This window comes from Paenibacillus sp. D51F, assembly GCF_053345695.1.
In genome coordinates this window covers 170403-285745 of the sequence record NZ_JBKFAO010000005.1, presented here as the reverse complement: position 1 = coordinate 285745, position 115343 = coordinate 170403, and the positions used below count along the sequence as shown (strand labels likewise).

General features: G+C 49.6%; 104 protein-coding genes and 5 pseudogenes (2 of these 109 cut by a window edge). 72 read left to right on the top strand and 37 right to left on the bottom strand.

Annotated features, from left to right (window positions below):
* The 3 genes in view from ACLBWT_RS12055 to ACLBWT_RS12045 are tightly spaced (each overlapping or abutting the next) and all read right to left on the bottom strand, a layout consistent with a single transcriptional unit that may run on beyond the window.
* Positions 1–116, bottom strand: the start of a protein-coding gene (locus ACLBWT_RS12055) for a DEAD/DEAH box helicase family protein (protein ID WP_447663364.1). Its footprint begins 1615 nt before the window's first position; the window shows 116 of its 1731 coding nt (coding positions 1–116); it begins with the start codon at positions 114–116; its stop codon lies beyond the left edge, outside the window.
* On the bottom strand, positions 117–2651 hold the full coding sequence (locus ACLBWT_RS12050; protein ID WP_447663363.1) for an ATP-binding protein: 2535 nt from the start codon (positions 2649–2651) through the stop codon (positions 117–119).
* The gene (locus ACLBWT_RS12045) at positions 2648–3790 is read right to left on the bottom strand and encodes a DNA cytosine methyltransferase (RefSeq protein ID WP_447663362.1); all 1143 of its coding nucleotides are present in this window, start codon (positions 3788–3790) and stop codon (positions 2648–2650) included. Before ACLBWT_RS12045 ends, ACLBWT_RS12050 begins: the two co-directional genes overlap by 4 nt.
* Positions 3791–4031: 241 nt before the next feature.
* Here ACLBWT_RS12045 and ACLBWT_RS12040 point away from each other — a divergent pair, with 241 nt between their 5' ends.
* The 4 genes from ACLBWT_RS12040 to ACLBWT_RS12025 all read left to right on the top strand — a co-directional run bounded on the left by ACLBWT_RS12040 (position 4032) and on the right by ACLBWT_RS12025 (position 6722).
* Complete coding sequence (locus ACLBWT_RS12040; RefSeq protein ID WP_447663361.1) at positions 4032–5138, top strand: DNA cytosine methyltransferase; 1107 nt, start codon at positions 4032–4034, stop codon at positions 5136–5138.
* A gap of 96 nt (positions 5139–5234) precedes the next feature.
* Positions 5235–5660: a very short patch repair endonuclease gene (locus ACLBWT_RS12035; protein ID WP_447663360.1), complete on the top strand. Its 426-nt coding sequence runs from the start codon at positions 5235–5237 to the stop codon at positions 5658–5660.
* A 316-nt stretch (positions 5661–5976) separates the two neighbouring features.
* Complete coding sequence (locus ACLBWT_RS12030) at positions 5977–6408, top strand: hypothetical protein (protein WP_447663359.1); 432 nt, start codon at positions 5977–5979, stop codon at positions 6406–6408.
* A gap of 56 nt (positions 6409–6464) precedes the next feature.
* Entirely contained in the window at positions 6465–6722 is a 258-nt protein-coding gene (locus ACLBWT_RS12025; protein WP_447663358.1) for a hypothetical protein, read from the top strand.
* 1 nt (position 6723) lies between these two features.
* Here ACLBWT_RS12025 and ACLBWT_RS12020 read toward each other — a convergent pair whose 3' ends face one another.
* A complete protein-coding gene (locus ACLBWT_RS12020) occupies positions 6724–7068 on the bottom strand; it encodes a helix-turn-helix domain-containing protein (RefSeq protein WP_447663357.1) in 345 nt (114 codons plus the stop codon).
* Between the two features lie 217 nt (positions 7069–7285).
* On the opposite strand from ACLBWT_RS12020, the gene ACLBWT_RS12015 reads away from it, so the two are divergent.
* The 24 genes from ACLBWT_RS12015 (at position 7286) to ACLBWT_RS11900 (ending at position 35288) form a co-directional block, all read left to right on the top strand.
* On the top strand, positions 7286–8608 hold the full coding sequence (locus ACLBWT_RS12015) for a stalk domain-containing protein (RefSeq protein WP_447663356.1): 1323 nt from the start codon (positions 7286–7288) through the stop codon (positions 8606–8608).
* 77 nt (positions 8609–8685) lie between these two features.
* Positions 8686–9153, top strand: coding sequence for a hypothetical protein (locus ACLBWT_RS12010; RefSeq protein WP_447663355.1), 468 nt, complete (start codon positions 8686–8688; stop codon positions 9151–9153).
* A gap of 215 nt (positions 9154–9368) precedes the next feature.
* Positions 9369–10319: a hypothetical protein gene (locus tag ACLBWT_RS12005; RefSeq protein ID WP_447663354.1), complete on the top strand. Its 951-nt coding sequence runs from the start codon at positions 9369–9371 to the stop codon at positions 10317–10319.
* 310 nt (positions 10320–10629) lie between these two features.
* Positions 10630–11424 carry a hypothetical protein gene (locus tag ACLBWT_RS12000; RefSeq protein ID WP_447663353.1) on the top strand — a complete coding sequence of 265 codons (795 nt, stop codon included), beginning with the start codon at positions 10630–10632 and terminating at the stop codon, positions 11422–11424.
* A gap of 77 nt (positions 11425–11501) precedes the next feature.
* On the top strand, positions 11502–12053 hold the full coding sequence (locus tag ACLBWT_RS11995) for a hypothetical protein (protein ID WP_447663352.1): 552 nt from the start codon (positions 11502–11504) through the stop codon (positions 12051–12053).
* Positions 12054–12180: 127 nt separating this feature from the next.
* On the top strand, positions 12181–13587 hold the full coding sequence (locus tag ACLBWT_RS11990; protein ID WP_447663351.1) for a DNA primase family protein: 1407 nt from the start codon (positions 12181–12183) through the stop codon (positions 13585–13587).
* A gap of 291 nt (positions 13588–13878) precedes the next feature.
* Positions 13879–14439 (top strand): hypothetical protein, encoded by a 561-nt coding sequence (locus tag ACLBWT_RS11985; protein ID WP_447663350.1) that lies wholly within the window; start codon positions 13879–13881, stop codon positions 14437–14439.
* A 512-nt stretch (positions 14440–14951) separates the two neighbouring features.
* Positions 14952–15380 (top strand): hypothetical protein, encoded by a 429-nt coding sequence (locus ACLBWT_RS11980; RefSeq protein ID WP_447663349.1) that lies wholly within the window; start codon positions 14952–14954, stop codon positions 15378–15380.
* The gene (locus tag ACLBWT_RS11975; RefSeq protein ID WP_447663348.1) at positions 15377–15838 is read left to right on the top strand and encodes a JAB domain-containing protein; all 462 of its coding nucleotides are present in this window, start codon (positions 15377–15379) and stop codon (positions 15836–15838) included. Before ACLBWT_RS11980 ends, ACLBWT_RS11975 begins: the two co-directional genes overlap by 4 nt.
* The gene (locus ACLBWT_RS11970; RefSeq protein WP_447663347.1) at positions 15839–16159 is read left to right on the top strand and encodes a DUF960 family protein; all 321 of its coding nucleotides are present in this window, start codon (positions 15839–15841) and stop codon (positions 16157–16159) included.
* An 82-nt stretch (positions 16160–16241) separates the two neighbouring features.
* A complete protein-coding gene (locus ACLBWT_RS11965) occupies positions 16242–16463 on the top strand; it encodes a hypothetical protein (protein WP_447663346.1) in 222 nt (73 codons plus the stop codon).
* A gap of 22 nt (positions 16464–16485) precedes the next feature.
* Positions 16486–18069: a recombinase family protein gene (locus ACLBWT_RS11960; protein WP_447663345.1), complete on the top strand. Its 1584-nt coding sequence runs from the start codon at positions 16486–16488 to the stop codon at positions 18067–18069.
* A gap of 14 nt (positions 18070–18083) precedes the next feature.
* Positions 18084–18476, top strand: coding sequence for a recombinase family protein (locus tag ACLBWT_RS11955; protein ID WP_447663344.1), 393 nt, complete (start codon positions 18084–18086; stop codon positions 18474–18476).
* A 29-nt stretch (positions 18477–18505) separates the two neighbouring features.
* Positions 18506–20173 carry a recombinase family protein gene (locus tag ACLBWT_RS11950; protein WP_447663343.1) on the top strand — a complete coding sequence of 556 codons (1668 nt, stop codon included), beginning with the start codon at positions 18506–18508 and terminating at the stop codon, positions 20171–20173.
* Between the two features lie 125 nt (positions 20174–20298).
* The gene (locus tag ACLBWT_RS11945) at positions 20299–22521 is read left to right on the top strand and encodes a hypothetical protein (RefSeq protein ID WP_447663342.1); all 2223 of its coding nucleotides are present in this window, start codon (positions 20299–20301) and stop codon (positions 22519–22521) included.
* A gap of 19 nt (positions 22522–22540) precedes the next feature.
* On the top strand, positions 22541–22855 hold the full coding sequence (locus ACLBWT_RS11940; protein ID WP_447663341.1) for a hypothetical protein: 315 nt from the start codon (positions 22541–22543) through the stop codon (positions 22853–22855).
* Between the two features lie 157 nt (positions 22856–23012).
* Positions 23013–24038 (top strand): hypothetical protein, encoded by a 1026-nt coding sequence (locus ACLBWT_RS11935; protein ID WP_447663340.1) that lies wholly within the window; start codon positions 23013–23015, stop codon positions 24036–24038.
* 90 nt (positions 24039–24128) lie between these two features.
* Positions 24129–25130, top strand: a complete 1002-nt coding sequence (locus tag ACLBWT_RS11930) for a GTPase (protein ID WP_447663339.1) — start codon at positions 24129–24131, stop codon at positions 25128–25130.
* A gap of 527 nt (positions 25131–25657) precedes the next feature.
* Positions 25658–27007 (top strand): reverse transcriptase domain-containing protein, encoded by a 1350-nt coding sequence (locus ACLBWT_RS11925; protein ID WP_447663338.1) that lies wholly within the window; start codon positions 25658–25660, stop codon positions 27005–27007.
* Between the two features lie 63 nt (positions 27008–27070).
* Positions 27071–28690: a GmrSD restriction endonuclease domain-containing protein gene (locus ACLBWT_RS11920; RefSeq protein WP_447663337.1), complete on the top strand. Its 1620-nt coding sequence runs from the start codon at positions 27071–27073 to the stop codon at positions 28688–28690.
* Between the two features lie 106 nt (positions 28691–28796).
* Positions 28797–29009, top strand: a complete 213-nt coding sequence (locus ACLBWT_RS11915) for a hypothetical protein (RefSeq protein WP_447663336.1) — start codon at positions 28797–28799, stop codon at positions 29007–29009.
* Positions 29010–29342: 333 nt separating this feature from the next.
* Entirely contained in the window at positions 29343–31868 is a 2526-nt protein-coding gene (locus tag ACLBWT_RS11910) for a LuxR C-terminal-related transcriptional regulator (protein ID WP_447663335.1), read from the top strand.
* A 230-nt stretch (positions 31869–32098) separates the two neighbouring features.
* Positions 32099–34729 carry an S-layer homology domain-containing protein gene (locus ACLBWT_RS11905; RefSeq protein WP_447663334.1) on the top strand — a complete coding sequence of 877 codons (2631 nt, stop codon included), beginning with the start codon at positions 32099–32101 and terminating at the stop codon, positions 34727–34729.
* Positions 34730–35051: 322 nt separating this feature from the next.
* Positions 35052–35288 (top strand): S-layer homology domain-containing protein, encoded by a 237-nt coding sequence (locus tag ACLBWT_RS11900; RefSeq protein ID WP_447663333.1) that lies wholly within the window; start codon positions 35052–35054, stop codon positions 35286–35288.
* 157 nt (positions 35289–35445) lie between these two features.
* Here ACLBWT_RS11900 and ACLBWT_RS11895 read toward each other — a convergent pair.
* Both ACLBWT_RS11895 and ACLBWT_RS11890 read right to left on the bottom strand, forming a co-directional pair.
* Positions 35446–37128 (bottom strand): annotated as a pseudogene (locus ACLBWT_RS11895) (sensor domain-containing diguanylate cyclase); the annotation flags it as partial.
* A 59-nt stretch (positions 37129–37187) separates the two neighbouring features.
* Positions 37188–37679: pseudogene (locus ACLBWT_RS11890) on the bottom strand (CHASE4 domain-containing protein); the annotation flags it as partial.
* Between the two features lie 788 nt (positions 37680–38467).
* Here ACLBWT_RS11890 and ACLBWT_RS11885 point away from each other — a divergent pair.
* The 4 genes from ACLBWT_RS11885 (at position 38468) to ACLBWT_RS11870 (ending at position 43512) form a co-directional block, all read left to right on the top strand.
* Positions 38468–40462, top strand: a complete 1995-nt coding sequence (locus tag ACLBWT_RS11885) for a WD40/YVTN/BNR-like repeat-containing protein (RefSeq protein ID WP_447663332.1) — start codon at positions 38468–38470, stop codon at positions 40460–40462.
* 274 nt (positions 40463–40736) lie between these two features.
* On the top strand, positions 40737–41315 hold the full coding sequence (locus ACLBWT_RS11880) for a TMEM175 family protein (protein WP_447663331.1): 579 nt from the start codon (positions 40737–40739) through the stop codon (positions 41313–41315).
* 751 nt (positions 41316–42066) lie between these two features.
* Positions 42067–43185 (top strand): NADH:flavin oxidoreductase, encoded by a 1119-nt coding sequence (locus tag ACLBWT_RS11875; RefSeq protein ID WP_447663330.1) that lies wholly within the window; start codon positions 42067–42069, stop codon positions 43183–43185.
* A 48-nt stretch (positions 43186–43233) separates the two neighbouring features.
* Positions 43234–43512, top strand: coding sequence for a hypothetical protein (locus tag ACLBWT_RS11870; protein ID WP_447663329.1), 279 nt, complete (start codon positions 43234–43236; stop codon positions 43510–43512).
* Between the two features lie 260 nt (positions 43513–43772).
* On the opposite strand, the gene ACLBWT_RS11865 is transcribed toward ACLBWT_RS11870, so the two are convergent.
* Genes ACLBWT_RS11865 through ACLBWT_RS11845 form a run of 5 tightly spaced genes read right to left on the bottom strand, consistent with a single transcriptional unit; the run spans position 43773 to position 46087 of the window.
* Positions 43773–44069 carry a spore coat protein gene (locus ACLBWT_RS11865; protein ID WP_447663328.1) on the bottom strand — a complete coding sequence of 99 codons (297 nt, stop codon included), beginning with the start codon at positions 44067–44069 and terminating at the stop codon, positions 43773–43775.
* Positions 44070–44080: 11 nt separating this feature from the next.
* Complete coding sequence (locus ACLBWT_RS11860) at positions 44081–44281, bottom strand: hypothetical protein (protein ID WP_447663327.1); 201 nt, start codon at positions 44279–44281, stop codon at positions 44081–44083.
* A gap of 31 nt (positions 44282–44312) precedes the next feature.
* Positions 44313–45449 (bottom strand): zinc-dependent alcohol dehydrogenase, encoded by a 1137-nt coding sequence (locus ACLBWT_RS11855; protein WP_447663326.1) that lies wholly within the window; start codon positions 45447–45449, stop codon positions 44313–44315.
* Positions 45446–45832: a spore coat protein gene (locus tag ACLBWT_RS11850; RefSeq protein ID WP_447663325.1), complete on the bottom strand. Its 387-nt coding sequence runs from the start codon at positions 45830–45832 to the stop codon at positions 45446–45448. The genes ACLBWT_RS11855 and ACLBWT_RS11850 overlap by 4 nt, the downstream gene beginning before the upstream one ends.
* Positions 45833–45844: 12 nt before the next feature.
* Entirely contained in the window at positions 45845–46087 is a 243-nt protein-coding gene (locus ACLBWT_RS11845) for a spore gernimation protein GerQ (RefSeq protein ID WP_447663324.1), read from the bottom strand.
* A gap of 186 nt (positions 46088–46273) precedes the next feature.
* Between ACLBWT_RS11845 and ACLBWT_RS11840 the strand changes: the two genes are divergently transcribed.
* A complete protein-coding gene (locus ACLBWT_RS11840) occupies positions 46274–46555 on the top strand; it encodes a hypothetical protein (protein ID WP_447663323.1) in 282 nt (93 codons plus the stop codon).
* 601 nt (positions 46556–47156) lie between these two features.
* On the opposite strand, the gene tlp is transcribed toward ACLBWT_RS11840, so the two are convergent.
* Positions 47157–47381 (bottom strand): small acid-soluble spore protein Tlp, encoded by a 225-nt coding sequence (tlp, locus tag ACLBWT_RS11835; protein WP_447663322.1) that lies wholly within the window; start codon positions 47379–47381, stop codon positions 47157–47159.
* Between the two features lie 357 nt (positions 47382–47738).
* Here tlp and ACLBWT_RS11830 point away from each other — a divergent pair, with 357 nt between their 5' ends.
* The 5 genes from ACLBWT_RS11830 (at position 47739) to ACLBWT_RS11810 (ending at position 53861) form a co-directional block, all read left to right on the top strand.
* Positions 47739–48383, top strand: a complete 645-nt coding sequence (locus ACLBWT_RS11830) for a CAP domain-containing protein (protein ID WP_447663321.1) — start codon at positions 47739–47741, stop codon at positions 48381–48383.
* A gap of 705 nt (positions 48384–49088) precedes the next feature.
* Positions 49089–50231: a CdaR family transcriptional regulator gene (locus ACLBWT_RS11825; protein ID WP_447663320.1), complete on the top strand. Its 1143-nt coding sequence runs from the start codon at positions 49089–49091 to the stop codon at positions 50229–50231.
* A gap of 155 nt (positions 50232–50386) precedes the next feature.
* Positions 50387–51253, top strand: a complete 867-nt coding sequence (locus ACLBWT_RS11820; RefSeq protein ID WP_447663319.1) for a methyl-accepting chemotaxis protein — start codon at positions 50387–50389, stop codon at positions 51251–51253.
* Positions 51250–52383, top strand: a complete 1134-nt coding sequence (locus tag ACLBWT_RS11815; RefSeq protein ID WP_447663318.1) for a glycerate kinase — start codon at positions 51250–51252, stop codon at positions 52381–52383. Before ACLBWT_RS11820 ends, ACLBWT_RS11815 begins: the two co-directional genes overlap by 4 nt.
* A 50-nt stretch (positions 52384–52433) precedes the next feature.
* A complete protein-coding gene (locus ACLBWT_RS11810; RefSeq protein ID WP_447663426.1) occupies positions 52434–53861 on the top strand; it encodes a GntP family permease in 1428 nt (475 codons plus the stop codon).
* Between the two features lie 568 nt (positions 53862–54429).
* Here ACLBWT_RS11810 and ACLBWT_RS11805 read toward each other — a convergent pair.
* Positions 54430–54483: pseudogene (locus ACLBWT_RS11805) on the bottom strand (hypothetical protein); the annotation flags it as partial.
* A 322-nt stretch (positions 54484–54805) separates the two neighbouring features.
* Here ACLBWT_RS11805 and ACLBWT_RS11800 point away from each other — a divergent pair.
* Positions 54806–55945, top strand: coding sequence for a zinc-dependent alcohol dehydrogenase (locus tag ACLBWT_RS11800; protein WP_447663317.1), 1140 nt, complete (start codon positions 54806–54808; stop codon positions 55943–55945).
* 126 nt (positions 55946–56071) lie between these two features.
* Here the strand turns inward: ACLBWT_RS11800 and ACLBWT_RS11795 are convergent, their stop codons facing one another.
* On the bottom strand, positions 56072–56518 hold the full coding sequence (locus ACLBWT_RS11795; RefSeq protein ID WP_447663316.1) for a GlcG/HbpS family heme-binding protein: 447 nt from the start codon (positions 56516–56518) through the stop codon (positions 56072–56074).
* 353 nt (positions 56519–56871) lie between these two features.
* Here ACLBWT_RS11795 and ACLBWT_RS11790 point away from each other — a divergent pair, with 353 nt between their 5' ends.
* Entirely contained in the window at positions 56872–57654 is a 783-nt protein-coding gene (locus ACLBWT_RS11790; protein WP_447663315.1) for an SDR family NAD(P)-dependent oxidoreductase, read from the top strand.
* A gap of 239 nt (positions 57655–57893) precedes the next feature.
* Here ACLBWT_RS11790 and ACLBWT_RS11785 read toward each other — a convergent pair whose 3' ends face one another.
* Both ACLBWT_RS11785 and ACLBWT_RS11780 read right to left on the bottom strand, forming a co-directional pair.
* Positions 57894–58922 carry a zinc-binding alcohol dehydrogenase family protein gene (locus tag ACLBWT_RS11785; RefSeq protein ID WP_447663314.1) on the bottom strand — a complete coding sequence of 343 codons (1029 nt, stop codon included), beginning with the start codon at positions 58920–58922 and terminating at the stop codon, positions 57894–57896.
* Between the two features lie 155 nt (positions 58923–59077).
* Positions 59078–59237 (bottom strand): annotated as a pseudogene (locus ACLBWT_RS11780) (winged helix-turn-helix transcriptional regulator); the annotation flags it as partial.
* A 215-nt stretch (positions 59238–59452) separates the two neighbouring features.
* Here ACLBWT_RS11780 and hxlA (ACLBWT_RS11775) point away from each other — a divergent pair.
* A complete protein-coding gene (gene hxlA / locus ACLBWT_RS11775; RefSeq protein WP_447663313.1) occupies positions 59453–60085 on the top strand; it encodes a 3-hexulose-6-phosphate synthase in 633 nt (210 codons plus the stop codon).
* A gap of 436 nt (positions 60086–60521) precedes the next feature.
* Positions 60522–61619 (top strand): L-dopachrome tautomerase-related protein, encoded by a 1098-nt coding sequence (locus ACLBWT_RS11770; RefSeq protein ID WP_447663312.1) that lies wholly within the window; start codon positions 60522–60524, stop codon positions 61617–61619.
* 229 nt (positions 61620–61848) lie between these two features.
* Here the strand turns inward: ACLBWT_RS11770 and ACLBWT_RS11765 are convergent, their stop codons facing one another.
* The 9 genes and pseudogenes from ACLBWT_RS11765 to ACLBWT_RS11725 form a co-directional block, all read right to left on the bottom strand.
* Positions 61849–62970, bottom strand: coding sequence for an NADH-dependent flavin oxidoreductase (locus ACLBWT_RS11765; protein WP_447663311.1), 1122 nt, complete (start codon positions 62968–62970; stop codon positions 61849–61851).
* Positions 62971–63060: 90 nt separating this feature from the next.
* Positions 63061–64086 (bottom strand): LLM class flavin-dependent oxidoreductase, encoded by a 1026-nt coding sequence (locus ACLBWT_RS11760; protein ID WP_447663310.1) that lies wholly within the window; start codon positions 64084–64086, stop codon positions 63061–63063.
* Between the two features lie 98 nt (positions 64087–64184).
* Complete coding sequence (locus tag ACLBWT_RS11755; RefSeq protein WP_447663425.1) at positions 64185–65192, bottom strand: LLM class flavin-dependent oxidoreductase; 1008 nt, start codon at positions 65190–65192, stop codon at positions 64185–64187.
* A 31-nt stretch (positions 65193–65223) separates the two neighbouring features.
* Positions 65224–66189 carry a TIGR03571 family LLM class oxidoreductase gene (locus tag ACLBWT_RS11750; RefSeq protein ID WP_447663309.1) on the bottom strand — a complete coding sequence of 322 codons (966 nt, stop codon included), beginning with the start codon at positions 66187–66189 and terminating at the stop codon, positions 65224–65226.
* 20 nt (positions 66190–66209) lie between these two features.
* Entirely contained in the window at positions 66210–66533 is a 324-nt protein-coding gene (locus ACLBWT_RS11745) for an ArsR/SmtB family transcription factor (protein ID WP_447663424.1), read from the bottom strand.
* A 287-nt stretch (positions 66534–66820) separates the two neighbouring features.
* Complete coding sequence (gene hxlB, locus ACLBWT_RS11740; protein WP_447663308.1) at positions 66821–67372, bottom strand: 6-phospho-3-hexuloisomerase; 552 nt, start codon at positions 67370–67372, stop codon at positions 66821–66823.
* A complete protein-coding gene (gene hxlA, locus ACLBWT_RS11735; RefSeq protein WP_447663307.1) occupies positions 67372–68013 on the bottom strand; it encodes a 3-hexulose-6-phosphate synthase in 642 nt (213 codons plus the stop codon). Before hxlA (ACLBWT_RS11735) ends, hxlB begins: the two co-directional genes overlap by 1 nt.
* A 165-nt stretch (positions 68014–68178) precedes the next feature.
* Complete coding sequence (locus ACLBWT_RS11730; protein WP_447663423.1) at positions 68179–68499, bottom strand: winged helix-turn-helix transcriptional regulator; 321 nt, start codon at positions 68497–68499, stop codon at positions 68179–68181.
* A 491-nt stretch (positions 68500–68990) separates the two neighbouring features.
* A pseudogene (locus ACLBWT_RS11725) lies at positions 68991–69446 on the bottom strand (hypothetical protein); the annotation flags it as partial.
* Between the two features lie 175 nt (positions 69447–69621).
* Between ACLBWT_RS11725 and ACLBWT_RS11720 the strand changes: the two are divergent.
* The 9 genes from ACLBWT_RS11720 (at position 69622) to ACLBWT_RS11680 (ending at position 76929) form a co-directional block, all read left to right on the top strand.
* Positions 69622–70374 (top strand): creatininase family protein, encoded by a 753-nt coding sequence (locus ACLBWT_RS11720; RefSeq protein ID WP_447663306.1) that lies wholly within the window; start codon positions 69622–69624, stop codon positions 70372–70374.
* A 94-nt stretch (positions 70375–70468) separates the two neighbouring features.
* A complete protein-coding gene (locus ACLBWT_RS11715; protein WP_447663305.1) occupies positions 70469–70957 on the top strand; it encodes a GNAT family N-acetyltransferase in 489 nt (162 codons plus the stop codon).
* Positions 70958–71239: 282 nt separating this feature from the next.
* Positions 71240–71380: an SDR family NAD(P)-dependent oxidoreductase gene (locus ACLBWT_RS11710; RefSeq protein ID WP_447663304.1), complete on the top strand. Its 141-nt coding sequence runs from the start codon at positions 71240–71242 to the stop codon at positions 71378–71380.
* A gap of 434 nt (positions 71381–71814) precedes the next feature.
* On the top strand, positions 71815–72489 hold the full coding sequence (locus ACLBWT_RS11705; RefSeq protein WP_447663303.1) for a response regulator transcription factor: 675 nt from the start codon (positions 71815–71817) through the stop codon (positions 72487–72489).
* Positions 72479–73789: a sensor histidine kinase gene (locus tag ACLBWT_RS11700; RefSeq protein ID WP_447663302.1), complete on the top strand. Its 1311-nt coding sequence runs from the start codon at positions 72479–72481 to the stop codon at positions 73787–73789. The genes ACLBWT_RS11705 and ACLBWT_RS11700 overlap by 11 nt, the downstream gene beginning before the upstream one ends.
* A gap of 129 nt (positions 73790–73918) precedes the next feature.
* The gene (locus tag ACLBWT_RS11695; protein WP_447663301.1) at positions 73919–74338 is read left to right on the top strand and encodes a hypothetical protein; all 420 of its coding nucleotides are present in this window, start codon (positions 73919–73921) and stop codon (positions 74336–74338) included.
* Between the two features lies 1 nt (position 74339).
* Positions 74340–75005 (top strand): PspA/IM30 family protein, encoded by a 666-nt coding sequence (locus ACLBWT_RS11690; RefSeq protein WP_447663300.1) that lies wholly within the window; start codon positions 74340–74342, stop codon positions 75003–75005.
* A gap of 136 nt (positions 75006–75141) precedes the next feature.
* The gene (locus ACLBWT_RS11685; protein ID WP_447663299.1) at positions 75142–76356 is read left to right on the top strand and encodes an isochorismatase family protein; all 1215 of its coding nucleotides are present in this window, start codon (positions 75142–75144) and stop codon (positions 76354–76356) included.
* Between the two features lie 177 nt (positions 76357–76533).
* Positions 76534–76929, top strand: coding sequence for a VOC family protein (locus ACLBWT_RS11680; RefSeq protein WP_447663298.1), 396 nt, complete (start codon positions 76534–76536; stop codon positions 76927–76929).
* A gap of 191 nt (positions 76930–77120) precedes the next feature.
* On the opposite strand, the gene ACLBWT_RS11675 is transcribed toward ACLBWT_RS11680, so the two are convergent.
* Complete coding sequence (locus tag ACLBWT_RS11675; RefSeq protein WP_447663297.1) at positions 77121–77717, bottom strand: TetR/AcrR family transcriptional regulator C-terminal domain-containing protein; 597 nt, start codon at positions 77715–77717, stop codon at positions 77121–77123.
* A 203-nt stretch (positions 77718–77920) separates the two neighbouring features.
* On the opposite strand from ACLBWT_RS11675, the gene ACLBWT_RS11670 reads away from it, so the two are divergent.
* The 4 genes from ACLBWT_RS11670 (at position 77921) to ade (ending at position 84036) form a co-directional block, all read left to right on the top strand.
* Positions 77921–78682 (top strand): SDR family oxidoreductase, encoded by a 762-nt coding sequence (locus ACLBWT_RS11670; protein WP_447663296.1) that lies wholly within the window; start codon positions 77921–77923, stop codon positions 78680–78682.
* 488 nt (positions 78683–79170) lie between these two features.
* Entirely contained in the window at positions 79171–80712 is a 1542-nt protein-coding gene (locus tag ACLBWT_RS11665) for a malate:quinone oxidoreductase (RefSeq protein ID WP_447663422.1), read from the top strand.
* Positions 80713–80941: 229 nt separating this feature from the next.
* Entirely contained in the window at positions 80942–82060 is a 1119-nt protein-coding gene (locus ACLBWT_RS11660; RefSeq protein ID WP_447663295.1) for an SGNH/GDSL hydrolase family protein, read from the top strand.
* Positions 82061–82230: 170 nt separating this feature from the next.
* Positions 82231–84036, top strand: coding sequence for an adenine deaminase (gene ade, locus ACLBWT_RS11655; protein WP_447663294.1), 1806 nt, complete (start codon positions 82231–82233; stop codon positions 84034–84036).
* Positions 84037–84276: 240 nt separating this feature from the next.
* Here ade and ACLBWT_RS11650 read toward each other — a convergent pair whose 3' ends face one another.
* The 3 genes from ACLBWT_RS11650 to ACLBWT_RS11640 form a co-directional block, all read right to left on the bottom strand.
* Positions 84277–84591 carry a hypothetical protein gene (locus ACLBWT_RS11650; protein WP_447663293.1) on the bottom strand — a complete coding sequence of 105 codons (315 nt, stop codon included), beginning with the start codon at positions 84589–84591 and terminating at the stop codon, positions 84277–84279.
* The gene (locus ACLBWT_RS11645) at positions 84584–84952 is read right to left on the bottom strand and encodes a DUF6864 domain-containing function (RefSeq protein WP_447663292.1); all 369 of its coding nucleotides are present in this window, start codon (positions 84950–84952) and stop codon (positions 84584–84586) included. Before ACLBWT_RS11645 ends, ACLBWT_RS11650 begins: the two co-directional genes overlap by 8 nt.
* A gap of 213 nt (positions 84953–85165) precedes the next feature.
* Entirely contained in the window at positions 85166–86023 is an 858-nt protein-coding gene (locus tag ACLBWT_RS11640) for a class II fructose-bisphosphate aldolase (protein ID WP_048747599.1), read from the bottom strand.
* Between the two features lie 557 nt (positions 86024–86580).
* On the opposite strand from ACLBWT_RS11640, the gene ACLBWT_RS11635 reads away from it, so the two are divergent.
* The 3 genes from ACLBWT_RS11635 (at position 86581) to ACLBWT_RS11625 (ending at position 89285) form a co-directional block, all read left to right on the top strand.
* A complete protein-coding gene (locus ACLBWT_RS11635) occupies positions 86581–86895 on the top strand; it encodes an ArsR/SmtB family transcription factor (protein WP_447663291.1) in 315 nt (104 codons plus the stop codon).
* A 66-nt stretch (positions 86896–86961) separates the two neighbouring features.
* Entirely contained in the window at positions 86962–87441 is a 480-nt protein-coding gene (locus ACLBWT_RS11630; protein WP_447663290.1) for an SRPBCC family protein, read from the top strand.
* A gap of 596 nt (positions 87442–88037) precedes the next feature.
* A complete protein-coding gene (locus ACLBWT_RS11625) occupies positions 88038–89285 on the top strand; it encodes an ATP-binding protein (protein ID WP_447663289.1) in 1248 nt (415 codons plus the stop codon).
* 45 nt (positions 89286–89330) lie between these two features.
* Here ACLBWT_RS11625 and ACLBWT_RS11620 read toward each other — a convergent pair whose 3' ends face one another.
* A complete protein-coding gene (locus tag ACLBWT_RS11620; RefSeq protein ID WP_447663288.1) occupies positions 89331–90032 on the bottom strand; it encodes a glycosyltransferase in 702 nt (233 codons plus the stop codon).
* A 152-nt stretch (positions 90033–90184) separates the two neighbouring features.
* Between ACLBWT_RS11620 and ACLBWT_RS11615 the strand changes: the two genes are divergently transcribed.
* The 6 genes from ACLBWT_RS11615 to ACLBWT_RS11590 all read left to right on the top strand — a co-directional run bounded on the left by ACLBWT_RS11615 (position 90185) and on the right by ACLBWT_RS11590 (position 98569).
* The gene (locus tag ACLBWT_RS11615; RefSeq protein ID WP_447663287.1) at positions 90185–91942 is read left to right on the top strand and encodes a DUF5050 domain-containing protein; all 1758 of its coding nucleotides are present in this window, start codon (positions 90185–90187) and stop codon (positions 91940–91942) included.
* 192 nt (positions 91943–92134) lie between these two features.
* Positions 92135–93139 carry a Gfo/Idh/MocA family protein gene (locus ACLBWT_RS11610; protein WP_447663286.1) on the top strand — a complete coding sequence of 335 codons (1005 nt, stop codon included), beginning with the start codon at positions 92135–92137 and terminating at the stop codon, positions 93137–93139.
* Positions 93140–93164: 25 nt separating this feature from the next.
* The gene (locus tag ACLBWT_RS11605; RefSeq protein WP_447663285.1) at positions 93165–93398 is read left to right on the top strand and encodes a hypothetical protein; all 234 of its coding nucleotides are present in this window, start codon (positions 93165–93167) and stop codon (positions 93396–93398) included.
* A 93-nt stretch (positions 93399–93491) separates the two neighbouring features.
* A complete protein-coding gene (locus tag ACLBWT_RS11600; RefSeq protein ID WP_447663284.1) occupies positions 93492–94061 on the top strand; it encodes a GNAT family N-acetyltransferase in 570 nt (189 codons plus the stop codon).
* A gap of 225 nt (positions 94062–94286) precedes the next feature.
* On the top strand, positions 94287–97418 hold the full coding sequence (locus tag ACLBWT_RS11595) for a galactose-binding domain-containing protein (protein WP_447663283.1): 3132 nt from the start codon (positions 94287–94289) through the stop codon (positions 97416–97418).
* Positions 97419–97597: 179 nt separating this feature from the next.
* The gene (locus ACLBWT_RS11590; protein WP_447663421.1) at positions 97598–98569 is read left to right on the top strand and encodes an iron-hydroxamate ABC transporter substrate-binding protein; all 972 of its coding nucleotides are present in this window, start codon (positions 97598–97600) and stop codon (positions 98567–98569) included.
* Positions 98570–98640: 71 nt separating this feature from the next.
* Here ACLBWT_RS11590 and ACLBWT_RS11585 read toward each other — a convergent pair whose 3' ends face one another.
* From ACLBWT_RS11585 to ACLBWT_RS11570, 4 genes are all read right to left on the bottom strand, one after another.
* Positions 98641–99558 (bottom strand): aldo/keto reductase, encoded by a 918-nt coding sequence (locus ACLBWT_RS11585; protein WP_447663282.1) that lies wholly within the window; start codon positions 99556–99558, stop codon positions 98641–98643.
* Positions 99559–100116: 558 nt separating this feature from the next.
* Entirely contained in the window at positions 100117–101910 is a 1794-nt protein-coding gene (gene cstA, locus ACLBWT_RS11580) for a carbon starvation protein CstA (RefSeq protein ID WP_447663281.1), read from the bottom strand.
* Between the two features lie 178 nt (positions 101911–102088).
* Entirely contained in the window at positions 102089–102835 is a 747-nt protein-coding gene (locus tag ACLBWT_RS11575; RefSeq protein WP_447663280.1) for a LytR/AlgR family response regulator transcription factor, read from the bottom strand.
* A complete protein-coding gene (locus ACLBWT_RS11570; RefSeq protein ID WP_447663279.1) occupies positions 102810–104594 on the bottom strand; it encodes a LytS/YhcK type 5TM receptor domain-containing protein in 1785 nt (594 codons plus the stop codon). The genes ACLBWT_RS11575 and ACLBWT_RS11570 overlap by 26 nt, the downstream gene beginning before the upstream one ends.
* Before the next feature lie 229 nt (positions 104595–104823).
* Between ACLBWT_RS11570 and ACLBWT_RS11565 the strand changes: the two genes are divergently transcribed.
* The 4 genes from ACLBWT_RS11565 to ACLBWT_RS11550 are packed head-to-tail and all read left to right on the top strand — an operon-like array spanning position 104824 to position 106724.
* A complete protein-coding gene (locus ACLBWT_RS11565) occupies positions 104824–105474 on the top strand; it encodes a bifunctional transcriptional activator/DNA repair enzyme AdaA (protein ID WP_447663420.1) in 651 nt (216 codons plus the stop codon).
* Positions 105425–105943: a methylated-DNA--[protein]-cysteine S-methyltransferase gene (locus tag ACLBWT_RS11560; protein ID WP_447663278.1), complete on the top strand. Its 519-nt coding sequence runs from the start codon at positions 105425–105427 to the stop codon at positions 105941–105943. Before ACLBWT_RS11565 ends, ACLBWT_RS11560 begins: the two co-directional genes overlap by 50 nt.
* A 59-nt stretch (positions 105944–106002) precedes the next feature.
* Entirely contained in the window at positions 106003–106191 is a 189-nt protein-coding gene (locus tag ACLBWT_RS11555) for a hypothetical protein (RefSeq protein WP_447663277.1), read from the top strand.
* Positions 106192–106241: 50 nt separating this feature from the next.
* Complete coding sequence (locus ACLBWT_RS11550; RefSeq protein ID WP_447663276.1) at positions 106242–106724, top strand: hypothetical protein; 483 nt, start codon at positions 106242–106244, stop codon at positions 106722–106724.
* 140 nt (positions 106725–106864) lie between these two features.
* Here the strand turns inward: ACLBWT_RS11550 and ACLBWT_RS11545 are convergent, their stop codons facing one another.
* From ACLBWT_RS11545 to ACLBWT_RS11535, 3 genes are read right to left on the bottom strand one after another with little or no spacing between them, the layout of a single operon-like run.
* Complete coding sequence (locus tag ACLBWT_RS11545) at positions 106865–107650, bottom strand: ABC transporter permease subunit (RefSeq protein ID WP_447663275.1); 786 nt, start codon at positions 107648–107650, stop codon at positions 106865–106867.
* A complete protein-coding gene (locus ACLBWT_RS11540; RefSeq protein WP_447663274.1) occupies positions 107647–108555 on the bottom strand; it encodes an ATP-binding cassette domain-containing protein in 909 nt (302 codons plus the stop codon). The genes ACLBWT_RS11545 and ACLBWT_RS11540 overlap by 4 nt, the downstream gene beginning before the upstream one ends.
* A complete protein-coding gene (locus tag ACLBWT_RS11535) occupies positions 108556–108744 on the bottom strand; it encodes a PLD nuclease N-terminal domain-containing protein (RefSeq protein WP_447663273.1) in 189 nt (62 codons plus the stop codon). It abuts the gene before it with no gap.
* A gap of 263 nt (positions 108745–109007) precedes the next feature.
* Here ACLBWT_RS11535 and ACLBWT_RS11530 point away from each other — a divergent pair, with 263 nt between their 5' ends.
* The 4 genes from ACLBWT_RS11530 to ACLBWT_RS11515 form a co-directional block, all read left to right on the top strand.
* Entirely contained in the window at positions 109008–109934 is a 927-nt protein-coding gene (locus ACLBWT_RS11530) for a phosphotransferase family protein (protein WP_447663272.1), read from the top strand.
* A gap of 274 nt (positions 109935–110208) precedes the next feature.
* On the top strand, positions 110209–114297 hold the full coding sequence (locus tag ACLBWT_RS11525; protein WP_447663271.1) for an S-layer homology domain-containing protein: 4089 nt from the start codon (positions 110209–110211) through the stop codon (positions 114295–114297).
* A gap of 172 nt (positions 114298–114469) precedes the next feature.
* Positions 114470–115156, top strand: a complete 687-nt coding sequence (locus ACLBWT_RS11520; RefSeq protein WP_447663270.1) for a response regulator transcription factor — start codon at positions 114470–114472, stop codon at positions 115154–115156.
* A protein-coding gene (locus tag ACLBWT_RS11515; protein WP_447663269.1) for an ATP-binding protein crosses the window boundary here: on the top strand, positions 115149–115343 show its beginning. The gene runs 909 nt beyond the window's last position; 195 of the gene's 1104 nt are visible here — the first part of the coding sequence; its start codon is at positions 115149–115151; its stop codon lies beyond the right edge, outside the window. Before ACLBWT_RS11520 ends, ACLBWT_RS11515 begins: the two co-directional genes overlap by 8 nt.

The following is a 115343-nucleotide window of genomic DNA, read 5'->3' as shown; positions in this document are numbered from 1 at the left end:
CCGGATTGTCCAACAAGCCTGATACTTTCATAACCTTCATGAGCTAAAAGCCGACTGACAATTCTTTCAAATGCTTGCCAAGAGCCGAATCTAAGGTTTTCTGCAGATATGAACATTTATTTCGCAACCTTTTGTTGTAAGTAATCCAGCGATAAACGCGTCTTTTGAGCAATTCCTGGCTCTGGAATACGAAAACGGATGAAGTCAACAAGATCATTCATGCAGTTTGTGTAAAGACTCCGAATTCTCATCTGAGCTTGGGCTAGCACATCTCCACTAAGTTCGTTGGATTGAGAGTAGGATACAGTCCAAACACCGCCATCGAAAAATGCATCAGTATACTTTTTGAAAATATCTGTGATCGCGGATTCATCCAAATATAAAATGAACTGGCCATTTTCTTTCATCTGCCCAAGCAAGCTAATATCGACTCCATTGCTGAGCATGTTATTTACAAGATGCTTAATCTGTTCTTCTGTAAGCTCATTATATATGTCAACGAACATACTCCCTAATAATATTAGCAAACGCTCCTTAATTTGAACAAAGAAGGAGACGATTTCCTCACGTATCTTATCAGGATTATCCTCTAACTTGTCTGCCCACCTTGTGTTCAGGATTTGCCACTCAATATTTGTTAGAGTATGCTCTCCCTGATACTGTTTAACTGATAGGCGGCGGTTAACATCGTAAATATATAACGCTACTTCAGCCGCGATTAATTGCTCAGCACGTACACGAAAAGACTTAAATACTTTGTGTGTGCGATCAATAAAAATCGTTATCTCCTGATCTTTGAAGGTTATAAGCGGGGTTCCATCCTTCTTGCCAGGAGGTATGATCGCTTGTGAAGTTGCATATACACCAACATTAATAGGAGAACTAAAGGTGCCGTCTGCCAATTGGATCGAACAGCCTGGAATAGACAACTCGTCTGACTTATTAGAGTTGGCAATCAGATATTCATATGATACAGGGTTCTCCTTGCCTTTAACTTCGCCGCATGATGTACAATGAGGATCAGTCGCTCTGTTTCGGCCACCGCAAACTTGACAAGTCCAAGGCTCTTCTACTTTTGGGGCTTGTGAGCTTCCACAATGTGGACAAGACTGAGCTGATTTAGGAATTTCTTTGCTACAATCAGGATTAAGACACGGCTTTCCAATAAGAACATATCCACAAACTAGACACATATCATATTCTTTCGGATTTTGGGCTGAACACCCGGGACAGTCAATAAGTTCTTCAAGGGGCGGATTATCGGCTTCCTCAACCTTTTTCCACCATTCCGCATCATCATAGTAACCGGGAAGCTTTTGCAAGAACTTATCATAAAACTCTTTCTCAATGCCCCGAGAGATACGTTCAGGCTTATTCGATTCCTTATCAAAGTAACCCATGTACATATCCGTTTTACCCGGAGTACGAACACGCCGATAGCCCTGATACAATTTAAAAATGTAACTTTCATTTTTATCTGCGTTTGGTTGGGTAGGTTGCAGTGAGCTGTCTCCACGTAAGAAAGACATTGCACGCTGCCACTCAGGGCTACTGCGTTGAAAGTCCTGCTTCAAGAAATCAACAGGGACATGGTTCAAGTGGACTTCACCAACAATCCGGCCAGCTGGTCCATCGATTGGATAATCCTTGAAAGTCTTTTTAAACTCATCAACGAATTCAAAAAAAGCAGTCTTTTCCGCAATTCGGATTGCACGGCCATTTCTAATCAAATCAATACCGAAATCTGTATTGCTGTCAAAACGTTGAATGCCTACCCAACCTTTAATTCGTTCCTCAATGCTTCTAATGTTGGAAGACCCGCAGGACGGACATTCCATATTATCTGTTTGAATGAGTGCCGTACAACTTCCGCAACGACGCTGTGTGCCAATGGCTTGGTCAAAGTCAAACCGGGCTGGGATCTGACCCCGTCCTTTTCGGTCTACGTACCGCGATGAATCCCATACACAATGTTCAAAAGGTTCGCAAGGCTCTCCATTTATAAGCATACGTATCTCACGTCTTCTGAGAATACTTGCATAGCGGCGGCCTAGCTCTAATCGAACAGTTGTTGTACCGTATTGTACTAACCTTTTTACAAAGTGGCTATTAGCATTACCCTCAGGCCACCATTGGTCAATCTCAATTACTGTTCCGTTTTGTAGTTCCTTAGGCTTATCAATTAATTTAAATGGCAACTGATAGCTTTTTGTTTGATTAATGTGATCAAGGTTAATAACAACATCTATAGCTGAAGGTTCATCCTTTCTTGCCGTCAGGAGACGCGTAACCCGGCCCAATTTGCCTGTCGAGATATTAAATCCCATTCCGAATAAGCCGAGACTATCATACGGATTATTTCCTGAAAATCCAGCCTTAATTGCTTTTTCAGCCATGTCTGCTGTAAGGCCCGGTCCGTTATCGCGAATCCGAATTCTTCCCATATTTTTATTCAACTCCGCCAGTTTAGGAAGTTCAATGGATATGAGTGGGTTATCGATTTTGAGACCGATCAATTTCGCCATTGTAAATGAATCAATTGCATTGTCTACAAGTTCACACAGAGCATCAAGCGGCATCATCGGTGTATGTGTTAACGCTATGAGCACTTTTGGATCTGGGGTGAAATCGAAAAAGTTACTTGCTCTCATTGGGGCTCCTCCTCAATCATTTTTCTAATAGAAGTTGCAACAGCGTTTGCCAATTTTACAGCAACGCCGTTTCCAATTGTTTTGAATTTGTGGGTCAGAGGCATATCATCAGGCAAAACGTAATAGTCAGGGACACTTTGAATTCGCAAAGCTTCCCTGACTGTCAAACGTCTTGGTTGTGTAGGGTGCAAATGCACTTCATTGTTTCCATAAGCAGCCGTAGGACTATATCGCCAACGATGAAGCCGCTTAAAACTTTTTCTAGACACATCACCTTCTGGAATAATATAAAACTTGTCACTTATTGGCACAAATCCTTCAAGGCCATTTGGTAGTTTGGCCATTTCTTCAATATTGCAAAGGATCGAACCTACCATAAGTTCGTCGGGAATCATTTTCGGCTTCTCAGGTTCAATTCCGTAAGGTGTCACTCCTGGCCATATGAATTTCGTCTTAGCATCCATATAACGCTCGTCCTCAGGCCACTGAAACCACCGATAGTGAGCCGGAATTTTCCTAACACCAAGTTTCTTTTGTAACCACTTTTTCTTAATACCTACCATTATTACACGTTCCCGATCTTGTGGTACGCCGAAATCCAAAGCATTCAAGACACGATATTCTATTAGATAATCGGAAGAAAGCTGGTCTCTGAGATACTTAAAGAATTCCCTGTGTTTTGCGGTTCGGAGCAATCCAGGAACATTTTCGAAGAGAAAAAACGTCGGTTGAAGTTCAATGATTCTATTGACATATACCTGCGAAAGCTTGCCATGGTCCCCATCACGGCCACGATTTTTCCCGCCTACAGAAAAGTCCGGACATGGCGGTCCGCCTATCATTCCGAATACTTCTGGAATTTGTGTATTATTAAACGCCTCTCGCGCAATCTGATTTGGCCCTAATTCAACTATTGAAGAAGTGTTTGAAACCCTATGTTCTTTACCAGTTAAGGAGGTGAGTCCATGTTCAAAACCCTTGATAAAGTTTTTATCATATTCATTGCACCAAACAGTTTTAAAACCTGCCTGCATAAAACCAATATCGAGGAACCCCGCCCCTGTGAAAAAAGAAAGGATGGGGATTTCAAAGTTAGGTTTGTTTGAATTCGATATAGTATCATCTCCGCATAACAACATACTAAGCTCCCCCTAATCTTTACTATATGATAATATTCCACAGCTCCAGTCTATTTCCTTTCTTTGAAGCCGTTTAACACCAATTAGAATGCTTTCAAAAAGCAAACTACGGACTAATTTGATGGGAACGTATATTCTTAATTATACTCTTATTTTGTCGAAAGTGGTAGGAAAATACATTGCTTGATTACTCTATTTCCTTCATAATCAAACTTACTGGTAGAAAGGACGGTTCAGAACGATGTCATATTCTCTCGTTTCACTATTCTCAGGGGCAGGTTTCCTTGATTTCGGTTTCTCAGAAAACGGCTTCAAAGTAATCTGGGGTTCGGAATTAATCCCGCATTTTGCTGAGGCTAATAATTATAATCACCAATTAAGATACGGTACTGATATTAGTCCAGTACAAGCGATTGATATTACAACAGTAAGCCCACAAAACATTCCTAAGGCTGTAGGTATCATCGGTGGTCCACCTTGTCAGGATTACTCTGTCGGAAATGCTAAAAGCCCGGGTGTTAGCGGAGAACGTGGCAAACTAGTTTGGGACTTCCTGGATAAGATTGCTCATTTAGAGCCAGACTTCTTCTTATTCGAAAATGTGGCGTCCCTATATAAAACGAAAAAACATCGTGAAGAAGCTTTGGAACCTCTCATTCATCAATTTAATGAATTAGGTTATGAAGTGTACTTTAAAGTATTGAATACACTTGATTACGGTATTCCACAAGATAGATCGAGAGTATTCATTGTGGGCTTTAAAAAGGAAATCATTCGAAAGTTAGTGAGCTGTGGTTCAGATGCTTTTAAGTGGCCGCATCCGGTCTATACTAATCCAAAAAAAGATTTTAAGTGGCCATCGACAAGTAATGCCGGAGAAATCATTGAAGAACAAGAGTATATCGAGCAATTAAATATTCCGTATGAACTAACCGTTCACTCTGTTATTGGAAACCAAGCTGAAATATCTAAATTGCCTAATCATGTATTCTTTAGGCCATACTCAAACCGCTTCCAAACGGTTACTGAAGGAGATGTAAAAAGAAAGTCGTTCAAAAGGTTACATAGGTTTAGGTATAGTCCGACGGTAGCCTATGGAAATAACGAAGTTCATTTGCATCCAACGCAACCTCGTCGGCTTTCAGTAAGAGAAGCTTTACGACTGCAATCTGTTCCTGATTGGTATACATTCAAAGAAAACACACCCCTTGACAAGATGTTTAAGATGGTTAGCAATGGAGTAGCATTCAAACTCGCTGAGCTGTTAGCGATCGAAATTAAGATCGTGCTAGATAATTATTACGAAATTATCCGCTTGGAAAAAGAAGAGAAAATTACAGTGTCTTAAAAATAAAATGGGGCGGGCGATTGCGATTGCTTGCCCCATTTTATATTTGATATAAGTGGGTAATATAAAGAAAAGGCCTATAGGCAGGGATTTTCCATGGCGGATAAGGTATCAAAAGAAGTTCGAAGCAAAAACATGAAATCAATAAGGTCAATATCAGTATTGGAGGGGCTCGTTTCTAAAGAGTTATGGAGGCGGGGGTTACGATTTAGAAAGAACTCCAAAAAGTTATTCGGAAAACCTGATATTTCGATTAAGAAATACAGGGTGGTAATTTTTATAGACTCCTGTTTTTGGCACTTTTGTGATTTACATGGGAGGTATCCAAAAAGTAATATTGAGTACTGGGAAAAGAAACTAAACAGAAATAAACAACGGGATATTGAAATTACTGAATATTACAAAAACAAAGGATGGAATGTCTTAAGAATATGGGAACACCAAGTTAAAAAAGATTTTGATAAGACTATTGATGATATACTTGAGTTTATTGATTTTGCTGCTCGGAAAAAAGAAATATGAAATTGATGCAACCCTATATCTGCAAATGAGCGGGTATAGGGTTTTTCGTTCCATGGATAAGCGTTATATATAGTATATAGTAAATAATCGATTGGGCACGTAAACATATTGTAAGGCATATGATATGAGTAGTCCTGATTTTCTAGTTGCTTAAAACTTTAACGTTTCCGTTCCTATCATCCACCGGCCTTTTTACTAAATATCCCTAGGTACTCTCTAGGAATCTAAAGATACAGCGATACCCCTATTCTTAATTCGAGTAGGGGTGTTTTGCATTTCAACTATATCAAAAGTCAATTTAAAGTGGAGGCTTACTATGGAAAAGGAAAAGCAGCAAAGAATTTTGGAATTTCTAAAATCATCTTTTGATACAGACGGTACAATTCACATTTTGGCAGTTGCCGCGGCACAGGAAGAGCAGAGTACTTTATACCAAGAAGTTACATTCAAGCTCAGAGTAGCAATAACTTTTCAGGATGGTTATGAAGTAAATCCTTACTTCGATGGTACCGATTTATATGTAACCATTACCGCGGCTGGAATCGAGTTTGCGCGGGAGGACGAATGGGCCGACGGGCCTCCGCTCAGGGAAGGTAGCCCGAATGAATTTGCCTTCGATTGGGTGTCGGAGTTAGCGCCGCCATTTTTCGTCTCCCCACAGGCACAAAAAGCAGCTAATACGCTATCATCTGGAACAGCTAACAATGAGAAGCAATTACCAACCGGCGATGCGGACGGTTGGTTCTAAATCGTATTTCAAACCATAATTGATGACTCCCTACAATTGAAAGGAGGTGATCCCCAATGCCTAACCCACATAATGATTACGAGTCCCTAGTGGAAAAAGAAGATATTCTAGTCAACCGCATCGAGATTTGCGTTGAAACGATCGACGCGGTACTCCAGGCGCTATATAAGAAAGATGGTCCTGTCCATCTCCAAACTGTCCGTGAGATCATAAGCGTCATGCACGAAGTTCAGGTAAAGCTTGAACGCGAACTGCTCATTCTCAGAACCGAAAAAAGGCTCGCAGCCCGTTTCATGGACCGCAAGCCTTCCTAAGTTAACGTCTATTCTTTTTCTGCTCCCAATCCAAGACGGTCTTTAGCACGTTCAATGCCATCACCTGATCACTCGTTGGCCGCTCGGCAAGCATCTCGACAATTTGCCCGAGAGCATCCTTCCGTTCCATCGGCCCCAAGTAACGAAACAACTCTTCCAGTGAAGTGTCCAGTCCTTCAACGATTTTCTGCAAGGTTTCAATGGTCAGATTCTTTTCGCCGCGCTCAACCTGACCGACGTAATTTGTATGTAAACCGGAGAGCTCCGCCAATTGATCCTGGGATAGTCCCTTCGCCTTCCGCATTTTGCGGATGCGCTCCCCCAACCGTTTAACCACTTCCGCCATTCCAACCACCTCAAGACAAGCTTACCTGAGGCTCCATTTAGACTTAACCCACTATAAGTGTTAGTTGACGAAATTATAACATCAAAAGATAATAAAATTGTCGAATTTCCACTTCATAGTGTGTTTGGGTTGTATCGGAACAATTTTTAGTAATGAAAGATAATGTTTTATCGTACTTTTTCCTAAATCACAACAACGACAAATCGGAGGTTCCAAAATGAAAATGAAGAAACGTATTATTGCTCCAATTGTAACCACAGCGTTGCTATTCGGACAAGTTGGAAACGCATTTGCAGACGATTCGATCAACGTATACCTGAAAGGAAAGCAACAAGCGTTCGAGCAGCCGCCGATCATCAAGGACGGCTCCACGCTTGTGCCGATGAGGGCCATTTTCGAGGCATTAGGCGCAATTGTCAAATGGGACGGAGATAAGAAAATCATAGACGCTACGAAGGACGGAAAAACAATCCGCTTGCAGATTGGCTGGAAAGGAGCTTGGATCGGGCAAACCAAAGCTGATTTGGACGTAGCTCCGGAAATCATTAACGGAAGTACGATGGTGCCACTGCGTTTCGTCGGCGAAGCCCTGGGCGAGAAAATCGAATGGGACGGCGATACGCGCTCCGTTCTGATCTCAACTGATAAGGACCAGCTCTCGAAAGCAGATAGCGGAACATATAAGGGCTACGCCGATGTTTTGAAAGAAGTAATTGCCGCTAACACCGATACCGGCTTGAAAATGAGCGATGCTACATACAACGTACTTGCAAGCAACGCAGATGCCTTCTTCTCGGAGAGCAGAGGCAAGTTTTCGCTAGAAAACAAGGCACAGAAAATCGGCAGCAGCGAGCTTTCCAAAAATCCGGTGAAATACAGCTCGACCATCACCGAGCTCAATCGGATTCGTCTGTTCGACGTCAAGGAAGTTAACCTAGACAACGGACAAGTCGTGACGATCGCTTTCGGGGAAAATGAGAGCGGTGGTCTGTATTTTCAGGTATTCTATGTGGGCTCAACTAACTATGGAAAAGGGGACACCATCGAAATGAGGGGCGTTCCGGTAGGTGCGTCAACAGCAAGGCTCGTCAATAAGCTGGGCAACCAGTTCGATGCGCAGACAACCGTATTCGCGGCGGGGAACCTCTTTGCCGCGCTAGACAAATATTTGGACGAGGCAAGCAAAAAGGAGGCACAGCGGAAGGCCGAAGAGGAGCAGAAGCTGAAGGAAAAGGTCTACGACGTAAAGACGGGCCTAAATAGCGCCATCTTCGATAAGAACATCAATGCCATCAAAGACCTGATTGCCAAAGGAGCAGACGTCAATCAGACCGATGATTTAGGCAATACACCTCTTTTCTATACGGTAGGCAGCGCTGACCGTGACGATGATGCTTCTGTACAGATCGTACAGATTCTCCTAGATGCGGGAGCAAACCTTAACCCGCCTTCAAATGGGATGACGATCGCAAACTTTGCATACAAGATCGGAAATATAAAGATCGGGAACATGTTGAATACCGCGGCGAAGCGGAAATAAATAAAAAGAACGTCCTCATGTTCGCAATAGCGGACATGGGGTTTCAATAAGCAGCAGTAGATTGGAGGAACAGGGCTATGGGCATACTTTTTTTCGATATGCTTCGCAACAAAGTAGATATGAAAAAAGCTGAGGCATCACTAAAACGCGCAGAGAAGCGGGATAACAAGCGACTCAGAGAAGAGCGTACATTCGTCGACCGACAGGTCGAGGTAAGCACGAAATCGGAGTTGCAAGATGCCGTAGAAAAGCGGTACGGCTCCATCATCGTCAGCGGCGAACTGGCTAAACATGTCGGTATGGCATATAAGGTTAGGCATAAGCTGGCCGTGCTGGAGAAGGCCCCAGCTATGACAGCAAGAGGGTTAGGGGCGGCAGGTATTACAGAAACGGTTATAATTGTAGCGATCGTTGCGCTGACTGTCGTTCTCGTCGTTGCGCTTCTCAAAAATTATGATATCGATACAGATGTACAAGTAATCAACGAACAAGGCGAACTACAGCCCAAGGTTAAGCTTAAGCTTATCAAGAAAACGGGGGCTTGAAATATTGCTCTCCCCCATATGAAAATTTGATTTAATTCATGGCATCGTCTATGCTTTGGCAAAGAACCATCGCGGATTGAATAATATCATCGTAAGTGAGCCAATGGCTCCGAAAACTCATAATAGAATCGAGGCGTCCAATTAATATTGGACGTTTCTTTTTTTGCGTCGAGCTAAGCTATAATGTAGTTAAAACACAATTCGGGGTGAATAGATTGGATCATTGGTGTGACCACGAAATTAATGAGTGTAGATCCCTTTCTGACTTTGTAAAGGATTTGAGGGGCCATCAAAAGATACGCATTACGAAAGATGAAGTGTATAAGCAGTTTGTTCATCTCTTAAATTCCGTGTCAGATCTGAATATTAATCCGAGGAAAAAGGAGGAAATATATTTTGATAAGTCTGAAGAAGCAATAGTGAAGGAAATCATAATCGAATTTGAAGGGCCCTTTTTAAGGAGACTGGAAAAAGGGACTTTTAGAAAGACACTAGATGAAAAGGACATAGTTGCAGTCTCCTTTAGAGACAGGATGCTCAAGCTAGCTGAGGCAATAACCAATCCAGAATTAAGCGAAAATTGGACAGGAATCATTAATACTCTGAGCCTATTAGAAACTAGGAAGTATCTTTTCGAAATTTTGGAGGAGCTAAGCAATCAATTATTTTTGAGTAAAGAGACGCTATATGATAAATTTATGGATTTGATGCGTTTTGGTAATGTGAATCTGAAACTGCTAACGGAAAATGGTAGGGAGTACCTTTTTTATACAGAAGAAGAGAGGTTTATTAAAGATTTAGTAGTTGAATTGGTAGAAGGCAACTATCTTTCCAGGCTTATTAAAGGAAAATTGGCAGGAAAGAGTATTGAGGAAGACGATAAAGCTGCTTTCGAGTTTCGTGAGCGAATGCTTGAAAAGTGCAAAAATATTGAAAACGAGGAATTGTTCAAATCTTGGTATGGGACAATAGAGTTTTTTAGTCGACATGAGCTTCGATTACAGAGAAGGAAAACTGTGGAGATTTTGAAAGAAGGCATCGAGGGGCTTGTAACACTTACCAATGACAATGATAAGCCCTATGAGGAGCGCGTTGATACATTATTTAGATTGAATGGCGTTCTGAACGCCATATTTAAGCAGTATATTACCCCAAAAGACAAATAAGAAGATAAATAGAAATAACTACTACATCCATTGACATTGTCAAGGGATTTTTTTGCGTCTTCGTTAGGTTTTTTTGAATCTCATTTAACCAAATGCCTCAGCGTTAATCTCATGGCACAATTCAGGATGTAAAAAGAAAACACTCTACCAGTCCTTAACGGGCTACAAAACAAAGGGAGGAAAAACATAATGAAAGCCCCGCCACCAGAATAGAAAACACCGCACCGTTGGAAACACTTTTCAGTGATATCCGCATTATGAACGCAAAACTGATCCTTGATAATTGAATAATCAGAGGAGGAACCATTCAATGCTAAAGCTTGAAATCGCCATCCGCAACCGAACTTACCACCAAAGCCGTTACGAGGAGGATTTCTTCAAGAAACAAATCGTAGCAGGCAATGTCCAAGCGATTGGATACTGCTTCCGTAAGGGCTGTTTCGATGAGGTTCGAGAGCGAGACTTTCTTGCTCCCCAGCCTATCGTCTCCATGAAGCAGGCAATCGAATATCTCGCTAAAATGGAGCGTTCGAAGCTCGACCAAAATGAAAGGGTCTGCCTTGTTGCTGAGATGGTCAACAAAGTAGAAGGCAACTATATCGACGTCGATAGATTTGAAATATCTCTTGCCGACAAAAACGGTAAATCTTGTGGGCATGAGGACTTGGAAATTTACAAGCCATTGTACGTCCTCATCCGCGAGAAGGGTACAGAAGGAGCAGCCCGCGAGATTGAGAAGATGATGGCAAACGAAAGATACTTTATCTCAATCAACTGCTGGGGCGAGTTTGTCGATTTAGGCGCAAATAATGAAGTGATCGTTCCTGATTTTGAACTTACCATCAATGTTGCCGGAGATTCCGGTGAGAAAAAGGAATCCATCCGTCAATCCATTCTTAGTACCTTTGATGTCATTGAATATCAAGAGGCCAACGGTGAACTGCGGTTTACTACCTACGGCGGTGAAGGACCGTTTGTTTACGACATAGGGGATGTTATCTCAGTCGCCTGTGAAAAATTTGGTCCGGAAATTGACAAGAGGATGGCTTCGATCGGCCTGACCGATTATAAGGTCATTTTCTCAGTCAATGAATGCATCTGTTGAACCTCAAGTAGCGTCAGCAGCGACAGAGCCGTGTATTCCGAACAAATCATACTAAATCTATAGGAGCGTGCTTAACCATGTTTACAATGTTGAATGTCTTGAATGTCCTGAAACCGCGGGAGCAATTGAAGCTGAGTTTACCAGATTTCCACGATATCCAGTATTTGTGCGATGGGAAATCGCCGATTTACAGACTTAACGCCGAATTTGACAACTATCAAGGTATGAAGTTGTCTCAACACCCAGATAAAGAAAAGGCAATACAGGACTTAATCCAAGCTTTGAGCAAAACCAGCTGCCCTCCTGACCGAGTCTTTATTTTTAATGATTCTGAACTGCATGTAAGTGCTGACTGGTACCCTACGTTCCCTTTGATTTTTAAAGATGTTGAACCGTACTGGACACTAATTGATAACTTTGTGAAGTATATTGGAACGTTTGACTTCGCGAAAGGGCAATTCAATACGGGAGCATTTGCAGATAGTCCCGGCGTATTGACTGAACGCGAGGAGCAATTCATCAATACGTTCGGCGTAAATGTTCAGATTAGTTCAAAAGAGATGCTTGATTTTTACAAGTTATCTCAAAAATGCTCTCCTAAAGAGATTACCGTTGTTGATGCACGCTAAATAACAATCAATAATTCCTGAAAATCTAGCTACAAGTAGCTTCAATATTAGTTTATAGTTCGACGCTACTTGTAGTAAAAAAGGTTGGGTAATGCCCCGCCATTTAAAGGGGGTGAAAAACAGAGATATGAACCAAAACGCCAGTACTTTGCTTGATATCTACAGTATTCCCGTCAATGAAGATGTTTTGGGAGGCAGTAGTCTTAGCCAGCGGTTAGAAAAGCGCGGTTTTTATTACGATGAGCATGGCAGGCTTCGCCTCAATGCCAACATCTTCGTTGCTTATGTCCTGTATAGGATACGCCTTATATTTTGTAAAGGAATCTACTACATTTATCATCGTCGTTTGGGGAAATATCAGGAGATCTGCAATGATGATCTCCTGAGGATTACTCGCGATATCATTCATGAAGCTCAGGATAATCTGTACCATAGCAGCTTTAGCAATGAGTATATCCGGGTGCTCCGGCTAGAAACGCCGCAAGTAGAGCGTATGAACCCTTTCAAGCACCTAATCAATGTGAAGAACGGGATGCTAAATATACTGACGGGTGAATTATTACCGCATTCGCCGGAATATTACTCTACCGTACAATTGGACCTAGAGTATGCCCCCGAAGCAGAACCGACGCGATTCCTTCAGTACATCTCTGAGATTACGCTGGGAGATGAGGAACTAGCCAATCTCCTGCAAGAAATTGTCGGCTACATACTCTCACCGGAGACCCGGATTCAAAAGGCGTTCTTTTTGGTCGGAGGCGGGTCCAATGGTAAAGGTATTTTGACTCGGCTGATTACGCTGCTGGTAGGCGAACAGAATGTCTCTAATCTGACCCTTTCCGACTTTGGCGATCGGTTTCGGCTTGCCAATCTGGTAGGGAAAGCAGTAAATATTGCAGCGGAAAATGAAGTCGGGCATCGCGGGCTCAACAGTGAAAGATTCAAGCAATTGGTTGCCGGTGACGATGTCGTGGTAGAGCGAAAGTATCAAGAGCCGTGCAGCTTTACGCCGACTTGTAAGTTTCTCTTTGCTGTGAATTCGCTTCCGCGGACCACCGACCATTCCCACGGATTGTACCGGAGATTGCTGCTCATTCCTTTTGACCGTCAGTTTAGGGATGAGGAGCAAGATAAGACGCTAATCGACCAGTTAAAGGGAGAGCTTCCGGGTATCCTGAACTGGGCCCTGAAAGGCTTAAATCGACTGATGGAGAATGATTTCAATTTTACGACTTCTGAAATGGCGGAGAGACTGCTCAGTCGATATAAGCAAGAACAAAACCCGCTGCTTGCCTTTGTGAGAGCATCGATTGATTCAGGCTCCGACCAAGAAGGGTTGTTCCGTAGCGAAATACGTAAAGCATTACAAGTATGGTGCACAAATAACGGTACGGAAGAACTGATGAAATTGCCCGGTCAGAAGCTATGGCCGATGTTTAAATCGGTTCTTGAGAACTTGGACTTGCCAAACGAAGAGAAGCAATATAACGGAAATTACCGATTTAAGGGGCTGAAATGGAAGGGCGGCTGCTAGAAACAAGCAAAACCGGCGGCACTTAATTCATAAAGTGAAAGGCAAGTGTGAACAAAGTGGACCTCATTCGTTCAACAAACCTTGATGCCACAAGGAAAAGTGAAAAAGTGTGGAGTAAACTGGGAATTTCGAAAAACGTAATTTCTTCCTGAAAAAAATTGCAGAAAAAATTTTTCACCTCGCTCTGCACTTTCCCACTTTTTCATGCGGCACAAGGGGCGGCGCCTACTTGCATTCACACTTGTTCCACACTCAGCCCTACACTATTTCTCAAAGAAAGGAATGTTTCCGATGGCAATTATTAGACTAAGAGAACCACTACCTCAAGGTAAACATGCCGCCCAAATAAGCGGCGTTACCACCCTAAATGATGTAGAAACCAAGTTCGGCCCCAAAAAGATGATGAAGGTAACATTTACAGTTAGTTATAACGGAAAAACGCAAACGGTTAGCGAGAGATACAATGTATCAACACATCCTGACAGCAATATGTCTCGATTGCTGAGAGTCTTCTATGAAGATATACCGGACGAACTGGATACCGATATATTAATCGGTCGGGAATGCCGGGTTGTCATTGAACATAGGACTCTATCTGACGGAAAGCTATGGAATGGCGTGAAGGAAGTTTTGCCCCCCCGAACTCCAGATTATGAGGCAACTCCGGTCGAATTGCCGGGAGTAACGATGGCTGATGCCGGGACAAAGAAAATACGGAGAAATCCGAGAGAGGGCCTCGCTGCAACGTTAGCAGATGCGAGAGCCAGAGCAGCAATGCATCCAGCGTCGCCTGTTACTGACGCGTCGCATCTCTTTGAAGACGATGACTCTCCGGAGGGTCAGGAGGGATAATTCTTGGCTACCCTACGTCTTGCTTGGAATGATGGAAGTTACATCCGCGAAGGAATTTACCAAGCCTTTATCGATCTAGTCTATATTGATAGGGCTGTCAGAGTAGGGGACAACCTGTGCGACCAAGTGGTTGTCCTTTATAAGGTAGCTGTTGGCCAAAGGTTGCGATCGATACGAGAGAGATATTTTCTACCGTATTATCCAGGTAGCCGGTTTGCTACGGTTCTGAATTCGCTCTATGGTTACTTGCCCGAGCAGTTGGATACCTCTGATCTATTAGATTGCGAATGTTTCGTTAGGATTTGCCATAAACCGCTACCGTCGGGAAAGACTTGGTGCTACGTCGACGAGATACTTCCTATAACTGAACCGCACTAGATTAAAACCATTCGCGTGAACGTCCAAATTAGAGTTGATTCACGCGAATGAAACGTTTTGACTGTATTTTCTTACAGATATTATGACCTTGAAATTCCGGCTTATGTTAGAAAATTTCAAGGGAGATGGGCAAATTGCTAATTATTACGGAAATCGATCACATTATTAAGTTGCATCATAGCGGCAAGCTGCCGCGCTTCGGGCTGCATTACCTAATGGCTCAATACCTCGATTTTGCAGCAGGACTGAACCACAGAACACCGCCTGACGATTTTTCGCTGGAGGAGCACGGCTACCAGATGGCGGTGTTGGAACGAGAAGACTCGAACCGCGAGTTGCCGATCGTCAGTCCGATCGGAACAAATCTGATTCTGACGGACTCCCACCCTGAGTACGTGGAGCTGATTGAGCTAGCTGATGATCACTCAATGTACCGGATATGCTTCATGTCCGACAATGAAAGTTTCCTCATGCTTTATGCACCAAAAGGCGGCACGGATGCGGTTGTGGAACAATGGCTTGCCGAACAAGCCGGATGTCCCGCAGAGGAGGGCGTACAATGAGCAACCGCAAAGCGGCAAAACGAATCGAGGTTGTATCCCTACGAATGGTACGCGAGAAGACGTCGCTGCTCTACCCGAACCGCGTCATCCGCTCGCCGCAAGATGCGGCGGACTTGTTCCGGCAATTCATCGGGGATTGCGATCGCGAGTCATTCTGTATCCTGTGCCTGAACACGAAGAACGAGCCCACCGCGATCCATCAGGTATCCTGCGGCTCGCTCAATGCTTCGATTGTCCATCCCAGGGAAACATATAAACTGGCTATCTTGGCAAATTCAGCTTCAATCATTGCCTGCCACAACCACCCCTCAGGTCAGCCTGACCCAAGCCCGGAGGACGTGGAGCTGACAGAGCGGCTGAGGGATAGCGGATGTTTGCTAGGCATCGAACTTCTCGATCACGTCATCCTCGGTGAAGGCACCCGATTCATAAGCATGAAAGAACGGGGGCTGATGTAAATGTCCAGCTCATTCAGCTCCAAGCGATATGTAACACGCGGCATCAACGAAATCCTCAATCTCGAACTACAGTTAACTTTATGGGAGCTTGTTGACGAGCAAATTCGCGATGGCTTGAACATGGATTACCTGCAAGTATTCGAACTGGGCACCGAGAATGTAAATGGACGGAATATCCAGAAGGTTATGCATCAGCAGGAACAGCCGGAGCGCAGCAGAGTAACGATGCTGCCCGGCGTCCGCAGGCATGTACACGATATGACGGTTTGGATTATTGACAGCGGCGAGTATGTGACGATGCTTTTGCCATCGGAATACTGAAGGCAATCGCAATCCCAAATAAATATTCGATTATCGTTTAGGGGTAGTCGTATTTTCTAAATGACAACAAGGAGGGACGAATATGCGAGAGGCTGCAGGCATTCAACATGGTATTGAATCGGCAATTGACTTGCTATCCGATATGATAATCAACTACCTTGCTGTTCAAGAGAGGAAGGCGGCTCGTCGCGCAGAAGTGATGCTTTGGCTAGAGCCTATACTTCTTGCAGAGGATGAAGAGTTCACTAACCGAGAACTAACAGCAGAATTGCTGGGAACATGGGACTATCAACTCGTAGCGTGATGCAAGAGAGGAGGCTAGATCCATGATAATCCCTAAGGCCGTACTCTATGTCCGGGTTTCGTCGGAAGAGCAGGTGGAAGGCTACAGCATCGACGGACAGTTGGACGCGCTGAGGGAACGCTGTTGCCTGAACAAAATTCCCATTATCAAAGAATACGTTGATGCCGGAAGGTCGGCTAAATCCATAAAGGGTCGGGAGGCATTGCAAAAATTGCTTGCCGATGCCGAACGCGGCGAATTTCAATTCGTCTATGTGTGGAAGCTCAACCGATTGGCCCGAAACATGCAAGACTTGCTCTACATGCTGAACATCTTCAATAAAAACAATGTCAGCATCGAGAGTTTGACCGAAGAAATTAAGACCGATTCCGCTATGGGGAATTTCATCGTTCAAATGCTCGGTGCTACCGCCGAACTGGAACGAGGGCAAATATGCGAGAACGTCCAACTTGGCGTTCAGGAACGCAATCGGCAGGGACGATGGAATAGCGGCAACATGGTGCTTGGCTACAGTTGGCATCGGCAACCGAAGCTAGGACAGCCGCAACTAGAAATTGTTGCGGAGGAAGCCGATCTCGTCAGGCACATATTCCAACTGTACGCCGATGGCCTGGGACTCAAGGCGATCACAAACAGGCTAAACAGAGAGGGCTTTCGGACAAAGAAAGGATTGTCTTTTGGAATTGCGGCGGTGAGGGGAATTCTGACGAACCCCAACTACATTGGGAAAATACGCATAGGAACCAGCCTGCGGCGGTCTAAACCGGGCATCGAGGTACAACTGGCGGATGGTGAACAAGAGCCGATCGTTTCACAAGAGCTTTGGGATAAAGTGCAGTCAAGATATAGGAAGAACTCACGTCCACCATCCAAAGCAATCAATCGCCCTTTCCCGCTGACGGGCATGCTAAAATGCCCTGAATGCGGGAATAGCATGATAGCGGCACATACCAAAAATTACAACAAAAACGGTACGATCAGGCAGAACTACTACTATATATGCTCGCGCTATTCGAATAATGGTGCTGCTGCATGCCGAACAAATGCAATTCGCGCCGACGATATAGAAGAATGGTTTTTTCGGAAAATTCGAGGACTAATCACAACCCCGCGATTGCTTCAGCAAATTGCCGCGGCGGTGAATGCCAAAAAGGATGCTGATCGTAAACCGCTGGAACTTGAACGGAAAAGGTTGGAGAAGGAACTCGCCGACTTTGAGAACCGACAGCAACGTTGCTTCGAACTATTTGAAGACGGGCATATCGATCAACGCGGCTTTTTAGAGAGGCTTACCGAATTGAAAGAGAAGCAAATGGAGATGCAAGCTGATATCAATGAAATTCAGCAAAAACTGTCTAATAGACAGATGGAATTTGTGCAACCGGAAAGCATCCGAAACGCGCTGAAACAGTTTCAGAACATGCTTCTTACGGCTCCAATGGAGCAGCAGAAGCAATTACTTCGAAGCCTGTTCGATAAAATATCGCTGCCTCATGACCGCGACATTTCAAAGGCGGTTATCCACGGTAGCGAGCAACTGCAGCAACTACAATTAACCGGCCAAATGGAGGAAAAACAATGGAAAACCAATAACAAACTCGCGTAAATACTCGTGTTGCCGTGTATGCTCGTACGAACCAGAATGAGCCAGTGAACGGATGTACCATAGATGAGCAGGTTGAGACGCTAAAAGCCCATTGTATGCAACAAGGTAAAGAAATTGTCGGCATTTTCATCGACGAAGGAGTTAGCGGCATTCACTTAAAAAGCCAGCACTCTCTTCTCAAACTATTGGAAGAAGCGAAGCGGGGCCTTTTTGACGAAGTACTCGTATGGAAAATCGATCGGTTAGCGAGGCAAACTCTTGATGTCCTTCAGACTGTCGATATTCTAGAAGAGCATAACGTTACCTTCACCTCACTCCATGAAAGGTTCGATGCTTCAACCCGCCATGGCCGATTCGTACTACAGATGATTGCCGCGGCGGGGGAGTTTGGACAACAAAATCTATAGCGTTTTGATCCGAGGGAGGCACTACATCCATGCTAAATAATCGTGAAAAGCCGCTTCGAGTCGCCATCTACATCCGAGTCAGTACCGAGGAGCAGGCTGAACAAGGATACTCAATTGATGGACAGGACGAGACGTTACGCGCATATTGCGAACAGAAGAGCTACGATATCATCGACAAATATGTTGACCGGGGCATTAGCGGCAAGAGCATGGAGCACCGGCTAGAACTACAGCGGATGCTGAAGGATGCCCAGCAAGGTAAGTTTGATATGGTGCTCGTTTGGAAAATGAATCGATTGGCGAGAAAAATGTCTGACCTGTTGCATATAATCGAGCTGCTGGATAAGCATAACGTTTCCTTCAAGTCTTTTTCAGAGCAGCAATTCGACACCTCAACGTCCTCTGGTAAGTTTATGCTGCACATAATGGGAGCAGTAGGCGAATTTGAACGTAATACAATCGTTGATAACGTACGGATGGGCCATAAACAGCGTGCCAGGACGGGGAAGCACAACGGCAAACTGCCGCTAGGCTACCGGAGCGTAGAGGACGTCGTGAACTCCCGAAGCAGGGAATCCAGAGTCGAAATCGTGCCTCATGAGGAGGTCGTAGTGCTCAAAATCTTTGAGCGGTTCGCTGCAGGTCGCGGCTTTAAGTCGATTGCCAATGAACTGAATCACGAAGGACATGTGACAAAATCGGGGGGAGCATTCTCCATCAGCGGCGTAAAGGAAATTTTAGACAATCCGTTCTACGCCGGGAAGATTCGATATGGGAAGTATGAAAACTGGAGTGACAAGCGCCGTAGAGGGCGCAGCATGGAGCCGATCAATACGAAGGGACAACATCCGGCTATTATCTCTGAGGAACTGTGGGACAAGGTGCAGTATCTCCGAAAGAAAAAGGCTGTCGTCTCACTGAAACGATTTGACGGCGAATTCCTGCTAACGTGGCTCATACGATGCCCCAAATGTGGAGGGCCGATGGTGGCTAACCGCATTCAAAATCGCCAAAAGGACGGAAGCAAAATTACTCGCTTGTATTACTCTTGTAGCAATTTTCGCAACAAGGGAAGCAAAGTATGCAGTGCCAACAGTATTCGCAAGCAAGAAGCAGAGCAGTACGTGGTGAATCGCGTCAAGGAAGTATTAGTTAAGCCGAATATCCTGAAGGCTATTGTTAAAAATATCAACGATAGGAAAACACATCGCATCAAGCCTCTCAAGCAAGAACTCGACCATATCGTCTCAAAAATAGCTGAGTTTGAAGGGAAGAAGCAAAAATACTTCGATCTCTACGAAAAGGACGGATTGGACAAAGGTATGTTCTCGAAGCGCCTAGATGACATCAACCGTGAACTTGACAGACTACATGCCAAGAAAACGGAGATAGTCCTCGAATTGAGAGAAGATAACGCTGACCCAGTATCTTATGAAGTTGTCCGTTCACTTCTGGAAAAATTCGATAAGCTGTTGGCCACGTCATCATACGACCAGCGAAAAATGCTGATGCACCTCGTCATCAAACAAATAACGATCAAGGATACGCGCACAATCGACCAAATCGAAATGAACTTCGACGAAAATACGGTACATCATTTTTTAGCCGCTGACCCTTCTGCGACCCATGCAGAAGGGTCTTTTGCTGTTTGTATGAAGCGAGAGCTCGCGGGACAGCGCATTAATGTAGCTATTTAAAGCACAAACAAGAGCGACACGGGCAGGACGGAAAAATTTCCCTTGACAATGTTCCTGGTTGTTCCTAAAATAAGGAACAAGAGCAACTGGAACAGTCAGGAACATTGAATGGGGAGTGTGGGGCTATGTATTCAGCAAGGTTAACAAAAGGCGGAGTAAACAGTTGGGCCGTTGAATTCAGACATCCGGTATTGAAGGACCGCGAAGGCAAACAAGGAAGAAAGATAAGGCGAGGACTTGGTTCGGACCAGGGGGAAGCACAGTCGATCGTAGATGACTTAAATCGCCTGCTATCGGATGAAAGGTATTGGTCCTTAAACGAGCAAAGGCAAGCAAAGTCAGAGTTCCAAAGTAAGGCAGTTGAAATATTTTACGATCAGATGGAAGAGGACTTGGTGAAAGACCCTTGGGATCTACGAAATGAAAAAATAGAACTGCCATCAAAGGATGAGGGGTACTCACGGGTAATGTTTCTTGGTACTACTGGGGCAGGGAAAACAACAGTCATTAGGCAAATGATCGGTACCGAGCCGGACGAGATTAGCTTTCCTGCCATATCCTCAAGCAGAACTACTACGTGCAACACCGAGTTCATCTTTAGAGAAGGCAACTGGAGCGGTGTTGTAACCTTCATATCACAGGCCCAGACAATAAAATTGATTGAAGAGTGTGTATGGGAAGCGTTTCGGAGAGCAGTAATCGGAGAAGACGAAAAAACAATTGCAAAAGCCCTTCTATCGCATCCTGAGCAACGGTTTCGATTAAGCTACTTACTCGGGCAATACAGGTCTTCGGGCAAGCTAACCACCAGTAATAAACAACAAGATCAGGAACCGGAGATTCCTTACCCAGATCAACTAGCTCTGCAAGCGGATATAGACTACATCATTAAGGAGGTTCAAAAATTAGCAAAAGACGCACTCGATCAGTATACCCCGGAAGAGGATCAAGTCGATGAGGCCATCGATAAATTATACGAAGATTGGATTCGGGAAGAGACCGAGAGTTTTAACGAGCTCGTCCATTACATTTTAAATCTTATCAAATCACGATTCGAATTAATCAAAACAGGGCGACTATTTAGAGACACTCGCGGATGGCCTGTATATTGGTTTAACCAATCAGATGATAAGGCCGAAGTAGTCACAATGATGAGATGGTTTGCCGGAAATGAAGGAAGAAGATTTGGTCAACTGCTTGCTCCGGTTGTAAACGGGGTTCGATTAGAAGGTCCATTTCAACCAAGCTGGTGGGAAGGCGATATCCCTCCTCGTTTAGTTCTGGTCGATGGCGAGGGTATTGGACATGATTCCAATATAACAACAAGTATTCCAATGGAAGTGACAAATAAGTTTAAAGAAATTGATGCTGTTGTTCTAGTAGATAATGCGGTCCAACCTATGCTGGACATTCCAAAAGTGATTTTGCGTGAAGCTTCTTCCCGCGGCCAACAAGACAAAATGATGGTTGTCTATACTCGCTTCGATCAAGTACAAGGTTCCAATATGCTGGACGAAGAAGACCGCCGCGATCATGTGTTAGGCATTCAAACGGGTGCTATTGAAGCCATGCAAGAGGCTTATAATCTAAATCCAAGGATGATACGTCAATTGAGAGATCATTTGGAACGGAATGCATTCTTCTTCCCGAATACTCAAGAGTTGAAGAATCCATCCGATGAGCTTATTGCTGAAATGGAAACCTTTATAGACTCCGTACTTGCAAAAGCCGAGAAGCCTGGTTCCCAGCTACCGACTGGTCTTTTGCCGGTACCTAAATATGACTATGGACGTTTAGTTATTGCGATAACCGAAACCGAAGAGTTGTTTATGCAGAAATGGCTTGGCTTACTAGGGTTAAGGAACTCACAATTCCCTAAACAACACTGGACACGTATAAAGGCTTTGTCTGTGCGTGTAGCCAATTGGCCGAGCGTCGTAGAATATAACGATTTGAAACCAGCAAGTGATCTCGCCGGGTATTTAATGCAACGTCTTAATGAATTTCTTAGTGTTCCTAGAGAATGGTCGGCCCTCACAACAGATGAGGTGAAGCATAGTGCACTTCAAAAGCTAGCGGAAACTGTCGCTGATAAAATTAATCATCTCATCACCAGACGTCTTAAAGTTGACTTACACTCTCAATGGATTACAGCTCACAATTATAAAGGTACGGGTTCAGCGGAAAAAAGGGCAAGTGAGATACGGAGTATCTACGAGAGGGGAATACCCCAACCGAGAATAACGTATGATTCGGTTTCTGGGGATCTATTAGAAGAGCTGAAAGCAATTGTAGAAGATTCAATAAAAGAGCTTAATGATATGGCTGACAGCCAGAACATAGCTTGATCTAGAACGGAGGGGCTAAATGAACAAGAAGGATTCAGAAGTAATGGTTCGACTTGCAAAAGAAGGGAAGCATATTTCGAAAATCTGGACGGAAGACTTTCCCGAATATGACTATTGGGAAATATATATGGAGGTCTACGGTGCAGGAGAGCGAAGCTCTGTTGGAGTAAAGAGGATGATAACGGCGAGATTGAACAAGCTTTCTGAGGCTGACGATAAGCAGGATCGGATCGATATTATTGAAGAGCTTAATGAACTTGTGTTTCATTTGTATAGCAGGTACAAGTCTAGCCAGCAGAAATTAGATGAAATCAGATCGATTATCAATCAATAGAGTCCTCAGGACCCTTTTGCGATCTCATGCAGAAGGGTCTTTTTGCTGTCCGAGTAACCGTCAGCGCTAGGATGGTAGGGGCTTAAGCACATCAGATGGGTGACATCCGAAAAGGTTTATGTGAAACTAAAACAGAATATGGCGGAGGGACAAGCGAATGCCTACACTAACCAAAAAGGAAATCGATACGATTGCTAAAACCATCAACGAGAACTTTAGTGAATATGTGTCCAAGTACGACGGTACGAAATACCCGGAGGAGCCGTACCATAAGTGGATACAAACATTTTCGGACCCGAAAAAGGTTGGGCTGGATGACATTCGGCAAGCGATGGAGTGGAAGTACGGTCATTGGGGAAAGGCCAACTACGTCCCAGCACACAAGGTCATAATAGCCAAACTTCAGAAGCATTGGCTGGAATTTACTGAGTCAGGGAATTCGGAGCTCGACGACATGTTCGAATTCTGGGAAGAACGGCTGGCGGGGCATCAATCCTTCATCACCCTTGCGTTCTTATCCCATTTGCTCAATCCTAAGAAGATAGAAATCATCGACCAGCACAATTTCCGGGCGATGAACTATCTGATGTCCACCATAAGGCCCGAGTGGGTTTGGAAGAGAAATCCCATCTGCTTGGACGACATTACAGACTTTTCTGTGTTCCTGCACTCGTTGCTGCCAGCGGTCAAAGAAGCGAAAGGTAATAAGCGGGAGCTGGACAAATTTCTCATGATGTTCGGAAAAAATAAGGTGAAAACCATTCCAGTGTTGCGATCCAAAGTGGCCCCAGCGGTTTCCAAAAAGTACGATTGGAACTCGTTTTCGTCAAAGGTTTTCGACTTAGGGAAAATCTCACTGCGGTCCAACGCCGACCTGTTTTTTGCGCTCCTGCTGCAATCATTGGAGGCAGAAGGGGTAGACATTGAAGCCGCATATACAATAGATGAAATACATAAGAGAATTCCGATGCAAAAAGCGGGCATCGCGGTCAGTTCGAGCTACAACTACGCGATGGTCGCGCTGTTCGGCAATCAGAGAGGGAGGGACTACTTCCAGTTCGAGAATGAAAAGTTGGGCGTTTACTTTACAGAACAGGCTAACGACCCATCCAGAGATAATACGTGCTGGAGGAAATACCTAGATGAGAAGGTAAGCATCAATCCGAAGTACGTGAAAAAATAGTTCAAAAGGAGGATTTTGTATATTTATGTTGAAATATCACTACTGTTAGAATGGGCGTCTATACTAAACCAAGTGAAAGGGGACTGTGCTATGAATAATCATGAAGAAGATATTAAGAAAGCAGCGGATGAAGCATATGAAAGAGCAATGGATGAAATAAATAGTCAACTAGACAAAGAAATCCTTATCGCTCTAATTGGTGATGTTAATGCAGGAAAATCCTCGACAATTAACCGGATCGTCGGTGAAGAGGTGGCTGGCGTAGGAGCAGAACCTGGTGAGACTACTGAAGTCAAACCGTATAAATATAAAGAAAATATCTATTTTATCGACACACCGGGTTTAAACGATGTTAATACTGCAAACTCAGAAGTAACATTAAACTACTATAAGAAGGCTGACATCGTTCTCTTCTTTTTAAACGCGGCGGGGACTGTCTTTTCTGAAGTCGAGAAAAAATCCTTTGAAAAAATCCAAAGTGTAAATAAGAATATCATCATTGTGTTAAATAAGATCGATGCAGCAGATGAAATTGATAGATTAGTAGCGAGGGTTAGAAAAGAAACTGGGGACAAGTATGAGGTTTCCCCTATATCGTCACGAACTGGTGAAAACATCGATAATTTAAGAAATAGCATACTCGAAATACTTAAAAAAAAGAGTAAAGATATTCTCTTTGCTAAGAGCATAAAGGAGAAGTCAGCAACAGCGAATGCATGGATCATTGGCGCTTCTGTGTCGGCAGGAGCAGTCGGTGCATCACCTATTCCGGGATCTGATATTATACCAATAACCGGAATTCAAATAGGCTTACTTACTAGATTAGCAGTGCTATATAATAAGCCAATTACAAAAGAAGCTGCAAAAGAGTTAGTTGTTGCCACTATTGTCGGGAACATAGGGAAAAGCATATTCAGACAGATTATCAAAATTTTCCCCGGCGCTGGGTCAGTTGCAGGCGCTTCTGTTGCAGGAGCAACTACGTTGGCACTTGGATATGCAGTTAAATACGCATATGAAAATAACATTGACATTAATGCAGAAAACATCAATAAATTGTATAAGATGTATAGAGATCAAGCTGCTTCTTAAAGTTTATACAAAGAAAGGACCCGTTATTAGTTGATTTAAACTAATCGGGTCCTTTCGATTCTCTGTAGAATCTAGGAAGACCCTTAGGTATTGGAGCTAAACATGCAGGAGACTAATTCGTATTAAACGGCATGGGTTTGCGGTAATGCAATATTTACGTGATTTTATAAAACAACAATATTTGATTAATTGCGACCAATTGGATATTTTGATAAAAATAAAAGGGATTATTTGGTTGAACCATGTCTATTAATCTATTATAATTAAAAGTGCCTATAGGTTTTAGGACTATAGGGATGTGGATGATTTCTTGTCAAGTGTCGCATGGGCAACCTTGCACAACTTGCTGATAACTGAGATGGCTAACGTGATTAATTGAACCAAATCCAAGTCACCTCCACTCCACAATGCTATTGTTATTATAACTCTAGTATACCAGTTAAATGAGACGCAGCCTTGGGAAGGAGTTAAAGCTCAAAGGGTCTAACAGCTGCAGTGCCATGGCCCTTTAAGCTCACTCAATATGTATGAAACCTAAACAAGCGAAATTGTCATTTGATTTTGAAATTAAGCCTTTCCCCCATTTCGATACGCGAATCCCCGTAACTAAAAACGTAAGAAAGAATATACAAAACTCATCGTATATCTCCTCACATAGCTTTTATCCCTTTATCCATTACACAATTACAACCCGAAAGTTTAAGAAAGAGAAGGTTCTAACAGAGCCGAAAAAACGTGAAATATATTATGCTAGCCATATGGATGGTTATATTTTTAAATACTATGGTGAATGCCTTAATAACCTTTACAACAAAGCATGTCTCGACAGAGGTTTAGATACTGTTTCTCTTGCTTACAGAAATAATAAAGAGGGAAGAAGCAATATCCATTTTGCTGCCGAAGTAATCAAATTCATATCGGAACAAGAGCAAGCGTTTATTTTCGTTTCGGATTTCTCAAAGTATTTTGACAACCTCGATCATAAGCTACTTAAAGAACGGCTACAGTTAGTCTTAGGGGAGGGACCCAAGCTCCCGCCTGACTGGTGGAATGTCCTTAAGCATCTCACGAAATTTAATTGGGTTGATAAGGAATTGTTAATTAATGACCTAAAGCGGTACAAAGGATGGACAAGTGATCGCGAAAATAGAGAGAGGTACTATACACCTGCTGAATTCAGGCAGTTTCGCAAGCGCGTTCGAATTGAATGTAATCCACTTAGCAAAGGAATTCCACAGGGGACAGCAATTAGTGTGGTACTTGCTAATGTATATGCCATTGAATTTGATGAGGTTATAAATACTTACGTTACTGGCTTGGGTGGGATTTACAGAAGATATAGTGATGATATTATTGTCGTCATACCCATTAAGGCTGGCAAATCAGATAATATATCTGATCACACTTCTTTTATTGAAGAAGCAGTAAGGCAAAACAAAATTGAAATGGGTAAGGGGAAAACTAGTGCCTTATTCTATATCAATAAGGGCATCTACAAGGAGATAGAATGCAAAACCTCCAGCAAACTTGATTATCTTGGATTTGCCTTTGATGGAACAAAGGTCATGTTACGAGAGAAAAGTCTGTTTAAGTATTACCACAGGGCTTATAAGAAGGTAGCGGCCTTGAATAAGGAGAGTATGAAGCGAGGTAAGAATGTTGGTAGGAAGAAGCTATACTCGCTCTATACCCATCTTGGGAGAAGGTATAAAGGATATGGAAATTTTATTTCCTATGCAAAGAAATCCCATATTGTGTTTCAGGAAATCGATGGCGTCGAAAGCTTAATATATAGACAAATAAAGAGACATTGGAATAAGATTCAAGCACGAATGATCTCGGTTACATCAGAAAAAGCATCACCCGAAAATGGTTAGGGGTAACGTTGCATAGATGAGCAAACGAACCATAAGATATGATTGATCTTTGGGAGGAAAAGCATGATTCAGCCGGAGCCACAAAGCACAGGTCTTAATTCATTAATTGCGGATATCTCAAGTGGACGGATTAAAGTTCCCCAATTCCAACGAGAATATGTCTGGGAAATGAAGGCCGCTGCACAGCTACTAGACAGTATTGCAAAAGGATTTCCGATAGGCACATTTATTATGTGGGAGACTCAAGAAGAGCTAAGATCAATTCGAAATATTGGGAATCATAACCTCCCTAGCACTCCACAAGGGCATACTACACAGTACATTTTGGATGGACAGCAGCGCATTACTAGCATGTATACATGTTTTAAGGGATTGACTTTTGAACGAGACGGGAAGGTAGAGGATTTCTCAGAAATATTCATTGACCTTTACGCAGGTGATGATGACGAGATTGTCACTGTAAATATTGATGACAAGACACCTGAAAGATACATTAAGGTTACCGAGCTCCTATATGGGAAAATGAGCACCCTGCTGAAGAGATATTCAGAAGCTTCGATTGATAAAATTGATAAGTACAAGGAAAGGTTTACTTCTTATCAATTTTCTCAAGTCATCTTAAGAAATGCACCGATTGATGTTGCTACAGAAGTATTTACCCGATTGAACGTCGGGGGTAAAACACTGACTCTTTTTGAAATCATGGTAGCAAAGACATACGACCAGACTAGCGGTTTCGATTTGTCCGAAAAGTATGAGGAGTTGCTTAACGAGCTTGGTGATAACTATAAGACGATCGCAGCATCAACTGTACTTCAGGTTATCTCCTGTGTCTTAAAGAAAGACTGTACCAGAAAACAAATTCTAAAGCTAGACAAGAAGGAATTTATTGGTTCATGGGATTCGGTTAAACGGGCTATCATTGCTGCCGTTGATTACTTTAAGAGTTATTTCCGTATTCCTGTATCTCGAATACTTCCATATGATGCCCTTATCGTCCCGTTTGCTTATTTCTTTTATCATCACAAGCAAAGGCCGCTTGATGACAAGAGAACATATTTGCAGGATTTTTTCTGGAGGTCTTCATTGTCAGAAAGGTATTCTAGTGGGGTAGAGTCCAAATTAGGGCAAGACCTTAAGCGGATTGATCAGATCTTAGCCGGGAAGCTACCAACTTACGATTATGATGTTAATGTTAGCCCTGAACGTATTATAGAACAGGGCGAATTTAGTACAGGTCGAAGCTTCATTAAGGCTATACTGGCCTTGTTTGCAAGCTTTGAGCCTCAGTCTTTTGCTGATGGGGCTAAGGTCCACATTGACAATGCCTGGCTCCAGATAGCAACCAGTAAAAATTACCACCACTTCTTTCCCAAAGCTTATCTTAAGAGAATAGATAAGGATTATTTGAGCAATCACATTGTAAATATCACTATTGTTGATGACTTTCTCAACAAGCAAGTTATCCGTGATAACGCTCCTTCGAAATACATGGGGCAGTTTAAGGCGCAAAACAAAAAACTCGATGATGTCATGAATACACATTTGATTGACTTAAATGACTTTGGAGTTTGGGATGATAATTATGATGTATTCTTTCAAAAGCGTGCTGAAAAGATCAGCGAGGAGCTATCGAGTCGCTTAATTTCACAGCCAAAGTCTACATCGGTAACGGGATCGTAAAAGTGTAATAACGGTAATTAAATTTTCACCGCTTAAGCGGAAAACTAAACTAGTATTTGCATACCTAAAATTGCTGTTAGAAAATGGAAGAGGGGGAGGTGAAAGAATGCGCGCAGTGACTATAACTTATGATGATGACCAAGGTAAATGTCCGGAGTGTAATGGAACTGCTGAATACCAAGAGAGATGGGATAAGCTATTTGATGATTATGATAGAAACCTTTCTCCGATGGTAGCCGTTGTTCAAAAATTGTACAATGAAGGGGAGCCCAAATACATTTGTACAAATTGTAATATCAAAATTATGGTTAGATCTTAAGAGTCAGAGAGGCCAGCATTTAGTGGGCCTCTTTTATTATTTTATTATTCAAGAGATGAGTTAATTTTAGCCGTTATAGTGTGTAAGGTGAACCTTATCACAAGTGAGGCGAAATTTTTTACGGGGCGCGGAAAGCTGACCCGGAGACGGAAGGTGTAGGGTGAGGGCCGCCTAGGGGGAAGATTACAACGCAGACGGGCTCGTGCATGTTATCCTTTTTACCAAATAGGAATAGTCCAAGGAGAAATTCCTTGGGCAATAACTATCTTGAAATTATTAGAATTAGATATAATGAAGAAAAGATGTTCACAGCCAGATTCGAGGTGACGAACCATGATTCTACGTACCAAACTTCATATACCGCAATCGAGGCGTGATGGCTTTGTTGATCGACTAGCGATCACTGATATATTAAATAAAGGGCTAAAAAGCAAACTAACAACGGTAACGGCTCCAGGGGGGTACGGCAAAACAACTACCATGAGTCAGTGGCTGCGGCAGACCGGCATACCTGCCGTATGGGTTTCCCTGGACCCGCAAGATGATGATTTGATCCAATTTTGGAGTTATGTGATTGCAGCTGTGAGCAGTAAGTACCCCCATTTTTCCGAAGCGGTGAGCCCGTATTTTCCATCCCTTAAATCAGGAGCTTTTGAGCCTTACATCACAGCCATAATTCATGAACTCAATCGTTTTTCAGACGAATTGGTTATTGTTTTTGACGATTATCACTCGATCGCTCTTTCTCCCATTCATGCATCGGTGTCGTATTTCCTTGCTTGTTTGCCTTCTCATGTACACCTCTATGTAATAAGCCGAGCCGAAATGCCCTTTCCAACAGCAAGGCTGCAGACGACAGGCCAGATGGTGAAACTCACGATTCAGGATTTGCGTTTTCAACCTGAGGAGGGAATTCGTTACTTTCAGGATTGCATGGGTTTGCCACTGTCTGGAGATGAGATAGCGAATCTGGTCAGCCGAACGGAGGGATGGATCAGCGGAATGCACCTTGCGGCCATTTCGTTACAAAGAAGCAGCAATTATCCTGATTTTATCCGTGCTTTTAGCGGGGAACACCGCAGTATTTCTGATTATCTGTTTCAGGAGGTTTTTAGCCTTCAATCCGCAGAGCTTCAGTCTTTTTTATTGGAAAGTTCGATCGTAGACCGCATAAACGGCCCATTATGCGAGACGATTACCGGACAAGTCAATTGTCAGGAGCTACTGGAAATGTTGGAACAGCAAAACCTATTCATCGTTCCATTGGATGATCAGCGGCAATGGTATCGATATCATCATTTGTTTTCCGAGTTTTTACGGAGGCTCTTTCGGCAGAGGTATGCGGCACGATCGAAGGAATTATATATCAAGGCAGCCAAGTGGCTGGAGGACCACGGATTTGTAGAAGAAGCGGTGGAGCAATTGCTGATGGATGGGCATCATTTCGAAGCAAGCTCTTTGATCGAAAAGCATCTGCAGGATCTTCATGTGAAGAGAGGGGTGCTTTTACGATGGCTGCACGATCTGCCGGAGTCTTGTTTGGCAGGGAAGCCGGGTATTCATTTTCTTTATGTCAAAGTGATGATTGAAGCGAATGAAATGGCGCTCGCAGAATCCAGACTTCGTCTTATGGAAGATAATCTGTCGGACCCGGAGTGGAAGCCTTACGCAGGAACCGTTCTTTATTTGTCCGCGATGGTTTCGTTCTACCGGAGAGACTTTCGGCGAGCGAATGATTATTTGGAGATGTTTGATCGGCATATGCCGGAGGGCAGCTACATCCAGATGATTGAAGCAAACTCGTATTCGATCAATTCCGATACGTTATTAAGCTTTTTCAACGATTTGCATGATGCGGAACGTTTCTTCTATAAGTGGATCCAGGTATGGGGAAATAGGGCGAACTATCCTTATGTCGGTTTTTTCTACAACACTTACAGTTTGCTGTTATATGAGTGGAATCGCTTGGAAGAAGCTGAAGCTTATGCGGAGAGGGTACTACGGTCCAAGAGCATGAAGCCTTATGCCCTCATAATGATTAGTGCCGCGGGAATGGCTGCGCAGATTTGCCAGGCGAAGGGGGATTCTGACAAAGCGTTCGATTGGCTTGAGCGGGTTAAACCAGAGATCCATTCCGCAGACAGAAGTATCTTTATAAGGAAGATCGAGGCGGAGAAAGCGTATTTGTCGCTTGTGAACGGCTCTTTCAATGAGAGTTGGCTGCAAACATGCGGCATCAAGTATACCGATACGGTCCCGCTCGGCTCGATCAGAGAATATCTTCACTTGGCTAGAGCGCTTATGGAATGTGGAAGGGCCCACGAAGCATTGCAGTTGCTCGGACAGCTGTATCGGCTTGTCGATGATGAGGATTGGCTCTGGGATAAGATAAAAGTATCCATCCTGCAAAGCATGGCGTATTATCGAAAGGGAGAGATGACGAATGCTGTGATGAAGCTGGAAGCCGCACTCCAATTGGCGGAACCGAGCAAATTCATTCGCAGTTTCTTGGACGAGGGGGAAAAGATGGCCGAGCTGCTGCGTGAATATGTCCGGCAAAGGCAGCACCACTCAGACCGTAAGTCTCCGGGCGTATCCTTACGCTACGTCAGGGAACTGCTTTCACTGATGACGGCTCATATGAATGCGCCTGCAAGCTCGGGAGCACTCATCACGAAACAGGAATTAAAAATATTACGGATGATTGAGATGGGACTGTCGAATAAACAGATCGCCGAACAGCTCCAAATCACAGCCGAAACGGTAAAGAGCCATCTGAAAAACATGTATAGAAAGCTGGATGTGAAAGGCAGCAGAGAACAGGCGCTGAAGCAAGGAAAAGACTTAAAATTACTATAGAAAGTTGCATATCACAGCAGAGTAGAAATCCTATGATGAATCGATATCGGCATGAAAGGTATCCCCCCGTTTTTTTACGGTTTCCTCCCCCACGGGGGATTTTTTTATTTCAGCGGACGTCCTAAAATAAATCGGGGGGTTACAATATTCGACAGAAATTGCGAGTAATATCGATATTTGTCACTTCAACCGCCAACAAATGAATAAAAACAAAGGAGTGAAGATGTAAAGTGAAGCATCGCAAATCCGGTCTTAGGCCATGGTCATCATATTCAATAATGGTATTCGTGGCATTCCTTCTCGCCGCGATGGTTATCCCCTTCATGGCTACGGTAAAAGAGGCCCATGCGGCCTCGTCAAATTGGACAAATTTGAAAAATTTGGGACCGTCATCACCAGGCGATGTGTATGCCTTGGTCAATGTGGGCGGCACGCTGTATGCGGGAACATTAAAAGGCAGCAACGATGTATGGTCGTACAGTAACGGCACGTGGACGCATATGATCGGCTCGCCGGGCGATGTGACTTCCTTGCTGTATGTCAACGGCACGCTGTATGCGGGGACATTTAACGGCATCAACGGCAACGACGTATGGTCGTACAGTAACGGCACGTGGACGCAGATGATCGGCTCGCCGGGCAATGTGATGTCCTTACTGCATGTCAACGGCACGCTGTATGCGGGAGCATTTCACGGCAGCAACGGTGTATGGTCGTACAGTAACGGCACATGGACGGAGATGAGCGGATCGCCGGGCGTAGTGCAAACTTTGGTCAATGTGGGCGACACGTTGTATGCGGGATCGTGGAATGGCAGCAACGACGTATGGTCGTACAGTAACGGCACGTGGACGCAGATGATCGGCTCTCCGGACAATATATATGTCTTGCTGAATGCTGGCGGCACGCTGTATGCGGGGACTCCGAGTGGCAGCAATGACGTATGGTCGTACAGTAACGGTACGTGGACGCAGATGATCGGGTCGCCGGGCAATGTGACGTCCTTGCTGGATGTCAACGGCACACTGTATGCGGGGACATATAGCGACAGCAACGGCAACGACGTATGGTCGTACAGAAACGGCACGTGGACGCAGATGAACGGCTCGCCGGGCGGTGTGACGTCCTTGCTGTATGTCAACGGCACGCTGTATGCGGGGAACTCAGGCGTAAAAGTATTGTACCTCCCCGGCGTACCGGCAAATCTGCAAGCCGGCGCTACGACCTCGGAATCGACTACGCTGACGTGGAATGCCGTTTCCGAAGCTGCCGGCTACAACATCTACGAGAATGGCGGCAATACGGCGATTGCTACCGTGACTGGCGCCACTTATACGGAGAGTGGACTGTCGCCAAATACTCCATATACGTATACGGTGAGTGGACTGTCGCCAAATACTCCATATACGTATACGGTGAGTGCATTTAATGCAGACGGTGAATCGGCACAGAGCGGCGCAATCCATGTTTTGACTGCGCCGAACGCTCCGACGGGCCTGACGGCATCGGCGGGGAATGCACAAGTGGCATTAACCTGGAGCCCTGTGCCAGGAACCGTAACCTATAGTGTCTATTCGGGCACGGCTTCGGGCTCGTACGGCACGATTCCCGTCGCAACGGTGACCGGCTCGACCTACGACTATACATCCACGGGATTGACGAACGGCACCTCGTACTATTTTGCGGTGAAGGCGAGCAATACGGGAGGCAGCAGCAGCTACTCCAACGAAGCGAGCGCAACGCCCCAGCGTGCGTCGGTACCGGCACCAGCACCAGCACCAGCACCAGCACCAGCACCAGCACCAGCACCAGCACCAGCACCAGCACCAGCACCAGCACCAGCACCAGCACCAGCACCAGCACCGGCACCGGCACCAAGTCGTGCAGTGTTCTCGTCAGACGGGACATTGACGCTCCCCGTCGGTTCACCCGGTGAGGTTAGCTTGGGCGATGCCGTGAAGATCGCGATTCCCGCCGATGCTTCCGGCAAAGACCTGAAATTAACCATTGAAAAAGTGGCGGATACGCAGAGGCTTCTGACGAATAATGAAGTTCTGGCCAGCACGGTTTATGAAATCCTGAAAAACTTCCCGGAGAACTTCAAAAAGCCGCTCACCCTGACTTTTGTCTTCGATCCGAATAGCTTGAAGGACGGTCAAAAGCCTTCCGTATTCTATTATGACGAAGAGAAGAAGGTATGGGTGGAAGTCGGCGGTACGGTAGACGGCAATCACATCACGGTTGAGGTCAACCACTTTACGAAGTTTGCGGTACTTGGTGTATATCAAGATAAAGAACCTTCGACCGAAAAGAAACCGGCGATTAACTTCAGTGATATCTCCGGACACTGGGCGGAGGCGAATATCAAGCAAGCGGTAAGCGCCGAAATCGTCAGCGGCTATCCGGACGGCACGTTCAAGCCGGATCGTACCGTAACCCGCGCGGAATTTGCAGTTATGTTGATGAATGCGCTCAAACCGCAAGGAGATGGCGCGGCACTGGCGTTCACCGATAAGGCGGAGATCGGCGCATGGGCGCAGAAGGCAGTGGCGCAAGCGGCGCAAGAAGGCATTATTAGCGGCTATGAGGACGGCTCTTTCCGTCCGGATGCCGAAATCACTCGCCCGGAGATGGCAGCTGTGGTTGCCAAAGCTTTGGGTCAGTCGATTGAAGCGGCAACGGCAACGGGCTTCACGGATGACAAGGACATTCCGAAATGGGCGAAAGGCGCAGTCACGGCGATGAAAAAGCTGGGCATTATCGAAGGCAAAGGTACGAACGAATTCGCTCCAGGTGATAAAACGACAAGAGCAGAGGCGGTAACGGTGCTGCTGAAGATGCTGGCACAAAAGAGCAAGTAAAGGAACACATAGACAAGGCTGCTTTGAACTCAAATTCAAAGCAGCCTTGTTTTTGAATAAAAGGTGCAGGCGATTTGACAACGTGCTTATCAACATCGAAAAGATGCGTTCCGGCACCGGATTGCTATGAGTGCTATACGGGTGCCAATCCGGATCAATTGGATTCTCCAACATGATGACCAAACTCGGGATTCATTCGATGTGAAAGCTTCTGCCAATGCAAATCCATGAGGCATTTGCAAAATCAATTTGAAAGAGAGGATCGTAAAACTAGAGAAACTCAGGAGTAACACACCTTTTCAGAATCAGGGCACCCTTACTTGTGAGGGTGCCCTGTAATTTTCGCCTTAACGATGATACGGAGAACCGTATCATAAGTGACGGCGAAAAATTTCTCTCATTACCTATTCCTGCATGGGCAAGAAGCAGTGTTGCTTATGCTAAACAAGCAGGCATTGTCCAAGGAAAAGGCAATAATCCATTTGTATCGCAAGCTCATACGACAAGAGCAGAGGCTGTAACAGTTTTGTTGAATATGCTGGCTCAGAAGAGCAAGTAAGGTGAGAATAAATTCATAGTGAGAAAAGGCAGCCCTTTATTGGCTCTCAAAATAAAAGATCGTATTCCCTAAGACCATCTTGGCCGAGGGGATTGCGATCTTTATCTGTTTTGGAAAGCAGACACCGTCAAGACTGGAATTCGAACATACGCATTTAAACCAAGTAGGGTTTCCCAGAATGGGTTCCACTCATGTATCTAAGGAGAACCGGTTTTAACTCATTCATATTCATTGGTTTGCTGATAAAATAACCTTGAATCAGATCGCATCCAAGCTGCTTCAGAATCTCTAATTGCTTGGAATCTTCGACTCCTTCGGCTACGACTTTTAAACCTAGATTGTGACCTAAATCGATGATGGTCTTGACGAGCGTTTTGTCGGAATGATGATAATCCAATTCCGAAATGAAGCTGCGATCGATTTTAATCGTATCAACGGGAAAACGCCTTAGATAGCTTAGGGAAGAATAACCTGTCCCGAAATCATCCAGCGAGACTGCAAAGCCGTGCGTTCTGAGTTGCCGTAGTACGGTTAAGGCCTTCTCGCTGGACATCAAGGTGGTTTCCGTGATCTCTAGCTCGATCCATTCGGGATCAATCTGATGTTCTGTTGTTGCTTGCAGAAAAACATTCAAGAGGTCTTGCTGTTCCAACTGAAGTACGGATATATTGACGGCGGCTTTCAACTTTATGCCTTCTTCATGGAAAATACGCAAATCCGAGCATACCCGGTTGATTACCCAAGCACCAATATCGCCTATCGTGCCTGTGGATTCGGCAAGCGGAATGAATTCCGATGGCGGTACGAGTCCGAAGATCGGATTGTTCCACCGAATTAAAGCTTCGAGCTTCATGGGGATGTTCGATATGCAGGTTACGATAGGTTGATAATGAATTTCGAATTCTCCAACGGAAACAGCGGATAGAAGTTGCTTCTCCAGAATCGTATTTTTCTTCATATTATCCACTAGAAGATCGGAGAACGTGAACATTGATTTTCGTCCCGTTTTTTTGCCATGGAACATGGCCGTATCCGCATTATTAACGAGTTCTTCCGCATCCGCGCCATGATTGGGATATATACTCATTCCCATGCTAGCGGAAATAGGGATAAGGTGGCTTTGGATCGGATAAGTGAATGCCAATGCTTGATGAATATGTTTGGCCTGATCGACGAAGCGTTCGTGTGTCGTGTTGGCAGACAGCAATATGGTGAATTCGTCTCCTCCCAAGCGGGAAACGATGTCGGAAGGCTTGACGCAGGATACGATTCGTCTGGTTACCTCAATCAACAAGTCGTCGCCATGATCGTGTCCCCACTTATCGTTGACGATTTGAAATTGTCCAGATCGATGAATAAAACGGCTATATGATGCTCCCTGGTCTTGGCATCTTCTATCGCTGCATTCAATTTATCGTAAAAATACGAACGGTTGTAGAGCCCAGTCAACGGATCGACGATAGCGCGTTCTCTTAAGACCGCATGAGCATCTTCCAAGGATGTCATCATGCGGTTAAATTCATTCTCGAGGGCGGTAAATTCGTCATTCCCCTTCTCTTGAATCCGTAGGGAGAAATCCTTCTCTTTCCCGATATTGCGAATGTTCTCTACAAGCGCCGTGATTCGGCTCAAGATGGAACGATTAATAAAGGCGATTCCAATTATCGCAGCGATAATAACGGATACAAAGAGTAATGCGGCAAAAGTATACACGGATTCTCGGCCGCTCTCGTAAACTGTTCGGTGTTTCTCCGTGGATATGACGAGGGCTGGATTGCCGAAAATATCCTCTACGGATGCAAACACCTGTATTTGATTGCGGGGTTGCTTAAGGAACCAAATTTTCTGGTTGCCGCTATTCTCGTTCGTTAATGCGGAAATGTTCTGTACATGGATTTCCGATTGGCTGCGTTCGCTTATTCTGTCGATCTGCTCTTGATCCAGCATTCGGCCAACGATCATCGTGCCTTGAATAGAGCCTTCAAGATTCGTTGTGACGATCGGTAACGATACGATCAGCATGGGAGCGCCACCCACAAGAACAATACCCTTATTAGAGTCGAGAGGCCCGGAAAATTGCAATAAAGACGCATTGTTTGAAGGAAACAGGTTCACAAATTCAGCGGAGAGAGAAATTTGTTGGTTAGATACGGAATCATATTGTCTACCATAAATAACTTGATCGTTTGCGTTCAATAGAGCAATCATATCCATTTTGTTAATGCTGAAGGTTTCACTGGTATAGTTGCTTTGAATGTAGGAATCCTCATAGGCGTTCGGATTAGGCAGTTGCTGTACAAACCGATACGTTTCATCCCATGCGGAGTAATTCACCATGTTTGTTTGGATAATCTGAAGTTCATCCGATAGGGAATAGAGAATATTATTCATATCCGAACGGAGGGCGCTTTCATCCAATGCCGAGAAACGATGCAGCAGGATCCGGTTCAAGCCCATAACCACTAGGAAGAGTCCGATCAGCGTCATGAGAGTGGTGAAAAGCAGCAGCTTTTTTCTTAGAAGCATAGAAGCAACCCCTATGATGAATGGAATAGATAGGCAACAAGTTGCACATTTCTATTTCTATAATAACAGGTAGGTGGTCAATTTTAACAGATATCTTTAAGACTTTTGTCCTATAGGACGATAGGTGCCTTTTATCTATCCCTGTCGAGACGGAATAAGACCCACGCAAGTCCCGATGGTCTTTTAAAATAACTTGCCGTTTCAGACCGCGCGGTGAACCGTATCATAAGTGAAGTCGAAATTTTTGCGTTGTCGGTGGTCCTTTCAAGTTCAAGGCGGAATTGTTCGTAGTGATAGCGATCCAGTCCAGCCTGTGCGATTCAGTGTTCGGACAGAATTCAATTGGAGACAACCTCCACAGATAGCGATATATAATACAAAAGTATGGCATGGCAAAGGAAGTGGACGGCGATGAATAATCACTTCCCGCATAGTACAGGGTGGACCTTGATCTCCAACACCTGTTTAATATCAGCCTCCGAATTTAAACTCCCATTATTTAATATATAGTCTTATAGACCTATTAAATCAATTGGTTCTAAAGGCATATAATGGGGACAGGGACTCAGATCAATATTTATGAACCTTAAACAAGGTTCATTTTTTTGGATTGACCCAATACAACATCGTGGGATAACAACTAGGAGGAAGCTATGCGCTGGAAAAAAGCGGTTGTAATGATCATTTGTGTCGCATTGGTATGGCCTTTTTTGAGAGTGAATTCAGAAGTATCGGCTGCATCATCTTATGAAAGCATTGACACTATCACGCTGCAGGAGGCGCCTTACTCAATAGGCGAAGGATGGACTATGGAGTCATCATACAGCTCTAATCCGCCTTACTCTCTAGCGAAAGGCGATAAGGAATATGTTGCCGTTGGTCCCTATGGAAGCGTGATGAGGTCAACGGACGGACGGAATTGGAAGGCTTTGTCGAAGTTTGGAAGCTATCAACTCACAACCATCGCTTGGGATGGAACGAAATATGTTATGTTTGGCTCAAACACGCAATATGAAAGAGAAGCGCAATATGCGTCTTCCGAGGTATTTGCGTCTACAGATGGACTAAAGTGGAAGAAGATCGATTTTGAGCCGGGTGAAGCGATTCATTATCTCACTTGGGGAAAAAACAATTTTGTGGCTGTGGGACGGGAGCATGTATTTACTTCCAGTGACGGGGAGAATTGGACCAAGACCCTCACGCTTGGGGTTAAGTATGGCTCGCATCCGATTGAATATGTTAACAATACCTATTTTATTTATGGTTATGAAGAAAAGAAGGTCTATACCTCTAAGGATGGGCTGAATTGGACAAGCAATACTCTAGATACTAAAGCCAATATTAAAGCTATGATATGGGTCAAGGATCATTACCTGGGGGTCGGAAATGGGTTTTATACGTCGAAAGACGGGTTGATTTGGAATAAACAAAGTAAATCACCGAGTAACGTCAAGCTGCAATCGCTATTTACAAACGGGAAAACTTACATCGCAGTTGGAGATGTCCGAACTGACACTTCCAGCCGGCAAGTATCTTATACCTCTAACGATGGGGTGAATTGGAAGCAGCATGACTTATCCAATCTCCATGTTACGGTCTATACGATGTATCCAGTCGATGGCGGGTATGCCGGGTTTGGTTCTAAGAAGATGGAAGGTCATCCTGACGGCACCTACGCTATCTCTACGAGCGACGGGGTTAAATGGAGCTACCGGTTAGCAGGAACATCCAGAAGCGGAGATTTTAACGCAGTAGCTACCAGTGGGAAAAGAACGGTAGCCGTGGGCCTGCAAGGGAGCATCATTTATACGGATAATGGAACGCAGTGGAAAAGCGCGAATCCTTTTTCATACAAAGAGGGTTTAGGGAGAACGAATTTGTTCGATGTCGCGTGGGGCGCGAATAAATTTGTTGCGGTCGGCAACGGTGGAGTCTATGTATCTTCCGATGCAATCAGTTGGAAGCCAGCAAAGGTGACATTTAAAGATAAATACGGAGGTTTAAGTAAAATACTATGGACAGGGAAGTTCTTCATCGCGTCTGATCAAGTGTATGGTGTGTATACTTCCAAGGACGGACTTACCTGGACTAAAGTGAATAGTGTTAGTAAATCGGGCTATTGGCTCACCTCGATGGTGTCGGACGGGAAACGGGTGTTGGCTGCATTCCAGATTTATAACAACGGCAAGCAGTATACGAAAATTATGCAGTCCACGAACGGAACGGTGTGGACGGAGTTGGCGAATCTGGCTGTTATGCAAGCCGATCTGGCTTGGAACGGTGAGCGTTACATGGCGGTCTTTCCGTATGATGCAACGAAAATGTGGGTATCGAAGGATGGCAAGACATGGTCGAAGTCTGCAGTTAATCTGGACCAAAATGACCGGTTTGAATTTGTTACGTCGTTTGACGGAAGTTTCTTCGCCTTCAACGATTCTCTTGCGGAAGTAAACGGGGATTATGTCACATATAATTCTTATTATGTTTCGAAAGACGGCGTTAAGTGGAATGAGGTTCCTGTTCCAAAAAAATATTCATTTGAAATCAACGGCAATGAAATGATGAAGGACGGTGTTAAAGCGCACGGAAAATATATATTTGTTGGTGCGTATGGTCAGATTATGTATAACAATGGATTAAAATTCTGAAGATCCGATTATTATTAAATAAACGCATAAAGTAAAAACACCGGATCGGAATATAAAAGGAGGCTGTCCAGCTAAGGATGGCCTCCTTTATCTTTGTTTCCGGCCCTTTTTCGGCCATTTATCCAGCGTCGACCATTACCCCTTGACCCTGCGAGTGATCTCGGCTTTGTTTGAATGCGTGAAAGTTTTTCTTGACGAGATGAAAGGCTTTATGCGATTTTACTGGTATCAAATGGGTTAAAAGAGCGCGAGAAGCGAGAAAAGGTGAAATACTTTGAAAGCGAATCGGATGGAAGCATTCAGCGATGGCGTCCTGGCGATTATCATTACGATCATGGTGCTGGAATTCAAAGTGCCGGAAGGCCATGATTGGTATGATTTAATCGAGCTTAGCCCGAAAATTCTTAGCTATATCTTCAGTTTCGTATATGTCGGCATCTACTGGAACAATCATCATCATCTACTGCACATGGTTCGAACGATTAACGGGCGGTTAATGTGGCTCAATTTGCTGCTTCTCTTCTGGCTATCCCTTATTCCGTTCACGACAGCTTGGATGGGGGAAAGCCATTTTGCAGCCACTCCAACGGCGCTGTACGGTATTATTCTAATGCTTGCGGCGCTCTCGTACTGGCTGCTTCAGCGCGCGATTATTAACCAGCATTTCGGCGACTCCTCATTCATGGTTACGATGGGAAAAGATTGGAAGGGGAAATTATCTCCTTTGCTCTACTTGATCGCGGTCTTGACCGCGTATGTGAGTCCTTGGATATCCGGCTTCTTTTTCGTACTCGTTGCCGTGATCTGGTTCGTTCCGGATAAGCGAATCGAGCATGCCCTGAGAGGGAGTTAAGAAATGCTCTTCGAATTCTCGCGTGCAGGCGGGCTTCGAAGAGCTTTTTTTTGGCTGATGCCGTCGCCTTTTAGCGAATGGAGATTTTTCGCCGATAGACCCGTTAAGCTGAACCGTATCACAAATGAGGCGAAATTTTTGGTATTAACCACTCAAGGTGCGCGGAAAGATGCCCGAAGGGGGAAGGGGTGGACAATCAGAGGAAAGATCATTACATAGGCGGGCTTGTGCGGTCTGGGAACGCGCTTTGACGGAAGTGCAAGGAGTTTCTTGCACAGGCAGGAGAGTTGAATAGTTATAATCTGAAACAGATGTATAGTTGCAGTACAACATAGAGTAGTAAGAAAGTTTTCGTTTTCGAAAAATAGTAGGGCCTACTCGCAAATTATACTTGAGTAGGCTAAGCCTTAACATTGACATATCGGGATTTATCGATATAATCTACGTCATGGAACTTTCCCACCCAAGAAGGCGGTGCCAGTAAAAAAACGGGGTTTGTGTCAGCCATATTCAGGAAAAGGCAGGCTTATCTCAATCGACCGTTTCACAGTATCTTTTGCTGCTTGGCTATTCAGGAATTGGCTCTTTATATAAGAGGTGAATTATAGTCCGGATGCCGACATTCATGGCGGATATCCTACTTGGATATCATCCATATATAAATACAGATACATAGATATAAACATAATTTTTCGAGGCATAGTGCATAATTTGTATAACAATACCAGCCGAGTTAAAAGGAGAAATCAACTTGACAACTAATACCCAACAAAAGTTTTCGCGTCTTTTCACTGACATTCGGATTGGCCATTTGACATTAAAAAATCGTATCGGCTTAGCGCCGATGACCAGAATAAGCGCTACTGAAGATGGCCAAGCAACCCAAATCATGATGGACTATTATAAAAGCTTTGCACAGGGCGGTTTTGGATTCTTGATCACGGAAGGTGCCTATCCCGATGAAACGTATAGCCAAGGGTATTTGAATCAGTCGGGAATTGCAAATGAGAAGCATATCGCTGCATGGAGAAAAGTAACGGAGGCGGTACATCAATCCGGATCCAAAATCATCGTCCAATTGATGCACGCAGGAGCCCAATCACAAGGAAATTGGTACAAGAGTGAGATCATCGCGCCCTCTGACGTACGAGCAAAAGGTGAACAGCTTCCGTTCTATGTCGGGGAGGGGCCTTACAAAAACCCAAAACCAATGACAAAAGCGGACATCCAAGAGGTCGTTCGCGGTTTTGCGGAAGCTGCCAAGCGAGCAAAAGCAGCAGGGTTCGATGGAGTAGAAATCCACGGAGCCAACGGCTACTTGCTTGACGAGTTCCTGACGGATTATATGAACCAAAGAACGGATGAATACGGCGGCTCAACAGAGAACCGGGTCCGTATTCTTATCGAGGTCGCTAACGCTGTGCGTGAAGCGGTTGGGACTGATTTTGTCGTAGGAATCCGTATCTCGCAAGGGAAAGTCAGTGATTACCATCATAAATGGGCCGGAGCCGAAAAGGATGCTGAAATCATTTTTTCAAGCTTGAGTAGAGTAGGATTGGATTATATCCATGTAACCGAATATGATGCGACACAACCGGCATTTGAAGGAACCGAACATACGCTGGCGGCATTGGCCAAGAAATTCAGTACTGTTCCGGTAATTGCGAATGGCAATCTCGAAGATCCTGAAAAAGCGGAGCAGCTCTTGATACGCGGCGAGGCTGATCTTATCACCTTGGGTAAAGGAGCGCTTGCTAATCATGACTGGCCCAAGCTAATCGCGGCAGGGCTGCCTCTGCGGGAATTTAATCCGGAAATTTTGGGGCCGAAAGCCAACATAAAGGATCAAGAATTGATCATAAACGGCTAAGTGAGGGGCCAAATCTTCAATGTCGTCAACTGAAATGAGGAAGATGACATGTCTGAAAATAAAACAAACAAGCGGCTGAGCGACGTCCCCTTCTCTGTGCTTGATCTGTCCCCGATTGTCGCGGGCGGCAGTCCAGCCGGGTCTTTACGCAACACGGCTACTGTGAAAGAAAAGCTGCAATCCTTTCTGGACGATACCCAGGCTGATGAAGTTATGGTCATCGCCCACATGTCCGACCATAAGGCGCGCCTGCACTCCTACGAAATCGTTGCGGATATCGTCAAAGCGCAGGGTGCAAAAGAGACTGAAGTTTCAATGCAACAATAAGCATCAAAGCAGGGGACTGCCGCGGCAGTCTCTTTGCACTTTTCGCTGCGCAGAATAGTTCAATTAATTCTACAGAATGCCGCGGGGATCGAGTATTTTTAAAATCACAAATCAGTCGTTATCTGCAAAGATCGGCAACATAAGAATGCCTATAGAGAAGGGTAGACGTGAGAGCAGAGATCCACAGTTAAGTCTTCGGTTAAAACAAAAACGCGCTAAACCATGGTGGTTTTGCGCGTTTTGTCGGGACGAATACGGTGTCAGTACGGAATGTTCATAGCGGTCTGAATGTTTTTCAGATCGAGCTGAATTTGCTCTGAAATATGGTGGGGATGGTATAGACCCCGCTGCATCATGTAGGTTGTTATCTTTTCATGGGAGTCTATGGCTTCGTCGAGCTGTTTCATCAAAATTTGCTTGATTTCGGGAGTGGCACATTCGGTCACGGCCATGGCGTAGTTTCTGACTCCGCTCTTGGCGTTCATCAAACAGTCCATTGCGATCACGTCATCGGTCAGCGAATTAAGCCCTGTCATGTGTTCTATTATTGTGTTCATGTTTTTATCTCCTATAGGGTCGATTTAGACAGCACTCCACCGAGCTCCTGAAGCTGCTGCTGTGATAATTGTGTGTCTTGCTGCAAAATTTGCATGAGCTCCGGGTCGCTTACCAGAGCTTGCATGGTTTTGGTTTTGGTCATGCAAACCGTCTTGAACGCAGCCATTTCATGAACCTCCAGCATCTCATGCAAAGCGTAATTGGAATTCATTCGGATTGTCCTCCCATGTATCTATCCATATTCAAGGCTTTAAGATGACTTTGATGCAATTGTCCGTTTTCGTATCGAACACTTCATAGCCGCGCTTGGCCTCGCTGAGAGGAATGACGTGCGTGACAATGTCTCCAGGGTCCACTTTGCCCGACGTAACCAACTCGTACATATACGGCATGTAGTGAATGACCGGAGCTTGTCCGGAACGGATATTTACGTTGCGCTCCATGATGTCGCCGAGCGGGAATCCGTTATAGCGTCCGCCGTATACCCCAGTGACTTGGATGGTCCCGCCTTTACGGACAGCCTGAGACGCGATGATAAATGCGCTCATGGTGCCGCCTTGCAGTTTCAAACCGCTGGCTAGATATTCGAGATCGCTCATCTTGCCGTCCATTCCTACTGCATCAATCACGACATCGGCGCCGCCCTTGGTCATTTCCTTGAGATTGTTGCCGATATTCTTATCCTGTTCGAAGTTTACGATCTCAACCTTGTTCGTTCGCTTAGCATGCTGCAAGCGGTAATCGACATAGTCGACGGCTATGACCCGCTTTGCTCCTTTCAGCCAGCAGAATTTCTGGGCCAGAAGTCCGATTGGACCGCAGCCGAGCACGATGACCGTATCTCCATTCTTTACGCCGGCGTTATCTACGCTCCAGAATGCCGTCGTCATGGCATCGGCGATCAAGCTTAGCTTTTCGTCCGGTTGTTCGCAGCTTTCGGGAATTTTGAAGTGGGTAAAATTTGCGAATGGGACTCGTAGATACTCGGCTTGCCCGCCAGGGTATCCGCCGGTCGTTCCGGAGTAGCCGAAATATGCGCCCATATCCCCGTTATCGTTTGAGTTGTCACATTGGCTTTCCAGCTGATTTTTACAAAAAAAGCATTCTCCGCATGCGATGTTGAACGGGATGATCACACGGTCGCCTTTCTTTACCTTTGTCACGCCGGGGCCTACCTCTTCTACGATCCCCATCGGTTCATGCCCGATGACGTAGTTCTCCTGAAGGTTAGGGATCATGCCGTGAATAAGGTGAAGGTCGGAACCGCAAATGGCGGAACTGGTGATCTTGACGATCATATCGTCCGGTTTCACAATCTTCGGATCCGGCACCTCTTTGACCAGGACATTTTTAATCCCTTGATACGTTACCGCCTTCATGCTTTATGTCCTCCAATATTTTCATCTGGGGTCCGATCAAACATCCCTTTACGCGACGTATCATCCGGGAACAAATTCATTTGCCCGATCATCACCGTATTTTTCGCCGAAAGCTGGTCGAGCTGGTACTGTTCGTTCAGCTCATAAGGATGGAACCATTTTTTGCGAATCATGAGCTCTGTGATTTCTTGGTGCATTGCAATCCCCTGCTTAAGATGATTGCGCAGCAGCACTCTTACATCCGGAGAAGCCGTTTCCGTCAGGGCGACGGACAAATTTCGCACACCCTCCTTGGCCCGAAGAAGGAAGTCCGTTGCAAAAGTCATATCTGCCATCTCCGGCATATTTAATGAATTAATCGGGTCTAGATAATCGGTATTCATTTGCATTCCCCTTTAATGTGTTATAGGTGTCGGGCTATTCGGAACAGGCGCTTGAAAAGGAGCTCTTGCGTAGATTGCTTGCAGCTCGGCGATCTGTTGTGTGGATTGAATGACGTCTTTCTGCATTAAAGCTTTTAGCTCTTGGTCAAAGACCAAGCCTTGCATAAGTTTTGACTTAGCGAGGCAGAGCGTTTTAAAGTTCAACGCTTCATGCAGTTCCATCGATTCGTGCGGCGCTAGCGTTGGCGTACTCATAGAGAAATCAACTCCTTTTTTTTTCATCAACGTTAGATTTTCCGACGCATCGGATTTTATACATTGATTGCCGGAAATGGGGGATTCGGATATTCCCATGCAGTCGCAGGAATATAAACAAAATCTCAAGCGCATACTTATTTCTGTTAAAAATAATGATCTTTGCTCAAGGGAGGAGGACTAGCTTTGCCAAATGAAAAAAAAATTGCTCTAGCCACCGAAAATGCAAAAAAACCGGCAGAAGGCGCACTTAACTCGAGCGGCAATACGCTGGAGCAGCATGCATCCAACGCGGTTTCTGAGGTGCAAACGGCTTTGAATCAGGCGATAAGCTCGATAAGTGAATCTAATGCGGCAACAAATTCACAAGCTTTGGAGACGGCCCGGCAGCAATTGACCCAAGCAGAGGAATTTTTAGATCAAGCGCAAACTTCAGCAAACGCATTACATCTGCCGGACCAACAATAAAACGGTCTTGGCGCAGATAGGCTTGGCAGAGATTTCTCCTTCTTTTTTTCGGATACAAGTGGAGTCAGGCTCACTAACGTCGAGGTACGGTCGTTTGTCTATATCGAGAAATACGCGTCGGATGATTCACCGTTAATAACCTCTTAATGTTGAAGACCATCATTGTAAGTGGGTATAAGCAGACTACGGAAATTGCTTCCTTACAATGAGACATTTTTGCACGTCAGCGAATGCGCTTGATTTGCCGGACCAGCTCAGCGAATCATGACAAGCGAAAGGGAGGCCCTTAAGGGGCCTCCCTCTTTCTTCTGCGTTCTATTATTACGGGTTGGTCGTTAAAATGCCGACGTTCTTCAGCACCACGCGCGGCGGCAGCAGGAGCGGCCAGCGCAAGCTGGGCGACGTCTTCGGGGCATAGCCCCACATTTAGGAACGTGTCGTACTGGCTGCGCCCAACGAACATACCGAGTCAGATCGGTATATTGTTCGATCAGCACCTCGACCACCGTCAGTACAGTAATGTCCTACTAAGTTTGCAAAGTTATAAATAACGGCGATTCAGCCCCATTTGCACTTGTGGGGTTGAATCGCCATTGTTTTCTTACTCTTGATTATGTTCTGCTTCGTCCTTAACTTCCTCTTGAAAACCTTTAATACTTTTTTTACGGCGTTCATTTTTTTCTTCGATTTGGTTACGTTCCTCGCTGCTGATTTCAGAGGAAAATTCGTTTAAATATCCTTCAGCTTCATTCAGGTTTTGCTGTGTATTCTGAATACTTTGCTGTAAATGCTCAACATTATCTGCTCGATTATCCGGTTTTGCCATTAGTTTATCGCCTCCTGGTAATTGAAGCGCTCACGGGAGCACTAACAAGTAGCATGATCGCTAACGGACGATTTTATGCATAACCGTACTATTATTGTGAAAAGGCCGTATTAGCTCACCAAGCAGATTCAGACAGGGAAGGAGGTCAAACACAACTGTCCTTCTTCTTGAAAGGAAAGACAGCCATAATGGTTAAACATAGCATGGCAGGAACATGATCGCCGACACGCTCATGGATAATGAATAGCGACAATGTAACCCGGGGAATAATAATCTAGGAAACTGAGGATCTGCAGAATAAACGATCAGGTGTTCTGTCCGTCATCAGTTTATCACGGCATCGAGGGTGTGGATACATTGAAAAAATATATCGTATTAGCAGGGCTATTGCTGGCAACGGGCTGCGCGGCCAATCATAACATGACCCACCATCAAACGGTTCCCAAACAAGCGCGCGTTGAGACTCCCGCCGATCCTGCTGCACCGGCACCTACCGTGACACAGGCGTCGTCAATAGCTGCTCCTGGGACACGGAGAACATCTATATCAACTAAACAAGCGCCTGCTGCAGCTCCAAAATGGCTCATAGGCGAGGAAAAGCCGGCAGGGAATCCCGCGGAACAGACCGTAGATGCATCCCAATTCGAGCAGCAAGTTCTGCAATTGGTGAATAAAGAAAGAGCTACGGCAGGTCTAAGTCCCCTTGGCATGGACGGCAATTTGTCCAAAATGGCTATGGCCAAGGCTCAGGATATGTTCAATAACAATTATTTCGATCATACGTCTCCGACATACGGGTCCCCGTTCGAAATGATGGGCAAGTTCGGGATCGTTTATAGCGCAGCAGGCGAAAACATCGCCAAAGGCCAAACAAGTCCTTCGCAAGTTATGAACGATTGGATGAACAGCGAAGGGCACAAAGCGAACATCTTGAACAGCAGCTTTACCAAAATCGGTATTGCTTACTTCAAAGGCGAGTGGGTGCAAGAATTTACCGGCTGACTCCGTTTCCCTCTCCGTATATCTTGTTTATTGGGTTATTCCGCCCGTTCGTTCATCGAAACCTTGCGCTCCCATCAAAATTGCGCTCGACAAAAAACCAATCGAACACACTTCACAGTGTGCCGATTGGTTTTTTGTCGAGCCGATTCTCCAAATACTAAGACCCGGTGATACCAGGTAACACACCAGGTTACCTGCTCTTTGATCGCAAGATACTTGTAATAAGAATGAGTTCAACCGCGGTCCAAAAGAATGGCACGGAAATACAGGTGATGATAAACGAGAGTTCTTATATGAGGTTACTGCGTTTGCCAACTCCGGCTGAGGTGAGTTAGTATACGGAATATCTGAGGTTCGGGTCAATAATCAACCCGACTGGTAGACCCTGTGAGTTGAAAAGTGCGTGATGTACGTGCCTCTCGTATTTCAAAATTAAAAATAACGATGGATTCACAGAATTGAAAAGCAGTAATCCTAAAAGTTATGTATTGCTTCCTGCAATGTTAATATTTGTTGTATAATCAATTACTGGTGCGCCTACAACAAGCGGATTTCGTGCCGAAGTAGATGCGCCGATACTAGTTTAATCCCGCCATTAGGACTTAGGTTACCTTCCGACCAGCAAATGGTCAACAAAATTGAAATATTGCTTTTAGGTATATGGAATTAGTAAAAATCAAGATACAACTTGTGAGGTTATATTTGATGATTCTTACTCGATCTCTTGCCAATAATATTGTTCAGAAAACAAAGGAATTAACAGCATTGCATATGAACGTCATGGACGCTAATGGTATTATCATCAGCTCCAGCGATCATGAGCGAATAGGTACCTTTCACGAAGGAGCCTCAAAGGCTATCCAGAACGGTGTAGACCAGATCATAACCGAAGAGATCTATCAGAAGATGATAGGAACCAAACCAGGCATAAACATGCCTATACGTTTTGACGATATAGTAATAGGCGTCATCGGTATAACCGGCGACCCGGATCAAGTGCAGCCTTTCGGTAAAGCGGTTCAAATGATGACGGAACTCATGCTGCAGCAAGCCTTCCTGAGTGAACAGGTCGGCAACGAGGAGAAGGCGCGTGACTTTCTGGTACAGGATTTAATCGCCGGGCAGATCGACCGTGGGCTCGATGCGGTGATAGCCAGAGGCCAGCTTCTTGGCGTTGATCTTACCGTTCCAAGGAGTGCATGGGTTATCCAAACCGAAAATACCGATAAACAAGCAGACACGTTAGAGATTCATCGATCGCTCGTCCGCAAAATATCGAACCTGTTTCCGAACCCCCGGCAAATCTTGTGCTCCCGGGTACAAAGGAACCGTTGGGTTATCATTACGGAAATGCAGCCTTTGGCCGATCGAAGCAGATTTGAGTCGATTTCGAACCAAATCCGGAAATTGATCTCGGAGAGGATGAGCACCAAAGCTTATCTTACGGTAGGACGACAGGCACCGGGCGCAGTTGCCCTGCATGTTTCCTACAAAGAGGCTCTAACCCTTTTGAAAATAAACAGGCTGTTTCCTGAGGACGCCGCCGTAAAGCATTTTTACGATCTCGGTCTTGAGCTCATGTGTGCCGAAACAGCAGCCTCCACGAGGGCACATATTATTGAACGATCGCTGGGCGCTCTTCCCGATTTCCCGGATTTGATGGAGACGTTGTACGCATTTTTCAACTGCAGCTTAAATATTGCTTCTGCGGCGAAGATGCTCTGCATTCATAGAAATACGCTGCTGTATCGATTGGATCGAATCAAAGAGATATCGAGCAACAATCCTAGAAACTTCGATCAAGCGGCCCAGATGCATGTGGCGCTTCTTCTCGTACGCATGAAATAAGGTTAATTCAAAGAATGATCAGCAACCACTTTTCATACAAAATGTATAAAATATTGGATTGAAAGCGCTAACTTCTTTGTATATTCTATATATTGCAACAAAATCAGCACATTCTATAATGAAATTGAGCAGCGGATTAGAAAGGAAGTTATTGTATGAATCTTTATGATTTGTCACAGCAAGAAGGCTTCTTGGATGAGATCGTGATGATACTTCATGAAGAAACCGGACAAAACGTAAATCTGATGGGTGCTGGGGGTGTCATTCTATCCACGACGAGACCTGAAAGAAAAGGGACGGTTCATGAAGGCGCCAAAAAAATTATGGAAGGCCTCCTGAATGAAGCTATGATAACGGAAGAAGACGCACTTCGGATGGAGGGCGTCCGACCCGGATGCAATCTCCCCATTGAGTTCGATGGTAATCGTGTGGGTGTCATCGGAATGACGGGCAATCCGCATGAAATGCGCCCGGTGGTTAGAGTTGCCGTAAGGACTGTTATTCTATGGCTTCGGAATTATCAGCAAGCTGTCACGCGAAACAGGACTTCTTCCAACGCTTTCTCGCTGCTGCAAAATATGGCTGCCTCCATCGAAGAAATCACAGCAAGCTCAGAGGACTTCGTAACAGCTAGTGCCGCCGCTTCTGAAGAGGTACGGACTGGCAGCGAGCATATCAACAATGTTGGTCAGGTTCTCGGGATAATTAATGAAATCGCGGACCAAACCAATCTGATCGGCCTGAATGCCGCTATTGAAGCCGCAAGAGCCGGAGAAGCCGGAAGAGGCTTTGAGGTCGTGGCATCCGAAATACGCAAGCTGGCCGCAAAGAGTCAGCAATCCGTAAAAGAGATTCAACACACTCTTACGCAAGTGCAAACTATGTTCCGCAACATCGAGAAGCAAGTTAAAGCGAATGAACTAACGGCTAACGATCAATCGGCAGCCCTACAGGATGTCGCCAAACATGTTGTGCATATTGAACAACTGATGGAGGAACTGGATCAAGGAGACATCAAATGAGAATTATCATCGCGCCCGATTCATTTAAAGGCAGCCTGTCGGCAAAAGAAGCCGCATTCGCCATAAAAGCAGGGATTCGCAAAGTCCTTCCTGAAAGCGCTATTTTCATCACGCCTATGGCTGACGGAGGCGAGGGCACCATGGATTGTTTGGTCGAGCAGACGAACGGTACTACGGTATCGGTTACCGTCTTGAATCCATTAGGCTTGGAGATACGTTCGGGCTTCGGAGTTTCAGGCGACACGGTTACCTGCATCATCGAACTGGCTATGGCATCCGGTCTGTTCTTGATCGGTGAAGAAGAACGCAACCCGATGCTTACGACGACCTATGGTTTCGGTCAATTGATTCGTGCAGGTCTTGATTCTGGCTGCCGGAAATTTATACTCGGGCTCGGCGGAAGCGCGACCAACGACGGCGGCGCCGGTATGTTGCAGGCGTTGGGCGCAAAATTGCTCGACAAGGACGGCAAAGAACTGCCTTATGGCGGCGGAAGTTTAGGGCGTTTGGCGCATATCGATTTGTCGGATCTGGATCCGCGGCTGAAGGAATCGACCTTTACGGTAGCTTGCGATGTCGATAATCCTTTTATCGGTCCGAATGGCGCCTCCTATGTTTTCGGGCCGCAGAAAGGCGCCAATGCCGAAATGGTAGACGAACTCGACCGCAATCTTCATCATTACGCCGACATCTTGAAATCGTCTACCGGTGTGGCGATCCACGATGTTCCGGGCGCCGGTGCAGCCGGAGGTGTGGCTGGCGCAATCATAGCTGTCCTTGGCGGCAAACTTCAGTCGGGCTTCGATATCGTGGCTGAAACGACCAACCTCGAAGAATATGTACAAGGATCCGACCTGGTTATTACAGGTGAAGGACAGACCGACTTTCAAACCGCCCGGGGAAAAACGCCATGCGGTGTTGCGAGAATCGCCCGAAAACACGGCGTACCTGTCATCGTCCTTTCCGGTTCCATAGGTAAGGATATCGATGCCTTGTATCAAGAAGGCGTCCATGCGGTAATCAGCATCATGAACCGCCCTATGTCTCTTTCAGAAGCAATGGAACAAGCAGCCGAGTTACTCGAGCAACAAGCCGAACAACTTATTCGTATCTACACTATCGGGAGGTAATATCAGTGGGAGCTGAGGGGTTTACTCAAGAAGCCATAAATTTAGGACCTATTCTACTAGGCCTTCTACTCGTATGTATTCTATTCATTGTATACGCGACAGCAAAATGGAAGCTCCATCCCTTCATTTCCATCGTGGCCGCTACGTACATCTTGGCCTTAGGCACGAATCTGGTCGCCAAATTGAACGGTATAGAGGGTCCTCTGATCAAAGACATCGGGGCTACTCTGACCAGCGGATTCGGCGGAATTATAACAAGCATTGGTCTCGTCATCATCTTCGGAACGATGATTGGAAAAATTCTAGAGAAGTCTGGCGCAGCGGTGAAAATGGCCGACGTTGTCCTTAAACTGCTGGGTGACCGCCATCCGGCTGTTGCAATGTCCATTATCGGCTGGATCGTGTCCATTCCCGTCTTTTGCGATTCCGGATATGTTATCCTCTCTTCCCTAAAGAAATCGTTGGCGAAGAAAACGGGAGTTAGTGTCGTTACGCTGGGCGTTGCACTGTCAACCGGTTTATACGCCACTCATACGCTTGTACCCCCTACTCCAGGCCCTATCGCGGCCGCAACGAATGTCGGAATCGGTCCGGACGGACTATTCTGGGTCATCGTAATCGGTCTTATCGTTTCCATTCCGGTCGCATTGGCAGGCCACATATGGGCCCGTACAGTTGCTTCCAAGCTGCCTTCTAACCTTGATGAAGCAACGGAAACATTCGAAGAGTACAAGCAGCGCTTCGGCAAACTGCCGTCGGCAACGGCAGCGTTCGCTCCTTTGATTGTCCCTATCATTTTGCTGGCTCTCGGTTCATTCGCCAACTTCCCTGTGGGAACGGATGCCGAAGGCAACAAAGAATTGATGATGAGCGGTTTTGCCCATACGTTCTTTACTTTTGCCGGCGCACCCGTGAACGCTCTCTTTATCGGTTTGCTGCTCGCCATGTTCTGGCTTCTTCCGAAGCGCAATGAAGAAACCCTTACCAAATGGATGAGCGAAGGCCTTCTGGACTCCGCGATCATCATCATGATTACGGGAGCAGGCGGCGCATTGGGCGCAGTCATCCGCGCAACCCCGATTGCGGATTACGTTAAGACGCTTATTGACGGCAACAGCGCAATGGTCGGTGCGGGAGCACTTCTCTTCGTCTTCATTATCGCTGCTCTCCTCAAGACGGCTCAAGGCAGCTCGACGGCAGCACTGGTTATCACATCGACTCTCGTCATGCCAATGATTCCGTCACTGGGGCTCGATACGATGATGGGATCGGTGCCGATCGGGCAAATGCTGACGGTAATGGCGATTGGATGCGGTGCGATGGTCGTGAGCCATGTTAACGATTCCTACTTCTGGGTTGTATCCCAGTTCTCCGGGATGAACCTGAATACCGCATATCGCGCCCAAACCATGGCGACATTGGTTCAAGGTCTGGTCGGTATTGTCGTCGTTGTGATTATGGGGCTGTTCTTACTGTAATCGTTCGATACTTTTTGCAGACGCTTCCGAATGAATTTGCGTTTTGCAAGACTTTTAGGATCCACTGTAAAGTTCAAGCCGGTAATCCCCGTGACGAGATATCCGAAACCGCCGGTTTCCACGATGGCGTTGTCCACCGGCGTGATCCCGCTAATATTCACTCTGCCCGTTACGTGATTGTTGTCGTCTTCGGAGGCAACGCAGCAGGTTGTTCAGATTAGATGGATGGCACTTGATAGACTTTGAAATTGGAATCCAGCATGTTAATGTCAGCGTTCGTTCCTATCAAAGTAAAGGTATGAGGCCCCGAAGAAGCATCAGCCTTTACTTTGAAACGGACGGTAAGACGATGGAATCGTTGACGACCGGATAATCCGTAATCGAATCTGCGGCCAGATACCAATTGTTCCAGGAGTCGGTTCCGACTTGAACCGTCAACTCGTCTCCCCGAGCGTGAAGCAATCCGGTGAAATTGACCGCCCGCAACCGAAACGCCTTCGCTCAGGCCAGCCACTTGTATGGGGTCAAACTATCCGTTCCACTATCGTTTACGAGTTCTCCCTCTCCATTAGAAGCCCCAAACCCGTACCGTCCCCTCCTTTTTTAATGCAATCGTATGGAAAGCCCGCTTTCAAGCTGCGAGTAGACTGCAAAACGAAGGTATTCAAGCCATTGGTGTGCATTTGAAGTAAACACCTTCGCGCCATTTTTTATCACAGAAGCATTACTGCCCCTGTTGTTAAAAAGTGATGAAGGAAGAATAGTAAAACAAAGCAGTGCTTTAGGGTCTATTAAATGAATTGGAACGAATGAACAGCGCAGAAATTCGCTACACTGGCATATTCGTCGAAAACACCGTTCATCGAATGTATGATCCTCACTCTCCAATTCCATAATAGAAGCATGCATGCAAATTCAAGGCATGCCATAACAGGAGGGTGATTATGAAGGCTGTAACTTTCAATGGCATGAAGGACATGCAAGTGAAGCAGGTCGCTGATCCGACGATTCAGAAAAAAGACGGGATTATCGTCAGGATCACCTCGACCGCCATATGCGGTTCCGATCTCCATATATACCAAGGGGCGATTCAAGCCCAACCCGGATACGTGGTCGGACATGAACCGATGGGCATCGTCGAAGATGTGGGCCCTGAGGTGACAAGGGTCAAAAAAGGGGACCGGGTCGTGCTCCCATTCAATGTCTCTTGCGGCAGCTGTCATTACTGCCAGCATGATATGGAGAGCCAATGCGACAACTCCAACCCCAATCCCCAAGTGGATACGGGAGGTTACTTCGGGTTTACCGAACGTTACGGAAATTATCCGGGCGGACAAGCCGAATTGCTTTACGTGCCGTACGGCAATTTCATGCCGTTCGTTATTCCGGAGTCATGCGAATTGGAGGATGAGAAGCTCCTGTTCCTGTCCGACGTGCTGCCGACGGCCTATTGGAGCGTGGACAACGGCGGCGTGAAGCAGGGGGATACGGTGGTGGTGCTCGGCTGCGGCCCCGTCGGCTTGATGGCGCAAAAATTCGCCTGGATGAAAGGGGCCAAACGGGTCATCGCGATCGACAATATCCCGTACCGGCTGAACCATGCCAAAAAAATGAATAACGTCGAAATCTTCAACTTTGAAGATTACACAGACATGGGGCTGCATATAAAAGAAATAACAGGCGGGGGTGCGGATGTCGTCATCGATTGCGTCGGAATGGACGGCAAGAAGACGCCATTGGAGGAGGAAGAGCAGAAGGCCAAGCTGGTTGGCGGAACGCTCAGCCCGATCAACATTGCGATGAATGCGGTGCGGAAATTCGGCACGATTCAGATTACGGGGGTATACGGTTCTAAATACAACCAGTTCATGTTCGGAAACATTTGGGAACGAAACGTGAAGCTGACCATGGGACAGGCGCCCGTGATTCATTACATGCCGATGCTGTACCAAAAAATTATGGCAGGCGAGTTCGATCCGACGGAGATCATCACGCATAAAGTGCCGCTCGATCAGGCGCATAACGCGTACAATACCTTTTACAACCATGCGGACGAATGCATTAAATTCGTCCTGAAGCCTTAAATAATGGCATGAAAAGAGGGGCTGTGCCACGGGGTATTGTACCCTGCGGGACAGCCCCATGTGTTTAGCCGATTTTTCGTCAATAATGGCGGGACCTAGTTTCGTTATAGGGCTAAAACCGCAGGTTTACAGCAAGCTCCCGGAAGACCCGATCCGCGCCTTCGGATAGGTTTCGAAAGCCCGCACCGCCGCTTTCGCAACCTCAATGTCGTTTGCGACCTTACTGCCGCTTGCGCCGACCGCCCCGACGATTCTCCCTTCGAACAACAACGGAATCCCCCCTCCGAACACGACCACGCGTCCGTGGTTGGTCGTATTGATCCCGTACAGCTCCCCGCTCGGGACCGCCATCGGAGCAAGGCTCGCCGTGGGCATTTTTAGCGCGACCGCCGTCCATGCCTTATTATGGGCGATATCGACACTGGCCAGCCAGGCATGGTCCATCCGATGAGAAGCAACGAAATTCCCGCCATCGTCTACGATGGCGATCACTTCCGCGATCCCGAGCTCCCTTGCCCGGAGTTCCGCTGCGTGAATCAACACTTTGGCGACCTCCAGAGTGATTTTTACCATCTGCGTCCTCTCCCTCTCGACTGATTCGATACATGATATGAATCATACGATTTAGGTATGCATCGATCCCGTCATCATAGGCATTCGTATATCCATGAATGGAGTGGGTAAAATCCCGCTTCTTTTCTTGCTCTCAAGGAGAAAAACGAAAAACGGCTCTTTCGAAAACGATGCGAACGTTTTTGAAATTGTTCCACGGAAAGAAAATCGGCGGTCAGGACTGATAATGGGGGAATATCAGGTTTGAAAATGCAGGGATTTATTAACGGGAGTTTAACGGAACAGGAGATTTCATCACATAATTGTTTATAATCAAGTGGAGTGCGCTCTAATCCTTTGAATGAGGTGAAAGAATGGTAAAAGCATTAGAAAATGTACATGTTGTCATTACCGGTGCCTCCGACGGCTTAGGTTATGCCATGGCAGAAGCCCTTCTTGATAAAGGGGCAAAAGTAGCGGTAGCATCCCGTCCAGGGTCAAAATTAACAGAAGCCGTAAAAAAACTTAAAGAAAAGGGATATACGACTGTTTTTGAGCTTCCACTGGATGTAAGATCAGAGGGATCTGTAGAAGATGCGGTGAAATGGGTAAAAACTGAATGGGGCAAAATTGATGTCCTTGTAAACAATGCCGGCATCGGGATGCGAACGGTTAACCCGCGTTTTCTGGCGGAGCCGCAGCCCTTTTACAAGGTGACGCCGGCAGGGTTCCGCGATCTTATCGAAACCAATCTCACCGGTTATTTTCTGGTAGCGCGAGGATTTACCCCACTCATGATCGAACAAGGAAAAGGACGAATCATCAACATTTCCATGAATCATGAGACCATGAAAAGAAAGGGTTTTGTTCCGTACGGTCCGTCGCGCGCCGCAACAGAATCGCTGTCGGCAATCATGGCGGAGGATCTAAGGGAATTTGGAATTTCGGTCAACATGTTGCTTCCGGGCGGAGCAACGGCGACGGGAATGATTCCGGATGATCTGCGCAGCGAGATCGAGGCGAAATTCCGGCTGATGCAGCCGGAGGTCATGGCGGAGCCTATTGTCTTTTTGGCTTCGCAGGAAGCGGAGGGCATCACGGGGGAACGCATTGTAGCCTCCGAATTTGAAAGTTGGTTAAAGGAAAAAAGTAAGTAAATGGTGCTTTGCACGTGCGGTAAACCTATATGGAACCCTTTTAAGGGTACTTAACAATTTCGCTTCAAACATACATGATATGAAGAACCGTATCATAAATATGTTCAAGTTTTTCTTATAGCAAAATTGTAGCCGACTACAAACAGCAGCCGGCTCCAACTTATTTCTTCTTGCGAATAAACGTATCACCTGCTTATTGGGCAAGGGAATTCTATTGTGTGCTTTCCAAGAACAGGTGTTTAAACAAAATTCTCTAGAACAACCTTGCCAATCGTCCTATTGCTCTCCAATAGCTTGTGGGCTTGGCGAAGATTCTCTGCTGAGATCGGTCCAAGTACTTCGGCGAGCGTTGTCTTCAATTTTTGATTATCTACAGCATCAGCTATCCGATTGAGCAGTAAGTGTTGCTCGATCATATCATCCGTTTCATAAAGCGAGCGCGTAAACATAAACTCCCACACGAAGGTGGCGCTTTTTTGCTTAAGCAAATTGAGGTTGAGCGGAGAGGTAGGATCATCAATTGCGCAAACGACTCCTTGGGGAGAAACGGCTTCGCTGATGCCGGCCCAGTGTTTTTCCAAAGCATTCAGGCAGAAAATATACGGAACGCTTGAAAACCCAATTGCTTCAAGCTGCGGAAGGAGCGGGTCATGGTGATTAATGGTATAGTCGGCGCCCATGGATTTAACCCAATCGACGGTTTCCGGCCGGGAAGCAGTCCCGATTACAATGAGCCCCGCTTGTTTTGCAAGCTGGATGGCAATGGACCCTACACCCCCAGCTGCCCCGATGATCAGCAGGGATTTTTCTTCGTTGGCGCCCGAATCTTGAGAAATCGACATTCGGGTAAATAATGCTTCCCAAGCTGTGATAGAGGTTAAAGGAAGAGCGGCCGCTTCCGCGAAATTCAAGGAAGTTGGCTTGCGCCCTACAATCCGTTCATCAACCAGATGGTATTCACTGTTTCCGCCTTGTCGTGCAATGCTGCCCGCATAAAAAACTTCATCCCCCGGACGGAACAACGAGCAGTCCGGTCCCGCCTCTTCAACAATTCCTGCAACATCCCAACCTAAAATTTTTGGAACTTCTTCAACTCTGTCTTTAGGCGCACGTACCTTAGTGTCAACCGGATTGACCGATATAGCGATAACTTTGACCAAGATGTCACGTCCCGCCGCTCTTGGTTTCTCCACAACTACATCTACTAAGCTTTCTGGATTTTCAATTGGAAGGTATCGGGTTAGTCCTACCGCCTTCATTGTAGCCATAATAAACCACATCCTTTCCTTAACTAGTATACCCTTTGAAAGGTAATGATTAAAACACTGTTAGCCGTTACAAACAGCGCGGGGAACCATACGGAGAAGAGGGAATATCACATGCTTTTCTAACCCTTTAATATGGTAGTAATCAATGCGCTCCCTCGATGAACGATCTGGTCTTCTTCCAGTTCGCGCAGGTGATTGACCAGCATTTTTTGTGTGATATCCGGGACAAGAGATAATCTTTTTCCATTTGCCGCCAATGACATAGAGTGTCAATTCCTTTTCGCAATTAAACTCTTTATGAGAGACACGTTGCATTCTCTCACCCCCATATCTATTTTATCGCAAGTTAACTCTAGACGAGCACAAGCAGCTCCCTAATAGTATGGTTAAAGATACTATATAACTTTATAAACACTATGTATGATTAAAGTACGTACTTTCGAAAATGATTTGTACGTATTAGAATAGTAACTGTAAAGAAAACAATTACACTCTGGCGTAATTGAAATATTGGAATGGGAGCGAAACACATGGAACTTCAATTAGCATTGGATCTAGTAAACATCCCGGAAAGTATTGCACTTGTCAAGGAAGTAGAGCAATACGTGGACATCGTAGAAATCGGCACTCCAGTTGTCATTAACGAAGGTCTTCGGGCCGTTAAAGAAATGAAGCAGGCATTCCCGAATTTGAAAGTGCTGGCGGACCTTAAAGTAATGGATGCTGCTGGCTACGAAGTGATGAAAGCTTCCGAGGCGGGTGCCGACATCGTCACAATCCTCGGTGCGGCTGAAGATATGACTATTAAAGGTGCCGTTGAAGAGGCTAAAAAACAAGGAAAAAAAATCCTGATTGATATGATTGCTGTTAAAAATTTGGAACAACGTGCAAAAGAAGTAGATGCGCTCGGCGTAGATTACATTTGTGTGCACACCGGTTATGATCTGCAAGCTGTTGGTCAAAATTCTTTCGATGACCTGCAAACCATTAAACGTGTGGTGAAAAACGCGAAAACTGCAGTTGCAGGCGGCATCAAGCTCGACACACTGCCGGAAGTCGTTAAAGCTCAGCCGGATCTGGTGATTGTAGGCGGCGGTATTACTGGCCAGGCGGATAAGAAAGCTGCAGCTGCGGCAATGCGTGAATTGATTAAACAGGGGTAGATTTTTTGGGATTGTGCACAGCTTATCTCATAAAAGCGGAGCGATTTTTAAAATCCCGCACGGCTTGGCTAATGCCCGGCGATACGGACGAGCACGGACTTCGAAAAGCATTTGGATCAGATGGCAGCGGGAGCCGTTGAGGACCCTTGTACCCATCCAACCCTCGGGAAGTATCCGTGGAGCCAATGAAACAAATTTACCGTGTAGAACATATAACTCAATAAACAAAGAGCAGGTCGCCTCCTAGCAACCTGCTCTTTTTATGTGCGCTAACAGGAAAAAGATGTGATTAACGGCCCTGCTTTGGGACGGGGGCGTATTCGAGCACGTCTTGCCACGACGAGCGAAACCGTGAAAAATTATCAAGAACCAGGCACTACAAAAAATTCTCATCATATATAGGTGATATCCGTTCGGAATTGATGAGGAGGATATCATGCAACCTATGTTATCTATGGAAAAATATTTTGGACAGTTTGAACTGGTGCATGCTTTTTATGGGGCTATGCCCACAGGTGTCAGCGTTTCCGAAACCTGTCGTATTTTTGTATGCTTTCCGAAATGGGGAGACGACGTTCAATTTACTGTGGCAGAAATTGTCGAGGGTGAATTGCGGCCTTATCCCAATTTAGAAACCAATTTGGTTAATCCTGAGAATATTACGAAGTCTTTCGTCAGTGTCCAAAGTATCGTTGCTGATGGAAGAGGAACACTTTGGGTACTGGATACAGGGGCACCAAATTTTTCTGAACCTATTCAAGGGGGAGCAAAATTAGTTGCTGTTGATTTAAGCACGAATACAATAAGGAGAGTATATACCTTTACAGAAGATGTTGTCTTGCCAACAACTTATCTGAATGATGTCCGTTTGGATTTCCGGGTTGGAAGAGCAGGCTATGCATATATCACGGATTCTTCTACCAGGGGGCCAGGGGCTGTTATCGTCGTAGATTTAGAAAATGGGAACGCGTTTAGGCGGTTAAATGGGGCAATGTCAACATCACCTGATCCCTATATGTTACCGAAAGTAGAAGGTAAAATCTTGATGAATCGATACCCGGACGGCTCGACTTCCCCATTTAGATTGGCTTCCGATAGTTTAGCGATTTCTCCTGATGGAAAGGTTTTATTTTACGCTCCGCTAACAAGCCGTCAGCTGTTCTCGATCTCAACAGAAGCCTTAAGAGACAGAAGGATACCGGACATGGATTTATCCCAATATGTGCAGTATTGGGGGGAAAAAGGTGCGTCTGATGGAATGATCACCGGCGCAAAAGGAACCGTTTATGCGGGAGACTATGAAAACAACAGTATCCGGAAGATATTGCCGAATGGCACAATGGAAACGATCGCACATGACCCGAGAATTTTATGGCCGGATACTTTTTCTATTGGCCCCGATCAATACTTATATGTCATTGTGAATCAATTACATCGGCAGGCGAGATTTCATTATGGAAGAGACCTGCGGGAAAAACCATATGGTTTACTTCGTATGAGAATTGATGAATGCCCTGCTCCTACCTGTTCATAATAATCTTAAACGAAGGTAGCTATCCCTCATCAGGGAGCTGCCTTTTTTGTTGGCATCCACGCAAAAAGTACAATCGATAGATAGCAAAGAGGCTGCCCATAAGCTCACTTATGGGACAGCCTCTTTAAAGTTTATAAGGTTGTTCTTATGCTTGCTGAGCAAGGACAATAACCATCAGGATTCCATTTTTTGTTGAACAATTCAAGAAGCAGAGATGGAATCGAACTCCTTATACAATAGGAAACCAGCCAGGGAAGCCTGTATAGTACTCCCACATTTTATCAGAAATGGCCAGTTCTTTTTGATCTTTTTTAGATAAAGTTGTACGGATTTTGTCTTCTTCACCGGCTTGTACTTTTTGTACCCACTGAGGTTCCATTATCAATTCCCTGCCTAAAGCGATCAAAGGCACACCTGTTTCAAATGCTTTCATCACTTCCTCGGGTGTCCGCAGCATGCCAACACCCATCACAGGAATACGATCACCGACACGCTCATGGATCATAACAACTCGGGATGTCTGATCGTTACTATCACGGACTGATCCGTTCCAAAATGCGCCGACAGAAATATGGAGATAATCCAGGTCCTGGTCCGCTAACTTGTCCACCAATTGCAACGTATCTTCCATGGTGATGCCAGGATTCTCTCTTTCTTCAGGCGATAACCGATAGCCGACGATAAAAGGTTTTGTCGCATGGTCTGAAACTGCTTTTTTAACAGCGTCAACTACAGCAAGCGGGAAGGACATACGTTTTTCCAGTGTTCCACCCCACTTGTCAGTTCTGCGATTGGAGTGGGGAGAAAAGAATTGCTGAATCAAATACGTGTTGGCACCATGGATTTCAACTCCATCATACCCAGCTTCGATTGCTCTTCTGGTTGCTTCACCAAATGCTTTAACAATTTCATCGATTTCGTCTGCTGTCATTTCCCGAGGTACCACGGCATCGTCTCGGTCCGCTGCTACCGCACTCGGAGCAATCGGTTGACGATCGAGCAATTCTTCAGGCGGGCACATTCTGCCACCGTGAAAAATTTGTAAAATCGCCTTTGAACCTTTTTCCTGTATAGCTGTCGCCACACGTTTTAAACTAGGGATTAGGGAATCGGAATCCGCACCAAATTCACCCGGGAATCCTTTTCCATTCCTGGTGACGTATGTGCATGCGGTGATTACCGCTCCTACACCACCGGCACGTTCTTGATAATACGCAACTTCTTCGTCTGATACTTCACCATTTTCATGTGACGCCGTATTGGTCATGGGTGCCATTGTAATATGGTTCTTTATTTCAACTCCAGAACGGAAGGTAAATGGTTTAAAAGCAGGTTCATATTTTGGATTCATCTTTTTTCTCCTTTTGTTTACATCAAGTTTTGTTAAAGGGTTTTATAGAGATACATTAAAAGCTCGCCATAAGCATCGGCCAGTTTTGACCTACTTTAGCTGAGTAATTTCTGCCAATATTTCATAGGAATGGAGGCGGGCCTTATGATCGTATACCTGGGCGATTGCCATGATTTCATCGGCTTGGCTTTCAGCCAAAAACTTTTCCAGTTTTTCTTTTACGGTTTGAGGACTGCCGACAATCGAAGTTCCTAATTGATTCTCAAGGGCAGCTATTTCATAGTCTCTCGCTAAATCATTAATATTATCCACTGGCGGCTGCAATGGGACTTCCTTCCCGCGCATCAAATTCAAGAATTGCTGCTGCAATGTTGTAGCGAGCCGCTCAGCTTCTTGATCTGTGTCCGCTGCAATGATGTTAAGCCCTACCATTGCATGCGGCTTGTCCAGTACTTTAGAAGGCTTAAACGAACTGCGGTACAGCTGGATAGCCGGCAGTGTGTTATGCGGCGAGAAATGGCTCGCAAATGCAAACGGCAGTCCAAGCTCTCCTGCCAGCTGGGCACTGTATCCGCTTGAACCTAACAGCCAAACAGGTATGTTTAATCCTTCACCCGGAATTGCTTTAACATGACTATGTCCTTGTGCCAGAGAAGGGTCAAAGTAATTCCGGAGCTCAGCCAGCTGCTCAGGGAAATCTTCTCCTGAACTTCTCAAGTCACGTCTTAAAGCACGTGCGGTAAGCTGGTCAGTGCCTGGTGCACGGCCCAAGCCAAGATCAATGCGTCCTGGATATAATGATTCCAGAGTGCCAAATTGCTCAGCAATAACAAGAGGTGCATGATTCGGCAGCATGATGCCGCCTGAACCTACCCGGATTTTTGACGTTCCTGCTGCAACATGGGAAATGACTACCGATGTTGCAGAGCTGGCGATAAATGGCATATTATGATGCTCAGCGAGCCAATATCGGTTATACCCCAGCTTTTCAGCGAGCCGGGCCAGCTCCAAAGTATTGCGAAAAGAATCAGCCGGCGTACTTCCATCTGCAATTGGAGAGAGATCCAGGACCGAGAATGGAATATCCGTAATTTGTTTTGTATTATTTTCAGGCATATGCTCATCTTCTTTCTTTAAAAATTACGTCGGTTCAAACCTATAATTTAAGTGATTTAATATCTGCAGAAATACCTCCTTTATTAGACTGGACACGTTTAATTTACTGCAGCCTGAGCCAAAATTTCATAAGAGCGGAGCCGTGCCTTATGATCAAAAATCTCTGTATGAGCCATAATTTCATCAGCGTCAGTTTTTTCTATTAACTCATGGAGCTGCTGCTTCACACCTGCAGGGTCCCCGATGATGGAAGTGAAAAGCTGTTCTTCAACCGCCCTCCGTTCATTATCGTTCCCAAGCTCGTCCATATTATCAACAGGAGGCAAAAGGGGCGATGACTGTCCGCGGGTTAACAAAAGAAATTTTTGATACATCGAAGTGGCAAGCCTTTGTGCCTCCTGTTTCTCATCAGCAGCCACCACTTGAACGGCTAACAGTACATAAGGCTCCTCCAAAAATTGAGACGGACGAAAAGAATCCCGGTACAGTTTTATGGCCTCCATCATGTTGCCGGGAGCAAAATGTCCAGCGAAAGAGAATGGCAACCCCAGTATTCCAGCCAATTGTGCACTGTAAAACGCTGAACCTAACAGCCAAATTGGCACATTTGTTTTTTCGCCGGGAATGGCGTGAAAGCTAAATGAACCATTCTTAGTGGTTGTTCCTGTACCATAAAGATATGCGATAAGCTCCTCAAGCCGGGCATCGAATTCAGGTTCACCAGCAACCCGCTGCCGCAATACATTTGCTGTATATTGGTCGGTGCCTGGTGCCCGCCCCAATCCAAGGTCGATCCGGCCAGGGAAGAAGGTTTCTAATGTTCCAAATTGCTCAGCGACGGAAAGAGGAGAATAATGGGAAAGAAGCATTGCGCCTGATCCAATACGCATTTTTTCCGTGACAGAGGCTACTCGTCCAATTACGATCGGGGATGCTGAACTCGCCATTCCTGCCCAATTATGATGTTCAGCAAGCCAAAACCGTTTATATCCCCATTGCTCTGTTTTCTTTGCAAGATCAAGCGTGTTTTGAAGGGAAAGTTCGGCTGATCCTCCCTCGACAATTGGGGAGGGATCTAGTACTGAAAGTTCTATTTTCTTTGTCATCATTCTTCCTCCTTTTATACAATTTAATTTTTTAAAACTGGCCTGTACCTTTATGGGTTGGGAAGTGAGGTAAGACAAATTCTCCAAGTTCCTCGATTACTTCCTCTGGAGGGCGCTTGGAAAAATACAGAACAAACGCCAAATGGTTGACACCAATCTCTTGAAATTGATGAAGGAGATCAACTAAACGGTTTCTTCCCACGGAATAGCCTAAGGGTATGGGGACGGGCAGTTCATCGGGATTTTCCGATAAATCGATGAACAAGCTTTGAGAGAAGGGTTTGAAATCCCCTGGAGCATGAACTTCAGTTAAAGCACGATAATCATGAATAAGCTGCGCCTGTTGAATAATGCTTCTTGGGTATTGAAGCCACCCATCCCCATTCCTGGCTATCCAATCGATTGACTGATTGCTAAATCCAGTCACCATGGTAGGAATCGAAGATACTGGCTTTGGAATCAACCTCATATCTGTACCATCGATCAGCCCGGCGTGACTGTGAATTGTAGGCTGATCCTCTTTCAACAGGCGGTCGAGAATTTCGAAATTTTCTTTAAATAACGGACCGCTTTCTTGCTTGGATATCCCTAAAGCTATAAAGTCCTTTTCCCTGTCCCCGGATGCCACTCCCATAATCAATCGACCTGGAAACAATCGATCGATTGATGCAGCTTCCTTGGCTACCCTGACGGGGTGGCGCAAAGGGAGAACTATACTTCCTGTCACTAACGCAATGTGCTTCGTATAGGCAGCAAGATACGTCAAATAAATCCATAAATCGTACATTTGGCCGTTATCATCAATATTCAAATTCTGCATCGTAGTATCACGGAGCCATAATGAAGCAAAGCCATATTCCTCAATTTTACGGGCAAGCTCCAGCTGATTCTCCATAATCGGATTTTTAGACATCCTGGCAGTCGGGAGGACAAATCCAAGTGTCATTTTGTCTTTCCGGTACATGCTGTTATAGGCACGATGATTTTGAAAACTCACTCATGGTCCTCCTTAAAAGGTTATATTTTTATGCCTATATATTTTTCAAATTGTTTAATGGTTTCCTCATTGCGTCGATAATAAGTCCATTGTCCGATTCGTTTCATTTCCACCAGCCCGCTTTGCAATAAAATAGACAAGTACTGGGAGGTGGTGGGCTGTGATAGTCCTACTTTGCTGCGAATATCACTAACACAAACCCCGCCATCAAAGTCTTTTTCTTTGATGACATGGGCCTGCGGGGAAAAATTATGATCAGGTTCTTTCAACATTTGCAGAATATTTACTCTTATCTGATTTGACAGAGCCTTGAAAATTTCGACTGCCTGTTCGTCATTTATCATTGTTGATTCCCGATTCAACGGTTCCCGCCCCTTTCTGATCTTATTAAAGTCTATTTTGCTTGGAATGCGTATAAATTAATCGAACAAAAGGATATTGGTAATTTGCGATATCTCTATATTACTTTACTTTACATCCAAAATCAAATTTTATGCTTTAGACAAAAATCATAAAACCGTGTCCCAGAGATGACATGCGCAAAAAAGGGGTAAAATGCATCACAATTGACGACATTTTACCCTGATAAAAAATCTAATTTCCGCTATTTCAGCGCCTTGTTTTGTCCGATCTACTCCAGATTCGCATGGCGACTTAACATGGTTTGAGAATCTATAGATTTGATCTCCATAATTCGTAATACGACAGCATCGAAAAATAATAACAGGGTTTGCTCAAACAGGGATCCCATCGGTTGAATGGTTTGGTTCCCCTGTTGCTCTTTGGGTGAACCAGGCATAGTTACCGTAATGTCCGCCAATTTGCCGATTGTCGATTGTGGAGAAATGGTAACAGCCGCTACAGAAGCTTGAAGACTCTTTGCTTTTTGAGTCATGGGAATCAAACTTTTTGTTTCCCCTGAGCCTGTAGCGATAAGAAGCAGATCCCCTTGGGCTAAGCCTGGAGCTATCGTTTCCCCAACGACGTAAGCTTCTAAGCCCAAATGCATAAGCCGCATGGCAAAGGAACGCACCATCAAGCCTGAGCGGCCAGCACCGGCTACATAAACTCTCCGCGCATGAAGAAGTGTCGAGATCAGTGCCTCTGCCTCAGCATCGGAAATTACATCCGCGACTGAGTTCAGCTCATTGCGGATGTGAGCAAGGTACTGTACGGTCTGCATTATACAGAGGGGCCTTGCTTGACCATTTTTTGCATTTCTGCAGCGGCAGCTTTTTTATCTTTTTCGCTGGTAATGCCGCCGCCGACAATGACGAGGTCCGGCTGGGATTTGACGACATCCGGCAGCGTGCTTAATTTAATACCTCCGGCTACAGCGGTTTTCGCATTTTTGACTACTCGTTTGATTGTCTGAAGGTCTTCAAAAGAGTTTTTCCCGACGGCCTGCAGATCATAACCGGTATGGACGCAAATATAGTCCACACCAAAGGCATCTACTTCTTTAGCCCGCTGCTCAAGGTTTTTTACGCCGATCATATCGACGAGAATTTTCTTTCCCTGTTTCTTAGCTTCTTCAACGGCTCCTTTGATCGTCATATCCTCGGCAACGCCAAGAATCGTAACAATATCTGCTCCTGCTTCGGAAGCCTTCATGACCTCGTAGCCAGCTGCATCCATGACCTTTAAATCGGCAAGGACTTTAAGATGGGGAAAAGCGTCTTTGATTTCCTTCACGGCTCTTAATCCCTCATTGATAACGACCGGCGTGCCGATCTCCACAATGTCAATGTAAGCTTCGACTTCTTTTACAACCTCTTTGGCTTGAGGGATGTCGACAAGATCCAGCGCTAATTGAAGTTCCATGCTCTGCCACTCCTTGGTGTTGGTTTTAAGTAAATCGGACTTCATTCTAAACCTAACGATCAAAAAAAGCACTAAAAAGAATGTAGTGTCAAAAAAGAAACTGTGATGAAATAAAAAAGGACCTCGGTTTCCCAAGGTTCTTATTTTGAGTTTTTTGTTCAATTTTTATGAATGTTCCGTTGGTGGTAAATCATGCTGGTCTGTAACGGTTGTCAAATGCTGTAGACCCCATTTCGCCATCACATTCAATACTTCTTTCAAGGTAAGACCATATTCCGTCAAGCTATATTCCACCTTTGGAGGCACCTGCGTATATACTTTTCGGTTCAGGATGCCATCATCTTCAAGCTCCCTTAATTGTTGAGTCAACATCTTTTGTGTGATGGCCGGCATATCGCGGCGAAGCTCTCCGAATCTTTTGGCTCCCTCGGTAAGATGGCAAAGAATAACCGGCTTCCACTTGCCGCCGATTACTTTCAGTGTCATTTCCACGGAGGATTTAAATTGTTGGTCACCCAAGTCTTAACCCCCTATCAGTATATATTAAGATACTATCTTACAAATAAGTGTGTACTTTCAGAAAAGTATACAATGATTCATAATAATTGTCACACTCAAGTGACTCGCATATCGAGGAAATATATGGGAACAATTGAACCATGCGCAAATTGGTTCCTACCAGTGGAAAGGCGCGATAGGACAGAAAAACAACCCTTGACCAAACCTATGATAGCCATAAAAAATCCAACGTTTTTAGGAATGATAATACACACGACATTATTATATAACTGTCGTGAGCAGGAAGGATGAGACAAAAAAATGAATAGGAATCAAACATAAAAGGCTATTGGTGTATAAAGACATACATCAATAGCCTTTTCTATTTTTTGGAGGTGAATCAACGCTTGGATGTAGATGGCGTCAGAATGAACATCGGACGCTTGTTTCGCATAATCTAAAAGCTTTCGGTTGTTCCCAAGTTCGCCAATGATTTGACGAAGTGCTTGGTTGATTGGCATTAGTGGACGACCGAGCACTTTTTCAAAATCATTGCTTTCGATTGCCAATGTCCCCTCTCGAATACCCTGTTGGCTGGCTACGAAGATACGGACTACAAAATCGGGTAATCCTGCATCCTTCATGATGTTAGCATAAGTAGCGTCATCCACCTGTTGTACGGAAACTTCTTTGGATGAGTCGGAACCAAAAGATTCTTACTTTCCTTTGCATTCGGCATGCTGGTATAAGCAATAAATTTAACACCAGCCTGCTGAATGATCAAAATCTCCATGCCGAACTTCGACTCCCCTTGCCCGCAAGCCTTCAGCTTTCTCTGGATTACGTACACTCACAGCAAGATCTGTTACTGGCACAGATTTCAGCAACGCCTCCACAACTTTCCCAGAGAGAAATACATTGAAAATTTTGATTATAGCATGTCAAAGATTATCGACTCGATCTGTCCTTGCTAACTAAGGTGTGCAAGGGCATTCAGCTAAAGGACAGTAGAGTTTAATTACAAATCGTCTGAATAGTTTAGTTATAGCCGTTTTCCACCATCCAATAATGGTACAATTTAAAAAATCAAGCCTTTTAAGGAGTGCAAGTATGCTTAGTTATAAGAACACGACAATGGAACTTTCAGAAAGTGGGATTGATACAGCTGTTCTATCGGTAGGAGCGACGGAACAGTTTGGACCGTACCTACCAATGCATCTGGATACGCTAATAGCAGAGCTTTATGCCCATGCTTATGGAAGAGAGCTAAATGCTTACGTGTTGCCTACAATTCCGTTTAACACCTCTGAAGAACATGCTCATTTCAAGGGGACAGTTACGGTAAGCCCTAATGTTTTAACAGCCATGTTGGAGGAAATTATTTGCAACCTAATAAGACAAGGATTCAGGAAGTTTTTGGTCTGTACTGGACATGGCGGTTCCTATTGGGAGGGAGCCTTCGTCAAGCAAATTAATTACAAATATCCTCAGATAATCTTGATTACCGCAAACCATAATAATCATCTCGCATGGGAAGAAGCGGTCGAAGCGGCAGGTTTACAAGGCTTAAACGAAATGCACGGTGGTTTATTGTCCGTTTGTACAGCTATGTGGCTTTGTCCAGAATTGGTTACAACCAATGCAATGGGTTCAGACATACCATCCGAAAACCGCCTTTATGCAGATTACTTAGGGTGGGATAAACTGACTCAGGATGGTTGCTGGGGAAAGTTTGAAGAAGGAATTTATTCACACACAGAACTGGCTGAAAAAGGTAAAACATTTTGGAATATGTTTATTGGAAAAAGAATTGAAGGTTTGAAACAAATCCTTGAAGAGGGATACCGTCGAAAAACGGAGTGATGGTTCAATTAACGGGAGACGATAGCGCAACACAAGGTACCACGACACTAAGATATGGAGGACTTTTCTATTTACAGTCAGGAAGGTGTTATGATTGCACATTGAATTAACCAAAGCACTCTTAGCGGAGAAACCTATCGTACACAATCTGTCACAGTTTTATTTGTACGAGTTTAGCAAATATATGCCTGCAATCATGTTGGAAGAACACAGCGGACTTTATGATGGGCTTCCCGATCTTGATGAATATTGGGATAACCCGAATCGTGAACCATTCATTCTACGTGTTAATGGGGAATTGGCAGGATTTGTACTCGTTATCAAGGGAACCGTTGATGAACCAAATCAAATTGGTGAGTTTTTTGTGATGGAGAAGTTCGGGGGAAAAGGTGTTGGTAAGGCTGTGGCCAAGAGCATATTCGATATGTTTCCTGGGAACTGGCTCATTCACGAAATGTGGAACAATTATAAGGCACAGGCGTTTTGGCGTAGTTTGGTCAACTCCTACACGAATGGAAAGTATCAAGAGTATTATGATGAACATCGAAGACCATTTCAGAAATTCAGCACGCAGGAACTGTGACCTGACATTAGTTCGACGGGGCTTATGCGACAGGAGCAGGGAGAATACGATCAGCACGTGAAGCTCTGATTGATAAATTGAACAAAGCCTAAATAAATGAGCTGAATAGTGGAGTTTCAAATAATCCCCTTCTAAGGTAGAAGCATTCAAATCTACCTTGGAAGGGGATTTGCTGTGTCTAGGAAATCAAATCCAGAGTGGTGAATGATAAGTCGAATTATGTCTTGAATAATATCAGCTACCAAGTGAATTCAACACATTTTAACTAATGCACCAGGCAATGTGTTCAATTCGTCCGTTGGCGGGTTGGTGAGAGCGCCGACAGCTGTAGCTTACAGCGCGTCGAAACATGCGGTTACCGGCATGACCAAAGGAGCGGCAGCCTTGTTCGATATGAACAGGGCGATAGCAGCTATAATGTAGAAAGGATGTTCAAAGCCAGATTCGAGGTGCGGAGTTCTAATCAAGAAAGGCCGTTCTTCCGATATTGGCGTAGAAACCGCAGCGGGCTGCTCCATGCGAATCTGGCTCATGAGCGTGTCCTGATGCACTACGTACGGAACGGGGAGAGGGAGCGGATGAGGACCTCTGCCATGGAATTCATCATCGGATAACAGGCATCGCCCTTATCTGCCGGGCAACGATCGAGGGCGGATTGCATGAGGAGGACGCTTTCACGCTGAGCGACTATTACATCCAGCAGCTGGAGGAGATGGGTTCGCTGCAGGAGGTCGGAGCCGTCAAATTATCTCCTTGCGCGGGCAAAGCCTTTTACGCCTATCCCCATTCTCTTTACCGCGTTTATACTTTTTCTGTGATAATCTAGACGTAATCTTCCAAGCGGCGGTGAAACCGAGATGAACATTCTTCTTGCCGAAGACGACAAGAAACTGGGCAAGCTAGTGAAATATATGCTGGAGAAAAAAGGCGGCTACCATGTCGATTGGGTCGAAACAGGGGAGGATGCGCTGGAGTATGCCAGGCAATCCTCCTATGATGTCCTGATCCTGGACTGGATGATGCCCCGCACGGATGGAATCGAGGTGTGCAAGAGCCTGCGCGCCGCGAATTATGGCCAAGCCATCCTCCTGTTGACCGCCAAGGACGCCCTGCAGGATAAAGTGCTCGGGCTTGATGCCGGAGCGGACGACTATTTGACGAAGCCGTTCGAGATGGATGAGATGCTGGCGCGCCTCCGTTCCCTCACGCGTCGCAATTTCGCCCCTATCCAAGCGGATGTGCTGACGTTCGGGAGGTTTACGTTGAACCGTACCTCGCGCCAGTTGTTCAGGAGCGGGGAGGAGATTTTCCTCAGCCAGCGGGAATACCAGCTGCTGGATGTATTCGTTCAGAACAGCGGCCATGTATTGAACCGGGAGGTCATTCTGGATCGCGTATGGGGATTCGGCAGCGAGGTGTCCTACAAGAATGTGGACGTCACGGTCAAGATGCTTCGGGACAAATTGGAGGCTGCGGAAGGAGAAGCGAGAATCCACAGCGTCAGGGGAGTAGGCTACCGGTTTGAAAAATAAAAGAAGCCCAAAGAGCGATCTGTTCGTTCAAACGCAAAAAAAGCTGACGTTCACTTATGCCTGGCTGATCATCGTCTTCCTCATTCTGTTCTCGCTTCTCGCTTCCCTTTTCTTTCTGGGGATGGCTTATCAGGAGCAGCGCAATTCGCTCCAGTCCACGATGTACGCGACGGACAATGGAAGGATAGCGATCCCGGATCTGTCCAACTCCCGAGGGGAGGATCTGTATTTCTTCTATATCTTGGATCAAGGCGGAAAAATGATCGCGGGCAGCGATGCCTTCCCGCAAAACAGAGACGCCAGCCTGGAGAAGATCGGCCGGTGGCATCCGCGCAAGGCCGAATACCGCCTGCAATGGCTGCCCGAGTCCCGGGACCGCCATGACGGCAAGAAATTCAAGGAAAGCGACCGGCTGCTCTTCGTAGGCGCGCGTCCGCTCATGACCGCCGACGGACAGGCAGTCGTCATCTATGCGGCCAAAGATGTAACCTTCTACCTTGAGGTGCTCAAAAATCTGCTCCTTGTGCTGCTCTTTATTCTTTTGCTCTTTTTCATCATCGCCGTATGGCTGAGCTATTCCATGTCCAAGAAAGCGATGCTTCCGATCCAGCGGGCATACAGGCATCAGCAGCAATTTCTGGCTGACGCGTCGCATGAGCTTCGGACCCCTCTCAGCATCATGAATACTTCCCTGGATGTCATCGAGCTTGAGAACGGGGAGGACTTTTCCGTCTACACCCGTGAAGTCGTGTCGGATATGAAGGAAGAAGTGGGACGGATGAGCCGGATGGTGCAGCATCTGCTGGTGCTGGCCCGTTCCGACTCCGGCTCGGTCGAGTTCGAGATGGCTTCGTTCAACATGGTGCCGAAGGTCCGCCAATGGATGACGGCGTTTGAGGCTGTGGCTCACAAGAACGGGATCTCATTGACCGCCCAGCTGCCGGAGGTGCTGGAGGTCACGGGCGATGTCGAGCGCATCAAGCAGCTGGTGTACATTCTGCTGGACAATGCGATCAAGTACACGCCGGAAAACGGTTCCGTGGACGTTGCGCTGGGCAGCAGCGCCAAGCAATGGGTGCTGACCGTACGGGATACCGGAATAGGCATTCCCGAGGAAGGCAGGCAGCGCATCTTCGACCGGTTCTACCGGGTGGAGGCGCATCGTTCCCGGGACGAAGGCAGCGCCGGCCTCGGCTTATCGATCGCGAAATGGATTGTCGATGCCCATCGGGGGACGATCGAGGTCGAGAGCTCTCTAGGTGATGGAAGCACCTTTGCGGTGAAATTCCCCCTCAACTGAATGCGGCACCCTTTCTCAGGCTGGCGGAGAAAGGGTGCTTTTTTCTTTTTCATTTTACCGTACTTATACTTTTCGGGCCTATAGTGAGCCATGTAGACAAGAAATACGCAACGAAAGGATGGATGAAGCATGAGATCTGGTAAACCTTGGATCAAGAAAATCCTGCTTGCAGCCGGGATCATCGCCGTAATCGGTGTCGGCATCAATCTGGCCTCGAAAATGGACAGGCCCGACGATCATCACGGAAAGCAGAAGGAAAGAACATCCTTCATGTCCGCACAGGGCGGCGGGAAAGGGTTCGCGGGACCGAACGGCCGTCATGACAGAGGAATGCGAGGCGAAGGCGGCGAGCATGATGGCTGGGGAGCCGGAGCAGTTGTCGGCGGAACCCTTCTCGGAGCCGGATTGCTGCTCTGGGCCATCAAGAGAAGGAAGAGACCAGCCGGAGCTCGCGCAGCCCTTGCTGCTCCCGTAATTCCTTCCACATCCGAATTCCTGGACCAATGGGAACAAAACCAAACCACTACAACGAAAAAGGAGTCGAACTGACATGGGTATTTTCAAACGGATCAAGAACACTTTTCTGGCGGAAACGAACGGGCTCTTGGATAGGTTCGAGCAGCCTCTCCACATGATCGATCAATACATCCGCGAGTTCGAGCAGGAGGTGGCGAAGGGCCAGAGCGCTTATGCCAACCAGCTGTTCATTGAAAAAAGGCAAGCCGCTCTCATTGCCGACACCGAAGCCGGCCTGGAGAAAAGAGATCGTCAGGCCAAGCTGGCCGTGACAAGGGGCGAGGAGCATATTGCCCGGCTGGCGCTGCAGGAGAAGCTGCTGCTGGAGAAAAAGCTGACTGTCTATAAGGCGCAGCAAGCCGCAATTCAAGAGCAGACGAAGCTGTTGGAGGAGAGGATCGGCCAGCTGCTCGTCCAGTCCGAGGAATACAGCCATCGCCGTCTGCTGCTGGCGTCCCGGGTCAATGTCGCCGGTTCGCTGAAGGAGATGAACCAGAGCGTCGTCGCGTTCCAAACGGAAAATGTCGCCAAAGGGTTTGCCCGCGTGGAAGAAAAAGTGCTGTTGATGGAAGCCCAGGCCGAGGCGTTCGCCCACTTCTCGTCCCCGGCCAAACGCTCGGCTCCGCAATATCTGGACCCAAGCCTGTCGGCCGACATCGACAAGGCGCTGGAAGACCTGAAGCAGCAGAACGCTAACTAACATATGATTGGAGAAGGGCCATTCCCGGCTGGGGATGGTCCTTTATGTTGAATCTGCATCCGCGTTTCGCCCGGAGGGCAGGAAAATACAATCGGCAGGTTGAATTCGATACGTTGGAGAAAAGGAGGCCGAGCTCATGCACAGTTCACGCTGCCAAAGCGCGCTGCTCGTCATGGATATGCAAAACAGCGTCGTATCGCGTTACATCGAACACGAGAATGAGCTGCTCCCGTTCCAAAAAGCTCTTGAAACCGCCCGCCGCCACTCGATTCCCGTTATTTTCGTACGGGTGGCGTTTCGAGAGGGCTATCCCGAGATCAGTGCGCGCAATAAAATGTTCGGCGGCATTGCGGGAAGGTCCGGAGGTGCCGTTCCGGAAGCGGCTATGCGCATTCACTCCTCGCTGCAGCCTCGGCCAGGCGAGCCGATCGTGACCAAGCTGCGGGTCGGCGCATTCACCGGGAGCGACCTCGAAGTCATCCTCCGCGCCAATGAGATCGATACGCTCATTCTCAGCGGCATCGCAACGAGCGGAGTCGTATTGTCGACGCTGCGGGAAGCGGCAGACGAGGACTTTGTGCTTAAGGTGCTTGCCGATGCATGCCTGGATGCCGATCCCGAAGTCCATCGCGTTTTAATCGACAAAGTGTTCCCTCTCCAGGCAGAGGTGATTTCTGTCGACCAGTGGGCGGATTCGTTGGCTGTACGGCCGGAAGCGCAGGACGAGAAGAAGGAGAAGGCGAAAAAGTACTCGATGCTCAACCAGCTGGCCCGGAAGGGGCAAACGGTGTTTGCGGGGTCGTCGCTGATGGAGTTTTTCCCGATCAACGAGCTGCAGCAAACGCTGGATCGCAGCTGCTGCCTGTATAACCGCGGCATAGCCGGCTTCGTGACGGCAGAGTTGCTGGAGTCGTTGGAAGCATGCATCTTCGAGCTGGAGCCCTCCAACATTTTCATCAACATCGGAACCAATGACATCAGCGCGCCGGATTACAAGCTGGAGCGTCTGCTTGCCGGCTACGACGAGATTTTGACTCGGATCGCCCGGAGATTGCCGGACTGCCAGGTATACGTCATGGCTTATTATCCCGTGAATGCCAAGGCGGAGTTTCCTTTCGTGCCGCGAGAGTCGATGGAAGAAGTGTTCCGCAACCGGACGAACGAGGCGATTCGGGAAGCGAACCAAGCCATCGAGCTGCTGGCGGCCAAGCATGGTTATGCGTTCATCGACGTGAACGAGGGATTGGCCGATGCGGAGGGCAACCTGAAGAAGGAGTATTCCGTTGACGGAATCCACCTGCTTCCGAGCGGATATGCCATCGTGTGGAACAACCTGAACAAATATCTATAGCCGTCGCCGTTCAGCGGTGAAGGGGCAGGGGCATTCAGTCATCCTCATCCGATACTTAACAAATATATAAAAAGATGAACAGCGAAGACTAAGGGAGCGATCGATTGGCGGTTGGAATGCTCATCCGAAGGAATGGTCTTGGCTTTTGGAAGCAAGAAAATAAGGAGGGAACGGATCATGAAAAAGGTTTCACCCTTTTTGATGTTTGAAGGAAACGCGGAAGCGGCGATGAAGGCATACATCTCCGTGATCGAGGATTCGGAAATCAAGAGCATCACCCGGTATGGAGCGAATGAACCCGGCCCGGAGGGAACCGTCAAGCAGGCGGTGTTCTCCTTGAAGGGCCAGGAAATCATGTGCATAGACAGCTTTGTCAAGCATGCCTTTACGTTCACGCCGTCGTTCTCCCTGTTTATTACTTGCGACACCGAAGAAGAAGTGGACCGCGTCTATGCGCGCCTGTCGGAGGGCGGAGAGGTTCTGATGCCTCTGGGCGAGTATCCGTTCAGCAGGAAATTCGGCTGGATCGTGGATAAGTTCGGCGTTTCATGGCAGCTTGCACTGCCTCAGTAGACGCGCGTGGCATCATCATGGCTGGCCGACGTGGCCGCTTCGTCTTCTAGGCGAGAAACCGCAAGCTGGCCATGGGCCTGACGGCTGAAGAGGAGCGGCTCGTGGCGCTTATTCAGAAGGGGAGTTTGATTTTTGGCAGAGCCGAGCTTCAATCGGAAAGCTCGGGTTGGATTCCGATCCTGCATGCCGGGTTAGAACCTGGGGGCTCTGCCGTCCGCTCGATCATAGGGATACGTCAGAATCCTGATCAGCTGCTCCGCCATATGATCCGGCGTATATTTGTAGCCTTCCTTGACCCATTCGACGATGAGCCCGAAGAGGGCATAGGCGATATAGCTGGCGAACAGATCCGGATCGATCTTGCTGCCGCCGCTTCCCATCGTGTCCTGTTCCTGCATGACCAATTGCTTCAGCGTCCCGCAGATCCGGTCCTGGAATCCGGGCAGCGCATTGGAATTGATGATGATCCGGTAAAAGTCGGAGTAGGAATCGACATGCTTGAAAATGATCACGGAGGAAGTCGTCAGCTCGCCGATCACGAGCTTATCCGTATGCAGATAGGGCTCGTTATAAGCCCGGATCAGATCCTCCATGACATCGCTCATGAGCTCTCCGAGAAGCTCTTCTTTCGTCTGATAATGCTTGTAGAACGTCCCGCGGTTCAGCTCCGCCCGGGTGACGATATCCGTGACGGTGATGTGCTTGAACTCCTTGGTCTCCATGAGCAGGATCAAGGCGTCCTTCAGCTCGCGTTTGGTCTTGCTCACACGCCGGTTGGGTACTGGCAACAGATCACCGCCTAAATGTCTGCTTCGCGCATGAAGATGAACAGATCGTGGGACGGGCATCCGTTTTTCGACAGTCGGGAAGCTTTTTGCATATTGATCCTTAAATTATAGAGGACTACACTGGTGGTGTACAAATTCGCGAATGATGGATAGGCCCATCCGCCAACCGGATACCCTAGCAGATAAAAAGGAGCGACCATGTGATGAAACTCGACGATCAAGTTGCCGTCGTAACCGGCGCCGCCTCCGGCATGGGCAAAGCCATTGCCGAGCTGTACGCCAAGGAAGGCGCCAAGGTCATCGTCGCCGATCTCAACCTCGAGGGCGCGGAGCAGGTAGCCCAGGGAATCGTCGCCCAGGGCGGCACGGCCAAGGCCCTTCAAGTCAACGTAGCCAAGCTGGAAGACATTGAAGGCATGATCGACACCGCCGTGAGCGAGTACGGCACGCTGGACATTCTCGTCAACAATGCCGGGATCATGGACGGCTTCGAGCCGGCCGGCGACATTACCGACGAGCGTTGGGATCTGATCTTCGACATCAACACCAAGAGCGTCATGAGGGCTATGCGCAAAGCCATTCCGATCTTCCTGGAGAAAGGCAAAGGCGTCATCGTCAACACGGCCTCCACCGGCGGATACAACGGAGCGCATGCGGGCGCGACCTACACGGCATCCAAGCACGCGGTTGTCGGCCTGACCAAGAACACCGGCTTCATGTACGCGCAGAAGGGCATCCGCTGCAATGCGATCGCTCCGGGAGCGGTCATGACCAACATCCAGTCCTCGATGAAGAACATGAACGAGTTCGGGATCAGCCGCTCCCAGCTGTCTCAAGGCTTGATTCCCCGCGCGGGCTCGCCGGAGGAGATCGCCAAGGTGGCTCTGTTCCTGGCCTCCGACGATTCCAGCTTCCTGAACGGAACGGTCGTCACCGCCGATGCGGGCTGGACTTCCGCTTTCTAATCGGTTCTTCTCCGCCACACCGGCCATATCTGAATGCCAATCGCCCTTGCTGGTTCAGCGGAGGCGATTTTTTTCTTATCGGCGCAAGGAGGAAGGGACCGTTAGCCATAGGCGATTGAGGCGCGTAATGGCGCGAATCGGGGCATTAGGAGCCGTCGCCCGCCGCTGTGCTGCAAGCTGCTGCTTATTTTGCAACATTAGCCGGATTCTTTTATAGACATTATGCTCGACTCCTACTGGGAGAGTCCGTATAATTGTATACAATGCCAACTTTCCAACATGGGATCTAATATTCAAATGCCCGGGTTGGAATACTAAGCTAAGATGGGGAATACCGTCCGCAAAATCCACATTTAGCGGCCTGCTTATCGCCTCCCATTATTATATAATAGTAAATATCTTAATCTGCAGATAATCATGGTCATCGTGTTCAAAAGAGCGGTGTGACTCTGTCGCGCCTTGCTTGCTATGCAATTTGTCCGAAAGAGCTGCATTTTTTCTTCAAATATCAGCGTGTAAGGAAGGTAAAAATGAGTAAAACACAAACCCAAACAGACGTTATCTTAATTGGTGCCGGCATCATGAGCGCGACTTTAGGGGCGCTGCTCAAGGAATTAGTGCCCGACTGGAACATCTCCGTGCTCGAGAGGCGGGCGACCGCAGGCGAGGAGAGCTCCAACGAATGGAACAATGCAGGGACGGGGCATTCCTCCCTGTGCGAGCTCAACTACACGGTCGAGAAGCCGGACGGATCGATGGATATCAGCAAGGCGATCGGCGTGAATGAGGAATTTCAGGTATCGAAGCAGTTCTGGTCCTATCTGGTCCAAAGCAAGCTGATCGCCAACCCGCAGGACTTCATCATGCCGGTTCCCCATATGAGCTTCGTGCAAGGGGAGAAGGATGTCGCCTTTTTGAAAAAGCGGTTCGACGCTCTGTCGGCCAATCCGCTCTTTGACGGAATGGAATTTTCCGACGATCCGCAGAAGCTGAAGGAATGGATTCCGCTGATGATGAAGGACCGCACAACGAAGGGTCCTATAGCGGCAACCAGGATTGAATCCGGAACGGACGTCAACTTTGGCGCTTTAACGCGCATGCTGTTCGCCAACCTGCAGAGCCGGAACGTCGAGATCAAATACAAGCAGAACGTCGACGATATCAAACGGACAAGCGACGGCTTATGGGAACTCAAGGTGCGGAACGTCGACAGCGGCGCGGTCGAACGCCGCACGGCCAAGTTCGTCTTCATCGGCGGCGGCGGCGGAAGCCTCCATCTGCTGCAAAAATCGGGCATTCCGGAAGGGAAGGGCATCGGCGGCTTCCCGGTCAGCGGACTGTTCATGGTGTGCCAGAAGCCGGAAATCGTCGCCGATCACCGTGCCAAAGTATACGGCAAAGCTCCGCTGGGCGCTCCGCCGATGTCGGTCCCGCATCTGGATACCAGGGTCATCGACAAGAAGGAATCGCTGCTGTTCGGACCGTTTGCCGGCTTCTCGCCGAAGTTTTTGAAATACGGCTCCATGCTGGATCTGGTCACTTCCGTCAAGATGCACAATCTGGTCACGATGATGGCGGCAGGCGTGAAGAACGCATCCTTGACCACGTACCTGATCAAGGAAGTGATGCAGTCGAAAGAAAAGCGTATGGACGCCCTGCGGGAATTCGTTCCGAACGCCAAAAGCGAGGATTGGGACCTGCTCGTAGCCGGACAGCGCGTGCAGATCATCAAGGATACGGCAGCCGGCAAAGGAACGCTGCAATTCGGCACGGAGGTCATCAACGCCGCGGACGGCTCGATCGCCGCCCTGCTCGGCGCTTCCCCTGGCGCTTCCACCGCCGTTCCCGTCATGCTGGAAGTATTGGCGAAATGTTTCCCTCAGCATATTAAATCGTGGGAGCCGAAAATCAAGGAAATGATTCCTTCGTACGGCTTGCCGTTGATGGGCAATCCGGAGCTTATCCGCGACATCCATGAGTCCACGGCAAGGACGCTTGGACTGAGCCCTAGTCCTCAACCGGTCATGTAAGGTTGATGAAAATGGCCGCGGCCGCGAATGCTGCGCGGCATCCGCTTTGCTGACAGCCCCGTCGTCATGACGGGGCTGTTTTTTCAGGCCCGGCGAGCAGCTGCATGCACTTCGCGTGATCTCCGGATTAGGGCAGGCTGCGGTTGTTTTCCTTTTTGCAGGGCGACATCGGGCGGGGTCCGGGAGTAAACTGGATCTAACGACGGAACCGCAGATGGAGGATCAGACGATGAACGAATTGACTGTACAGGCCCTATCCGATCTACCGCATGTCAAGGTGCATGGTCGAACGACGGGAGAGCGCTCCCCGCTTACTCTTTTCTGGAGCGGAAGCGCTCTTGAGCTCCAAGCCAAGGGGTCCGAGCTATGGGTGGAGCTGGAGGCCGATTACGGCCAGTACGAGCCGTGGATCACGATTCTGATCAATTCGGTGCCGGTCGGCAGGCAAATGATCACGTCCGGCAAGCACTGGGTCTGCCTGTTCCGGGGCATGGACGGAGAGACGGCGAAGAACGTCCGCATCGTGAAGGACGTGCAGCCGATGAGCGGCGATCCGCGCTGCTCCCTGCACATCCATGCGGTCAAGTTCGACGGGGAGTTCCTGCCCGTAGAGGACAAGCCCTATAAGATCGAGTTCATCGGAGACAGCATCACTTCCGGCGAGGGAGCGATCGGGGGCAGGGAGGAAGCGGACTGGATCCCGATGTGGTTCAGCGGCACGCGCACCTATGCAGCCTTGGCGGCGGAAATGCTGAATGCGGAATGCAGGATTATTTCCCAAAGCGGATGGGGCGTCCTGACGAGCTGGGACAACAATCCGCACGGCAATATTCCGCAGCATTACCAGAAGGTATGCGGCCTTCTGACGGGAGAGAGGAACGCGGCTCTCGGCGCCTTCCGCGACTATGATTTCGCTTCCTGGCAGCCGGATGCCGTGGTCGTGAATCTGGGCACCAACGACGGAGGCGCGTTCTACTCGCCTGAGTGGAAGGATGAGGAGACCGGCAGGGCCTACAAGCAGCGTCTGAACGAGGACGGGACCTTCAACGAGGAGGATCTGCAGGCTTTCGAGGCGGCGGCGGAGAGCTTCCTCGCGACGATCCGCTCCTGCAATCCGCATGCCCATATCGTCTGGGCTTACGGCATGCTGGGAACGCCGATGATGCCGGCCATCTACCGCGCTGTCGATGCCTATATCAAACGTTCGGGCGACCGGAAGGTGTCGGTGTTCCAGCTTCCCGCCATGACGGACGAGACGACGGGCGCAAGGAGCCATCCCGGCGCTGCGGCGCATGAACAGGCTGCCCGCGAGCTGGCAGCCTATCTGCGGGGACGGCTGGAGGCTTAGAACGGGCTTCCCGTCATGATGATGGAGCAGCTGCATGCCGGCTTACCGCCGTCATGCGATCTCCGCGCGCCTCCAAGCGGGCCCGGCCGAGAGGGTCGCATAGGGCGGCGGATATCGTGTTAAGCTAGATATTTAGAATGGATTGCCAATTGAAGGAGTGGAGGAGCAGGATGAGCTCTGGAAAAAGAACGCCGCTGTATGAAGCAAGCCGGCTGCTGTCCCAGGTAGCCCGCGGCGAGGCCGAGGCCGAGATCGTCATCCGGAATGGGATTCTGGTCAACGTCCATACCGGAGAGCTGCTGGAGCATGTCGACGTTGCGATCGCATCCGGCCGGATCGCGTATGTGGGCAACGCGGAGCATGCTATCGGAAGCGGCACGAAAATAATCGATGCAGCGGGGAGGTACCTCTGTCCCGGATTGCTGGACGGACATATGCATGTGGAGAGCACGATGCTGTCCGTGACCGAGTTCGCCAAGGCCGCTCTGGCCAAGGGGACGACCGGGATCTTCATGGATCCGCATGAGATCGCCAATGTATTCGGAGCGGAAGGCGTGAAGCTGATGCATGATGAGGGGCAGCAGCTCCCTCTCAAGGTGTTCACGACCTTTCCCTCCTGCGTTCCGGCGACTCTTGATCTCGAGGATGCCGGAGCCAGGCTGGGCGTCGAGGACATCTCCAAGGGACTGGCTTGGGACAACGTGGTCGGACTCGGGGAGGTCATGAACTTCCCTGGAGTGGTTTATGGGGATCCCGTCATGCTCGGAGAAATCGAGGCCACGCTCAAGAGCGGCAAGACGGTCACCGGCCACTTCCCCAGCGAGGATGACCGCATGTTGCAAGCCTATCTCGCCGCTGGCGTCACCTCCGATCATGAGACCGTCACCCGGGAGCAGGGGCTGCAGAAGCTGCGCATGGGCATGCATCTCATGATCCGCGAAGGCTCCGCCTGGCATGACGTCAAGGAAGTCATCAAGGTTGTCACAGAGGACAAGGTGCCGACGGGCAACATCTCTCTCGTCACCGACGACGTCAGTCCGCAGACGCTGATGGAGAAAGGACATCTCAATCATGTCGTCCGCCGGGCTATGGAAGAAGGCGTGGAGCCCGTCACAGCCATCCAGATGGCGACGGTGAATGTAGCGAGGTACTTCAAATGCGAGCAGGATCTCGGCAGCATCGCGCCGGGACGCTGCGCGGATATTCTGCTGCTGGACGATCTGGAGCGGATGGTGCCGTCGACCGTGCTTGCGGACGGGGTTGTTGTCTACGATCAAGGACAGCTGCGCCAGGAATGCTTCCCGGCGTTCGTTTATCCATCGCATATCCGCAAGTCCATGCATGTCGGGCGCAAGCTGGCGGCGGAGGACTTCAGGCTCGCCAGCCGGTTCGATGCGGCAGCCGCCCGCGTCAACGTCATCCGCATTATCGAGAACAGCGCGCGGACCGAGAAGGCTGCCGCAGAGCTTCCCGTGGAGCACGGCGTCATCCTGCCGGATATACGGCAGGACACGATCCGCCTGGCCTGCATCGAGCGGCATCATGGCAAGGGGGAGGTGTCGCTGGGCTTCGTGCAGGGCTTCGGCATCACCCGAGGGGCTGTAGCCTCCACGGTGGCGCATGACAGCCACAACCTGCTCGTCATGGGCGTGGATGAGCATGAGATGGCATTCGCGGCCAATGAGCTCGTGAAGATCGGCGGAGGCATGATCGTAGTCAGGGACGGCAAGGTGCTGGCGCAGGTCCCGATGGCCATCGCGGGCCTGATGTCGGAGAAATCTCTGCCGGAGGTCGTGTCCGAGGTGGCCGGGCTCGAGGAAGCCTGGAAGGCGATCGGCTGCTCCCTGAATGCTCCGTACATGACCTTTTCGCTGGTCGCTTTGCCGGTCATTCCGGAAATCCGGATTACGAACCGGGGGCTGGCGGATGTGGCGCAGTTCAAGCTGATCGACGTCGAGATGGCCCCGCCGCAATAAGGGCCGGCTATAAGCAGCGCCCGCCTTGTCGACAAGGCGGGCGCTGCTTGGCGTTGTTCGGGAAGGCGGTCGGCATTCAATATCGCAAAGTGAAGGCGTGCCGGACGGAGATGCTGGAAAAGGGCTTCAATGCATTCCATGCATCGCAAGCCCCTTCCTATAAAGGTTTACTGGGTAGGATTCTCGCCTGCTTCCGCAACATCTCTGAGCTTATCCTGACTTGGAGCTGTTGAATCAGCTTCATCCTCCGGAATCCCTGGAACGCGATCCGATCAAATACCCGATGATGGTCGATTCGACCGGAAGGACGACGAGCGTCCACATCTCCTTCAGCCCGAAGTCGGCGGAACGGTACGATGCGGGCGTCAGCGTATAGACGAGGGCGATGAGCAGGACGCCAAGCGCGATCGTGCCCACGATATAGAGGCGGACATTTTCGCCGGAGCCGTAAAATCTTCCGAGGAAGCCGAGCTCGGCTTTCCTTTTGTCGCTTTCCGCGTTCGCGGCGATGATTTTGCTGGCGACCTTGGGGTCCTGGATCTCGAGTTTATTCATCCCCCGGCCCCCCTTCGCCGGAGTAGAACGTGAAGGCAAGCGCCCAAGCCGACAGGTCGTAGTGGATCGTCGTCTCATAGCGGAGGGACAGGCTGCGGTTGTCGAGCACGCCGAGATGGATGAGATCCTGATTGCCGGTCGGCTTGCCCCGCGGATAGTTGATGCAGGAAATTCGGACTTCGTTGTAGCGGATCAGCTGGATATCCGTCGCGATGTCGTCCCGCTGCGGATCGTGCTCGATGCAGAAATGGAAGGTCAGAGGGTCCTTTTCCTCCGACAGCGTAATTTCTATCGGGCTCATGCCGTAGGCGGATACGCGGCCGTAATAGACGGCCTCCATTCCCCCGGAAGTAATTTTCATCGTCATCCCTCCGATAGCGGTCTCATACGAGCATTCTCGTTCTAGTGTACGAGAGAGGCTGCGGGGACATGACTGCCGGGTGGAGCCGATGATCGGACAAGAAGGCTCAGCCTTCCCCGAGGCTATGCGCCATTTAGGATCGGTTCCATTCCGGCATGCAAAAAAAGGCAAGGAAGGACCGAGGTCCTCCTTGCCTTTTTGATTTCGTGCGTCTTACGCTTTGTTGGAAGAACCGAACTCGCGCATTTTGCCGATGACCGTCGCTTTGATCGCATCGCGTCCTGGTGCCAGGAATTTGCGCGGATCATAGACTTCGTGGTCAGCCGTCACGATTTCGCGGACTTTTTTCGTGAAGGAGATTTGGTTCTCCGTGTTCACGTTGATCTTGGCCGTTCCGAGGGAGATGGATTTCTTGATGTCGTTCGTAGGGATGCCCGTGCCGCCGTGCAGAACGAGCGGAAGCTTGATCGTCTCGCGGATTTCCGCCATTTCCTTGAAGCCGAGGTTAGGCTCGCCTTTGTAAGGACCGTGGACGGAGCCCAGAGCAGGAGCCAGGCAGTCGATGCCTGTCAGCTTGACCAGCTCGAAGCATTCTTTAGGATCTGCGTAGATAACGCCGTCAGCAACGACGTCGTCTTCTTGGCCGCCGACCGTACCGAGCTCAGCTTCAACGGAAACGCCTTTGCTGTGCGCGTATTCAACGACTTTCTTCGTCGTCTCGACGTTCTCGTCGAACGGATGGTGGGAAGCGTCGATCATGACGGAAGTAAAGCCGGCGTCGATCGCTTCTTTACATTTGTCGAAGCTGGAGCCGTGGTCGAGGTGAATGGCAACCGGAACCGTGATTTTCATTTCATCGATCAGGGCGCCTACGATAGCGGTAACGACTTTGAAGCCGCCCATGTAGCGGGCCGCGCCTTCGGATACGCCGAGAATGACCGGGGATTGCTCTTCCTGTGCCGCAGCGAGGATCGCCTGCGTCCACTCCAGGTTGTTGATGTTGTACTGGCCGACGGCGTAGCCCTCGGCAAGCGCCTTGTTCAGCATGTCCTTCATGGAAACGAGTGCCATTGTAACTCCTCCTAGTGTCCTGTTTCTGTAGATGGTTTCTCCTCATTCGAGCCCGAGGGCAAAATGAGAATGGCAAGGCTAATGGACCAGCCAATGCTTGTCTACAGCTATTTTAACATAAATGCAGGGCCGTGAACCTGGAATTTATGAGCCAGCCGGCGCTTCAACGCTGACATCAGCGAGTTAGGTTCTGTGAATAGCGGTTGGATCGGCGATCTCGGCGCAAGTCCAAGGATTAAATTTCCACCGCGAGGCCTCCTTTATTCGCTCCAAAGAAAAAAGCCTTGAGGCTGAGCTCAGGGCATATATATGAGGCGCCATGCGGGTGAAGAAGGGTCAGCCTAAGGCCTATCATGAAGGCACGAAGGGGAAGAAGGGGTCAGCCTAAGGCCTATCGATCGCTATAAAGTAGATTTATCAAAGAAGCATACTTGGAATTTTAGGGTACACGACCTCCAGACCGATGGAAATAGCGCATTGTTTGGTAGGGAGCCCGCCGTATGTCGGCTGCTTTTCATGCCTTGACAGAAATATAACCGAAAGGTAATATATAAGCCATGAATGAGGACAAGCTGTTTGAAGTGCTCGCCGAGCCCCAGCGCAGAAAAATTCTCGATTCCCTGCGCGTCCGGGAACGCTCTGTCGGAGAGCTGGTTGCTTTATCGTCGCTAAGCCAGCCCGGGATCTCGAAGCATTTGCGGATTTTGCGCGAAGCGGAGCTCGTCTCGGTACGAAAAGAAGGGCAAAGCCATTGGTATCGATTGAACGCGAAGCCATTGAAGGAGCTCGACCATTGGTTCGAGCCTTATCGGCGGTTCTGGTCGGACAAGCTGGACGTGCTGGAGAAGCACTTGGACGAAGAGGACCGCTAGGGCGGTCCGCGCGAAAACAGGGATGCCGGGGCCAGCGGCCCTCGTTCCCATAGAGGAGGTCCAATCATGTTGGCGTCATTAACCCCTGTAACGGAAGGATACGAAGCCCGCTTCGAGCGGCGCTTGAAGCACCCGGCCGAGAAAGTCTGGTCGTCGCTCACAGCCAACGACAAGCTGGCGGAATGGTTCCCGGAGCTGCGGGTGGACGAGCTTCGCGAAGGCGGAGTGATCCGGTTCGACATGCAGGACGGCACGTTCAAGGAGCTCGAGATCCTCGAGCTGCAGGAGCATGCTGTCCTTGAATACACGTGGGGCGAGGACCGCGTCCGTTTCGAGCTTTATCCGGAGCCCGGCGGATGCCGCCTCGTCTTGATCGAGACGATTCGCAAAATGACCGGCCACACACCCAAGGATCTGGCCGGCTGGCATGTCTGTCTGGATGTCATCGCCGCCTTGCTGGACGGGAGAACGACAGCTCGCATGGAGGAGTGGAAGCTGGCTTACGAGGACTACAGGCTGCTGGTCGAGGAAGCTGCCGGAGGCTGAAGAATCAGGGCCACTCCGCCATCCATGCGGCGTTTTCTACTATGGAGCCGCTCGAATGGACAGGGCATGTTCCGGAGCGGCCAAGGCGGCTCGGCTGGGAAGGAAATGGGACGACTAATATCGACTCCATCGTTTACAGTAGAAATTCAAAGAAACCCTGCTCATTCATGGAGCAGGGTTTCGTTTTGGCCATAGTAGCTGGTGCATCGATGACCGAAGCCGCTGCCATATCCGGAACAACCGGAAGCGCGGGTGCGGCTGCTCCTGTCGGCCGCCGTGGTGGCCAAGCAGCTTTGTCCGGAAGACAAGGATCGCGAACTTCAGCTGCTTGTGCCGGGATCATCCAACTTGATAGATTGGCAAAGTTAGTTTGAAGGCAATTTACAATCGCGCCGATAACCTGCCCCCTTTGAACGCATCAGGAACAGATTCACCGGATACGTTGTGGCAGGAAGGCCGTCAATATTTACCCCGAAGATGTAGTAATTGAGCAATCTGTGATTATAATGGTGTAACGAAATGCAAAATGACAGGATATAGCTTACAAATGAAGTTTATTTCCTTTGCTGCATTAAATATCGAAAGGAAGTTATTCGTTGTTTGAGACCTTGCTCTTGAATTTTTTGTTTTTATTAGTTCCAGTTTTGACTTTTTTGATCTTTTTTGAAAACAAAACCCATCCTTATCACAACAACATCCTTGTTGTTCTATCCGCCATCACGATGATTCTTTGTATCATAAAACCAATTATTTTAGATATTGGATATATATTTGATTTAAGATATATCCCGTTCATCATCGTGGCTTTGTTTGGAGGCCACAAGAATGTATTCCCGTTGTACATCATCCTGAACGCATGCCGCTTCTATGTTGGGGGGCCAGGAATGCTCGAATCGTTCCTGTTTTCTACCGCGGCATTCATTCTGATTCCTTGCTACAGCAAAACGTTCTTGAAATTGGATTCCCGGGGCCGTGTTGCCGCGGCAGCCGCCATTGCTTTGCTGACGATGGGGTGTTACCTCGCGATTCTGAGCCTGATCGTAGGCGGATCCGATCGGCAATTCCGGATCCTCTCTTTGAATGCCTTGACGACTTATGTCGGAGTGACAAGCGTGATCATGATTCTGATCGAGAAGATTCTGATCAACTTCAAAAACAGGGAGCGGATCATTCAGTCGGAACGGTTGAATGTCGTCAGCGAGCTGGCGGCAAGCGTCTCGCATGAGATCAGGAACCCGCTAACCGTAACGAGCGGATTTCTGCAAATGCTGCAGAAATCGATGACGATTACGCCGGAAGAGAAGAAATTCGTGGACCTTTCGCTGCAGGAGCTCAACCGGGCGGAGAAGATCGTCAGCGATTACTTGTCGTTCGCCAAGCCGCAGTCGGAAAACATGGTCTACTCCAACATGATCGATGAGCTGGAGTATACCAAAAATGTCATCATGCCTTATGCATCGATCCATGAAGTAGAGGTTAAATTCAGCTTCAGCAACAGCCTCCAAATCCGCTATGACCGGAACCAGATCCAGCAATGCTTGATCAATCTCTACAAAAACGGAATTGAAGCGATGAAGGAGACGGGAGGCGGCATCCTCTCCATTGATGTGGCCGAGAGAAAGCAGCATATCGTCATCAGCATCCAAGATACGGGAATCGGAATGACCAAGGAGGAGATGTCCCGCCTGGGCAAGCCGTATTATTCGACGAAAGCGGAAGGGACCGGCCTTGGCATGCTCATGGTCTACAGCACGATCGACAAGGTGAAGGGCGTCATCGAAGTCGAGAGCGAAAAGGGCATCGGTACGACCTTCCTGCTCACCATACCCGTGAGCGACCGGTGAAAAAAGCTTGCTGCTGCAGGTTCGCCGGCCGATCCTTCGCTCCGATCAGGCTTTTTTCCTGGCGTAGGCGGTATAATTATCGGTAACTGCAATGGGAAGGCTTTTGGCCAGATAGTATCGGTCGTTGACCTTCCAGGTGTGGGTGCTCTTGTTTTTTCTGCGGATGTACACGTAATTGTAGGGAGAGGATGCATAGACGATGCAGCCTTTTTTTCTGCATTTCCTTAAAAACCGGACGTCCTCGCCCAAGGAGATATCGTCGAAGCGCGCGTGCTTCAGCACGCTCCTCCGGAACAAGATCGTTCCCCCTTGGATAAAATCGACGAATTTATGCTGTTCCTCGGGAGAGCGGATGACGAGTTGCTTGCTTCCCTCCAGATAGACGAGGCAGGCATGCTTGCCGATGACGGAGCTTCCTTTGAAGGCAAGCGTCTTGACCTGCTCCCGAAGATAATAAGGCGAATAGTAATCATCGTGGTCAAGCTTGGCGATGAGAGGATGCCTGGCCCGGGAGATGCCGCAGTTCAAGCATTGGCCAAGCGATATTCTCTCCGGGACAGAGTAGACGCGGACATGGCGGTGAGCGGAGGCTATGCGCCGGATCGCCTTCAGATCGGCCTTGTCCTTGTTGACGATGAGGATCAATTCCTTGTTCGGATAGAGCTGCCGCTTATAGTTGCTCAGAATGTTCGGGATGAATTCGGGCCTGTTCGTGCAGGCCACGATCGATACTCCAGGTTTGGCCAAGTTTCGCCCCTCCGTTTCGTTTCAGATCCATTCATTCTATGAAAGACTTGAGTAAGGCGCTTGGCCAAAGGCCCATCGGGCATATGGAAACATATTCCTGATTTGAGCGTCTATAGAGACGTTCATATTATGATCTGATAAGGAGAGCCGACATGAAGAAAGCAGCCTCGCTTCTACTGGCGTCAAGTCTTTGTCTGAGCCTTCTGGCCCCTCCGGCGCAGGCATCGGAAGCCGCCAAGCCATTGCCCGAAGTGTTCGGGAATATGATTGTCTTTCCTTATGACTATCAGAACAAAGCTTTCATCCGTGGACAGAAGACGGACATCTACGGCGATTTCAAGCTTACGCAGAAAAAGGGGCGCGTCCTCGTGCCGATTCGCCTGATGAGCTATCTCGCGACTCAGGCGGACCTTCAGCAGGGCTGGGAAGCCAATTGGCAGCAGCAGAAGCCGGATGAGGTCGTTCTCCACAGCAGCAAGCTCAAACGAACGGTCAAGTTCACTGTCAACAGCACTTCGATGACCGTGAACGGCGAAGTCCGCGTCATGGATGCGGCGCCGCAGAAGGTGAACGGACAGATCATGCTGCCTTTGCGAAGCGCGGCGGAAGCGATCGGCAAGAAGATCGACTGGCATGACGGCCTTGTTCTCATCGGAGACAACATCGTGGATTGGAAGGATCCCGGGAGTCTCGCGGCCGGCGGCAAGGTCAAGGAACAGCTGGCCGATTCCCGCAGCCCGATCAATTATGGCGATACCGTCCCTCTTGGCCTGCATGGCAATACCTCGTATTACTTCAAGCGCATGCGCAGCGGAATCATCCAGAAGCTATACCGGAAAACGGACGGGCAAAAAGAGGCAGCCATCGAGCTGCCGGGAAATCCGGTATTCGATCAAGCAAAAGTCATCGGGCAAAAGCTTTATTATGTGACGACCGTTAATAAGTCGGCAGAACTGCATGCGTATGACCTTGCCTCCGGAAAATCCGATGCCGTTGCCAAGCTGCCGTCGTGGAAGCCGGAGAATGGCTGGGTTGCCGGCATCGAGACGATCGATAAAGACCTGTACATCATCCTGCATACAGGAGACTTGACGGTGGGATCAGAGACGTTATACCGGGTGGATAATGGAACTATCGTTAAAGTCGTCGATGCCCGCAGCATCATCCACTACGTCAAATCGGGAGAAGCCTTGTACCTGACGGACTTCGATCCGATGGCCAAGATGGAAGACAATCTGAGCCGAGTAGATTTGAAGACCGGCAAGAAGGAGGCGTTCGGGCAGCCTGGATTCGCCTACCTCATTAACCGGACGTCCAACGGGCAAGGTCTCGGATACTCGAGCGTCGGCAGCATGTATGCTCGGGACGGCTATCTGTATGCGCTTGGCTACAAGGCAAGCGATGAGGCGGATGAGAGTGCCGTGTACAAAATCAGCTTGGGAGATCAGACGCAGACCAAGCTGACGGGCTCGGCCGCATCGTTCTGGATGGAAGGCAGCCGGATTTACTACGTCGAAGCCAAGACCGGACATGTGATGTCTGCCGGGATTGACGGGAGCGGCGCCAAGACGCTGGTCAGCCGCAAGGCGGCACAGATCCAATTCTCCGCTGGAGCCATCTATTACAAGGTCAATGCGACCGGCAGCGACTACGATCCCGGAGAGCTGTTCCGGTACGATCTTGCCTCCGGCAAGGAAACGAAGCTGGCCGCACAGCCCGTCAGCTCGTATTATGCGGGTACGGCAGGCGTCTATTATCTGTCCGGCGGTTACGAGCCCGGCATCTATCGGATTGATCCGAATGGCGGGCAAGTCCGGGTAGCCGTAGACAATATCGCCAGCGCTATCCTGACGGAGGAGGGCATGGTGTACTCGATGACCTACAAGGAAGGGATTTACGCGGTGAAATAAACGGGTTGTGTATCGCAGCCCGCGAGCCATGTTCGATCAAGTGGTGGCATTCGCCAAGGCAGCCGAGAGGGAACGCATTCCCTCTCTTTTTTGCCATGCAATCCGTGGTATTATTTTCTTTATCCATAGGCAGTCCGCAGTTGCAGACCGTGGGCGGGATTTTCATTCTTGAACGAAGAAACGGAGCGGAGCATGAAAAAAATCAGGTTGGCCGTCATCGGTCTGGGCGTAATGGGAAGGAATATGATTGTTCAGAAGGCTCCCGGGTTTCCGGAAGATATCGAGCTGGCGGCGGTATGCGACCCGAACGCAGCTGCGATTGAGAACGTCCTGGGCAGCGCAGGCGGGGTAAGGACTTATTCGGATTACCGCATCATGCTGGATGAGGGCGGCATCGACTTGCTGTACATCGCCGTCCCGCCGGCGATGCATCATGAGTTGGCGACAGCCGCTTTTGAGAAGAACATTCATGTGTTCTGCGAAAAGCCGCTTGCGAACAGCTTGGAGGAAGCCCGCGAAATGGCGGAGCTGGCAGCGGGATCGGATCTCGTGAACGCCGTGCATTTCTCGTTCCCGTTGGAGCCCCCGGTTCTCAAGCTCAAGGAGCTGCTGGATGAAGGCGCGGCCGGGACCATGGAGAGAATCGAACTGTTCCTGCAGTTCCCGCAGTGGCCGCGGGCTTGGCAGCAGAACGGATGGGTCGCGACCAGGGAGCAGGGCGGATTTCTGCTTGAAGTCGGCATTCATTGGATCCATATGATCCAGCAAGTCTTCGGCCGCATCGCACGGCTGAGCAGCGAGGTCTCCTATCCCGCCGACAGCAGGCTGTCCGAGAACAAGGCCGAAGCGACACTGGCCTTGGACAGCGGAATTCCGATCCGCCTGAGCGGAAGCACGGGCCTGCCCGGCGAGGAGCGCGTTTCCATGGTCGTCCACGGTTCCAAAGGTGTTGTCGCGCTGGAGAATTGGCGGTATCTGTACAAAGGGGATTCCGCCGACAGTCTTCAGGCAGTCGATACCGACAGCATCGCGAGCCCGCTCCCTATGCTGAAGCAGGTCATCGCGGCGCTGAGAGGCCAGGATGCGCTTGTCTATGATTTCGCGGACGGCTACAATGCCCAGGTTGTGCTGGAAGCGCTGCGCCAATCCGCTGGCTCGACCGTCGAGCTGGGCCCGCTGTACATCGCCCGCCGATGACTTTGAAATGATGGAAGGTTATACCATGTACCGCCAATTCCTGTCCAGCGAGGAGATCGGCGCTTTGGCGTCGGCTGTGAACGGGATGAAGTCCGCGCTGGATGACGGCATGCTTGCCGTCTTGCTCGACACAAAGCAGGTTGCAAAAAAACGGGAAGCCCGAGGCTTTCCGTTTTTCTTTTGGGAGTGCGCGCAAATCCTCGCAGATGGCTATATCGGAACTATCCCTTGCCGTTTTGCCCGCCGCTCCGTAAGGTAAGGCTAAACCCCGAGAGGTGCTGACCTGCATGCTGCCGGTTCCTTGCTCGAGGCTGTTGGGTCATGAAAACTTCGGATTGGGAGATGAACGACAATGAACGATAGCCTGGCTGCGATGCGCCTGGAAACGGAGCGCCTGATCATCCGACCGTACAGGGAAAGCGACTTGATGGAGTCCTACGGGCTGATGCAGGATGAGGAGCTGCTGACGTACATGCATATGGACGTGCTGTCTTTCGAGCGGTATGAAGAGCTGTTCCGGTGGCTGCTGGACAGTTACGGGGATGGTTTTGAAGAACCCTTCAAATACTCGTTCCCCATCCTAGCCAAGGAGTCCGGCGAAATGGTCGGCTGGTGCGGAATCGGGGAGCTTGATTTCCGCCGCCCGGACAAGGAGCTCTATTACCTGATCCGCCGCAGCGACTGGGGCCGGGGGTATGCGGGCGAAGCGGCTGCCGCGCTGGCCGCCTATGGATTCGATGCCATCGGGCTGGACCGGCTGCATGCCAAGGCCGACCCTCGCAACGCTGCGTCGCTCCGGGTGCTTGAGAAGCTCGGCTTCGCCTTCAGCCATGTTCTCGAAGGATTGGCCGGCGATGACGAGGACTGCAACGGAGAGAGAATGCATGTGCTTTCGAGAGAGAGCTTCAAAGGCCGCCGGTAAAAACGATGCATGGGGCCCTTCCGTATGAGCGGGAAGGGCTCTTTTGCTTTTTCCATTCCGGCCGTTGTCACAAAAATGGCTTTATAGGTCATCAATGTAGTGGCCTGCCTAAGCGCGCCTGGCTACAATGGGGGTGATAGCGCGCCTGACCGCCATTCATTCCGAACGAGAAGGAGGGCTAAGCAAGTTCCGCTTCAGACTAAATCACACGGAGGTATGAATAACATGAGATCCAATGCAAAAGCGGGCAAGCTCCTGGCTCTGTTCCTGGCGCTGTCCTTGATGATTCTGCAAATTCCTTTTGCGCCGGGCGCTTCAGCAGCTCCGCAAACTTATGAAGCCGAGTCTGCCGTACTGGCCGGCGGCGCCGTCAAAGCAACCGACCATACCGGATATACAGGCACGGGCTTTGTCGGAGGATTGACCGACACCAATAAAGGAAAAGCTTCCATCACCTTTACTGTAAGCGCTTCCTCTGCGGGAAGCTATACGACGGTTCTCCGCTATGCCAACGGCTCCGGCGGCAATCAAACGATGAGCCTGTATGTCAACGGTTCCAAGATCAAGCAAATCTCGCTTGCAGGCACGGCGGACTGGAATACTTGGTCGACCCAGACGGAGACCGTCTCGCTGAACTCGGGCAGCAATGCAATCGCTTATAAATTCGACGCGGCAGACACGGGCAATGTCAATATCGACAATATTACCGTCGATGCTTCCCTGGGCGCCAATCTGGCTCTGAACAAAGCTGCAGCAGCCAACAATACGTTCTCCGGCTTCCCGGCATCCAATGCCACGGACGGAAATGCATCCAGCTATTATGAAGGCGCGGCGAATTCCTATCCGAACACGCTGACCGTGGATCTGGGCAGCGCGCAAAGCATCGGCAAGGTCGTGCTGAAGCTTCCTCCTTCCTGGGGCGCGAGAACCCAGACGCTCTCCGTGCAAGGCAGCTCCGACAACTCGTCCTATGCGACGCTTGCTGCTTCCAAGGCGTATGCCTTCGATCCGTCATCGTCCAACACGGCGGCGATAACCTTTACGGCAGTCTCGGCCCGCTATGTGCGGGTGAACGTTACGGCCAATACCGGGTCGACCGGAGGCCAGCTGAGCGAAGTCGAAGTGTACGGATCCGGCTCGGCTACGCCGACGCCAACTCCTACACCGACAGCGACGCCAACTCCAACGCCAACTCCAACGCCGACAAAAACGCCAACCCCGACACCGACACCGGCTGGAACGTATGAGGCCGAGACGGCGACGCTGTCCGGAGGCGCGGCCGTGGCGAGCGATCATACGGGCTACAGCGGAACCGGCTTTGTCGGCGGCTTCACCGATGCCAACAAAGGCAATGCCTCGGCAAGGTTCAACGTGAGCGCGTCGACTGCGGGCAATTACAGCGTTGCGCTGCGTTACGCCAACGGCTCGACGGCCGTCCAATCCTTGAGCATCTATGTGAACGGAGCCAAGGCGGCGCAGACCTCCCTAGCCGCTACGGCGAACTGGGACACCTGGGCGACTAGGACCGACACTGTCGCTCTGAATGCCGGCAGCAACACGATCATGTACAAGTACGATACGACCGATACCGGGAATGTGAACCTGGACAAGATCGACATCGCTTATGTCGTGCCTACGCCTACGCCGGTGCCGACACCGACGCCGTCCCCGGGCTCTTATGGAGCGTCCATGCCTTACGACGCTTATGAAGCGGAAAGCGCGTCCTACACGGGCGCAATCGTCGGACCTTCGACTACGTTCGGCGATCTCGCTTCGGAAGCTTCCGGCCGCAAAGCCGTCAAGCTGACCTCGGCTGGCCAGTACGTTCAGTTCACGCTGAACAAAGCCGCCCAAGGCTTGACGATCCGCTACTCCATCCCGGACAACGCGTCCGGAACGGGCATCGATTCCGCGATCAGCCTGTATGCCGGCGGAACGCTGATCAAGGACGTCGGCCTGACATCCAAATACAGCTGGATCTATGGAGCCTACGGTACGGAAGGCGGGGAGATCCGCTGGTCCAACAATCCGAATGCGACTCCGAACACGCCGCATCACATGTATGACGAGGTGTCGGTCCAGCTGGACAAATCGTATCCGGCCGGCACGGTCATCAAGCTGCAGCGCAACGCCTCCAACTTGAACTTCGCCTCGACGGCGAGCGTGACGGTCGACCTGATCGAGACGGAAGTCATTCCGGCAGCCTTGTCGATGCCCGCGGGTTATGTCTCCATCACGAGCTACGGCGCGGTAGCAAGCGACGGAGCCGACGATACGACGGCCATCAACAATGCCATCAATGCGGTCAAAAACTCGGGCGGAACCTACAAAGGCGTATGGATTCCGGTGGGAACCTTCACGCTGAACAACGGCACCAAGGGAGCCGGCTACAACGGAACCGGCACAAGGCTGTACCTGGACAGCGGCGTATCCATGAAGGGCGCCGGCGTCTGGTACTCCACTCTCTCCGGCAGCTATGCGGGCATCTACCTGCGGGGCGGCAACGTCGCGCTGTCGGACTTCAAGCTCAGCGCGAACGACTTCATCCGTGACGATTACAACGGCGTGACCGGCGTGGAGGGCAACGGAACGAACTCGACCATCTCCAATCTGTGGATCGAGCACGCCAAGGTCGGAGTCTGGCTGACGAACCAGACGAATGCCGCCACCATCACGAATACCCGGATTCGCCAAGTATGGGCGGACGGCATCAACCTGCACTACGGCACGAGCAATACGACCGTCAGCAACAACTCGATCCGCAATAGCGGCGACGACGGCATGGCGATGTGGTCGGACACCTACCTGGATACGAACAACACGTTCAGCTACAACACCGTCCAGATTCCGACACTGGCGAACAATATCGCCATCTACGGCGGCAAGGACAACAAGGTCATCGGCAATCTGGTGACGGATACCGTCGTGAACGGCTCCGGCATCTCCTTCGGCACGAACTTCAACCCTCCGTCCATGACGGGCACGCTGACGGTCCAGAACAACATGCTGCTGAGAGCGGGCTCCTACCATAAGGACTACGGCTATCAGATCGGCGCGATCTGGGCTTACTGGGTGGGCAACAGCGGCAAAGCGCAAAACCTGACGGTCAACGTATCGGGCAATACGATCCAGGACAGCGTCTACTCCGGCGTCTTCATCGAGGAGCCTGCTCCGGGCGTATCCGTGACCTATGCCTCCAATACGATCACGAATGCGGGCACCTACGGCTTCTATGTGAGAGGATCGGCGACCGGCACGTCCACCTTCACGAACAACACGGTGAACGGAGCTCCTTCCGGCAAGTTCCTCAATGCTTCCTCAAGCTTCACGGCATCCGGCTCCGGCAACAACTGGTGATGAATGACGATGAGCCCTTCCCGTCCGCGGGGAGGGCTCTTCGTCATTGAGAGGAAAGCAGCCGAAATTGAAATTGACAAGGCGGCGGGATCTCTTTATAGTTTATGATATTGATAATCATTATCACAGTCGGCATGTCGTTATGATCGAATAGAAAAAGGGGATTCAGAATGAAAAAAATGAAATGGCTGTCCATTCCGCTCGTCCTGATGCTGATGGCGGCGCTGGCCGCCTGCGGAAGCAAAAACAACGGCAACACGGCGGCGAACAGCGGCGGCACGCCTGCCGCCTCCGAAGCTTCTGCCGAGTCTCCCGCTCCATCGCTCTCGTCCGATGCGGCTTCCGGGACGATCACCTACGAGTCCGAGACCGGTCCGGTCGAGGTTCCGGCGAACCCGCAGCGCATCGTCGGCCTGACGAACGCGCCGAACATCCTTGCCATGGACGGCAAGATGGTGGGCGTCGATGAATGGACGGGGAAAGATCCGCTGTTCAAGGACAAGCTGCAGGGAGTCGCCGTCGTATCCGAGGACAGCCTCGAGCAGATCATCGAGCTGAAGCCGGATCTCATCGTGGCCGGCTCTCAGACGAAAAACATCGACAAGCTCAAGGAAATCGCGCCTACAGTCGTCTACACCTGGGGCAAGCTGGATTACCTGAACCAGCAGCTGGAGATCGGCAAGCTCCTGAACAAGGAGAAGGAAGCCCAGGAGTGGATCGACGGCTTCAAGACGCGCGCAGCCGAGGCCGGCAAGGAAATCAAGGCCAAGATCGGCGAGAACGCGACGGTATCGGTGCTGGAATACGATGCCAAGAGCTTCTATGTCTTCGGCAACAACTGGGCCCGCGGGACGGAGATTCTGTACCAGGCGATGGGGCTCGGCATGCCTGAAACCGTCAAGAAAGACGCCCTTGGTGCCGGCTACTACACCCTCTCGAGCGAAAAGGTGCCGGATTATGCCGGCGATTGGATCGTCCTCAGCCAGATGGCTGGAGTCGAGAACCCGATCTTCGACACCAAGACGTGGAAGAGCATTCCGGCAGTCGAAAAAAACCAGGTCATCACGATCAAGACGGAAGAGTCCAGCTACAGCGACCCCATCACGCTGGAGCATCTGCTGACCGTTTTCAAGGAAGGCTTTCTGAAGTAAAGCCTGAACGGATGCACAAAAAGAGTGCGCCTCCAACCATCGCGGATGGCTGGAGGCGCACTCTTTGCTTTTTAAGGAAGGATATTGCCTGCTGCACGGAAGATGGCGTACCATTCCTCGCGCGTGAGCTCGATGTCGGCGGCCTTGACGCAGTCCTGCAGACGCTCGATATTCATCGTGCCGACGACCGGCTGCATGCGGGCCGGATGGCGCAGGATCCAGGCGACCGCGATCGTCGTGTTGCTGACGCCGTACTTTGCCGCGACCTCGTCGATCTGCTTGTTCAGCTCGGGGAACTTGTCGCTGCCGAGGAAGACGCCTTCGAAAAATCCGTACTGGAACGGCGACCAAGGCTGGATCGTGATGTCATGCAGACGGCAGAAGTCGAGGATGCTGCCGTCGCGGTTCACGGCCGAAGCGTTCTCCATGTTGACGTTGAAGCCCTGGGAGATCATCGTGGCGTTCGTGACGCTCAACTGCAGCTGGTTGGCGACGATCGGCTGCTTCACATATTTCTGCAGCAGCTGGATCTGCATCGGATTCTGGTTGGAGACGCCGAAGTGGCGGACCTTGCCGGAGCTCTCCAGCAGATCGAACGCTTCTGCGACCTCCTCCGGCTCGACGAGCGTATCCGGTCGGTGGAGCAGCAGCGTGTCCAGGTAATCGGTCTTCAGGCGCTTCAGGATGGCGTCGACGGAATTCAGGATATGCTCCTTGGAGAAGTCGAACATGCCGGGGCGGATGCCGCATTTGGACTGAAGGATGAGGTTTTCGCGCACGCTCGGCGTCATATGGACGGCTTCAGCGAAGATTTCCTCGCAGTCGCCTCCGCCGTAGATGTCCGCATGCTCGAAGAAATTGGCGCCGAGCTCAAGCGCCGTCTGGACGAAGCGTTCAGCCTCCGGCTTGTCCAGCGAGTTGATGCGCATGCAGCCGACGGCGACGACGGGAACCTCCAGGCTGCTTGTTCCGAGTGGAATCGTTCTCATGGATAAGGACCTCCTAAATGTATGTAGGAATAAGGACAAGACATGAATCGCGATATGCTTCTATTGTGGCATATAGGGAATCCGCTTTCAACACGTGTTCACAAAGAAGATTCGGAGGGGGAGAGGGAAGAGGATAACGAGAGCAAGGATGAAGATGAGGATGAGATACAGGCTATAGGTACAAATCAGGGATCTTGATTTATTTCCAAAATTAGGGTAAAAAAACAAATGAGAGGGTGATTTCTGGCTGCTCCTTGCTGAAATCGATTTTCTCGGACAGAATCCAGTCTCATAAATGAACACTTTAGAGATGACATCCTCTCGTTGTTGACGGGTCCCAATAGAAGGGAGGCAGCCTTCCTTTTCGGAAGCTTATCGTTATATCAATTCAGATTTTTGTTGTGATTGGGATTTTGATTCATTTCGCATATAAAACTAAAAGCAGCCCATCGTAAGTTACGATGAGCTGCTTTTTTTTGGGAGCGTTCGTAATCGTGCGGCGCGTGAACTATCGCCGCTTGTTCCTTGCATGGAGAACGAAGCAGGCAAGCGGCGACGTTAAGAAGACAACGACTCCAGCTCAGCGCGCGGATGGTTGAACGTCTTGATCCAGTTGCGCGCCGCCGTGAACATGATGATGATGCCGAGCACCAGCATGATGATGGACAGCACTGCATTCAGGACGTTGTAGCCGGATGCGTCCGGGTTCAGGTAGACGTTTTTGACCATCCAGTAGCCCGCGTAGTTGACGGTGACGAACAGGTAGGCGAGCGGAATGAGGCAGGTGAGCATATACCGCCGCTTGTCGGCCACTCGCAGGATGACCGTCGCTCCGATGATGAGGCCGATGGAGGCCATCAGCTGGTTGGAGACGCCGAACAGCGCCCATACCGAGCCGATGTCGCCCGAGAAGAGCAGATAGCCCCACATGAAGCAGGCGAGCGCGCTGGCGAAGATCGTGCCGGGAATCCAGTCGACGCGCTTCAGCGGCTTGTACAGCTCGCCGAAGAAATCCTGGATCAGATAGCGGGAGACGCGCGTGCCGGCATCAATCGCCGTCAGGATGAACACCGCTTCGAACATGATGACGAATTGGAAGAAATACGGGGCGAGATTCTCGAACCATGGAATCTTCGTGAAGATATATGTCATGCCGACGGCGAGCGTCACCGCGCCGCCGGTGCGGCCTTCCAGATCAAGGCCGATCTCCTGGCTCAATTCCGGCAGATGGACGGTGCTCATGCCCAGCGTCGCGAATACTTCGGGCTTGGAGTTGATGGCGAAGTAGTCGCCGGGCTGCAACGCCGTGGCCGCGATCAGCGCCATGATGGCGACGAGGCATTCCACGAGCATCGCGCCGAACGCGACCGGCTTGATGTCGCTCCAGCGGTTGATCATCTTCGGCGTCGTGCCGGAGCCGATGAACGCATGGAAGCCGGAGATCGCGCCGCAGGCGATCGTGATCGAGATGAACGGCCATACCGGCCCGGCCAGGATCGGTCCGCCGCCGCCGATGAATTCCGTCACGGCAGGGAATTCGATCGCCGGATTGATGATGAAGACGCCGACGATGAGAGCGATGAAGACGCCGATCTTCATGAAGCTGCTCAAGTAGTCGCGCGGGGCGAGCAGCAGCCAGACCGGCAGGGCGGCGGCGAAGAAGGCGTAGACCGGCAGGATGACCGAGAGCGTGCTCGTATCGAACGTCAGCCAGTCGCCGACAACGGTGTCCTGGATGGAGGGGCCGGCGAAGACGCCGATCATGAGCAGGATGAAGCCGATCGTGGAGGCGAGCTTCAGGTTGCCGGTCTTCTTGTAGAAGAGACCGACGCCCATGGCGATCGGAATCGTGATGGCGACGGCGAACGTGCCCCAAGGGTTGTTCTCGAGCGCATGCAGCACGACCATCGACAAGCCGGCCATCGTGATCGTGATGATGAACAGCATCGCGAGGCCGGTGCAGAAGCCGGCGACCGGTCCGAGCTCCTGCTTGGCGACCTCGGAGAGCGACTGGCCGTTGCGCCGCATCGAGGCGAACAGCACGACGGCGTCATGCACCGCGCCGCCGACGACCGCGCCGATGAGCAGCCACAGGAGGCCCGGCAAGTAGCCGAACTGGGCGGCGAGGATCGGGCCGACGAGCGGTCCGGCTGCCGCGATGGCGGCGAAGTGATGGCCGAAGGCGACCCATTTGTTCGTCGGGACATAGTCCTTGCCGTCCTTCAGCGTATGTGCCGGAGTCGGCGTGTCGTCGCTCAGCTTCAGCACCTTGCGCGTGAAGAACGTGCCGTATAATCGATAGGCAATCATGAGAATGCATATGGATCCGATTACGATTGAAATCGCATTCATGTCGGTGACCTCCCAAGACGTTGATATTCTCTAGAATAGAAAAAGAAGCGCCTTGGAAACCGTTTTCAAGATAGAACGCAGGAAATCAGGGATGAGGCGCAGGGATCAAGCGGCGAATGGAAGCGGCTTCATCGCGTATTCAAAGCCTCGGAGGCGAGGGGGCGCCAGAAAGCGGAGCTCAAAGCCCGATCAGCTGCTTCAGCTCCTTCAGATACGTGCGGCTGACGGGCACCTTGGCTCCGTTTCTCATGATCAGCGTGCAGGTCGAGTGGAACCAGGGCTGGATTTCCTCGATCTCATCCACATTGGCGAGATAGGCGCGGTGGACGCGCATGATCGGCGTTCCCTGCAGCTTCTGCTCGAAGGTGACGAGCGGCTCGCCGACCTTGTACGTCTGCTCTGCGGTCGCCACCAGCGTTTTTCCTTCTTCCGCCGTGATATACAGGATTTTGCCGATGTTCACCAGAAGGATGCGCTCGTCGACCGTAATCGCCAGCTTGCCGGTCCGCTCCGGCGCGGAAGCAGGCCGGAGCGGCGCAGGAGCCTGACGGCTGGGGCGGCCTTCCCTCAGCGCGGCGATCTTCTCGACCGCCCGGCGGATCCGTTCTTCATCGTACGGCTTCAGGATGTAGTCGGCGGCGTTGAGCTCGAACGCGCGGAGCGCATACTCGTCGTAGGCCGTGGCGAACACGATCTCCGGGCGGGGGTCCAGATTCTGCAGCTGCTGAGCGATTTCAAGCCCGCTCTCTTCGGCGAGCTGGATATCGAGAAAGACGGCATCGGGCTCTGCCTTCCGTATGCCCTGGATCGCGTCCTCCAGCGATTCCGCTTCTCCGATCACCTCCACGCGCTTGGTGCGGTGCAAGATATAGGCCAGCTCGTCGCGGGCGAGCGGCTCGTCATCCACGATAAATGCTTTCAGCATCCTGTTCCCCCCCATAATGATGGCTGAGCGGCACGGCAATTCTGATCTTGGCGCCGCCGGCGCCGCTTGCGACCTCGAAGCTTGCGGCTCCCTGATAGATCTCTTCGATGCGTTTCCTGATATTGTGCAGCGCTGTCCCGGTGCCGGAAGCGGACTTGACCTTCTGCCTGCCGACCGTCCCGAGAAGCTCCTTGGCGAAGCCGATGCCGTCATCCTCCGCGACGAGCACCATCCGGTCGTCCTCCTGGAACGCGGTGATCGTCACATGTCCGACCCGTTTTCCCTTCAGCGGTCCGAAAGCATGGCGCACGGCGTTCTCCACGAGAGGCTGCAGGGTGAACGGCGGAATGAGCACCTCTTCGAGCGCAGGATCGATGTCCAGCTCGACCTTGTATTTGCCTGGAAAACGGGCCTTCTCCAGCGTCAGGTAGGCTTCGACATGCTCCAGCTCCTTGCGCAGCGGGATGAGCATCTGCCGCGCGCCCTGAAGATTGCTGCGGAAAAAGACTCCGAGCTGCAGCAGCAGCTTGCGCGCGGTCTCCGGATCGGTGCGGCACAGGGCGGAGATCGTGTTGATCGCATTGAACAGGAAATGCGGATGCACCTGCGACTGCAGCGCCTTGATCTCCGCGTCCTTCAGCAGGCGGCTCTGCTGCTCGGCCTCCGCCAGCTCCAGCTGCGTGGAGAACAGCTTGCCGAGGCCTTCGGCCAGCTCCTGCTCGACCCGGTCCATCTGAAGCGGGTTCGTGAAATAGAGCTTGAGCGTGCCGACCGTATGCTGATGCACCTGGAGCGGCAGCACGATAGCCGCCTGCAGCGGACAGCCTTCATGGTTGCATTGGATCGCCTCCCGCGTCTTGGCCTTCAGCAGCCGGCCGTGCTCCAGCACGTTGCGGGTGAGCTGGGTGGAGATGCTCTGCATCGGGATATGATGGTCCGAGCCGGTTCCGACATGGGCCAGCACCTGCTGCCGGTTGGTGATCGAGATCGCATCGGCATGGGTCGTCCTCAGCATGATCTCCGCCACCTCGCGGCAGGAGTATTCGCTCAGTCCTTGCCGGAAGAACGGCAGCGTCTGGTCGGCGATATGCAGCGCCTTGTGCGTCTGGAGGGCGCGGGTGCGCTCTTCCTCCTGCACGATCGATTGCACGAACAGCATGAACAGCAGCGTGCCGAAGCCGTTGATGACGATCATCGGAATGCCGATGACCCGCACGAGCTCCAGAGCGGGCTCGAACGGGCGGGCGGCGAGCAGGATGATGCCCATCTGCGCGCATTCCATGATGATGCCGATGGCGACGGCGCGCCAGGTCATGCTCTTGCCCTTGCGGCGCATCCGGGCTCCGATCAGGCCGGTGATCAGGCCGGCCATGATCGTCGAGACGCCGCAGGCGACGGCCGTGAAGCCGCCGAGCGTAATGCGGTGCACGCCGGCGATCAGGCCGGCCCCGAAGCCGACGAGCGGGCCGCCGAGCAGGCCCCCGAGCACGACGCCGAGCACGCGCGTATTGGCGAGGGCGCTTTCATAATCGACGTTGGCCTGCCAAGCCTGCGAGGCGATGGTGCCATGGCTGATTTTGATTCCCGTATAGTTGCTGATGATGCCGAATGCGCCGAAGATGGCGATCAGCAGCAGCTTCTCCTTGAGTCGATGCTCATGGTGGATGATCTGGCGGAACGACTTCATCCTGGAGAGCAGAAAGACGACGATGAGCAGAATGCCGACCCTCTCGAGCATGAGCGGCAGCAAATGGATCACGAAGGGTTCACCTGCTTCCATGGGTTTGCCTGATTATACCCTAAAATGAAACCGGTACGTCAGGAGCCGTGGAGATTCCGACCTTAAAAGCAAGAATGAGGATGAATCGGAGCTCCATCTGAGCTAGACTAACCATGCGAGTCCTCCTCGAGCCGGCTGCAAGATGCCGATCAGGAGAGAAATAAACAGGAAGAACCCGGCAAGGAAAGGCGGCGGCACGGTGGAGACTATGGGCTTCGAGGAAATGTGGGAAAAGATCATCGCCTGCGACAACACGTATGACGGCTTGTTCTATACCGCCGTGAAAACGACGAAAATCTACTGCCGCCCGTCCTGCCGCTCCAGAAAGCCGAAGAAAGAAAATGTCCGCTTTTACGTCCATAGGGAGGAAGCCGAAGCGGCCGGATTCCGTGCCTGCAAGCGATGCCAGCCCGAAGCGGAGCGGACTCCCCATGCCGCCCTGATCCGGAGCATATCGGCCTTCCTGGTCCGGGAGCACCGGCGGGCTCTGTCGCTGCGGGACATCTCCGCATTTGCCGGCGTAAGCCCGTACCATCTGGAGAGGCTGTTCAAGCAGGAGACGTCGGAGACGCCGCGGACGTTTCTGGAGAAAATAAGAGTGGACAAAGCGGCCCGCCTCCTGCGCACGACAGACCGGGGCAGCCTGGACATCTGCTACGAGTCCGGATTCCGCAGCCCGTCTCATTTCTACAAGGCGTTCCGCCGCTTGACGGCTTGCACGCCAACCCAATACCGCCGCCGCTCGGCCGCTGGAGATGCTTCAGCCTGCGGAACCGATCCGGCCCATCGCGCCAAGGAGGTCATTTCCAGTGAGCAAGCAGCATCGAGTCGACCTGGACACCCCGATCGGGGTGCTTAGCATTGCCGGTACGGACGAGGGCGTCCAATCCATCCTGTTCTCCGACGAGGAGCAGCTCCTGGAGCCGATCCGGCCCGATACGCCGCAGGCTTTGATGGAATGCCGGCTGCAGCTGGAACAATACTTTCGCGGCGAGCGCCGGCGGTTCACGTTCCCATGCGCCGCTCAGGGAACCGACTTCCAGAAGCGCGTATGGCAAGCCTTGACCGATGTGCCCTACGCGCACACCGTATCCTACAAGGACATAGCCGTCGCGATCGGCAGCGAAAGGGCGATCCGGGCCGTCGGCAGCGCCAACGGGAGGAACAAGCTGAGCATCGTCGTCCCCTGCCACCGGATCATCGGCTCCAGCGGCGCCCTGACCGGCTATGCCGGCGGTCTTTGGAGGAAGGAGTGGCTGCTCCGCCACGAGAAGGCTGTCCAGTCCGCCGAACCCGGAGCTGCGCGCGAAAAAGAACCCCTTCCGTGAAGGAGTTCTTTTTGTGCATAATAAAGGCAAGACTGCCAACGCGAAAGGGAGTGGACCAATTGGCGCATGAACCTGTTGATCCGGAAAGACAGGAGCCAAAGAAAAACGGAGGCGCCTTGCTCTGGATCGGAGTCGGCATCGCCATCGGGTCCTCGCTCGGATCGGCGATGGACCATTTCGCGGTTGGAATTGTCATGGGCACCGGAATCGGAACGGCGCTCAGCCTCGCTGCGCACTTCAAGAAATAACGGGAAAGACCTTATTCATTCCATCCTTTTAAACTAAAGGAGACAAAAGAGTGGGTAGACGATCGACGTTCTGGTTTCTTCTTGTGCTGCTGTTGACGGCTTGTTCAGCGGGAGCAGGCGAAGGGAAGACGGCGGACAGCACGCCGGGAGGCAAGTTGAGCCTGATCAATGTGTCGCTCTACAGCAGCGATTCGACGAAAGCGCAGCCCGAATTGATTCTGGTGCAAAGCAATCCGGACCCATTGGCTGCAGCCGAGAAATGGACTGAAGCCGATAGCTCCATAGCGTTGCCGCCAGTCGGATATATCGCTAGAATCTATGTTCTTCAGTTTCAATACCCTGCCAAAACGTCGACGGAGAGCGTCCATTACTTCCTCTTAGCAGATGACAAGAACAACTATTACCTGAAGCGGGTCGAGCCTCGGCAGATTGCGGACTTGGACTCGTTTGCTCCCGAAGACAAGGAGCCCATCCTGGAAAAGTCAGGGAAGGAAGGCTGGCTCTCGGTCGCTCCTCCTGGATTCTTCGATTGATGAATGGACGATAGGACGCATGATCGGCATGGAAACAAAACCAAAAAACACGCAAAAGGCTCATGGCCTATGCGTGTTTTTTGGTTCTTCCTGCTGTGGTTCCTGAAGTCCATTCCCGGAACCGGCGTCCGCTTCCCCGCTTATTTTGCTCCCGTGTTCCCTGCCTTCCGCTTCGAGAATAGCGAGGAACCGACAACCATGGCGCCGGACAGCAGCGCAGCCGCCGCAACGGGCAGCCAAGCGCCTGAAGCCAGACTCCCGGTTGTGAGCAGCGTTCCTGCTTCTCCGGTGAGCCTGCCGGGGCTCCATTTCATGAAGCGGCCAAGCAGGCTCGGCAGCAGCGAGAGCACGGCCAACGCAAGCAGCGCCAGGAAGGCGGCTCCGGCCTGCGAATCCATCGCGCTGCTGAACAAGAGCACCGCCGACAAGGCGAACAGCAGCCATAGGGCGTACAGGAGCAGGCTTTGCCCGATGAGGGGGAACGGAACGCTGCCGATGAGGATATCGGTATAGTACCAGGTGGCCAAATAGCCGATTCCGAAGGCGGCGAGCGTAAGGGAAGCCATGCTGGCCCACTTGGCCGTCGCCAGCGACAGATGGGATACGGGCTTCACATGGATCATGACCGCTGCGCCGCTCTGGCGCTCGCCGGAGACGATGCCCATGAACGACAGGGCGAGAATCAGCAGCCCGAGCGTGTTGTACTGGGACAGCGTCTTCAGCATGATGTCGGCGGCGGTAGGGACGGGCATGGCGGCGGCGACTTCCTTGGCGATGCCGTTCGCCTCCAGCAGCTGCGGCATGTAGGCGGCCGTGACCGGGTTCATGACGCCGAGCAGGATGAAGACGGCCGGAATCCACAGCCACTTGTAGCTGCGTCTCATGCCGAGCATTTCCTTCCGATAGAGAACCATCCACTGGCTCATGGCCGCACCGCCTTTACAAATAGATCCTCCAGCGTCGATTGGCCGGTTTCCAAGCTGGAGATTGATATTCCGTTCTCTAAAATGGCTTGCAGGACAGAGGTCTTCGCCGCTTCGGGATTTCCCGCCAAGGCCAGCTTGACGCCGGCAGGCAGGCTGTCCGCTTGCCGGACGCATGGAAGTCCCGCCAGAGCCTTGGTCCACTCCGCGCGGGGCTCGGCGAACCTTACCGTCAGCACAGGTTCCGTATGCTCCCGCATCACCTGGCGAAGCTCGCCTCCCAGCGCGATGCGCCCGTCCCGGATGATGAGGATGTCGTCGCAGACCGCCTCCGCATCGTGAAGCACATGGGTGGAGAACAGAATCGTCGTCTCCTGCTTCAGCTCCTGCAGCAGCTCCAGCACCTCGCGGCGTCCGAGCGGATCCAGCGCCGATACCGGTTCATCGAGCAGCAGCAGCTTCGGCCGGTGAATGATCGCTTGGGCGATGCCCAGGCGCTGCTTCATGCCGCCGGAATAACCTCCGATCCGGCGGTCCGCGGCGTCCGCCAGACCTACCCGCTCCAGCAGTTCAGAGCTGCGGTCCGCGGCTTCTTTTTTGCCCAGACGGGCCAGGCGGCCCGTGAAGGCCAGGAATTCCCGGCCGCTCATCCAGTTCGGGTAAGCCGGATACTGGGGCAGATAACCGATGTTGGGCCGGATATCCCCTCCGCTCTTGCCGTCGAAGGAGATGCTGCCCCCGGATGGGGGCAGCAGGCCGGCGAGCATGAGAAGGGTCGTCGTCTTGCCGGCGCCGTTCGGCCCGAGCAGCCCCGCGCAGCGGCCCTCCCCGACGGTGAAGGACAGACCTGCGACGGCTTCCTTGCTGCCGAAGGATTTGGACAGCCGGGCGATTTCAAGAAACGGCATTCAGTCCGACCTCCTTCCGAAGAGGAAATAAGCGACGCTTCCGAGCAGGCTGGAGAACAGGATGACGATCGCCCACATCCACTTGGGACCGTTGGTTCGGCGGACCTTGGAGAGATCGATAAAAGCGGCGACGACGAGAATGAGCTGCAGGATGGCGAGCGGCAAAATAAGCTTCAGCATATCGGACATGATGACTACCTCCGTGTATTTGGAATCCCTGCGAGGGGAACAAGACTTGGTTGGAATCGATTCGGCGGCCGGCGGAAACGCTTCCTTGAGGACAAATCTTTCCTTATGGCCTTTCATAGCGATATGACGCCGCCCGGCGGCGATTCGTTCAATTCCACTTTAAGGAATTCGGATCGGCTGGCCGAAGCTCCGGAAGGAAGCGGGGAAGAAAGCCTCGAATAGAGGTGGATAGACGGGAGAAGAACCGAAAGGACGGGATGCAAATGAGGCCGATGGACAATCCCCAGGCATGGCGGCAATGGATTCCATTGTTGAGCGGCTGCGGAGAAATCGAACCCATTTTCAAGGGGTACTCGAACGACGCCAAATATTTGGTCCGCGACACCGAGGGGCAGCCTTGTTATATCATCCGGGCGTATGGGATCGTGCAAGCCGAAGCGAAGGGACGGGAGTACGGGATTCTGGAGGAGATGGAAAGGCTCGACGTTCTGTGCTCCAGGCCCGTCCAGTCCGGCAGCTTGCCGGATCAAGGACTGGGTTACATGCTCGTCACCTACATCGACGGGGAAGACGCAGCGGAGGCGCTACCTCGTCTGCCGGTCGGGGAGCAGGAATCGATCGGAATTCATGCGGGGCGGGAGCTGCGCAAGATCCACAGGGCAAGCGTCCCGGAAGAGGTGGAGCCTTGGCAGAATCGAATCTTGGCCCGGCTTCGCTCCTACAGGCAGGACTATGAGGCCTGCGGCGTCCGTCTGGACCGCGGCCGGGAACTGCTGGAGTTTCTGCAGGAACATATCGGGCTGACGGAAGGCAGGCCAAGCGTGTTCCAGCATCATGACTACCATGTCGGGAACCTGATCGTCCATGACGGGGCTTTGGCTGGAATCATCGACTTCAACCGGTACGGCTGGGGAGATCCCGTTCAGGAATTCGCCAAGGCCGGCTTCTTCAGCGCCGAGACGAGCGTGCCGTTCACGGCCGGCCAGATTCGCGGCTACCATGAAGGGGAGCCGGACGACGAATTCTGGCAGTTGTATGCGTTCTATATCGGCCTTGTCTGCCTCTCTTCCGTTCCCTGGATCGTCCGGGTAAGGCCGGCAGAGACGGCGGACATGCTGAGGCGGATAGGCAAGGTCATCGATGACCACGAGGGCTTCAGCCGTTGTAAGCCCTTGTGGTATCCGGGCTGAAGAGGCTTCAGTCAAGCCTAGCTTCTAGAAGCCGCCTTCAGTCCGACTATTCTCCTCCCGATTTATGTTTTTTTTCAGCTCAGAAGCAATAGTTTTATCGCATAAACGATTGTCCCGGCAGAGAAAAGGAAAATGGGCAATAATGAAAAAAATAGGCATGGAAAATAATCCTGCAATCCCTTAAATTAGAAATGTGAATTCAGTATTTATTCTTCGGGGGGAGTAAACTATTTTGGTCACAAGAGGATTGGGGAAAAAAGCATTATTGCTATTCATGGCGTTCATAATCGGAGCCCCATGGCTGAATATCAGCGGCGGTAGCTACGGCAGCAATCAGCAAACGGCCTTTGCAGAGGAAGCGGGACCGTCTCCAGCCATGCAATTAGTTGGTTCCGCCACGCTCGGCGCTACTGTCACCGACCTCGTATATGATCAGGGCGCAGGATCCGTCTATGCTCTTACGAAGGACAACAACAAACTGACCTTCTTGGATGCGGGCAATCTTGCCGTACAGAAGGAACTGAGCGTAGGCTCAATGCCTACGGATATGGAATTGTACGGAAACCATCTTTATATTGCCTTGTCGGGGGCCATGGATATCGCGGTCGTGGATCTAACGAGCCGTACGGTCAGCGCTATGATCGAGACGACCTATCAGCCTCAGCGGATCGCCGTGACGAGCGAATATATTTTCTATACGACTTCGCTATATCAATGGTGCGAAGTTTACAAGCAGGATCGGGCTACAGGGCAGACAACGATGCTTATAGACAGAGTTTCAGGGCCTGGCTTAAAGGTGGATGAGGGCAATCATATCCTATACGCAGGCGAGACAGGCTCGTCAGGTTCACATCTGTATGCCATTGATTATCTTACAGGTCAACAAATCAGCAAGAGCACGTATGACGGAAACTATGGGTTCGGGTTCCCTACGCCTAACATTTTCCTCGATAATGAGAATGTGCTCTATGCAGGAACCAAATTGAACGGCCGGGATTTATCTGAAATCAAGGGAATGTATCCACGTCTTGATTCGTATACTTATCTAATATCCAAGCTTCAAGATGCAAACGGATCTCTGGTCGCGACAAGCGAAGGAGTATTCGACAAGGATCGGTATCTTCCTGTCGCCAGATTCCCTTATGAAGCGGGACGTGCTGTGATCGGCAACGGGAATGCTTTCATCGTGAAGGATGATTACTATACGAAGACGCTGGAAGCCTATGCGTTCGACCCTTCAGGAGCGCTCCCCACAATCAGCCTGAACAAGACAACGAACTACTCCACCTCCAGCAATTATCCGATCGACAGCTGGACGACGGATGCAGCCTCGCCTTATCTCTATGCAGTATCCTCCGTCACGAACGAGCTGGCTGTCTTGAATAAACACGATCTTAGTCTCGTGTCCAAGCAATATGTCGGCTCCAAGCCGCTACATATCCAACTGCACAATGGGAAGCTGTATATCGCTTTTGAAGGAGAGACGTCAATAGGCGTGCTTGATGCAGCAGCACTTGGTTCAGGCGTGAACAGAATACGGATTCCGTCCAATCCAAGCCGCGTCCTGCCTGCAGGAACAGTCAATGTGTTCTATTGGGGACAGGATACCTTCAACAATTTCCATGTCACGGATGGAACGACAGACAGGCAAGTCATGGGCTATCCCAACAGCACCAACTTTGGGCAAGCTGCGTACGACTTGTCGGACAATGCTCTGTACACGTACAGCAACGGCCAAATCATCAAGATGAATCCGGATACGCTCGGCATAGCCTCTTCGATCAAAGTCGATGCGGGATATGGATACAACGATCTACATCTGGACAGCAGCAGCCTATACTTGGGATCCAAACGATACAATAAGAGCAATCCGGCCAGATTGTTAGGTTCTTATCCGGAAAATATCCTTTATGTATCGGGAGACTTGGCGTTCGGCAAGAACAACGTCTATGACAAGGACACTTATGTCAAAAAGCTTGCTCTGCCGTTTGAAATCAATGATGCCTACGTCGATTCGGACGGAAGCATATACTTGTCGACACCGAACAGCTTATACCGTTTTGAAGGTATACAGGGCATTCAGTCCTACATGGATACGGAATTGAGTCCATCGAATCTCGTTTTTGCGGTTGACAGCTATACGTCCAATATGGTGAGCGGAACCTTGTATTTCAAGCCTGCGCGTGATGTGGGAAAGGTTCAGGGATATGCTCCTTATTTCATGGATGCCGACGGAAATAAACTCAATTATATCAGCGGGTACATGGATAAGAAGCTGGATGACGGGACAATGACCTATAAAATCTATTATTACGATGTCCCGGAAAAGGCCGAGTACATTGGGTTGTATTCTTACCTGAGCTATTCGGATCCTCAGCCGCAGCTGAAGCCGGCCAAAACCATGCTATGGGATATTCCCGCCTTTTTTGCCGCTGAATTCGGAATTCAAGAAACTTCTTCGGCAGATGGATATGTTCAGGGCACCGTTGCATGGAAAGCGGGAAAGGAAAAGCCAAATCTGACTTACTCTCTGTATTTCGTCGGGGAAAATGGACTTATCGGCGGAAAGCTGGCTGAAGTGGCTGGAGGGAAATCCAGCTATTCTGTCGCTGTCGGCAAGACAAAGCTGCCGGAAAGCGCAGTCGGCCTTGCTCTTGTGCAGCAAAGCGGAGATTATGAAGCGCCGATATACCAATTCTTGATTCTGGAGCGATTTATTTCGCCTTCTATTCCAGAAGGAGATGTCGCCTTGACCAAATATCTGTATGCTTCAGATTTGGTCAAAGTAAAAAATGTGAAGCCCGGGGATATGATTACCCTGTACAACTCCTCGTACTTATCGTTTTCTACAACAAGGGTGCCTGCGGGAACAGAAAGCATTACGATTCAAACCGGAAATATGGGGAGTCCCGGCACCAAAATTTATATCACCCGGAAGCGGCCGGGATTGTACGAAAGCGATCCGACCCCTCTTGTTATCCCGGAAATAATCAATGACGGTCCAACATTCCCTGGGGGAACGCCAAAGCCGACAACTACGCCTACTCCGTCCGCTTCGCCATCTCCGTCGCCATCTTCGACGCCGACCTCTGATGGCGGAACGGGGGGAAGCTTCCCTGGCGGATTCGGAGGCTTCCCAGGGGTCGTTGCGACGCCGACTCCATCCCCGACGCCGGCGTCGGACAAGCTTCAAGCCGTGGAATCCAAGGACGGCAGCGGCAAAGTCTATACATCCTTGGATGTGTCGGCCGCTCACCTCTCCGGATTAATGGGCAAGAATGAATTTTTGAGCAAAGGAACGGTAACGTTAGCTTCGGACAGCAAGAGCGGCAAGATCGTCTTCAGCATTGAAGCATCAGGCGTGCAGAAGCTGCAGGAGAAAAAAGGGAGCTTGTTCATTTTCGAGACTCCGTCGGGCTCATGGAGCCTTCCTGCCACCGCATTGGCTCTCACTTCGACGGCGGGAACGGCGCAGCGATTCGAGATTTCCTTCGAGCAGCTGAACGACAGCGATGCAGCGGGATTGAGGCAATCCGGAAAAGGCAATCCGGTCGGCAAGCCGGTGAAGTTCACGGCTTCCGTCACCGCTGGAGGCGCAACTCGAGAAATTGGCGGCTACAGCCAATACGTCCAGCATGTCCTCAAGCTGGATGCCCCGGACATTCCGGCTTCCCAGCTTGGCGCTTATGCGTATGACGCTTCGTCCAAGAGCTTCATTCCCGTGCCGGCTCGCTATTCTTACAGCAACGGCATGCTGACGGCGACGATTTATGGGAGGACAGGCACAGTTTACGCCGTGGCACGCCTGGCAACTTCCTTTACGGATTTGCCTGCATCCGCAGAATACTCGCAAAGCATCAAAACCTTGGCAAGCCGGACGATCTTGTCCGGATATCCCGGCGGCACTTTCAAGCCTGAAGGCAAGGTTACCCGTGCAGAGTTCGCTGCCATGCTGAGCAAAGCTCTCGGAATGACGCCAGACGCTATCAGCAGCAAGACCTCCTTTACCGATGCCAAGCCAGGCAGCTGGTACGATGCCGCCGTTAAGCAAGCTGTGCAGGCGGGCATCATCAACGGTTATCCGGATGGAAGCTTCAAGCCGAACCATACGATCTCTCATCAAGAAATGCTCGCTATGCTGGTCAAAGCCATGCAGTATGCGGGGTATGCACCTGCATCGGCCAGCGGAGCATCGGGTGTGTCCGTGCCTGACTGGGCCAAAACTTACTATGAGCAAGCCATGGGCTCGGGCTTGATTGGCCAGAAGGAGGATGTGTTCCATTACTCGACCGCCGCTGAGGCATCCCGAAAGGAATCTGCCCTGCTGCTGGATCGTTTGGTCAATGGGATCCTTTTCCAATAAACTCGATTCAACCGGCAAAGGCGCCCTTATGCAGTCAGGGCGCCTTTTTTATTTGCCTGAAATGAGGATGCCGCTATTTTTAGCCGCTTAAAGTTGGTTTTTTGGAGCCAACTCTGGTAGAACTGAAGAAAAGCTATGCCTAGAGGGCAGCAATCGGGGAGGCGGACAGCAGATGAAGCGGATAACGATTCTGGTCGCGGATGACGAGGCGGAGATTGCCGACCTGGTCGCTCTGCATCTGGAGAAGGAGGGGTACAACGTAATCAAGGCCGCAGACGGCACAGAGGCGCTGAGGACGATCCAGTCGCAGCCGGTCGACCTCGCCATTCTCGATATCATGATGCCGGGACTCGACGGCTACGAGGTGACTCGGCAGACCCGGGTGGAGAATCATATCCCGATCATCATCCTGAGCGCCAAAACCTCGGATTTCGATAAAATATCCGGCCTGGTCATGGGGGCGGACGATTACATGACGAAGCCCTTCAATCCCCTTGAGCTCGTGGCGCGGGTGAACGCCCAGCTCCGGCGGTCCATGCAGCTGAGCCGGCCGAAGGAGGAGCATTCGGTGCTGGAGGTCGGCGGACTGGCGATCGACTCCATGCGGCGCACGGTTGCCGTGTACGGGCAAGGCGTGGAGCTGACGCCCAAGGAATTCGATATTCTGCATCTGCTCGCGAGCCATCCCGGCAAGGTGTTCGCAGCCGAGAACATTTTCCGCCATGTGTGGGAAGAGGAGTACTTCGACAGCGGCAATACGGTGATGGTGCATATCCGCACCCTGCGCAAGAAGCTGGGGGAAGACAAGGACAAGTGGATCAAGACGGTCTGGGGAGTGGGATACAAGTTCAATGGATAAGTGGCTGAGAAGCTTCCGGGCCCGAATGATCGCGCTGCTGGCGCTCAGCATGCTGCTGTCCGGCCTGGTTACGTATGCCGTGTTCAAGGCGCTGCAGTATTACTACAGCAGCCATGTGAGATACGGGGAGCCGCTCGAGCGGCTCCGCCATGCCATCCGCAGCTTCGGCGATCTCAACTTCTTCCTG

What these genes read in the sequence shown, in the direction of transcription:
- ACLBWT_RS12050 (WP_447663363.1), bottom strand. Translation starts at nt 2,651, where the DNA reads ATGAGAGCAAGTAACTTTTTCGATTTCACCCCAGATCCAAAAGTGCTC.
- ACLBWT_RS12045 (WP_447663362.1), bottom strand. Translation starts at nt 3,790, where the DNA reads ATGTTGTTATGCGGAGATGATACTATATCGAATTCAAACAAACCTAAC.
- ACLBWT_RS12040 (WP_447663361.1), top strand. Translation starts at nt 4,032, where the DNA reads ATGTCATATTCTCTCGTTTCACTATTCTCAGGGGCAGGTTTCCTTGAT.
- ACLBWT_RS12035 (WP_447663360.1), top strand. Translation starts at nt 5,235, where the DNA reads ATGGCGGATAAGGTATCAAAAGAAGTTCGAAGCAAAAACATGAAATCA.
- ACLBWT_RS12030 (WP_447663359.1), top strand. Translation starts at nt 5,977, where the DNA reads ATGGAAAAGGAAAAGCAGCAAAGAATTTTGGAATTTCTAAAATCATCT.
- ACLBWT_RS12025 (WP_447663358.1), top strand. Translation starts at nt 6,465, where the DNA reads ATGCCTAACCCACATAATGATTACGAGTCCCTAGTGGAAAAAGAAGAT.
- ACLBWT_RS12020 (WP_447663357.1), bottom strand. Translation starts at nt 7,068, where the DNA reads ATGGCGGAAGTGGTTAAACGGTTGGGGGAGCGCATCCGCAAAATGCGG.
- ACLBWT_RS12015 (WP_447663356.1), top strand. Translation starts at nt 7,286, where the DNA reads ATGAAAATGAAGAAACGTATTATTGCTCCAATTGTAACCACAGCGTTG.
- ACLBWT_RS12010 (WP_447663355.1), top strand. Translation starts at nt 8,686, where the DNA reads ATGGGCATACTTTTTTTCGATATGCTTCGCAACAAAGTAGATATGAAA.
- ACLBWT_RS12000 (WP_447663353.1), top strand. Translation starts at nt 10,630, where the DNA reads ATGCTAAAGCTTGAAATCGCCATCCGCAACCGAACTTACCACCAAAGC.
- ACLBWT_RS11995 (WP_447663352.1), top strand. Translation starts at nt 11,502, where the DNA reads ATGTTTACAATGTTGAATGTCTTGAATGTCCTGAAACCGCGGGAGCAA.
- ACLBWT_RS11990 (WP_447663351.1), top strand. Translation starts at nt 12,181, where the DNA reads ATGAACCAAAACGCCAGTACTTTGCTTGATATCTACAGTATTCCCGTC.
- ACLBWT_RS11985 (WP_447663350.1), top strand. Translation starts at nt 13,879, where the DNA reads ATGGCAATTATTAGACTAAGAGAACCACTACCTCAAGGTAAACATGCC.
- ACLBWT_RS11975 (WP_447663348.1), top strand. Translation starts at nt 15,377, where the DNA reads ATGAGCAACCGCAAAGCGGCAAAACGAATCGAGGTTGTATCCCTACGA.
- ACLBWT_RS11970 (WP_447663347.1), top strand. Translation starts at nt 15,839, where the DNA reads ATGTCCAGCTCATTCAGCTCCAAGCGATATGTAACACGCGGCATCAAC.
- ACLBWT_RS11965 (WP_447663346.1), top strand. Translation starts at nt 16,242, where the DNA reads ATGCGAGAGGCTGCAGGCATTCAACATGGTATTGAATCGGCAATTGAC.
- ACLBWT_RS11960 (WP_447663345.1), top strand. Translation starts at nt 16,486, where the DNA reads ATGATAATCCCTAAGGCCGTACTCTATGTCCGGGTTTCGTCGGAAGAG.
- ACLBWT_RS11950 (WP_447663343.1), top strand. Translation starts at nt 18,506, where the DNA reads ATGCTAAATAATCGTGAAAAGCCGCTTCGAGTCGCCATCTACATCCGA.
- ACLBWT_RS11945 (WP_447663342.1), top strand. Translation starts at nt 20,299, where the DNA reads ATGTATTCAGCAAGGTTAACAAAAGGCGGAGTAAACAGTTGGGCCGTT.
- ACLBWT_RS11940 (WP_447663341.1), top strand. Translation starts at nt 22,541, where the DNA reads ATGAACAAGAAGGATTCAGAAGTAATGGTTCGACTTGCAAAAGAAGGG.
- ACLBWT_RS11935 (WP_447663340.1), top strand. Translation starts at nt 23,013, where the DNA reads ATGCCTACACTAACCAAAAAGGAAATCGATACGATTGCTAAAACCATC.
- ACLBWT_RS11930 (WP_447663339.1), top strand. Translation starts at nt 24,129, where the DNA reads ATGAATAATCATGAAGAAGATATTAAGAAAGCAGCGGATGAAGCATAT.
- ACLBWT_RS11925 (WP_447663338.1), top strand. Translation starts at nt 25,658, where the DNA reads ATGAAACCTAAACAAGCGAAATTGTCATTTGATTTTGAAATTAAGCCT.
- ACLBWT_RS11920 (WP_447663337.1), top strand. Translation starts at nt 27,071, where the DNA reads ATGATTCAGCCGGAGCCACAAAGCACAGGTCTTAATTCATTAATTGCG.
- ACLBWT_RS11915 (WP_447663336.1), top strand. Translation starts at nt 28,797, where the DNA reads ATGCGCGCAGTGACTATAACTTATGATGATGACCAAGGTAAATGTCCG.
- ACLBWT_RS11910 (WP_447663335.1), top strand. Translation starts at nt 29,343, where the DNA reads ATGATTCTACGTACCAAACTTCATATACCGCAATCGAGGCGTGATGGC.
- ACLBWT_RS11885 (WP_447663332.1), top strand. Translation starts at nt 38,468, where the DNA reads ATGCGCTGGAAAAAAGCGGTTGTAATGATCATTTGTGTCGCATTGGTA.
- ACLBWT_RS11870 (WP_447663329.1), top strand. Translation starts at nt 43,234, where the DNA reads ATGTCTGAAAATAAAACAAACAAGCGGCTGAGCGACGTCCCCTTCTCT.
- ACLBWT_RS11865 (WP_447663328.1), bottom strand. Translation starts at nt 44,069, where the DNA reads ATGAACACAATAATAGAACACATGACAGGGCTTAATTCGCTGACCGAT.
- ACLBWT_RS11860 (WP_447663327.1), bottom strand. Translation starts at nt 44,281, where the DNA reads ATGAATTCCAATTACGCTTTGCATGAGATGCTGGAGGTTCATGAAATG.
- ACLBWT_RS11855 (WP_447663326.1), bottom strand. Translation starts at nt 45,449, where the DNA reads ATGAAGGCGGTAACGTATCAAGGGATTAAAAATGTCCTGGTCAAAGAG.
- ACLBWT_RS11850 (WP_447663325.1), bottom strand. Translation starts at nt 45,832, where the DNA reads ATGAATACCGATTATCTAGACCCGATTAATTCATTAAATATGCCGGAG.
- ACLBWT_RS11845 (WP_447663324.1), bottom strand. Translation starts at nt 46,087, where the DNA reads ATGAGTACGCCAACGCTAGCGCCGCACGAATCGATGGAACTGCATGAA.
- tlp (WP_447663322.1), bottom strand. Translation starts at nt 47,381, where the DNA reads ATGGCAAAACCGGATAATCGAGCAGATAATGTTGAGCATTTACAGCAA.
- ACLBWT_RS11825 (WP_447663320.1), top strand. Translation starts at nt 49,089, where the DNA reads ATGATTCTTACTCGATCTCTTGCCAATAATATTGTTCAGAAAACAAAG.
- ACLBWT_RS11820 (WP_447663319.1), top strand. Translation starts at nt 50,387, where the DNA reads ATGAATCTTTATGATTTGTCACAGCAAGAAGGCTTCTTGGATGAGATC.
- ACLBWT_RS11815 (WP_447663318.1), top strand. Translation starts at nt 51,250, where the DNA reads ATGAGAATTATCATCGCGCCCGATTCATTTAAAGGCAGCCTGTCGGCA.
- ACLBWT_RS11800 (WP_447663317.1), top strand. Translation starts at nt 54,806, where the DNA reads ATGAAGGCTGTAACTTTCAATGGCATGAAGGACATGCAAGTGAAGCAG.
- ACLBWT_RS11795 (WP_447663316.1), bottom strand. Translation starts at nt 56,518, where the DNA reads ATGGTAAAAATCACTCTGGAGGTCGCCAAAGTGTTGATTCACGCAGCG.
- ACLBWT_RS11790 (WP_447663315.1), top strand. Translation starts at nt 56,872, where the DNA reads ATGGTAAAAGCATTAGAAAATGTACATGTTGTCATTACCGGTGCCTCC.
- ACLBWT_RS11785 (WP_447663314.1), bottom strand. Translation starts at nt 58,922, where the DNA reads ATGGCTACAATGAAGGCGGTAGGACTAACCCGATACCTTCCAATTGAA.
- hxlA (WP_447663313.1), top strand. Translation starts at nt 59,453, where the DNA reads ATGGAACTTCAATTAGCATTGGATCTAGTAAACATCCCGGAAAGTATT.
- ACLBWT_RS11770 (WP_447663312.1), top strand. Translation starts at nt 60,522, where the DNA reads ATGCAACCTATGTTATCTATGGAAAAATATTTTGGACAGTTTGAACTG.
- ACLBWT_RS11765 (WP_447663311.1), bottom strand. Translation starts at nt 62,970, where the DNA reads ATGAATCCAAAATATGAACCTGCTTTTAAACCATTTACCTTCCGTTCT.
- ACLBWT_RS11760 (WP_447663310.1), bottom strand. Translation starts at nt 64,086, where the DNA reads ATGCCTGAAAATAATACAAAACAAATTACGGATATTCCATTCTCGGTC.
- ACLBWT_RS11755 (WP_447663425.1), bottom strand. Translation starts at nt 65,192, where the DNA reads ATGACAAAGAAAATAGAACTTTCAGTACTAGATCCCTCCCCAATTGTC.
- ACLBWT_RS11745 (WP_447663424.1), bottom strand. Translation starts at nt 66,533, where the DNA reads ATGATAAATGACGAACAGGCAGTCGAAATTTTCAAGGCTCTGTCAAAT.
- hxlB (WP_447663308.1), bottom strand. Translation starts at nt 67,372, where the DNA reads ATGCAGACCGTACAGTACCTTGCTCACATCCGCAATGAGCTGAACTCA.
- hxlA (WP_447663307.1), bottom strand. Translation starts at nt 68,013, where the DNA reads ATGGAACTTCAATTAGCGCTGGATCTTGTCGACATCCCTCAAGCCAAA.
- ACLBWT_RS11730 (WP_447663423.1), bottom strand. Translation starts at nt 68,499, where the DNA reads ATGACACTGAAAGTAATCGGCGGCAAGTGGAAGCCGGTTATTCTTTGC.
- ACLBWT_RS11720 (WP_447663306.1), top strand. Translation starts at nt 69,622, where the DNA reads ATGCTTAGTTATAAGAACACGACAATGGAACTTTCAGAAAGTGGGATT.
- ACLBWT_RS11705 (WP_447663303.1), top strand. Translation starts at nt 71,815, where the DNA reads ATGAACATTCTTCTTGCCGAAGACGACAAGAAACTGGGCAAGCTAGTG.
- ACLBWT_RS11695 (WP_447663301.1), top strand. Translation starts at nt 73,919, where the DNA reads ATGAGATCTGGTAAACCTTGGATCAAGAAAATCCTGCTTGCAGCCGGG.
- ACLBWT_RS11690 (WP_447663300.1), top strand. Translation starts at nt 74,340, where the DNA reads ATGGGTATTTTCAAACGGATCAAGAACACTTTTCTGGCGGAAACGAAC.
- ACLBWT_RS11685 (WP_447663299.1), top strand. Translation starts at nt 75,142, where the DNA reads ATGCACAGTTCACGCTGCCAAAGCGCGCTGCTCGTCATGGATATGCAA.
- ACLBWT_RS11680 (WP_447663298.1), top strand. Translation starts at nt 76,534, where the DNA reads ATGAAAAAGGTTTCACCCTTTTTGATGTTTGAAGGAAACGCGGAAGCG.
- ACLBWT_RS11670 (WP_447663296.1), top strand. Translation starts at nt 77,921, where the DNA reads ATGAAACTCGACGATCAAGTTGCCGTCGTAACCGGCGCCGCCTCCGGC.
- ACLBWT_RS11660 (WP_447663295.1), top strand. Translation starts at nt 80,942, where the DNA reads ATGAACGAATTGACTGTACAGGCCCTATCCGATCTACCGCATGTCAAG.
- ade (WP_447663294.1), top strand. Translation starts at nt 82,231, where the DNA reads ATGAGCTCTGGAAAAAGAACGCCGCTGTATGAAGCAAGCCGGCTGCTG.
- ACLBWT_RS11650 (WP_447663293.1), bottom strand. Translation starts at nt 84,591, where the DNA reads ATGAATAAACTCGAGATCCAGGACCCCAAGGTCGCCAGCAAAATCATC.
- ACLBWT_RS11645 (WP_447663292.1), bottom strand. Translation starts at nt 84,952, where the DNA reads ATGAAAATTACTTCCGGGGGAATGGAGGCCGTCTATTACGGCCGCGTA.
- ACLBWT_RS11640 (WP_048747599.1), bottom strand. Translation starts at nt 86,023, where the DNA reads ATGGCACTCGTTTCCATGAAGGACATGCTGAACAAGGCGCTTGCCGAG.
- ACLBWT_RS11635 (WP_447663291.1), top strand. Translation starts at nt 86,581, where the DNA reads ATGAATGAGGACAAGCTGTTTGAAGTGCTCGCCGAGCCCCAGCGCAGA.
- ACLBWT_RS11630 (WP_447663290.1), top strand. Translation starts at nt 86,962, where the DNA reads ATGTTGGCGTCATTAACCCCTGTAACGGAAGGATACGAAGCCCGCTTC.
- ACLBWT_RS11615 (WP_447663287.1), top strand. Translation starts at nt 90,185, where the DNA reads ATGAAGAAAGCAGCCTCGCTTCTACTGGCGTCAAGTCTTTGTCTGAGC.
- ACLBWT_RS11610 (WP_447663286.1), top strand. Translation starts at nt 92,135, where the DNA reads ATGAAAAAAATCAGGTTGGCCGTCATCGGTCTGGGCGTAATGGGAAGG.
- ACLBWT_RS11605 (WP_447663285.1), top strand. Translation starts at nt 93,165, where the DNA reads ATGTACCGCCAATTCCTGTCCAGCGAGGAGATCGGCGCTTTGGCGTCG.
- ACLBWT_RS11600 (WP_447663284.1), top strand. Translation starts at nt 93,492, where the DNA reads ATGAACGATAGCCTGGCTGCGATGCGCCTGGAAACGGAGCGCCTGATC.
- ACLBWT_RS11595 (WP_447663283.1), top strand. Translation starts at nt 94,287, where the DNA reads ATGAGATCCAATGCAAAAGCGGGCAAGCTCCTGGCTCTGTTCCTGGCG.
- ACLBWT_RS11590 (WP_447663421.1), top strand. Translation starts at nt 97,598, where the DNA reads ATGAAATGGCTGTCCATTCCGCTCGTCCTGATGCTGATGGCGGCGCTG.
- ACLBWT_RS11585 (WP_447663282.1), bottom strand. Translation starts at nt 99,558, where the DNA reads ATGAGAACGATTCCACTCGGAACAAGCAGCCTGGAGGTTCCCGTCGTC.
- cstA (WP_447663281.1), bottom strand. Translation starts at nt 101,910, where the DNA reads ATGAATGCGATTTCAATCGTAATCGGATCCATATGCATTCTCATGATT.
- ACLBWT_RS11575 (WP_447663280.1), bottom strand. Translation starts at nt 102,835, where the DNA reads ATGCTGAAAGCATTTATCGTGGATGACGAGCCGCTCGCCCGCGACGAG.
- ACLBWT_RS11565 (WP_447663420.1), top strand. Translation starts at nt 104,824, where the DNA reads ATGGGCTTCGAGGAAATGTGGGAAAAGATCATCGCCTGCGACAACACG.
- ACLBWT_RS11545 (WP_447663275.1), bottom strand. Translation starts at nt 107,650, where the DNA reads ATGAGCCAGTGGATGGTTCTCTATCGGAAGGAAATGCTCGGCATGAGA.
- ACLBWT_RS11540 (WP_447663274.1), bottom strand. Translation starts at nt 108,555, where the DNA reads ATGCCGTTTCTTGAAATCGCCCGGCTGTCCAAATCCTTCGGCAGCAAG.
- ACLBWT_RS11535 (WP_447663273.1), bottom strand. Translation starts at nt 108,744, where the DNA reads ATGTCCGATATGCTGAAGCTTATTTTGCCGCTCGCCATCCTGCAGCTC.
- ACLBWT_RS11530 (WP_447663272.1), top strand. Translation starts at nt 109,008, where the DNA reads ATGAGGCCGATGGACAATCCCCAGGCATGGCGGCAATGGATTCCATTG.
- ACLBWT_RS11525 (WP_447663271.1), top strand. Translation starts at nt 110,209, where the DNA reads ATGGCGTTCATAATCGGAGCCCCATGGCTGAATATCAGCGGCGGTAGC.
- ACLBWT_RS11520 (WP_447663270.1), top strand. Translation starts at nt 114,470, where the DNA reads ATGAAGCGGATAACGATTCTGGTCGCGGATGACGAGGCGGAGATTGCC.